Origin of the sequence: Rhodoferax aquaticus (assembly GCF_006974105.1) — a bacterium.
GTDB classification, from domain to species: domain Bacteria; phylum Pseudomonadota; class Gammaproteobacteria; order Burkholderiales; family Burkholderiaceae_C; genus Allorhodoferax; species Allorhodoferax aquaticus_A.
In genome coordinates this window covers 1,364,553-1,479,313 of sequence record NZ_CP036282.1, presented here as the reverse complement: position 1 = coordinate 1,479,313, position 114,761 = coordinate 1,364,553, and the positions used below count along the sequence as shown (strand labels likewise).

Annotated in this window: 105 protein-coding genes, 4 tRNA genes and 1 pseudogene (1 of these 110 only partly in view); 52 read left to right on the top strand and 58 right to left on the bottom strand. The window is 56.5% G+C overall.

From position 1 onward, the window contains the following. A protein-coding gene (locus EXZ61_RS06935) for a hypothetical protein (RefSeq protein ID WP_142810342.1) crosses the window boundary here: on the top strand, positions 1-491 show its 3' portion. The gene continues 214 nt to the left of window position 1, outside the view; only the last 491 of its 705 coding nucleotides appear in the window; the start codon falls outside the window, past its left edge; it ends in the stop codon at positions 489-491. Positions 492-535: 44 nt separating this feature from the next. Here the strand turns inward: EXZ61_RS06935 and EXZ61_RS06930 are convergent, their stop codons facing one another. From EXZ61_RS06930 to EXZ61_RS06905, 6 genes are all read right to left on the bottom strand, one after another. After that, positions 536-2,938: a DUF2357 domain-containing protein gene (locus EXZ61_RS06930; protein WP_142810340.1), complete on the bottom strand. Its 2,403-nt coding sequence runs from the start codon at positions 2,936-2,938 to the stop codon at positions 536-538. 5 nt (positions 2,939-2,943) lie between these two features. Beyond that, positions 2,944-4,668, bottom strand: a complete 1,725-nt coding sequence (locus EXZ61_RS06925; protein ID WP_142810338.1) for an McrB family protein — start codon at positions 4,666-4,668, stop codon at positions 2,944-2,946. A gap of 70 nt (positions 4,669-4,738) precedes the next feature. Next, complete coding sequence (locus tag EXZ61_RS06920) at positions 4,739-5,899, bottom strand: DNA cytosine methyltransferase (RefSeq protein WP_168224716.1); 1,161 nt, start codon at positions 5,897-5,899, stop codon at positions 4,739-4,741. A gap of 159 nt (positions 5,900-6,058) precedes the next feature. Beyond that, positions 6,059-8,446, bottom strand: coding sequence for a DNA topoisomerase IV subunit A (gene parC, locus EXZ61_RS06915; RefSeq protein ID WP_142810335.1), 2,388 nt, complete (start codon positions 8,444-8,446; stop codon positions 6,059-6,061). 95 nt (positions 8,447-8,541) lie between these two features. Next, complete coding sequence (locus EXZ61_RS06910; protein WP_142810334.1) at positions 8,542-9,486, bottom strand: lytic transglycosylase domain-containing protein; 945 nt, start codon at positions 9,484-9,486, stop codon at positions 8,542-8,544. Positions 9,487-9,488: 2 nt separating this feature from the next. Then, a complete protein-coding gene (locus EXZ61_RS06905) occupies positions 9,489-11,459 on the bottom strand; it encodes a DNA topoisomerase IV subunit B (RefSeq protein ID WP_142810332.1) in 1,971 nt (656 codons plus the stop codon). Between the two features lie 170 nt (positions 11,460-11,629). Between EXZ61_RS06905 and EXZ61_RS06900 the strand changes: the two genes are divergently transcribed. The 5 genes from EXZ61_RS06900 (at position 11,630) to bamC (ending at position 16,492) form a co-directional block, all read left to right on the top strand. Next, on the top strand, positions 11,630-12,850 hold the full coding sequence (locus tag EXZ61_RS06900) for an MFS transporter (RefSeq protein WP_142810330.1): 1,221 nt from the start codon (positions 11,630-11,632) through the stop codon (positions 12,848-12,850). 209 nt (positions 12,851-13,059) lie between these two features. Next, positions 13,060-13,875: an SDR family oxidoreductase gene (locus EXZ61_RS06895; protein ID WP_142810328.1), complete on the top strand. Its 816-nt coding sequence runs from the start codon at positions 13,060-13,062 to the stop codon at positions 13,873-13,875. Continuing rightward, on the top strand, positions 13,872-14,453 hold the full coding sequence (locus tag EXZ61_RS06890) for a class I SAM-dependent methyltransferase (protein ID WP_142810326.1): 582 nt from the start codon (positions 13,872-13,874) through the stop codon (positions 14,451-14,453). Before EXZ61_RS06895 ends, EXZ61_RS06890 begins: the two co-directional genes overlap by 4 nt. A gap of 37 nt (positions 14,454-14,490) precedes the next feature. Continuing rightward, entirely contained in the window at positions 14,491-15,384 is an 894-nt protein-coding gene (gene dapA / locus EXZ61_RS06885) for a 4-hydroxy-tetrahydrodipicolinate synthase (protein WP_142810324.1), read from the top strand. A gap of 25 nt (positions 15,385-15,409) precedes the next feature. Further along, positions 15,410-16,492 (top strand): outer membrane protein assembly factor BamC, encoded by a 1,083-nt coding sequence (gene bamC, locus EXZ61_RS06880; RefSeq protein ID WP_425353613.1) that lies wholly within the window; start codon positions 15,410-15,412, stop codon positions 16,490-16,492. A 117-nt stretch (positions 16,493-16,609) separates the two neighbouring features. On the opposite strand, the gene EXZ61_RS21880 is transcribed toward bamC, so the two are convergent. The 3 genes from EXZ61_RS21880 to EXZ61_RS06870 all read right to left on the bottom strand — a co-directional run bounded on the left by EXZ61_RS21880 (position 16,610) and on the right by EXZ61_RS06870 (position 18,541). After that, on the bottom strand, positions 16,610-16,753 hold the full coding sequence (locus tag EXZ61_RS21880) for a hypothetical protein (RefSeq protein WP_168224715.1): 144 nt from the start codon (positions 16,751-16,753) through the stop codon (positions 16,610-16,612). Between the two features lie 158 nt (positions 16,754-16,911). Continuing rightward, on the bottom strand, positions 16,912-17,388 hold the full coding sequence (locus EXZ61_RS06875; protein WP_142810322.1) for a hypothetical protein: 477 nt from the start codon (positions 17,386-17,388) through the stop codon (positions 16,912-16,914). Between the two features lie 25 nt (positions 17,389-17,413). Further along, the gene (locus EXZ61_RS06870) at positions 17,414-18,541 is read right to left on the bottom strand and encodes a cupin domain-containing protein (RefSeq protein WP_142810320.1); all 1,128 of its coding nucleotides are present in this window, start codon (positions 18,539-18,541) and stop codon (positions 17,414-17,416) included. 58 nt (positions 18,542-18,599) lie between these two features. Here EXZ61_RS06870 and EXZ61_RS06865 point away from each other — a divergent pair, with 58 nt between their 5' ends. After that, positions 18,600-19,133 (top strand): FKBP-type peptidyl-prolyl cis-trans isomerase, encoded by a 534-nt coding sequence (locus EXZ61_RS06865; protein WP_142810318.1) that lies wholly within the window; start codon positions 18,600-18,602, stop codon positions 19,131-19,133. A gap of 13 nt (positions 19,134-19,146) precedes the next feature. Here the strand turns inward: EXZ61_RS06865 and dut are convergent, their stop codons facing one another. Continuing rightward, positions 19,147-19,593, bottom strand: coding sequence for a dUTP diphosphatase (gene dut, locus EXZ61_RS06860; RefSeq protein ID WP_142810316.1), 447 nt, complete (start codon positions 19,591-19,593; stop codon positions 19,147-19,149). 10 nt (positions 19,594-19,603) lie between these two features. Continuing rightward, entirely contained in the window at positions 19,604-20,824 is a 1,221-nt protein-coding gene (gene coaBC / locus EXZ61_RS06855; RefSeq protein ID WP_142810314.1) for a bifunctional phosphopantothenoylcysteine decarboxylase/phosphopantothenate--cysteine ligase CoaBC, read from the bottom strand. Positions 20,825-20,966: 142 nt separating this feature from the next. On the opposite strand from coaBC, the gene EXZ61_RS06850 reads away from it, so the two are divergent. From EXZ61_RS06850 to EXZ61_RS06830, 5 genes are all read left to right on the top strand, one after another. After that, positions 20,967-22,637 (top strand): CTP synthase, encoded by a 1,671-nt coding sequence (locus EXZ61_RS06850; protein ID WP_142810312.1) that lies wholly within the window; start codon positions 20,967-20,969, stop codon positions 22,635-22,637. Next, positions 22,634-23,488: a 3-deoxy-8-phosphooctulonate synthase gene (kdsA, locus tag EXZ61_RS06845; protein ID WP_142810310.1), complete on the top strand. Its 855-nt coding sequence runs from the start codon at positions 22,634-22,636 to the stop codon at positions 23,486-23,488. The genes EXZ61_RS06850 and kdsA overlap by 4 nt, the downstream gene beginning before the upstream one ends. Before the next feature lie 81 nt (positions 23,489-23,569). Continuing rightward, positions 23,570-24,853, top strand: coding sequence for a phosphopyruvate hydratase (gene eno / locus EXZ61_RS06840; RefSeq protein ID WP_142810308.1), 1,284 nt, complete (start codon positions 23,570-23,572; stop codon positions 24,851-24,853). Between the two features lie 33 nt (positions 24,854-24,886). After that, positions 24,887-25,162: a septum formation initiator family protein gene (locus EXZ61_RS06835; RefSeq protein ID WP_142810306.1), complete on the top strand. Its 276-nt coding sequence runs from the start codon at positions 24,887-24,889 to the stop codon at positions 25,160-25,162. A gap of 19 nt (positions 25,163-25,181) precedes the next feature. Beyond that, positions 25,182-25,829 carry an AAA family ATPase gene (locus EXZ61_RS06830; RefSeq protein WP_142810304.1) on the top strand — a complete coding sequence of 216 codons (648 nt, stop codon included), beginning with the start codon at positions 25,182-25,184 and terminating at the stop codon, positions 25,827-25,829. Here EXZ61_RS06830 and hslO read toward each other — a convergent pair. Beyond that, the gene (gene hslO / locus EXZ61_RS06825; protein ID WP_142810302.1) at positions 25,806-26,795 is read right to left on the bottom strand and encodes an Hsp33 family molecular chaperone HslO; all 990 of its coding nucleotides are present in this window, start codon (positions 26,793-26,795) and stop codon (positions 25,806-25,808) included. The two genes, EXZ61_RS06830 and hslO, sit on opposite strands and share 24 nt — an antisense overlap. A 44-nt stretch (positions 26,796-26,839) precedes the next feature. Then, complete coding sequence (locus EXZ61_RS06820) at positions 26,840-27,364, bottom strand: gamma carbonic anhydrase family protein (RefSeq protein WP_142810300.1); 525 nt, start codon at positions 27,362-27,364, stop codon at positions 26,840-26,842. Between the two features lie 38 nt (positions 27,365-27,402). Here EXZ61_RS06820 and EXZ61_RS06815 point away from each other — a divergent pair, with 38 nt between their 5' ends. Continuing rightward, complete coding sequence (locus EXZ61_RS06815; RefSeq protein WP_142810298.1) at positions 27,403-28,194, top strand: ferritin-like domain-containing protein; 792 nt, start codon at positions 27,403-27,405, stop codon at positions 28,192-28,194. A gap of 64 nt (positions 28,195-28,258) precedes the next feature. Continuing rightward, positions 28,259-29,512, top strand: coding sequence for an EAL and HDOD domain-containing protein (locus tag EXZ61_RS06810; protein WP_142810295.1), 1,254 nt, complete (start codon positions 28,259-28,261; stop codon positions 29,510-29,512). 39 nt (positions 29,513-29,551) lie between these two features. Here EXZ61_RS06810 and xerD read toward each other — a convergent pair whose 3' ends face one another. Next, the gene (xerD, locus tag EXZ61_RS06805) at positions 29,552-30,460 is read right to left on the bottom strand and encodes a site-specific tyrosine recombinase XerD (protein ID WP_142810293.1); all 909 of its coding nucleotides are present in this window, start codon (positions 30,458-30,460) and stop codon (positions 29,552-29,554) included. Next, complete coding sequence (locus tag EXZ61_RS06800; RefSeq protein ID WP_142810292.1) at positions 30,457-31,419, bottom strand: tripartite tricarboxylate transporter substrate binding protein BugE; 963 nt, start codon at positions 31,417-31,419, stop codon at positions 30,457-30,459. Before EXZ61_RS06800 ends, xerD begins: the two co-directional genes overlap by 4 nt. Positions 31,420-31,555: 136 nt before the next feature. Between EXZ61_RS06800 and EXZ61_RS06795 the strand changes: the two genes are divergently transcribed. Beyond that, positions 31,556-32,473 (top strand): AEC family transporter, encoded by a 918-nt coding sequence (locus tag EXZ61_RS06795; protein ID WP_142810290.1) that lies wholly within the window; start codon positions 31,556-31,558, stop codon positions 32,471-32,473. A gap of 8 nt (positions 32,474-32,481) precedes the next feature. On the opposite strand, the gene EXZ61_RS06790 is transcribed toward EXZ61_RS06795, so the two are convergent. Together EXZ61_RS06790 and queG are read right to left on the bottom strand one after the other, a co-directional pair. Then, positions 32,482-33,525, bottom strand: coding sequence for a M14 family zinc carboxypeptidase (locus EXZ61_RS06790; RefSeq protein ID WP_142810288.1), 1,044 nt, complete (start codon positions 33,523-33,525; stop codon positions 32,482-32,484). Between the two features lie 543 nt (positions 33,526-34,068). Continuing rightward, positions 34,069-35,196: a tRNA epoxyqueuosine(34) reductase QueG gene (gene queG, locus EXZ61_RS06785; RefSeq protein WP_237219114.1), complete on the bottom strand. Its 1,128-nt coding sequence runs from the start codon at positions 35,194-35,196 to the stop codon at positions 34,069-34,071. Between queG and tsaE the strand changes: the two genes are divergently transcribed. Then, entirely contained in the window at positions 35,149-35,706 is a 558-nt protein-coding gene (gene tsaE / locus EXZ61_RS06780; RefSeq protein ID WP_142810286.1) for a tRNA (adenosine(37)-N6)-threonylcarbamoyltransferase complex ATPase subunit type 1 TsaE, read from the top strand. The genes queG and tsaE overlap by 48 nt on opposite strands. After that, positions 35,703-37,079, top strand: a complete 1,377-nt coding sequence (locus EXZ61_RS06775; protein WP_237219113.1) for an N-acetylmuramoyl-L-alanine amidase — start codon at positions 35,703-35,705, stop codon at positions 37,077-37,079. Before tsaE ends, EXZ61_RS06775 begins: the two co-directional genes overlap by 4 nt. 135 nt (positions 37,080-37,214) lie before the next feature. On the opposite strand, the gene EXZ61_RS06770 is transcribed toward EXZ61_RS06775, so the two are convergent. The 3 genes from EXZ61_RS06770 to EXZ61_RS06760 all read right to left on the bottom strand — a co-directional run bounded on the left by EXZ61_RS06770 (position 37,215) and on the right by EXZ61_RS06760 (position 40,126). Beyond that, complete coding sequence (locus EXZ61_RS06770) at positions 37,215-38,960, bottom strand: STAS domain-containing protein (RefSeq protein WP_142810284.1); 1,746 nt, start codon at positions 38,958-38,960, stop codon at positions 37,215-37,217. Positions 38,961-39,065: 105 nt separating this feature from the next. Further along, positions 39,066-39,608: a peptide-methionine (S)-S-oxide reductase MsrA gene (msrA, locus tag EXZ61_RS06765; protein ID WP_142810281.1), complete on the bottom strand. Its 543-nt coding sequence runs from the start codon at positions 39,606-39,608 to the stop codon at positions 39,066-39,068. A 35-nt stretch (positions 39,609-39,643) separates the two neighbouring features. Next, on the bottom strand, positions 39,644-40,126 hold the full coding sequence (locus EXZ61_RS06760; RefSeq protein ID WP_178084840.1) for an Lrp/AsnC family transcriptional regulator: 483 nt from the start codon (positions 40,124-40,126) through the stop codon (positions 39,644-39,646). Positions 40,127-40,267: 141 nt separating this feature from the next. Here EXZ61_RS06760 and EXZ61_RS06755 point away from each other — a divergent pair, with 141 nt between their 5' ends. From EXZ61_RS06755 to EXZ61_RS06725, 7 genes are all read left to right on the top strand, one after another. Beyond that, positions 40,268-42,331, top strand: coding sequence for an aminotransferase class V-fold PLP-dependent enzyme (locus EXZ61_RS06755; RefSeq protein WP_142810276.1), 2,064 nt, complete (start codon positions 40,268-40,270; stop codon positions 42,329-42,331). Between the two features lie 141 nt (positions 42,332-42,472). Beyond that, a complete protein-coding gene (locus tag EXZ61_RS06750) occupies positions 42,473-43,132 on the top strand; it encodes a TetR/AcrR family transcriptional regulator (protein WP_142810273.1) in 660 nt (219 codons plus the stop codon). Positions 43,133-43,175: 43 nt separating this feature from the next. Further along, complete coding sequence (locus EXZ61_RS06745; RefSeq protein ID WP_142810271.1) at positions 43,176-44,309, top strand: efflux RND transporter periplasmic adaptor subunit; 1,134 nt, start codon at positions 43,176-43,178, stop codon at positions 44,307-44,309. Positions 44,310-44,312: 3 nt separating this feature from the next. Further along, positions 44,313-47,465: an efflux RND transporter permease subunit gene (locus EXZ61_RS06740; protein ID WP_142810269.1), complete on the top strand. Its 3,153-nt coding sequence runs from the start codon at positions 44,313-44,315 to the stop codon at positions 47,463-47,465. 41 nt (positions 47,466-47,506) lie between these two features. Continuing rightward, positions 47,507-48,169: a protein-L-isoaspartate O-methyltransferase family protein gene (locus EXZ61_RS06735; protein ID WP_142810267.1), complete on the top strand. Its 663-nt coding sequence runs from the start codon at positions 47,507-47,509 to the stop codon at positions 48,167-48,169. Positions 48,170-48,196: 27 nt separating this feature from the next. Further along, positions 48,197-48,538 carry a rhodanese-like domain-containing protein gene (locus tag EXZ61_RS06730; protein ID WP_142810265.1) on the top strand — a complete coding sequence of 114 codons (342 nt, stop codon included), beginning with the start codon at positions 48,197-48,199 and terminating at the stop codon, positions 48,536-48,538. Between the two features lie 41 nt (positions 48,539-48,579). Next, entirely contained in the window at positions 48,580-49,920 is a 1,341-nt protein-coding gene (locus EXZ61_RS06725) for a TolC family outer membrane protein (protein ID WP_142810263.1), read from the top strand. Here EXZ61_RS06725 and EXZ61_RS06720 read toward each other — a convergent pair. From EXZ61_RS06720 to EXZ61_RS06710, 3 genes are read right to left on the bottom strand one after another with little or no spacing between them, the layout of a single operon-like run. Next, positions 49,909-51,264, bottom strand: a complete 1,356-nt coding sequence (locus EXZ61_RS06720) for a 3-deoxy-D-manno-octulosonic acid transferase (protein ID WP_425353612.1) — start codon at positions 51,262-51,264, stop codon at positions 49,909-49,911. The two genes, EXZ61_RS06725 and EXZ61_RS06720, sit on opposite strands and share 12 nt — an antisense overlap. Beyond that, positions 51,255-52,292: a lipopolysaccharide heptosyltransferase I gene (gene waaC / locus EXZ61_RS06715; RefSeq protein ID WP_142810261.1), complete on the bottom strand. Its 1,038-nt coding sequence runs from the start codon at positions 52,290-52,292 to the stop codon at positions 51,255-51,257. The genes EXZ61_RS06720 and waaC overlap by 10 nt, the downstream gene beginning before the upstream one ends. 11 nt (positions 52,293-52,303) lie before the next feature. Next, on the bottom strand, positions 52,304-53,686 hold the full coding sequence (locus EXZ61_RS06710) for a phosphomannomutase/phosphoglucomutase (RefSeq protein WP_142810259.1): 1,383 nt from the start codon (positions 53,684-53,686) through the stop codon (positions 52,304-52,306). A gap of 133 nt (positions 53,687-53,819) precedes the next feature. Here EXZ61_RS06710 and EXZ61_RS06705 point away from each other — a divergent pair, with 133 nt between their 5' ends. The 4 genes and pseudogenes from EXZ61_RS06705 (at position 53,820) to EXZ61_RS22485 (ending at position 56,976) form a co-directional block, all read left to right on the top strand. Continuing rightward, entirely contained in the window at positions 53,820-55,400 is a 1,581-nt protein-coding gene (locus EXZ61_RS06705) for a DNA-3-methyladenine glycosylase 2 family protein (protein WP_142810257.1), read from the top strand. Between the two features lie 64 nt (positions 55,401-55,464). Next, positions 55,465-55,965 carry a methylated-DNA--[protein]-cysteine S-methyltransferase gene (locus EXZ61_RS06700; protein WP_142810256.1) on the top strand — a complete coding sequence of 167 codons (501 nt, stop codon included), beginning with the start codon at positions 55,465-55,467 and terminating at the stop codon, positions 55,963-55,965. A gap of 93 nt (positions 55,966-56,058) precedes the next feature. Further along, positions 56,059-56,421 (top strand): annotated as a pseudogene (locus EXZ61_RS22490) (EamA family transporter); the annotation flags it as partial. Between the two features lie 69 nt (positions 56,422-56,490). Then, positions 56,491-56,976 carry a DMT family transporter gene (locus tag EXZ61_RS22485; RefSeq protein ID WP_342590578.1) on the top strand — a complete coding sequence of 162 codons (486 nt, stop codon included), beginning with the start codon at positions 56,491-56,493 and terminating at the stop codon, positions 56,974-56,976. A gap of 133 nt (positions 56,977-57,109) precedes the next feature. Here the strand turns inward: EXZ61_RS22485 and EXZ61_RS06690 are convergent. The 9 genes from EXZ61_RS06690 to folC all read right to left on the bottom strand — a co-directional run bounded on the left by EXZ61_RS06690 (position 57,110) and on the right by folC (position 64,263). Further along, a tRNA-Asp gene (locus tag EXZ61_RS06690) sits at positions 57,110-57,186 on the bottom strand. A gap of 89 nt (positions 57,187-57,275) precedes the next feature. Further along, a tRNA-Glu gene (locus EXZ61_RS06685) sits at positions 57,276-57,351 on the bottom strand. A 30-nt stretch (positions 57,352-57,381) separates the two neighbouring features. Then, positions 57,382-57,457, bottom strand: a tRNA-Ala gene (locus tag EXZ61_RS06680). A 65-nt stretch (positions 57,458-57,522) separates the two neighbouring features. After that, positions 57,523-58,926 (bottom strand): glutamate--tRNA ligase, encoded by a 1,404-nt coding sequence (gene gltX, locus EXZ61_RS06675; protein WP_142810251.1) that lies wholly within the window; start codon positions 58,924-58,926, stop codon positions 57,523-57,525. A 1-nt stretch (position 58,927) separates the two neighbouring features. Continuing rightward, positions 58,928-60,151: an O-succinylhomoserine sulfhydrylase gene (locus tag EXZ61_RS06670; RefSeq protein WP_142810249.1), complete on the bottom strand. Its 1,224-nt coding sequence runs from the start codon at positions 60,149-60,151 to the stop codon at positions 58,928-58,930. A 13-nt stretch (positions 60,152-60,164) separates the two neighbouring features. Then, the gene (gene purF / locus EXZ61_RS06665; protein WP_142810247.1) at positions 60,165-61,664 is read right to left on the bottom strand and encodes an amidophosphoribosyltransferase; all 1,500 of its coding nucleotides are present in this window, start codon (positions 61,662-61,664) and stop codon (positions 60,165-60,167) included. Positions 61,665-61,678: 14 nt separating this feature from the next. Next, positions 61,679-62,164: a CvpA family protein gene (locus EXZ61_RS06660; RefSeq protein ID WP_142810245.1), complete on the bottom strand. Its 486-nt coding sequence runs from the start codon at positions 62,162-62,164 to the stop codon at positions 61,679-61,681. A gap of 12 nt (positions 62,165-62,176) precedes the next feature. Continuing rightward, on the bottom strand, positions 62,177-62,938 hold the full coding sequence (locus tag EXZ61_RS06655) for an SPOR domain-containing protein (protein WP_142810242.1): 762 nt from the start codon (positions 62,936-62,938) through the stop codon (positions 62,177-62,179). A gap of 11 nt (positions 62,939-62,949) precedes the next feature. Then, a complete protein-coding gene (gene folC, locus EXZ61_RS06650; protein ID WP_142810240.1) occupies positions 62,950-64,263 on the bottom strand; it encodes a bifunctional tetrahydrofolate synthase/dihydrofolate synthase in 1,314 nt (437 codons plus the stop codon). A 76-nt stretch (positions 64,264-64,339) separates the two neighbouring features. On the opposite strand from folC, the gene EXZ61_RS06645 reads away from it, so the two are divergent. The 5 genes from EXZ61_RS06645 (at position 64,340) to EXZ61_RS06625 (ending at position 68,994) form a co-directional block, all read left to right on the top strand. After that, a complete protein-coding gene (locus EXZ61_RS06645) occupies positions 64,340-64,714 on the top strand; it encodes an ArsC family reductase (RefSeq protein ID WP_142810238.1) in 375 nt (124 codons plus the stop codon). Positions 64,715-64,789: 75 nt separating this feature from the next. After that, a complete protein-coding gene (gene ppnP / locus EXZ61_RS06640) occupies positions 64,790-65,107 on the top strand; it encodes a pyrimidine/purine nucleoside phosphorylase (protein ID WP_142810236.1) in 318 nt (105 codons plus the stop codon). A 70-nt stretch (positions 65,108-65,177) separates the two neighbouring features. Then, positions 65,178-66,515 carry an argininosuccinate synthase gene (gene argG / locus EXZ61_RS06635; protein WP_142810234.1) on the top strand — a complete coding sequence of 446 codons (1,338 nt, stop codon included), beginning with the start codon at positions 65,178-65,180 and terminating at the stop codon, positions 66,513-66,515. A 55-nt stretch (positions 66,516-66,570) separates the two neighbouring features. Continuing rightward, a complete protein-coding gene (locus EXZ61_RS06630) occupies positions 66,571-67,083 on the top strand; it encodes a putative pterin-binding protein (protein ID WP_237219112.1) in 513 nt (170 codons plus the stop codon). A gap of 6 nt (positions 67,084-67,089) precedes the next feature. After that, the gene (locus tag EXZ61_RS06625; RefSeq protein WP_142810232.1) at positions 67,090-68,994 is read left to right on the top strand and encodes an ATP-binding protein; all 1,905 of its coding nucleotides are present in this window, start codon (positions 67,090-67,092) and stop codon (positions 68,992-68,994) included. An 8-nt stretch (positions 68,995-69,002) separates the two neighbouring features. On the opposite strand, the gene murB is transcribed toward EXZ61_RS06625, so the two are convergent. Continuing rightward, positions 69,003-70,070 (bottom strand): UDP-N-acetylmuramate dehydrogenase, encoded by a 1,068-nt coding sequence (gene murB / locus EXZ61_RS06620; protein ID WP_142810230.1) that lies wholly within the window; start codon positions 70,068-70,070, stop codon positions 69,003-69,005. A gap of 127 nt (positions 70,071-70,197) precedes the next feature. Between murB and EXZ61_RS06615 the strand changes: the two genes are divergently transcribed. Genes EXZ61_RS06615 through EXZ61_RS06605 form a run of 3 tightly spaced genes read left to right on the top strand, consistent with a single transcriptional unit; the run spans position 70,198 to position 72,310 of the window. Beyond that, positions 70,198-70,683 carry a YajQ family cyclic di-GMP-binding protein gene (locus EXZ61_RS06615; RefSeq protein WP_142810228.1) on the top strand — a complete coding sequence of 162 codons (486 nt, stop codon included), beginning with the start codon at positions 70,198-70,200 and terminating at the stop codon, positions 70,681-70,683. Next, the gene (locus EXZ61_RS06610; RefSeq protein WP_237219111.1) at positions 70,683-71,342 is read left to right on the top strand and encodes a retropepsin-like aspartic protease family protein; all 660 of its coding nucleotides are present in this window, start codon (positions 70,683-70,685) and stop codon (positions 71,340-71,342) included. The genes EXZ61_RS06615 and EXZ61_RS06610 overlap by 1 nt, the downstream gene beginning before the upstream one ends. A gap of 14 nt (positions 71,343-71,356) precedes the next feature. After that, positions 71,357-72,310, top strand: coding sequence for an HD-GYP domain-containing protein (locus tag EXZ61_RS06605; protein WP_237219110.1), 954 nt, complete (start codon positions 71,357-71,359; stop codon positions 72,308-72,310). Here the strand turns inward: EXZ61_RS06605 and plsY are convergent. Continuing rightward, positions 72,307-72,939, bottom strand: a complete 633-nt coding sequence (gene plsY, locus EXZ61_RS06600) for a glycerol-3-phosphate 1-O-acyltransferase PlsY (RefSeq protein WP_237219163.1) — start codon at positions 72,937-72,939, stop codon at positions 72,307-72,309. The two genes, EXZ61_RS06605 and plsY, sit on opposite strands and share 4 nt — an antisense overlap. Positions 72,940-73,053: 114 nt before the next feature. Then, a complete protein-coding gene (locus tag EXZ61_RS06595) occupies positions 73,054-73,542 on the bottom strand; it encodes an aminoacyl-tRNA deacylase (protein ID WP_142810224.1) in 489 nt (162 codons plus the stop codon). A gap of 58 nt (positions 73,543-73,600) precedes the next feature. Here EXZ61_RS06595 and EXZ61_RS06590 point away from each other — a divergent pair, with 58 nt between their 5' ends. After that, positions 73,601-74,233, top strand: a complete 633-nt coding sequence (locus EXZ61_RS06590) for a hypothetical protein (protein WP_142810222.1) — start codon at positions 73,601-73,603, stop codon at positions 74,231-74,233. A 16-nt stretch (positions 74,234-74,249) separates the two neighbouring features. Here the strand turns inward: EXZ61_RS06590 and EXZ61_RS06585 are convergent, their stop codons facing one another. The 6 genes from EXZ61_RS06585 to EXZ61_RS06560 form a co-directional block, all read right to left on the bottom strand. Further along, complete coding sequence (locus tag EXZ61_RS06585) at positions 74,250-75,314, bottom strand: aldo/keto reductase (RefSeq protein ID WP_142810220.1); 1,065 nt, start codon at positions 75,312-75,314, stop codon at positions 74,250-74,252. Between the two features lie 397 nt (positions 75,315-75,711). Then, positions 75,712-76,182: a GIY-YIG nuclease family protein gene (locus EXZ61_RS06580; protein WP_142810218.1), complete on the bottom strand. Its 471-nt coding sequence runs from the start codon at positions 76,180-76,182 to the stop codon at positions 75,712-75,714. 17 nt (positions 76,183-76,199) lie between these two features. After that, positions 76,200-76,469 (bottom strand): type II toxin-antitoxin system BrnA family antitoxin, encoded by a 270-nt coding sequence (gene brnA / locus EXZ61_RS06575; protein ID WP_142810216.1) that lies wholly within the window; start codon positions 76,467-76,469, stop codon positions 76,200-76,202. Beyond that, a complete protein-coding gene (locus tag EXZ61_RS06570) occupies positions 76,459-76,722 on the bottom strand; it encodes a BrnT family toxin (protein ID WP_142810214.1) in 264 nt (87 codons plus the stop codon). Before EXZ61_RS06570 ends, brnA begins: the two co-directional genes overlap by 11 nt. Before the next feature lie 343 nt (positions 76,723-77,065). Continuing rightward, positions 77,066-77,872 carry a glycine-rich domain-containing protein gene (locus tag EXZ61_RS06565; protein WP_237219109.1) on the bottom strand — a complete coding sequence of 269 codons (807 nt, stop codon included), beginning with the start codon at positions 77,870-77,872 and terminating at the stop codon, positions 77,066-77,068. After that, on the bottom strand, positions 77,859-79,667 hold the full coding sequence (locus EXZ61_RS06560) for an acetate--CoA ligase (RefSeq protein WP_142810212.1): 1,809 nt from the start codon (positions 79,665-79,667) through the stop codon (positions 77,859-77,861). Before EXZ61_RS06560 ends, EXZ61_RS06565 begins: the two co-directional genes overlap by 14 nt. 25 nt (positions 79,668-79,692) lie before the next feature. On the opposite strand from EXZ61_RS06560, the gene EXZ61_RS06555 reads away from it, so the two are divergent. Further along, positions 79,693-80,595 (top strand): alpha/beta fold hydrolase, encoded by a 903-nt coding sequence (locus tag EXZ61_RS06555; RefSeq protein ID WP_142814137.1) that lies wholly within the window; start codon positions 79,693-79,695, stop codon positions 80,593-80,595. Here EXZ61_RS06555 and EXZ61_RS06550 read toward each other — a convergent pair. Next, positions 80,585-80,779: a hypothetical protein gene (locus EXZ61_RS06550; protein ID WP_142810210.1), complete on the bottom strand. Its 195-nt coding sequence runs from the start codon at positions 80,777-80,779 to the stop codon at positions 80,585-80,587. The genes EXZ61_RS06555 and EXZ61_RS06550 overlap by 11 nt on opposite strands. A 236-nt stretch (positions 80,780-81,015) precedes the next feature. Between EXZ61_RS06550 and EXZ61_RS06545 the strand changes: the two genes are divergently transcribed. Further along, positions 81,016-82,071 carry an extracellular solute-binding protein gene (locus EXZ61_RS06545; protein ID WP_237219108.1) on the top strand — a complete coding sequence of 352 codons (1,056 nt, stop codon included), beginning with the start codon at positions 81,016-81,018 and terminating at the stop codon, positions 82,069-82,071. 61 nt (positions 82,072-82,132) lie between these two features. Here the strand turns inward: EXZ61_RS06545 and EXZ61_RS06540 are convergent, their stop codons facing one another. Beyond that, a complete protein-coding gene (locus EXZ61_RS06540; RefSeq protein ID WP_142814135.1) occupies positions 82,133-83,713 on the bottom strand; it encodes an ABC transporter permease in 1,581 nt (526 codons plus the stop codon). 165 nt (positions 83,714-83,878) lie between these two features. On the opposite strand from EXZ61_RS06540, the gene EXZ61_RS06535 reads away from it, so the two are divergent. The 7 genes from EXZ61_RS06535 (at position 83,879) to EXZ61_RS22080 (ending at position 91,164) form a co-directional block, all read left to right on the top strand. Then, positions 83,879-84,976 carry an ABC transporter ATP-binding protein gene (locus tag EXZ61_RS06535; protein ID WP_142810208.1) on the top strand — a complete coding sequence of 366 codons (1,098 nt, stop codon included), beginning with the start codon at positions 83,879-83,881 and terminating at the stop codon, positions 84,974-84,976. A gap of 40 nt (positions 84,977-85,016) precedes the next feature. Continuing rightward, positions 85,017-86,121 (top strand): peptide chain release factor 2 gene (prfB, locus tag EXZ61_RS06530; protein WP_142810206.1). Its coding sequence is split into 2 segments (ribosomal slippage): positions 85,017-85,097 and positions 85,099-86,121, totalling 1,104 coding nucleotides; the frame shifts between segments, so codons are not numbered across the junction. Further along, positions 86,121-86,795, top strand: a complete 675-nt coding sequence (locus tag EXZ61_RS06525) for an HAD family hydrolase (protein WP_142810204.1) — start codon at positions 86,121-86,123, stop codon at positions 86,793-86,795. Before prfB ends, EXZ61_RS06525 begins: the two co-directional genes overlap by 1 nt. Further along, positions 86,779-89,487, top strand: a complete 2,709-nt coding sequence (pepN, locus tag EXZ61_RS06520) for an aminopeptidase N (protein WP_142810202.1) — start codon at positions 86,779-86,781, stop codon at positions 89,485-89,487. Before EXZ61_RS06525 ends, pepN begins: the two co-directional genes overlap by 17 nt. 22 nt (positions 89,488-89,509) lie before the next feature. Further along, positions 89,510-90,514 (top strand): class 1 fructose-bisphosphatase, encoded by a 1,005-nt coding sequence (locus EXZ61_RS06515; protein ID WP_142810200.1) that lies wholly within the window; start codon positions 89,510-89,512, stop codon positions 90,512-90,514. A 48-nt stretch (positions 90,515-90,562) separates the two neighbouring features. Then, a tRNA-Thr gene (locus EXZ61_RS06510) sits at positions 90,563-90,638 on the top strand. Between the two features lie 187 nt (positions 90,639-90,825). Continuing rightward, positions 90,826-91,164 (top strand): BON domain-containing protein, encoded by a 339-nt coding sequence (locus EXZ61_RS22080; RefSeq protein WP_237219107.1) that lies wholly within the window; start codon positions 90,826-90,828, stop codon positions 91,162-91,164. Between the two features lie 34 nt (positions 91,165-91,198). Here the strand turns inward: EXZ61_RS22080 and EXZ61_RS21875 are convergent, their stop codons facing one another. Then, complete coding sequence (locus tag EXZ61_RS21875; RefSeq protein ID WP_168224714.1) at positions 91,199-91,348, bottom strand: hypothetical protein; 150 nt, start codon at positions 91,346-91,348, stop codon at positions 91,199-91,201. Positions 91,349-91,454: 106 nt separating this feature from the next. On the opposite strand from EXZ61_RS21875, the gene EXZ61_RS06500 reads away from it, so the two are divergent. Then, positions 91,455-93,251, top strand: a complete 1,797-nt coding sequence (locus EXZ61_RS06500; protein WP_142810198.1) for a tetratricopeptide repeat protein — start codon at positions 91,455-91,457, stop codon at positions 93,249-93,251. An 18-nt stretch (positions 93,252-93,269) separates the two neighbouring features. After that, positions 93,270-94,040, top strand: a complete 771-nt coding sequence (locus EXZ61_RS06495; RefSeq protein WP_142810196.1) for a YdcF family protein — start codon at positions 93,270-93,272, stop codon at positions 94,038-94,040. Positions 94,041-94,058: 18 nt separating this feature from the next. Here the strand turns inward: EXZ61_RS06495 and EXZ61_RS06490 are convergent, their stop codons facing one another. Continuing rightward, positions 94,059-95,354, bottom strand: a complete 1,296-nt coding sequence (locus tag EXZ61_RS06490) for a hemolysin family protein (RefSeq protein WP_142810194.1) — start codon at positions 95,352-95,354, stop codon at positions 94,059-94,061. 24 nt (positions 95,355-95,378) lie between these two features. Here EXZ61_RS06490 and EXZ61_RS06485 point away from each other — a divergent pair, with 24 nt between their 5' ends. Continuing rightward, the gene (locus EXZ61_RS06485) at positions 95,379-96,221 is read left to right on the top strand and encodes a symmetrical bis(5'-nucleosyl)-tetraphosphatase (protein ID WP_142810192.1); all 843 of its coding nucleotides are present in this window, start codon (positions 95,379-95,381) and stop codon (positions 96,219-96,221) included. A gap of 55 nt (positions 96,222-96,276) precedes the next feature. Here EXZ61_RS06485 and EXZ61_RS06480 read toward each other — a convergent pair whose 3' ends face one another. After that, positions 96,277-97,755: a DEAD/DEAH box helicase gene (locus tag EXZ61_RS06480; RefSeq protein ID WP_425353621.1), complete on the bottom strand. Its 1,479-nt coding sequence runs from the start codon at positions 97,753-97,755 to the stop codon at positions 96,277-96,279. Positions 97,756-97,957: 202 nt separating this feature from the next. On the opposite strand from EXZ61_RS06480, the gene EXZ61_RS06475 reads away from it, so the two are divergent. Beyond that, on the top strand, positions 97,958-99,322 hold the full coding sequence (locus tag EXZ61_RS06475) for an HD-GYP domain-containing protein (RefSeq protein ID WP_142810190.1): 1,365 nt from the start codon (positions 97,958-97,960) through the stop codon (positions 99,320-99,322). A gap of 16 nt (positions 99,323-99,338) precedes the next feature. Here EXZ61_RS06475 and dcd read toward each other — a convergent pair whose 3' ends face one another. From dcd to EXZ61_RS06435, 8 genes are all read right to left on the bottom strand, one after another. After that, entirely contained in the window at positions 99,339-99,905 is a 567-nt protein-coding gene (gene dcd / locus EXZ61_RS06470; RefSeq protein WP_142810188.1) for a dCTP deaminase, read from the bottom strand. A gap of 113 nt (positions 99,906-100,018) precedes the next feature. Continuing rightward, complete coding sequence (guaD, locus tag EXZ61_RS06465) at positions 100,019-101,356, bottom strand: guanine deaminase (RefSeq protein ID WP_142810186.1); 1,338 nt, start codon at positions 101,354-101,356, stop codon at positions 100,019-100,021. A 126-nt stretch (positions 101,357-101,482) separates the two neighbouring features. Then, positions 101,483-102,520: an adenosine deaminase gene (locus EXZ61_RS06460; protein ID WP_142810184.1), complete on the bottom strand. Its 1,038-nt coding sequence runs from the start codon at positions 102,518-102,520 to the stop codon at positions 101,483-101,485. Positions 102,521-102,578: 58 nt separating this feature from the next. Then, the gene (locus EXZ61_RS06455) at positions 102,579-103,733 is read right to left on the bottom strand and encodes a BMP family ABC transporter substrate-binding protein (RefSeq protein WP_142810182.1); all 1,155 of its coding nucleotides are present in this window, start codon (positions 103,731-103,733) and stop codon (positions 102,579-102,581) included. 39 nt (positions 103,734-103,772) lie between these two features. Next, entirely contained in the window at positions 103,773-104,693 is a 921-nt protein-coding gene (locus EXZ61_RS06450; RefSeq protein ID WP_142810180.1) for an ABC transporter permease, read from the bottom strand. Further along, positions 104,693-105,775 (bottom strand): ABC transporter permease, encoded by a 1,083-nt coding sequence (locus EXZ61_RS06445; RefSeq protein WP_142810178.1) that lies wholly within the window; start codon positions 105,773-105,775, stop codon positions 104,693-104,695. Before EXZ61_RS06445 ends, EXZ61_RS06450 begins: the two co-directional genes overlap by 1 nt. After that, positions 105,768-107,306 carry an ABC transporter ATP-binding protein gene (locus EXZ61_RS06440; protein WP_142810176.1) on the bottom strand — a complete coding sequence of 513 codons (1,539 nt, stop codon included), beginning with the start codon at positions 107,304-107,306 and terminating at the stop codon, positions 105,768-105,770. Before EXZ61_RS06440 ends, EXZ61_RS06445 begins: the two co-directional genes overlap by 8 nt. Positions 107,307-107,327: 21 nt before the next feature. Next, positions 107,328-108,251 (bottom strand): LysR family transcriptional regulator, encoded by a 924-nt coding sequence (locus EXZ61_RS06435; RefSeq protein ID WP_142810174.1) that lies wholly within the window; start codon positions 108,249-108,251, stop codon positions 107,328-107,330. Positions 108,252-108,336: 85 nt separating this feature from the next. On the opposite strand from EXZ61_RS06435, the gene xdhA reads away from it, so the two are divergent. Then, complete coding sequence (gene xdhA / locus EXZ61_RS06430) at positions 108,337-109,815, top strand: xanthine dehydrogenase small subunit (protein WP_142810172.1); 1,479 nt, start codon at positions 108,337-108,339, stop codon at positions 109,813-109,815. Continuing rightward, positions 109,812-112,121 carry a xanthine dehydrogenase molybdopterin binding subunit gene (gene xdhB / locus EXZ61_RS06425; RefSeq protein ID WP_142810170.1) on the top strand — a complete coding sequence of 770 codons (2,310 nt, stop codon included), beginning with the start codon at positions 109,812-109,814 and terminating at the stop codon, positions 112,119-112,121. The genes xdhA and xdhB overlap by 4 nt, the downstream gene beginning before the upstream one ends. 265 nt (positions 112,122-112,386) lie before the next feature. Here the strand turns inward: xdhB and EXZ61_RS06420 are convergent, their stop codons facing one another. From EXZ61_RS06420 to EXZ61_RS06405, 4 genes are all read right to left on the bottom strand, one after another. Continuing rightward, positions 112,387-112,701, bottom strand: a complete 315-nt coding sequence (locus EXZ61_RS06420) for a luciferase domain-containing protein (RefSeq protein WP_142810168.1) — start codon at positions 112,699-112,701, stop codon at positions 112,387-112,389. Positions 112,702-112,870: 169 nt separating this feature from the next. Further along, positions 112,871-113,170, bottom strand: a complete 300-nt coding sequence (locus tag EXZ61_RS06415) for a BrnA antitoxin family protein (RefSeq protein ID WP_142810166.1) — start codon at positions 113,168-113,170, stop codon at positions 112,871-112,873. Next, entirely contained in the window at positions 113,154-113,423 is a 270-nt protein-coding gene (locus EXZ61_RS06410) for a BrnT family toxin (protein ID WP_142810164.1), read from the bottom strand. Before EXZ61_RS06410 ends, EXZ61_RS06415 begins: the two co-directional genes overlap by 17 nt. A gap of 109 nt (positions 113,424-113,532) precedes the next feature. Beyond that, positions 113,533-114,126 carry an AlbA family DNA-binding domain-containing protein gene (locus tag EXZ61_RS06405; protein ID WP_142810161.1) on the bottom strand — a complete coding sequence of 198 codons (594 nt, stop codon included), beginning with the start codon at positions 114,124-114,126 and terminating at the stop codon, positions 113,533-113,535. Positions 114,127-114,761 lie beyond the last annotated feature (635 nt).

Here is a 114,761-nt window from a genome sequence, read left to right as displayed (position 1 = left end):
CAGGGTTTAAGACCCCTTTTGCGGTGAAGGCCGACACCATCGAGCTAGAAGTAGACGTGGCCTCGCTGGCCAAAGACGTGGTGGTGGTGAAAAAGGTGGCCGTGATTGCGCCCGAGCTCATCTACGAAAAAGGCGAAGCCCACACCAACTTCGACGCCATTCAGAAGAACATTGCCCAGTACCTCGGCCCCTCGAACAACGAAGCGCCAGGCAAAAAAATCATTGTGCAAGAGCTCGTCATACGCAACGCCAAAGCCCAGGCCAGTGCCGCTTTCATGAACGGAAAAACGGTCACCATGAGCCTGCCCGACATTCACTTGCGCGATTTGGGCAAGGCCAAAGGCGGCATCAGCCCCGGTGAGTTGGGGCAAGAAGTGACCAATGCCATAGAACGCAAGCTCACCAGCGCCATCAGCTTTGACAAGCTCATGGGCTCGGTAGGCAATGCCTTAGGCAAGGCGGGCGAAGCCATCAAAGGAATTTTTAAGTAAAAGTGCCTGCTGCGCCCATGGAATAAGCGTGAGTAGCTATCAATTTAAGAGCCAGTATTCCTGCTAACAAGCATCAGATCGAGCAACGATAGTGCGAATGGATGCCCTTGGGCAGCATTGCTCGGTTTGTTGGCCAATGCAGCCATGTTCCACTCAGTGGAGTCAAACTCGGTCGCGCGCACCACGTCGTACACCAAGTAAGAAAGCTGGGTAGGTGCACTGGGGTAACCCATCGCCGTCAGCTCGGCAGCAGAGTGAACGGCCGGGCCAATCTCTGGCTTCTCGATTCTGAAGAGCCCCGGCACAGCTACACCATTTGCACCGTGTAGCAACAAATACGTGGCCCCCACAACCTGAACCGACAAGCGCAGCCCACCCACCGCACTGCCCATGCGGAAGTTGTATTTGCCTGTTGACTCTACCCATTGCAAATGGGCATCCCCCTTTACCCAGCCGACGACCACAAAGGTCTCTCTCAGGGGCTTCGCACGGCTATCGCCCGTCGGCCCTTTTTCGGGCAAGACCAAGTAGGAAGCGCGTTGCTCTTGAGCCGTAGGTGGAGGCGCTGATTCGTAGGTTTGCCAAGTGTGAAAACTATGCTGTTCACGGGCACTCGCGCGGTCCGAAACATGATTCACCACGTCGCGCATAAAGGTCTCAATGGCCTGGGTGCCTGCACCGGGCCGCAGTGCAAAAGCCCCCAAGCCCGGGAGCACTTCATGAAATGCATTCAGCCGCTTGTCATCACCCGGCACACCGGGATAAACCACGTATGCCCCCTGCGTACGGCGGATGGCGTCGCGGTAAGCGTGCATTTTCAGCAAGTCGGCACGTTTGTAGCTGCCCCTGTTTTCTTCCCGCTTGATTTCACTCAGCGCATCTTCACCAGCCTGGGACAACGCCTCTTGGTCATGCTCGCCTTCGCGCAACAAGGCCGCCACCTGATCAATGCGGTACTTGGCGTCGAAATGCACGTGCACCATCAGCTCTTGCAGTTCCGCTTGGTCTGCGGTGAACTCCACAGGCCAGAGACTCAAGGTGTAGTCGGGCCGCAGGTTTTCTGACCATGAACCCGCTTGGCGGGGCCTTTGGGTTGCAACAAAGCTGCGGTTGTAGCTGAACTGCACGTTCAAAACTCGCCCGGGTTGGGTTGAAACCCCTTGCAAGGCAACAAACTTACCAGCGCGCAGTTTCAGACCAAAACCGTCTGACGTAGGTTCTAACAAGGCTTCATGGCTGGGTTTGCTAAGGGTAAAGACCTTGGCAACCACATCCAACAGCTTAAAAAACACCCAGTACTCGTACAAGGTTGCCACATCACGCTGCCCCGCACCAAACACCTGCTCGCCACCATGCCACACCAACTTCGCAGCCATTGCAAATTGAAGCCACGCTTGCAGTACCTCACGGTAGCCTTCGCGCCGTTGCAATGTGGGGCTGCCTAAGGGTAAAAACGTGGGCTCACTGACTTGCCGCATCACACCACTGGCGAGGGCCTCATCCAAACGGGTGCATAGGGCAGTGATCTCTTGCACCAACCGGGCATCTTTTGTGGGGTCTGGTACCCGTGCTCGCAGGGTGTCTAAAAACTGGTGAAACGAGCGCAATGCAAACTTCACAAAACGGTTTTCAGGCGTGTCGTGCGTAGGGGTCGCCCGATTGACCGTAACAAACTCGGGCAGAGTCTCAAGCGTTGCGTGCAGCGGGTGTGACACTGGCACCGCCACCCGACGACTGCCCTGCGCTAGCTGCCGCAGCACTTTACCAGTGGGTTTGAAACCGCGAGCGATAGAACGCTCATGCGCCTCGTGCTGCCAAACCTGGTGCGGGTGCGTGGTGATGCGGTGCAAGGCATTCTCAAACGCAGGGTTTTGCAGCAGCGCGCGCACAAATGCAAACCGTTGCCCCAGCGTCACGGCATCATGGCCAGGGTCGGGCTCTGCCTTAAACAAAGACGGCGCTCGCAGCTCTTGCAACAAGTCCACCGAATAGGCCGTGATGTCTTGCATCATGTGCTGGTAATCCGCCTTGTAGGAGAGCTTGCGCGAGCGCACCTCTACAAAAGCACTGGACTGAATTGCGCCAGTTTGGTCTAGCAAAACCAATGGCAAGCGCCCTGTTGCAAGCCCCGGGTTGAGCACACCGCAATGTGCGCGGCCTTTAGCCTTGCTTTGCATCACGATGCCCTGCGTGTCGGTGTAATGCTGTGCCAACGCTAGGCGATAAGCAGCGTTATCCAAAGCATATTCGTACCGCACGCCTTCTAGCAACTGCACTTGCCCCTCGCCATCTGCCAAGGCTTGCGCAGCAGGCACGTCCAACAAGGGCGCTAGGCCATCCGCTTGTGGGCGCCAGTTACCTTGAAGATAAATCGACAGCGTGCACCGCGCAGCACCATCGGCCGCCACAAATACCAGCTCTGCAGACTCCAGCACGGGGGTAGCCACCGCTTTTATGCCTCAGCAAAGCTCGTAAACCCGTCCCGCTCCAATCGCTGCTGCATGCGCTTCACTTTTTCCAGTGTGAGTGTTAAGCCTTTGTTGGTGGCAAAAGCCTCTAGCTCCTTCAGCACCCCGCTCAGCTTGCGCGCCGAGCCATGGAGTTTGGGCATGAGCTTTTGCAGCACTTGCGCATCTAGCGCCTCCTTGTAAAGCCAACTTGGACCCGTCAGCTCGTGGTGAATCACCATAAACCGCGCAATCTCTTTGGCTGTGCGGAAACCAAACTCCGCACCAATTTTGGACAGCGCACCAAACACCTCCAATAGGTCGGCCTTGAGTAGCGGGCCAAAAGCTTGGCCTGCCGTATCTACCAAGCTTGCAATGTCCGCACCGTCCTTGGCACGTTGAACAAAGGCACTGGCAAAAGCGACACCTTGCGCACGCAAAGCCGCAAGGTTGATATCCGCCGGGGCATCCAAAAATGCCCCCATATCAGCCTCGCTCGCGCGAAACTCGATCACGTTAGCGCGATCCAGCACCTTGGGGCTAAACATATAGGTGGTTTCATCCACATTCACCGTGCCAACAATAAACAAGTTTGCGGGCAGCGAGAGCTTGCTAGGAACCACTAGGCCCAAGCCTCCTTTAACACCGTCAAGCGCGATGCCAGACACCTCGCCATGCAAGGCCAGCTGCGAATTGGCAGATTCCATAGCAGACAAAAAATCTGCAAAGTAGCGTTCCACGTGCGAGAGATTCATCTCGTCAAGAATGAGGAAATAGGGCTTGGCTGGATCAGCCGCCGCGCGCAACATCAGCTCTAGCGCGCCGTTCACCGGCGCACAGTATTTGCCCGATTGCAACGCATCTGCGTAACCCAACAAATTTTCATTGCCGGTCCAGTCCGCGCCCACTGCAACAACGCGGTACTGCTGATCACTTTCACACAACCACATGGCAAAGGCTTCGGCCAGCTTGGTTTTGCCAGAACCGGCTAGGCCGGTCAGGATGCAGAAGCGTTTGGTGAGAGTAGCAGCTAAAAAACGCCCCACAAGAGCATTACCGTAGGTCAGGCCACTAGATTGAGCGCATGCGGTAAAGTCAGCAACAAACGAAAGTAGATCAGCACTTTGCGGTTGACTGGTTCCGTTAAACGCAATGCCTGCAACTTCCTCAAGCAGTTCGGTATTCCACGGTATCCACTTTGCATCGTTGTCGCTCGGTCTGGGGTCTTCTTTTGCAATCGCGCCTGCAGCTTCAAACACAGACAACAACACCTGTAACCGACGCTTCGGCGTATCGTCCATTGGATTAGTGTGGCTGCGTGCAGCGTTCAAACTCGCAGACAGGTCGTCACCTCTTCGATAGCCCAGCATCACACCAAAATACAGATCCCGAAAATCGAGGGATTGATCAGCTTGAAGAAATGCAGATGCCATTTCAGAAAATGGCCTTTGACCATCTTCCACCCATCTCTTTACAAACTCTTGAAAAAATGCCTGAGGACTCGTCTGCCCAGTGACAAGGCTTTTGCCAAGGGGTGTGAGTCGAAACTTTTGATCACTAACGTCCAATACACCGGTAGCAGTCCATGGCTTTGCGTAATCTCGAAAGAGTGGTCGCGGCGCTGCACCTTCGTGCTTCATCCAGCCCATACCCGGCAAGACCTTTTCAAGTTCTGTATAGACCGGCGCACTGGGCTCGTAGACGTCTTCCCCCTCGTGTTTGGCAATCACGCGTAGGGCGCCAAGCCATACTCTATTTTTCCAAAGAGACTCGCGGCCACTGTCAATCTTTGTCCACGGGCTATAGGCCATCAAGACTCTCCGTAAAGAGATGCTGCTGCCCAAGCACATCGACAATGTCGCGCAAGGACTTTCTAGGTCGTTTGAAGATTTGGTGAGCTATTTCTCGCCCAATAACCGCGGCAAGAATCGGCGGCACGGCATTTCCGACTTGGCGAATCGGGTGCCTAGACGTCCCTGAAAATTCCCACCAATCAGGAAAGGTTTGCATCCTTGCAGACTCACGCGGGGACACTTCTCGGGGCTCAGTAGGATGCACATGCCCTTTTCCACCCCCTTTATCTGAACCAACAATGATCGTGTAACTAGGCCTACTGGGGTCCAGCTTGTTTATGCGCGTTTTGGAATCCCGTTCGCCATGTCGCAACGCCTTGTATCGATCAACAATTCGTTGACTGTGGTCTCTACTCGTGTGATTGGCAAGTTTTTGCCCCAGTGGAGGGATAGTTCTCAATGCGTCGCCCACCGTGCGCCGCGGCAGCAAACTCTGCCCAGCGGCGGCCTCCGACTGCTCCCCGCACACAACTGGTATTTCTTTTAGCGCCTTTCCGCTCCTAGTTCCGATAATGAATACTCGATCACGAAACTGCGGCACGCCGAAATCGGCTGCATTGAGTCGGTAAACAGACAGCTTGTATGCCAGGCCCTCAGTTGGTTGGCTAAGCTGCTCGCAGAGCTCCTTGAAAGTATCTCCGCCATGAATCGTAAGAAGTCCAAATACATTCTCAAACATGAATGCTTTGGGACGCAAATCTGATAGTAATCTCAGGTACTGTTTTGGCAATTGCCCCCGTGGATCATCAATCCCTAGGCGCTTACCGAAAACACTGAATGCCTGGCAAGGCGGGCCACCAGCAAGCAAATCTGTTTCACCGGGCTTAACGCCCGCCTGTTTCATTAACTCTTTGGAGTCCAGCGCTAAGACATCAGCCTGTTTGATGGCCGCATGGCGTAAAAATGGAAGTCCCAATTTGATGGAACGCTCTTTTCCTCGCTCTAAAGTGATGCAGCTGTGGTGATCAATATCCGTTGCAAATACTGTCTCAAAACCTGCTGCCTCAAGCCCTAAATCTAGCCCCCCCCCCCCGCTAAACAGCGACACCAGCTTCAACGGCTTTTCCGAGGCCTTTGAGGGGCTCGTTTCACGCTTACTTGCACTCACAATATCTCCAATCAAAAAACTTCATGTACACCGACGATTCAAACGCAGCATGACGTTAGCCCCTACACCAAGGACTTAAAGCTAAAGCGTTAATGCAGCACTCGCTAATGCATATGGCGTTATACCAGTGAGCCACAACGCGCCATGCCGTATCCCACTTCACTCCACCCGCGTAATCCGATTGGGCTTGAAGCCCAAGTCTGCTGCCTTGCCTTTGCGGCCACGGGCGGCGCGGGCGTTGTTGAGGCTGCGGATTTCCAGGGTTTCGTCGCGCTCTTTGCCGCCGCGGCCTATGCCGTCGATGCGGATGCTGCGGGTGTAGGCGGCCGCACCGGCCAGGGTGTCTTTGGCTTCTAGGTCAATGAGCATCAAGCCGCGCCCACCATTGGCCATGGTTTTGAGTTCGGTGATTTCAAAGGTCAAGATGCGGCCACCGGTGGATGCGCAGGCTACATGGGTGGCAGGCGGCACTACGGCGGCAGGCGTGCCAGCGGTCACCACCTTGCCTTGGGCGCCCGCGACCAAGCTGGGGCGGCACAGGGTTTCGCCTTCGTTGCAAGTGACAAAGGCCTTGCCTGCTTTTTGGCGAGAGACCATGTTCTCTACCGAGGCCACAAAGCCATAACCCCCCGTGCTGGACAGGAGCAAGCTGGCAGCAGCGGGCCCGGCAAAGTAGTAGAGCAGCTGGGTACCGGCTTCTAGCTCCAGCAGGGTGGTCACGGGCTGGCCGTCGCCGCGCCCGCCGGGCAACAAGGCCACGGCGATGGAGTACACGCGGCCGTTGGAGCCGAACACCAACAGCGTATCCACGCTGCGGCATTCAAAGGTGCCGTACAAGGCGTCGCCCGCCTTGAACGCGAAAGTACTGGCCTCATGGCCGTGGCCGGTGCGTGCGCGCACCCAGCCTTTTTCGCTCACCACCACGGTGACGGGCTCGTCCACCACTTTGAGCTCGGCAACGGCTTTCTTCTCGGCTTGGATGAGGGTGCGGCGCTCGTCGGCGAACTGCTTGGCGTCGGCCTCAATTTCTTTGACCATGACCCGGCGCAGCGCTGCGGGGCTTGCCAGGATTTCTTCCAGCTTGGCTTGCTCAGCGCGCAGCTCGGCCAGCTCTTGCTCGATCTTGATGGCTTCCAGCCGCGCGAGTTGGCGCAGGCGGATTTCCAGAATGTCTTCTGCCTGGCGGTCGCTCAAATTGAAGCGTGCAATCAGCGCGGCCTTGGGCTCATCGGACTGGCGGATGATGGCGATCACTTCGTCAATATTGAGTAAGACTGTTTGGCGGCCTTCCAGAATATGGATACGGTCTAGCACCTTGCCCAAGCGGTGGCGGGTGCGCCGCTCGATGGTGAGCTGGCGAAACTCGATCCACTCCACCAGCATGTGCCGCAAAGACTTTTGCGTGGGCCTGCCGTCCAAACCAATCATGGTGAGGTTGATAGGCGCTGAGGTTTCCAAGCTGGTGTGCGCCAAGAGCGTGGTAATGAGCTCTTGCTGCTGGATGCGGCTGCTCTTGGGCTCAAACACCAAACGCACGGGCGCGTCGCGGCTGGACTCGTCGCGCACGGCGTCGAGCACGGCCAAAACGCTGGCCTTGAGCTGCATTTGGTCTTGCGACAGGGCTTTTTTGCCCGCCTTGACCTTGGGGTTGGTGAGCTCTTCAATTTCTTCCAGCACGCGCTGGCTGCTCACGCCGGGTGGCAGCTCGGTGACGACCAGCTGCCACTGGCCGCGCGCCATGTCTTCAATCTTCCAACGGGCGCGCACTTTGAGCGAACCACGCCCGGTGCGGTAGGCGTCGGCAATGTCTTGCGCGGGGCTGATGATTTGGCCGCCGCCCGGGTAGTCTGGGCCGGGTACCAGGGCGTAAAGCTCGGCGTCGGGCAGGCTGGGGGTTTTGATGAGGGCCACACAGGCGTCGGCAATTTCGCGCAGGTTGTGGCTAGGAATTTCAGTCGCCAAGCCCACGGCGATACCGCTGGCGCCGTTGAGCAAGCTAAAGGGCAGGCGCGCGGGCAGCTGCCGGGGTTCTTCCGTAGAGCCGTCGTAGTTGGGCTGAAAATCCACCGTGCCTTGGTCAATTTCGTCCAAAAGCAGCGTGGTGATTTTGGCCAAACGGGCCTCGGTGTAACGCATGGCAGCAGCGCCGTCACCGTCGCGTGAGCCAAAGTTGCCTTGGCCGTCGACCAGCGGGTAACGCTGCGAAAAGTCTTGCGCCATGCGCACCAAAGCGTCGTAGGCGGACTGGTCACCGTGGGGGTGAAAGCGGCCCAATACATCACCCACCACGCGGGCACTTTTGACGGGCTTGGCACCGGCGTTGCCATTGGCACCACCAAAGCCCAACCCCATGCGGGACATGCTGTACAGAATGCGGCGCTGCACGGGCTTCAATCCATCCGTCACGTCGGGCAAGGCACGCCCTTTGACCACCGAGAGCGCGTATTCCAAATAGGCGCGCTGGGCGTAGTTGGCCAGGTTCAGGTCTTCATCACCCGGGTTGCTTGGGGGCGGTGCGCCTAGGTCAAGAATGGGTTGGTCTGTCATGGGTTGAACTCGAATCTCAAATGGGAATTTAGCAAGAACTAGGAGGGCAGGCTGGGGCACTGCGGTCCGATGAACGAGCGTGTAGGCGCTAAAAATCAGTCACTGGCCATAGCGACGCTTTGCAATGCAGGTGCACCTAAACTCGGCAGCATATTGCCCCGCCCTGTGGCCCCTCCTTGGGGCCCAAGTAGCGATGCGGTGTGAGGCCCATGAAACTCAGCGCGCACACGACTAGGGCTAGGTGCATTCACTCCAGACGCCAAGGCCACACCGTTGCCTGCCTGCGCAGGGCCACCCGCCGCCGTCCGCAAGGCTTGGGGGTTGAGTCCGGCGTAGAGCTCCATCACGGTTTTGACGTAGTTTTGCGTTTCCTTGTAGTTGGGGACCTTGTTGCCCGCTTTTTGGACAGCACCTTCGCCCGCGTTGTAAGACGCAATGGCCAGATCCAGCTGGCCGGGAAACATTTGGATGAGGTCGCGCAGGTAGCGGGTGCCTGCAAACACATTGGTGCGCGGGTCCGTGAGCTTTTGCTCGATGGTGCCTAACTTGTCCTCGCGCACGCCATAGCGCTCGGCGGTGGCCGGCATGATTTGCATCAGCCCGACTGCGCCCTTGGGGGACACGGCGTTGCGATCAAAGCCTGACTCTGTGGCGATCACGGCCTGCAGCAAGGCGTAGTCCACTTGCATCGCTTGGGCCGCCGCACGCATGTGCGGGCGAGCGACTTGCGCACCCGGCGCAAATTCCAGGTAGGCGATGCGCTTAGCCGTGCTGCTACTGATCTCAGGCAAGTCGAACAACGGGTTACTGCTTGCAGCAGTGCCGCTGTCGTCGGGCTCGGTGGCATCGAACTTGGACTTGCCCTTAAAAAACAACTCGTACTTGGCGTCTAACTGGCTGCTGGCAAAGTGCACCACGCCGCGCGCGTCCACATAGCTCCACACATCCGCAAATGCATTCAAACTCACGGTGACGCCCGTCAATACTGCGCAAGCAGCTAGCCATTTTGTAGCAACACGCCACGCTTTACGCTGATCCATACTCACACATCCACCTCTACGCTGTCGCCATGCAGCTCCATGAGTTCACGGCGGGCAGCCGCTTCGCCCTTGCCCATGAGCTTGGTGATCAGTGCCTCTGTGGCGCCAAAGTCAATGGCACCCAAGGTCACTGGCAACAAGCGCCTGGTGTCGGGGTTGAGCGTGGTGTCCCACAGTTGCTCGGCATTCATCTCGCCCAAGCCTTTGAAGCGGCTGATGCTCCAGGCTGCTTCGCGCACGCCTTCTTTGCGCAACTTGTCCAAGATGGCGGTCAGTTCACCTTCGTCCAAGGCATAGGCCTTGCTCGCGGGCTTTTTGCCCCGCGCTGGCGCATCCACCCGAAACAGCGGTGGGCGCGCAACAAACACATGGCCCGCCTCAATGAGTTTGGGGAAATGCCGAAAAAACAGGGTAAGCAGCAGCACTTGGATGTGCGAGCCGTCTACGTCCGCGTCGGACAAGATGCACACCTTGCCGTAGCGCAGGCCGCTCATGTCAGGCGTGTCGTTGGGGCCGTGGGGGTCTACGCCGATGGCGACCGAGATGTCATGGATTTCGTTATTGGCGAACAAGCGGTCGCGGTCCACTTCCCACGTGTTGAGCACCTTGCCACGCAAGGGCAGGATGGCCTGGTTTTCTTTGTCGCGGCCCATTTTGGCGCTGCCACCTGCCGAGTCGCCCTCGACCAAAAACACTTCGTTGTAGGCGGTGTCGCGGCTTTCGCAGTCGGTCAGCTTGCCGGGCAATACGGCCACGCCGCTGCTTTTGCGCTTTTCGACCTTTTGGCCCGCGCGTTGGCGGGTTTGCGCGGCCTTGATTGCCAGCTCAGCCAGCTTTTTGCCGTATTCCACATGCTGGTTGAGCCACAGCTCTAGCGCGGGGCGCACAAAGCTGGAGACCAAGCGCACAGCGTCACGCGAGTTCAGCCGCTCTTTGATCTGGCCTTGGAATTGCGGGTCTAGCACCTTGGCCGACAAGACGTAGCTGGCACGTGCAAACACGTCTTCCGGCATGAGCTTCACGCCCTTGGGCAGGAGGCTGTGCAGTTCAATAAAGCTTTTGACAGCGGTGAATAAACCGTCGCGCAAGCCGGATTCGTGGGTACCACCTGCGCTGGTGGGAATCAAATTGACGTAGCTCTCGCGCACGGGCTGGCCTTCTTCGGTGAACGCTACGCACCAGCTAGCGCCCTCGCCTTCGGCAAAGCTGTCGTTTTGCGCGTCGGCAAAGCCCTCGCCGTCAAACAAAGGAATCACCGGGTCGCCATTGAGCGACTGCATGAGGTAGTCGCGCAGGCCGCCTTTGTAGAGCCAGTTTTGACTTTCTTTGGTTTTCTCGTTCAGCAGCGTGACGCTCACGCCGGGCATGAGCACGGCCTTGGAGCGCAGCAAATGTGTGAGCTCGCCCATAGGCAGGGCTGCAGACTCAAAGTATTTGGGGTCAGGCCAGACGCGCACGCTGGTGCCGGACTTGCGGTCGCCCTCGCCGGCTTTGCGCACTTGCAGGGCTTGGGTAACGTCACCGCCTTCAAACACCAAACCGGCCACCGAACCTTCACGGTAAGACGTCGCCTCTAGACGCAAGGCCAACGCATTGGTAACACTGACCCCCACGCCATGCAAACCGCCTGAAAAGCTGTAAGCACCGCCCTTGCCCTTGTCAAACTTGCCGCCCGCATGCAAGCGGGTGAACACCAGTTCAATGACCGGGGCTTTTTCTTCGGGGTGCATGCCAAAAGGGATGCCACGGCCGTCGTCCTCCACCGACACTGAGCCGTCGGCATGCAGGATGACCTTGATTTTTTTGCCGTGACCGGCCAGCGCTTCGTCCGCCGCGTTGTCCAAAACTTCTTGGATGACGTGCAGCGGATTGTCGGTGCGGGTGTACATGCCGGGGCGCTGTTTAACGGGCTCCAGCCCCTTAAGCACCCGGATGGAACCTTCAGAATATTCAGAGTTTGGTTTGGCAGACATGGGGGGCATTGTAGTCGCTGAGCAATCAATTAACTGTACAAATAACCAGTAGTGAGGTTTCGCGGGGATTAAGGGCCTGCGCATTGTGTCGTGGCTCCAAGTCGAATTGACGTCAGTTTTGGCGACTCAGCAGGTCTGCGCTGGAGCCGAGAAAACGCTACATTTGCAGGATGCAAAAACCTCTTGCCTCGGTCTCTATTCCGCAGATTTTGTTGTGCGGCGCTGCCATCGTCACCTTGTCCATGGGCATTCGGCATGGGTTTGGGCTATGGCTGCAACCCATTACCCAGGCCAAAGACTGGACCCGGGAGACCTTTGCATTTGCCTTGGCGATCCAAAACTTGGCGTGGGGCGTAGCGGGCATTTTCGCGGGCATGGCGGCGGACCGCTTTGGCGCGGTCAAAGTGATCGCAGGGGCTGCCGTGCTGTACGCATTGGGCTTGCTGGGTATGGCGCATTCAGATTCACCCCTGCTGTTCACCCTGAGTACCGGCGTGCTGATTGGCATGGCGCAGGGTGGCTGCACCTACGCAGTAGTCTATGGAGTGGTTGGCCGCAATGTACCTGCCGAACGGCGCTCTTGGGCCATGGGCATTACGGCGGCGGCGGGCTCATTTGGTCAGTTTTTAATGGTCCCAGTCGAGGGCCAGCTGATCAGCAGTTTGGGCTGGCAAGAAGCACTGACTTTGCTGGGGTTTGCCGCATTGCTGATGGCGCCCTTAGCTTGGGGGCTGCGCGAACCCGGTTTTTCTAACCGTGAGGGCCAGCAGCGGGGCCAGCAGTCTATCGTTGAAGCTTTACAAGAAGCGTTTCGGTACCCCAGTTTTCAGCTGCTGATGGCGGGCTATTTTGTCTGCGGCTTTCAGGTCGTGTTTATTGGGGTGCACATGCCTAGCTACCTGAAGGACAAAGGTCTATCCCCCGAAGTCGCAAGCTATGCGCTGGCATTGATTGGTCTGTTCAATGTATTTGGCACCTATCTGGCGGGCGTTTTGGGCCAGAAGATGCCCAAACGCTATATCTTGGCCTTTATCTATTCAGCACGCGCGGTGGCTATCGCGGTGTTCCTGATCGTGCCCTTGTCTCCGGCAAGCGTCTATGTGTTTGCCAGCGTGATGGGGTTCTTGTGGCTGTCTACGGTTCCCGTGACGAATGCGGCACTGGCTCAGATTTTTGGGGTTTCGCATCTGTCGATGCTCAGCGGCTTTGTCTTCTTCAGTCACCAAATAGGGTCTTTCATGGGCGTTTGGTTAGGTGGGCTTGTGTTTGACCGCACGGGCAGCTACAACTTGGTGTGGTACTTGGCCATCGCCTTGGGAGTTTTTGCTGCCCTGGTGAACTTGCCGGTGCGAGAGCGTGCCATCGTGCGCAGCCCTTCAGCAATTGCTTAAGCACAATGCAGCGCTGGCAAACAACCTGTGTACTTGTACTTGCAAGCTTGGTCTTGTGGCTGGTGTTTACCTTGTATGGTCGCCCCGACTTTTTGCTCCAGTTGTCCAATCAACTGTGGGGCTGCTTTTAGCCACTGGCCTGACAAGGCCTTGCGACACACCTGCTCAAACACCCAACTTTGACAAGCTTTTCTACTCCTTCAACCACCATGGCACACACAATCATCATCACCGGGGCGTCTGACGGCATCGGGGCCGAAATGGCGCGGCAGTTGGCGCAAACACATGCGTCTGGCGTGAATCTAGTTTTGGCCTCACGCAATGGCGACACTCTGAACGCGGTTGCCCAGCAGTGCACCGCCTTAGGGGCGCAAACGCTGGTCGTGCCCACCGATGTGTCTATTGAGGCGCAGTGTCGACAACTTATCGACACTGCAGTGGCCCGCTTTGGGGGCGTCGACAGCCTGATTAACAATGCAGGCATCTCCGCGCAGGCCTTGTTTTCGGAGGTCAAGGCACAAGACTTAGGCTGGTACGAACAACTTATGCGCGTCAACCTTTGGGGCAGTGTCTGGTGCACCCATGCTGCGCTCCCCTACTTGCGCAAAAGCCACGGGCGCATCGTGGCGGTATCGTCTCTGGCCGGGCTCATCGGGGTGCCTGGGCGTACTGCGTACAGTGCGTCCAAGTTCGCAATGACCGGTTTTTTTGAGGCCTTGCGGTCAGAGCTTCAAAGCGCCGGCGTTAGCGTAACAACGGCTTACCCCGGGGTAGTGCTCACCAATATCCGTACCCACGGTCTCAACGCCGCAGGGCAAACTGCGGGTTCTAGTGGGCTCAAGGAAGAGGGCGCTATGTCAGTAGAAACCTGTGCTCAACTCATTCTGAGCGGCATGCAGTCAAGACAGCGCGAAGTGGTCATGACAAGCAAGGGCAAGCTGGGACGATTCTTGAAATTGATTGCGCCAGGAATCGTAGAGAAGATGGCCATGGCTGCGCTCAAAGACAACGTTAAACCCCAATGAGTGAAGCCATTGGGCTGCAGGGGCGTCTGTCCGCTCCTTCTGCGTGGATCGTGCGATGGAGCCACTTGCTGGAGCCCCAATGCAGCGTACTGGATGTTGCGTGCGGGAGCGGTAGACACCTAGCCTGGTTCTTGCAAAGGGGGCATGCAGTGACAGGTGTGGACCGTGACCTTACAGCTGCTCGGCACCATGCGCCATCGGCTGACCTGATCGAAGCAGACATTGAGCAGGGTGCTTGGCCCTTGATGGAGCAAGGACAACTACGCACCTTTGGTGCGGTTGTGGTTACGAATTACCTGTGGCGCCCACTGCTAGAAACCTGGGTCCGCACCCTAGCCCCCGGGGGGGTGTTAATGTATGAAACCTTTGCAAGGGGGCAAGACAATATTGGACGCCCCTCCAGGCCAGACTACTTGCTCGATCCAGGCGAACTATGGGATGCATGCAAGCATCTACATGTCATTGCGTATGAAAACGGCCTGCAAACAGACTCGCCGCGTATGGTCCAGCGTATTGTCGCTTTACGTCCGCTTAACACAGCCGTGACCTTTGACGAACTGAAGCGTCACGCGCTCTAGTTAAAATGCGCGTTTACCCACAAAAGTGTGCCCCGACATGAATTCTTCCAACGGCCCCATTAGAGGCAGCATTGTTGCTCTCGTCACCCCCATGCTTGAAGATGGTTCTGTGGACTATCCAGCGTTGCGAAAGTTGATCGACTGGCACATTGAGGAAGGCACAGACTGCATTGGTGTGGTGGGCACCACTGGCGAATCACCCACCGTCAGCGTCGAAGAGCACTGCGAAATCATTCGCGTGTCGGTAGAGCAAGCTGCCAAACGCGTGCCCATCATGGCGGGCTGTGGCGGCAACTCCACCCGCGAAGCGATTGCACTGGCGAGATTTGCCAAGCAAGTGGGTGCTGATTGCCAGTTGCAAGTAGTTCCCTACTACAACAAACCAACGCAAGAAGGCCAGTACCAGCATTTCAAAGCCATTGCGGAAGCGGTTGACCTTCCCGTGGTGCTGTACAACGTGCCGGGGCGCTCTGTTGCAGATATGGCGCATGAGACGGTCCTGCGCTTGGCTCAGGTCCCTGGCATCGTTGGCATCAAGGAGGCCACGGGCAATATTGAGCGTGCCCAGTGGCTGATTAAGGAAGCGCCTAAAGGGTTTTCCATCTACTCTGGCGATGACCCAACAGCAGTTGCACTGATGCTGTGCGGCGGCCACGGCAATGTAAGCGTGACTGCCAATGTGGCGCCACGCCTCATGCATGAGCTTTGCATGGCTGCAATTGCAGGCGACATTCAACGGGCGATGGACATTCAATTGAAACTTTTGCCGCTGCACAAGGCTCTATTTGTGGAGTCCAACCCTATTCCCGTGAAATGGGCGGTGTCACGGATGGGCAAATGCAAGCCCACCATTCGCCTTCCTTTGACCGGGCTAACCGAAGGCAATCAAGCCGCGCTTGAGCGGGTATTGCAGACAAACGGTTTGATTTGAGCTACTTTCCTTTTTGAGGATTCCTGTGAACTATTTCCCTAAATTTGCACTGCTTGGCTTGGTAATGGCGCTGAGTGCATGCTCGACCCTCGAGTCCGACAAGGTGGACTACCGCAGTACAGCCCGCGCTCCTTCCTTAGATGTGCCACCTGACTTGACCCAGTTGTCCAAAGAAACGCGTTACACGGTAGTAGGCGGCGCAGTCTCCGCATCCAGCCTGAAAACAAGCAAAGACGCCACCACCAAAAGCACAGTCGCAGCAGTCGAGTTAGGTGATGTGCGGATCGAGCGATCTGGCAACCAACGCTGGCTCGTGGTCAACAGACCCGCTGAAAAACTGTGGGATCCAGTCAGGGACTTCTGGCAAGAGAACGGCTTCTTGCTCGCCATGGACCAGGTTGATTTGGGCATCATGGAAACTGACTGGGCTGAGAATCGGGCGAAAATTCCGATGGACGCGATTCGCAACGCGTTGGGGAAACTGCTTGACTCTTTCTACTCCACCCCAGAGCGCGACAAGTTTCGCACCCGCTTGGAACGCAACGCCAATGGCAGTACCGAAATTTTCATCAGCCACCGCGGCATGGTGGAGGTCTACACATCGGACCGTAAAGACCAAACTATTTGGCAGCCACGTGCTGCAGATCCAGAACTGGAAGCCGAATTTCTTCGCCGACTGATGGTCAAACTAGGCGTCAGCCAAGAGCAGGCCAAAAACTTAGTAGCTAGCAGCATAACAAAGCAAGTGGCGACCGTAGCAAGTAACAATGGAGTACCGGTCTTGCAACTGGACGATAGTTTTGACCGCGCGTGGCGCCGCGTCGGCTTGGCTCTGGATCGCACCGGATTTACCGTGGAAGACCGTGACCGCAAGCAAGGCGTCTACTTTGTACGGTACGTTGAACTCACACCGGACAACAGTGAGGCAGGCTTCTTCAGCAAGTTGTTTAGCAGCAGCTCCAAGAACAAAGATGCCACCAAGTTTCAGATTAGCGTGCAGTCTGTAGCCGAAAAATCGACTGTGACTGTCTTAGACATCAAGGGCGCGCCTGAGTCATCGGCCACTGCACAGCGTATTCTCAAAGTGTTGGCTGACGACATCCGATAGCCAACACAACCGTGTCATTGGGTCACGGCCCTATGACACGGTCCATTGCGTATAGCCCCTGATGTGTATGGGCGAAAAAAAAACCACCTTTCGGTGGTTTTTTTACTGAAGCAAAAATTATTGCTTAGCTGGCTCAGCTGGCTTGGCAGCGTCAGCAGCTGGTGCAGCAGCAGGAGCTGGAGCTGGAGCTTCTTCTTTTTTACCACAAGCGGCCAAGGCAGCAGCAGCGATAACAGCTGCCAAAACGAGAGATTTGTTCATTTTAAAAAAACTAAAGTGAGTTGACGAAACAATTTCCGGAAATTGTCTTCGCAGCGGACTGCGTAGACACCAGCGAAAAGCATTCGAGCTCTTTCCACTAGAGCAGAAAATTATACAAGAAATGCAGGACACCCCTAGGGAAAACCCTTTTCGGTGCACTATAGGCCCAAAACTGTGGCAGGAAACCCAGGGCTACTTTGTTTGTGCACCTCATTCAATGCCTCTTTTAGGTGCGCCACGCCCAACGCATCATTGCTAACAATGCCACGAAAACGCGCCGGGTCTAAACGCTGAACATAGGTTGACGGCATCCACATTGCGCTTGGGAACTCAGTTGCATCCCACTGTTTAGCAACACGGCACTCCACTATGTGTCCCCACATACGACGCCACTCCACAAAACGTGGATGTTTACGAGGAATCACGTCAAAGTTGTGGGCGAGTATGACCAACCGTCTGTGTCGATTGGCCCAAACATTTAGCGCGTCAATGACTGACTTTTCACACAAAGGCCAATCGAAAAAATCCGCATCACTCCACACCATCTCGCGAACACCTTGTGCAGCAGCATCCGCAACTGCATCACGAATCAGTTGCGCAAAAGCGGTGGGCCCTTCAAACGTACTGTTTTGCATACGACTAAAACGCCAATTTTGTCGCTCACTTCGGGTAGGCCCAGCCAGACTCACACCACGTCAACAACAGCGCATGCGCCGCGCGACTTAAGCTCCTGACCTGCTTAGCATCGAGCATGCGCTGATTCGCAAATATGCGCATTAGGTCAGCATCGCGGCCAGCAGCCACATAGCTTTCACCGTTGATAAAGATGTGCGCACTGTCATAGACCATGCGGGTTTTGCGATCTAATCCGACCCCACCAGAGATCTCATCCACAACATCCCCTTCGAACCAGACGTCGGGTTTGGGTTCACTAAGGTACTCACCCAAAGCGCGCTGCAAGGCAAGTGGATCACGCAATGCATCTTCCATTGCCTTGTTAGCAAACTCGATGAGCGCAGCAGGCACTTCCGCAGCTTGGGTCACTGCGTCTTGCTTAGGGTCCTTGTAGATAGCATCGCCCACCTCGTCGGCTGCTTGCTCGGCAAAGCTCATGAGCACCTCACGCGCAAGCTCTCCTGCCTGCGGAGAACGGAACCCGATGGAGTACGTCATGCAATCGCCTTCGGCAATGCCATCATGGGCATATCTTGGAGGCAAATACAGCATGTCACCGGCCTCCAAAACAAATTCTTCCTCGGGTTCAAAATTCGCAAGTATTTTCAAAGGCATGTTTGGTAGCAAGGCCATATCCTTCTGCCGGCCTATGCGCCATCGCCGTTTGCCATGCGCTTGCAGCAAAAAAACGTCGTAGCTGTCGAAATGCGGTCCAACGCCGCCGCCATCGCTGGCGTAGCTAATCATGACGTCATCCAAGCGCGCGTCAGGTATGAAGCGAAACTGCGACATCAGCAGATGCACTCGCTCATCGTGCAAGTCAACGCCTTGCACCAGCAAAGTCCAACCGGGCTGTTTGAAAGCAGGCAAAGCGCGCCGAGCGAAGGGGCCATGCCGAAACTTCCAACTGCTGTTCGGCTCGCGTGACTGCACGATCAGCCTAGACTGCACGTCGTCGTGTGCAGCCATATCTAACAGGCCCGCCCGATCCACCGGCGGAACAAATCCCGGGATCGCTTGGCGAATGACCAAAGGCTTTTTGTGCCAGTGGCGTTGCATGAAGACTTTTGGGGTCAGGCCGCCCAATAGTTGAAGAGGTTCGTTGATGTTCATAGCTAGTATTTTGCAGGTGATATGGACAACTGAGAAAGCAAACTGCGACAATTCACGGATGGAAATTTCTCAAAACTGTGTGGTCGCACTGACCTGGACGCTCAAAGACACCTTGGGTGAGGAACTGGACGTACTCGATGATCCGGTCGAGTTTCTGATTGGGGGCAATGACCTGCTGCCTGCCATTGAAGAAGCACTTCAAGGGCACAGCGCAGGTGCCAAAATCAATCTGCAAATTGAACCGGAGCAAGCCTTTGGGGACTTTAACGATCAACTTATTTTTTTAGAGCCTCGCAAACTTTTCCCGCCCGAACTTGAAGAAGGCCAAATTCTGGAGGGCGCTGCCCTGCCAGAAGGATGCAATCCTGAAGCGCCTAAAGATGCGCTGTACGCAGTGACTGACATTTACCCTGAGCACGTAGTACTGGACGGAAACCACCCCCTCGCGGGAATCGCTATTCGCATCAGCTTGCTGGTGGTATCCGTGCGAGAGGCCAAGCCCGAAGAGGTGGAGCAAGGTTCAACCGGTAGTAACTTCTTTAGAGTCCAACCTGCGCACACCTCGCCAGGTGGCAATGACACGTTGCACTAAGTCAAGCACTCGATTAGCTTTTCCCGGTAGACCCATACCCCGCCTCGCCACGCTGCGAGGCGGGAAATTCACCCACTATGTTGAATTCCGCTTGGACAACCGGAACAATGACCAGTTGCGCAATTCGCTCCATGGGGGCGATGGTAAAGGCCGTTGAGCTACGATTCCAAGCACTGACCATGAGCTGGCCTTGGTAATCACTGTCAATCAAACCCACCAGGTTTCCTAAAACGATCCCATGCTTATGGCCTAGTCCAGAGCGCGGAAGTATCAATGCTGCATAAGCAGGATCTGCGAGGTATACAGCCATACCCGTCGGCACCAATTGCCAAGCATTGGGTTCCAGAGTTAGCGGCTCGTTTAGGCATGCACGCAGATCTAAGCCTGCGCTTCCGGGGGTGGCGTAGCTGGGCAGCTGCTCTGCAAGCCGAGGGTCGAGAATTTTGACGTCAATTTTCATAGGTAAGTGTTTAAACGGTGACACGGCTTAGCCGCTTTGCAATTTCGGCCACAAGCTGTCGAGCCAAGTTGAGTTTGGAATTGCGCGGCATCTCCAAGACTCCCTTGTCATCAATCAGCAACAATGCGTTGTCGTCTTGGCCAAAAGTGGCAGGGCCAATATTACCGACCAGCAAAGGTATCGCTTTTTTCAAGCGCTTGGCGCTTGCATGGGCCAAGAGGTCGTTGCTTTCTGCTGCGAATCCAACGCAGTACAGTTCACCACGCTGCGCACGCTCTGAGCGCGCGACTGTCGCCAAGATATCTGGATTTTCCACAAAAGCGAGCTGCGGCGTTTGCCCAGACCCATCCTTCTTGATTTTTTGGCCAGATGCATGGGCTGGGCGCCAATCGGCAACGGCGGCAGTTGCTACAAAAATTGTAGCGGCATCTGCATACGAAACAGTGGCTTCCAGCATTTGACTTGCAGACTTCACATTGATGCGCTGCACACCCCGTGGCGTTTCCAGCGTAACGGGGCCAGCCACTAGCGTTACTTGAGCGCCCGCCTCCCTTGCGGCCTTTGCAATAGCAAACCCCATTTTTCCGCTCGATAAGTTGGTGATTCCTCGCACCGGGTCAATCGCCTCAAATGTGGGCCCGGCGGTGACTAGGACGTGCTGCCCCAACAAGACTTTGGGCTGGAAAAATGCCACCACGTCTTGGGCTATCTCGTGCGGCTCAAGCATGCGACCATTGCCGACTTCCCCACATGCTTGATCGCCAGTGCCAACGCCCAACACCAAAGCTCCATCACGTCTCACTTGGTCCAAGTTCCGCTGGGTTGCAGGGTGCTCCCACATCTCCCGGTTCATCGCGGGCGCCAGTATCAACGGGACCGTCTGTATAGGGCGGGCTAGGCACATGAGGCTCAACAAATCGTCTGCACGTCCATGGGACAGTTTCTCAACAAAGTCTGCACTGCAGGGCGCAATCACAATCGCATCCGCAGCGCGGCTCAAGTTGATATGCGCCATGTTGTTGGGCTCTCGGTTATCCCACTGTGCGACGTAAACGGAACGATTACTCAATGCCTGCATGGTTACCGGCGTAATGAACTCGCAGGCAGCTTGGGTCATCACCACCTGCACGATGGCCCCCTCCTTCACCAGAGTCCGGCACAACTCGGCCGCCTTGTAACAGGCAACACCGCCTGTCAAGCCCAAAACAATGTGTTTTCCGTTCAAGTCCATGGCACTACTCAGTCTTTCTTCGTTGGGTCGGGCGTAGTTGCTGCCCCGTTCACAAAAAGGCATCAAGTCGCAGTGAGGCAATGTAGCAGACGCCTATAATCTCGCTTTACCACCTCTCCGAACCCACAGGTTCGCCCCTGACATGACCAAATTTGTCTTCGTCACTGGCGGTGTAGTGTCTTCCCTTGGCAAGGGAATCGCCTCTGCCTCCTTAGCTGCGATATTGGAATCGCGAGGCCTCACAGTCACTTTAATCAAGCTTGACCCCTACCTCAACGTTGATCCGGGGACCATGTCGCCGCTGCAGCATGGAGAGGTGTTCGTTACAGACGACGGTGCTGAAACTGATTTGGACTTGGGCCATTACGAGCGTTTCATCGAAACGCGTATGCGCAAAGCGAACAACTTCACCACCGGCCAAATTTACAAAAGTGTGCTCGACAAAGAACGTCGTGGGGACTATTTGGGCAAGACTGTGCAAGTCATCCCCCATGTCACCAACGAAATTCAAGAGTTCGTCAAACGTGGTGCTCGCTTTGGCGAGTCAGATGCTGTTGACGTTGCGATCGTGGAGGTTGGCGGCACTGTAGGCGACATTGAGTCCCTTCCGTTCCTGGAAGCAGTGCGCCAAATGAGCTTGAAGCTTGGCCCCAACAACACCGCATTTGTACACCTGAGCTACGTCCCGTGGATTGCTGCCGCGGGCGAACTCAAAACCAAACCCACACAGCACACAGCGAAGCAGCTTCGAGAAATCGGCATTCAAGCTGACGCTCTGTTGTGCCGAGCTGATCGCCGCATTCCAGACGAAGAGCGCCAAAAGATATCCCTTTTCTCTAACGTACCTGAGTGGGGAGTTATCTCCATGTGGGACGTAGACACCATCTACAAGGTCCCACGTATGCTGCATGAGCAGGGCCTTGATGGCCTTATTTGTGACAAGTTGCGACTAAACACTCCACCCGCTAACCTCAAACGCTGGGATGACTTGGTGTATGAGACTGAGCATCCACGCGGAGAAGTCAACATTGCGATGGTAGGCAAGTACGTGGATTTGTCTGATAGCTACAAATCTCTGAACGAGGCTTTGCGCCACGCAGGCATGAAGAATCATGTGAAGGTCCGTATTGGGTATGTGGACTCTGAAACCATCAATGCCAACAACGTAGACCAATTGGCAAACTACGATGCCGTCTTGGTTCCCGGTGGTTTTGGCAAGCGAGGAGTCGAGGGCAAAATCACAGCAGCCCAATATGCCAGAGAAAACAAGATACCTTATTTGGGCATTTGCTTGGGGATGCAAGTCGCAACCATTGAGTTTGCACGCCATGTGGCGGGCATGTCCGACGCCAACAGCACCGAGTTCGAAGCAGAGTGTAGGTTCCCGGTGATCGCCTTGATCACCGAATGGAAAGACGCTGACGGTACGATTAAAACTCGTGACAAAAACTCGGACCTCGGCGGCACCATGCGCCTAGGCGCGCAAAGCTCTGATGTAACTTCCGGCACGTTGGCCCACAGCATCTACGGCGATATCGTGACGGAACGCCACCGCCACCGCTACGAAGCCAATGTCAATTATTTAGACGAACTACGTTCAGCAGGATTGGTGATATCTGCCCTAACGCAGCGAGAGAAGCTCACTGAAATGGTGGAGTTACCGCGCGAAGTACATCCTTGGTACGTGGGCGTGCAGTTCCATCCAGAGTTCAAGTCTACGCCTTGGAATGGACACCCTCTTTTCAATGCATTCATTAGCGCGGCTTTGACCCACCAAGGCATCTCAGCAACAGAGAAAGCGACTGCAGTATGAAACTCTGTGGATTCGACATAGGTCTTGAACATAAATTGTTTTTGATCGCGGGCCCTTGCGTGATTGAATCTGAGCAGCTGCAAATGGACACGGCTGGTACGCTCAAAGAGATTACAAGTGCGCTAGGGATACCCTTTATTTTCAAAAGCAGTTTTGATAAAGCTAACCGTTCGAGTGGCAGCACGTTTCGTGGACCTGGCATAGATAAAGGCCTAGAGATACTGGCAAAGGTCAAGCGCGAACTCAATATTCCTGTGTTGACTGACATTCACTCTGAAGATCAAATTGCCCAGGTCGCTTCTGTGGTGGACGTGCTTCAAACCCCTGCGTTTCTATGTCGACAAACCGACTTCATTCGCGCAGTGGCGCAGTCTGGAAAACCTGTCAACATCAAGAAAGGCCAGTTTCTTGCCCCGGGCGACATGAAAAACGTGATTGACAAAGCGCGTGTAGCCGCATTGGAAGCAGGACTCCCCCAAGACAACTTTATGGCCTGTGAACGTGGCGCCAGTTTTGGGTACAACAACTTGGTAAGCGACATGCGCTCTTTGGCCATCATGCGTGACACTGGGGCACCTGTTGTGTTTGACGCCACCCACTCAGTGCAGCTACCCGGGGGACAAGGCACCAGCAGTGGAGGCCAACGGGAAATGGTACCCGTGCTCGCGCGGGCCGCTGTGGCAGTTGGAGTGGCGGGCTTGTTCATGGAGACGCATCCAGACCCCTCAAAAGCAATGAGCGATGGCCCCAACGCGGTGCCACTTCGCCACATGAAGGCCTTGCTAGAAACCTTGGTAGCCCTAGATTACGTAACCAAAAAAACTTCATTCTTAGAGAACAATTTCAACTAAACATCGCATGATGCTTGGTGAGTTCTTCTCCGAATTTTTTGAAAACCCGCAGTTTGTGATTTTTACTTTGAAAGATAAAAAATGAGCGCAATTGTTGACATCGTCGGCCGTGAAATTTTGGATTCTCGTGGCAACCCAACCGTGGAATGTGATGTGTTGCTGGAGTCAGGAACCATGGGCCGTGCAGCGGTTCCGTCTGGTGCTTCCACAGGCTCACGAGAAGCCATGGAACTGCGCGATGGCGACAAGAAGCGCTATTTGGGAAAAGGCGTTCTGAAAGCGGTGGAATTCATCAACACGGAAATCGCCGAAGCGGTACTGGGATTGGATGCCTCGGAACAAGCATTCTTAGACAAGACATTGATCGACTTGGACGGCACTGAAAACAAATCACGCTTGGGCGCCAATGCAATTTTGGCCGTTTCAATGGCGGTAGCGCGTGCAGCGGCCGAAGAATCTGGTTTGCCTTTATACCGTTACTTTGGGGGCATGGCGGCGGTGCAAATGCCGGTTCCAATGATGAACGTTGTCAATGGTGGCGCACATGCCAACAACAACCTTGACCTGCAAGAACTGATGATCATCCCCGTGGGTGCGCCTACATTCAGGGAAGCCGTGCGTTACGGTGCTGAGGTTTTCCATGCGCTCAAGAAAATTCTGCATGACAAAGGCATGAGCATCGCTGTGGGTGACGAGGGAGGTTTCGCCCCCAATGTACCTAGCCATGAAGCGGCCATTCAATTGATTTTGGAAGCTATCGACAAGGCAGGATTTGTGGCTGGCGAGCAAATTGCGCTGGGGCTTGATTGCGCTGCCTCTGAGTTTTACAAAGATGGCAAGTACGTGCTCAGCGGCGAAGGCTTGACCTTGGATGCACAAGAGTGGACTAACATCCTAGCCACTTGGGTCGACAAGTACCCCATCATTAGCATTGAGGACGGCATGGCCGAAGGGGACTGGGATGGCTGGAAGCTGCTAACCGACCGATTGGGCAAAAAAGTGCAGATCGTAGGTGATGACTTGTTTGTGACCAACACAAAGATCTTGCAAGAAGGTATCGACAAGCGTATCGCCAATTCAATCCTGATCAAGATCAATCAAATTGGAACGTTGACGGAGACGTTTGCAGCGATTGAGATGGCAAAGCGTGCTGGCTACACCGCAGTGATCAGCCACCGCTCAGGCGAAACAGAAGACTCCACCATTTCTGACATCGCAGTTGGAACCAATGCTGGACAAATCAAGACAGGTTCCTTGAGCCGTTCTGACCGTATGGCTAAGTACAACCAATTGCTGCGCATAGAAGAAGACTTGGGTGATATCGCTGTGTACCCAGGACGTGCTGCTTTCTACAACTTGCGTTAAGCCGCACAAGCCTCAGCCAACCACTCGCACGCCATGGTAAACCGACTTGTTCCAGTGCTTTTGATTGCATTGCTTGCAGTCGTCCATGGCCAGCTGTGGTTTGGAAGAGGCAGTCTTCCCAACGTTGCGAAGTTAAGCGCACAGCTGGAAGAGCAAAAGAAAAAGAATGTGCTAGCCGCACAAGATAGCGCGCGGCTGAGCGCAGAGATTCATGACCTTAAAGAGGGGCTAGAAATCGTCGAAGAAAAAGCCCGTTCTGAGCTAGCCATGGTGAAGACCAACGAGCTGTTTATTCAAATCGCTCGCTAATTCAAACCCAATCCCTGCAATGAAGATTGCAATACTTGGAGCGGAGTCCACCGGCAAAACCGAGCTCGCCCGCGCACTTTTTGGGGCACTCGATCAGCCTGCTGGCAGCGCCATTTGGGTTGCTGAGGCCTTGCGAGAATGGTGTTCTAAGCACCAACGAACTCCCGCGCCAACTGAGCAATGGTCTATTGCGCAAGAGCAGACCCTCAGGATACAGGCATCCCGTCGTCAGAAGTATGTGATCGCTGACACCACAGCCCTGATGACTGCCATCTATAGCGATGTTTTGTTTAGCGACTCCACTCTGTACGGGCCTGCATTGAGTGCACACCGTGAGATGGACCTCACACTAGTGACCGGACTGGACTTGCCGTGGATTGCTGACGGCATACAACGTGACAGCCCGCAAGGGCGAGAGCGCATAGATATGCGATTACGTGAAGTGTTAGGGCTACACCGCATCCATTACAGCCTTATCTATGGCGTGGGCACCAATCGCTTGGACAATGCCTTGAAGGCCATTGCGCAGCATTCCGCTTGCCAAGAAGCGAAAAGCCAACCAGCTTGTTGGCAGTGGACGTGCAACAACTGCTCTGATCCAGCATGTGAGTTCCGCATTTTCTCGACCCTCACATCACAAGGATCAGTGGGCTTTGGAGTCCCCTGAAACTGCTTGGGCGGGGTCGGTGAATAGTTGAGCCGCGTCCACCGCATCGAATCGGTATTGAACTCCACAAAACTCGCAGCCCACTTCAATGGTTTCGCGCTCGCTGAGAATGTCCTCAGCCTCTTCGCGCCCCAATCCCACGATCATTCGCGCCACGCGCTCTCGGCTGCAATTGCATGCAAAGCGCGGCGCATTGTCACCGGCGGCAGGTTCGAAGCGGGTGATTTGCTCCTCCCAGAACAAGCGGCGCAGTATGGTGTCTGCATCTAAGCTTAACAACTCCTCTTTTTTTAGGCTGCTCGCCAAAATGGCTATACGGTTGTAATCCTCATTACGGCCTATTTGGTCTTCGTTTTCTTTGGCGACCATGCTGCCGGCTAAGTTGGCACTCCCTTGCATAGGTAGGCGTTGAATCAAAAGCCCAGCGGCTATCTTCTCGTCCGCAGCCAGCACCAAAGTGGTGTCGAGTTGCTCGCTTTGCAGCATGTAATGCTCCAGCACCGCACTGAGGTTTTCAATAGGCTTTCCATGGTCGTCAAACAAGGGGACGACGCCTTGATAGGGTTGCTGCCCAGGGAATTTCATGCGCGGGTCTAAAGTAATCGCACAGCGCCCTTCATTCGAAACATTCACCATCTGTGAAAGACTAGCGCCCTGTTCCACCTTATGCGCAACCGTAGCTGTTGCACGCAATGAGGCATCAGCCTGCACCTCTACAACAGCCAACTTCACTGGCCCATCACCAAAAATCTGTAAGACCAACGCCCCATCAAATTTGATGTTGGACTGCATCAGTGAAGCCGCCGCCACCATTTCCCCCAGCATCTCGCGCACCGGCTGGGCATACGCCCCGGTGGTAGTGCTACTCGCTCGCCGCGCAAGTATCTCAGTCCAAGTGTCCGTTAATCGAACCAATATGCCTCGCACCGGAAGGCCATCAAAAATAAACTTGTGCAATTCAGACATCTATATCTCCATTCAGGCCGCTGTACATGGGGGCGCTCTCTGGCTTATCCAGTCTTCTTCAGCCCATTCTTAAAGCGTCGCGCGTTTTCAACATAATGCGCAGCACTCATTTGCAAAGCTGCCTGTTGCTCCGCGCTCAGTGCACGAACCGCCTTAGCGGGGCTGCCAATGATCATGCTGCCGTCGGGAAATTCCTTGCCTTCGGTCACGAGCGCACCAGCTCCGACGATACAGCCTTTTCCAATGACTGCTCCGTTGAGGACCACTGCACCAATACCAATCAACGAACCGTCACCTACAGTGCAGCCATGCAACATGACTTTGTGGCCTACGGTAACGTGGGCACCGATTTGCAGTGGCTTGCCAAAGTCAGCGTGCAAAACGCTGCCATCTTGAATATTGCTTCCCTGCCCCACTGTGATGACATCGGTGTCCCCACGGACGATGGCCCCAAACCAAATGCTCACATCGTCTGCAAGTGTGACTTTGCCCATGACTTGTGCGCTGTCAGCGACCCAAGCCGATGGGGCGACGTAGGGGGCAACCCCATCCAACTCGTAGATAGCCATCACGATCTCCTTGGGTCAAAAAGCCTAGAATTGTACGTATGCAACTGAGACACAGCGCCTACCATGCTTTTGGCATGCAGGACCCCATAGAGAAAGCACTTGCCACTCAGGCGATGTGGGACTCGCGAGCAACGCTTGCGATTGAAAGCCTCACACAGTTTCCTCGCTTAGATTTGCCGGGATTGCCGGATACACCTCGCATCGTGCCTCCGCAAGACGTACCCAAACGCTCGCCATTTACACCACTGGGTCACGCCTCTCTCATTCACTCGATTGCCCACATCGAATTCAATGCAATCAACTTAGCTTTAGATGCAGTTTGGCGGTTTACAGGTATGCCAGATGCCTTCTATGTGGATTGGGCTGGAGTGGCCCAAGAAGAGGCCAAGCACTTCTTGCTGCTTCGCGCGCATTTGCAAACGCTGGGTTACGACTATGGCGATTTTGATGCCCATGACGGGCTGTGGACCATTTGCCGGTCCACGCAAGATGACATCATTGCGCGCATGGCGTTAGTGCCACGCACCTTAGAGGCGCGGGGACTTGATGCCACTCCTTTAGTCCAAAACAAGTTACGAAAAGTTGGCACACCTTCCGCACTTGAAGCTGTCGCGATTTTGGACCTTATTCTGAAAGAAGAGGTGGGGCATGTTGCCATCGGAAACCGCTGGTATGCATGGCTATGCCAACGCGACGGACACGACCCTTTAGAGTTTCACAGGCAAGCCGTCATTGCCCACAGAGCGCCGCGCCCCAAACCACCGCACAATCTGGAGGCACGCCAACAAGCGGGGTTCACTGCCGCCGAGCTGCAAGCGTTAACCGCATAGTTCAATGGGCCCATGCAAAGCTGCCCTGAACTCTAGACTTGACAATTGGTAACCCGTAAGCGCAATGAATACACACCCTCCGGATAACGCAAACACCGCGGTCACCCAAACAGCGCCACTCATGATCGCGCGCCAAGCTGTGTTGGATCAACATCGGGCCGTATTTGGGTATGAACTGTTTGACCGCTCTGTTGCACCACACAGGCATACCGCTGCGTCAGATGCGCAACTGCTCTTCAACGCATTGTCAGCCGCTGATAGCGAATTTTTAAGTGGCAAAAAAACGATCTTCATCAACTGCACCCATGACACCCTTGCTGGCGGCCACCTAGACTTGGTAACTCCAGATAACGTGGTGCTAGAAATTCCCCCACTGGGAGTGACTGAGCTGGAGCAAATTCAAACCCGCTTGGTGCGATTGCAAGAAATCACCAAACGAGGCTTTCGTCTCGCATTTGACTATTCCGCGCTAACTCGCTCGTACGAGACATGGTTGCCCTTGGCCTCATTTATCAAGATCGACCTCGCGGTGGTAAAGCCAAGCACCTTAGCAAGCTATGTCAACCTAGCCCAGGCACGCTCGTCCGCGCAACTCATTGCGGAGAAGGTAGAAACTGCAGAGCAATATGAGGCAGCGTGTGCACTGGGCATCCGACTGTTTCAAGGCTACTGGTTTTCCAAACCGGTACTCATTCAGGGTCAAAAGATTCGCCCAGCGCAAGCTGCCATATTGCATTTGATCAATCTGGTTCGCCAGCAAGCCAGTACGCATGAAATTGAAGAGGTATTCAAGCGCAACCCATCTCTGTCGTTCAACCTTCTGAAGTTCATCAACTCGGCCAGTTTTGGCATGCGCACGGAAGTCACGTCATTCAAGCATGCCGTAATGCTGCTAGGGCTGAACCGTTTGTTCAAGTGGGCCGCCTTGCTCATGACAACCTCACAACCAGGGGATGCGCTGCCTGCGGTAGGCACAACCGCCGTCGTTCGAGGCCGACTCATGGAACTACTGGCGGCAGAAACTCTGGCGGCAGAAGACTCCGACCACGCATTCGTAGTAGGGGTTTTTTCCCTACTAGACACCATGCTGGGTGTGCCCATGCAAGCTGCATTGAGCGCACTCAACCTACCAGACAACGTCAGTGCAGCCCTGCTTGAGAACACGGGCCCCCTCGCCGCCTACCTGCGATTGGCCGTCGCCTGCGAAACAGGGGATGACGCAACTTTTGCGGAAGCTGCCGCTACTTTGAATCTAAGCAGCAAGCAAATCAACGGCGCACATCTAGACGCTTTGGCTTGGGCGGAGGCACTGACCTAGGGCATCCGGCGAACCAAGCGCCAGTTTTCAGAGTAGGCGCTAGCCGCGTGGGTGGTGTTGCGCATGAATGTGAGACAGTCGTTCACGTGCCACGTGGGTATAGATCGTCGTCGTCGAAATATCTGCGTGCCCTAACAGCATTTGAACGGCACGCAAGTCCGCCCCATGGTTGAGCAAATGCGTCGCAAACGCATGGCGCAGTGTATGTGGGGACAGTGGCACCAAAATCCCCGCGTGCAGCGCGTACTTCTTGACTAGCATCCAAAACATCACACGCGTCATCGCAGATCCCGGGTCACGACCTTTACTGCTGACAAACAAGTCCGTGGTTTGCTTTCCGGCAAGCAACTCTGCGCGAGCGCCCGCCAGATACTTGCGCAACCATTGACTTGCTACCTCTCCAAAGGGGACCAAGCGCTCCTTGGTGCCTTTTCCCGTAACGCGCAACACGTTGTCGTTGAGGCCCAAGTTCAAGGTTTTAAGCGTTACCAACTCGCTCACCCGCAAGCCGCTGGCGTACATGAGCTCCAACATGGTTCTATCGCGCACCCCTAGAGCCATTGTTGTGTCTGGCGCGTGGAGCAAGGCAAGCACTTGCGCCTCTGTCAGGGTTTTTGGCACCCTCAGTGCCTGGCGCGCAGCCTGCAGCTTCAAGGTGGGATCCACTAGCACTTTACCTTCGCGCAAAGCCCACCGAAAGTAGCGTTTAAACACGGTGAGGCGCCGATTGGCTGTAGTGGCCTTGCTCTGTGCATGATTGTGCGCAAAGTACGCCTGCAAATGCTGCTCGCTCACCGCATTGAGCCCGCAAGCCGAATTCCAACGCACGAACTGGGTCAAGTCTCTGCGGTATGCCTCTAGCGTGTTTTTGGACAAACCAGCCTCCAACCAGAGTGCATCGATAAAACCATCAATGCACGCCTGGTTTTCCAACTCCTGTGGGCTCATTCCAAACGCAGTTTTGCTGAATCCACGACCTTTTTGTAAACCTCGTATTCAGACTTGATTTGCGCCGCAAACTGCTCGGGGGTGTTGCCAATCACCAAGGAACCTGTATCTTCAATCCGCTTTCTCACGGCAGGGTCTTCCAACGCCTTACGCACTGCGGCATTCACCTTGTCAACGACCTCTTTCGGCAAGCCCTTAGGTCCATAAATGCCATAGAACGCCATCCTGTTGACGGGCTCTAGACCGACCTCCTTGAAGGTGGGCACATTGGGTAACTGCGCAAGACGCTGCGGCGCAGCGACTACGATAGGCACCAATCGGTTAGATTGAATGAACGGCAATGCAGACGGCATATTGTCAAACGTCATCAAGACCTGGCCCGCTACCGTGTCGTTCAGCGCGGGGCCTGCACCTCGGTAGGGAATGTGGGTAATGAAACTGCCGGTCAAACTCTTGAACAACTCCATCTGCAAGTGGCCGATTCCGCCCGTTCCAGACGACGAAAATGAGTACAAACCAGGCCGGCTTTTCACCTCTGCCAAGAACCCTTTGTAGTCTTTTGCGGGAAAGCTGGGATGTACTGCAATCACGTTAGGGGTAGCAGCGATATTGACAATGGGTGTGAAATCCGTCAGCGGGTTGTACGGATTTTTAGGATTGATCGCGGGGTTGGAAGCCACGGTAGACACCGTCGCCATACCCAAGGAGTAGCCATCAGCGGCAGACTTGGCAGTTTCGTTCGCGCCCACGACGCCACCACCACCCGCCTTGTTTTCAACCACAACGCTTTGCCCCAAGGCTTTGGCCAATGGCTCGGCGATCACCCGCGCGATGATGTCGGTGGTGCCACCGGGGGCGAAGGGCACTTGCAACTTAATGGGCTTATTGGGATAGGCTTGTCCAAAGGCCATTCCAGAAATGCCAGCCATGCTAAGGGCCAGCAAGGTACGTCTAAACATATGAAGAGTCTCCTATAAATTGGGCGCTTGCCCATGACACTATTTTCAGTACTATCTGCCAAATAAACGGGACTCATGCAGCCTGGCAGCTAGGTAGATACCCCTCCCAGGGTAGCCAAGCTGCTATTCTCCTCGTGTGAACTACGCCCAGCTTCTTTTCCCAGACTTCTCCCTCATCTTGTGTGGCTACCTGATTTGTCGGTTTACCGCACTCAACCGCGCGGTTTGGGGACAGGTGGAGGTACTGGTGTATTACCTCTTGTTTCCGGTGTTGTTGTTTCACTCCATCGTAAAAAGCCCCTTGGACTTCGACGCAGCTTCAAGCCTCATAGGCGCAGGCTGGGCTATGGGCTTGTCTGGCATCGCATTGGCGTATGTGTTGCCCCACCTGCCCGGACTCGCCACGCATATCGATCGGCGAGACCACGCGTCCAGCGCCCAGGTGGCGTTTCGCTTTAACTCTTTTATTGGCCTCGCCATTGCTGATCGAGTCGCAGGCCCCCAAGGCCTTTCTCTAATTGCTGTGTTGATTGGCGTTTGCGTACCTCTGTTCAACGTGGCTGCGGTTTGGCCCATGGCAAAACAAGGCAACGCAGGGTTTCTGCGCGAACTTGTGCGAAACCCTCTCATCATTGCCACTGCGTCGGGACTTGCCGCCAATCTAATGGGCTTCGTGCTTCCGACATGGCTTGAACCGACGGTATCACGCTTGGGCGCAGCGTCCCTCGCCTTGGGCCTGATGGCTGCGGGTGCTGGCATGCAACTAGGGGCACTAGCAAAAGGCAAAGCATTGGCAATCGCGGTGCTTTCCATCCGGCATTTTTTGCTACCCCTGGTTGCGCTCGGAATGGCATACCTATTTGCGCTTGACACCACCCAAACCACCGTGCTATTAGCGTTTTCGGCCCTACCCACAGCGTCGAGTTGCTATGTGCTCGCTGCCCGCATGGGCTATGACGGTGCTTACGTCGCGGGCTTAGTCACACTGTCCACGCTTTTGGGTGTAGTGAGCCTCCCGTTTGCTCTAGGGTTACTTAGGCCTCTTGCGCAATAGGTTTTCCCTCAGTACCACTGCTGGAGCGCTTGCACATGCTGCTGCCTACGCTGGGGCTCATCTATGGGTAGCCAGGATGGTGCGCTGCACGCAGCCCGAGCCATAAAGTCAAGAAGCCCCATGTGGCGGCGCAACACGCGCTGCTGGCGATGCTCAATCAGCGGATTGAAAAACCCGTGACGGCTGAACAATTGCCTCGGGTTCTTTTTAATCCAAAGCCACGAACCCATTTCCAGAGTCAAGGGCAAGAAAATGCGATCAGGGTTCTGTCTTGATCGCAAATACAAGTAGTCCCATAAATCTCCATGGGTCAGGTACTGGAGACTTTGGGGCTCAAAGATGTATTGGTTATGACTATGCGTGGTTTGAAAGATTTCGTTGAGCGCATGCATCTCAGCCAAGTGATGGAAAGGCTGGCGGGTGTGCGCGAACGGGAACCACAAGCGATCGCTCAACCCAAAGCCTGAATGACAATCGACTGAAATACTAAATTTGCGAGACAACAGCTCCTGATCAACCACCGAGCACAAGGCTTGACTCTCGGCCTCCATAGGCTCACCCAAGCGCCCTCGGTACCAAGGCAGTCTGGGGCTGACACGCTGCCCCCCTACCCACGACGGCACACGCTCCACCGCATCGACAGGCGCATTGCGCATCAAATCAACCCCATTTGGATTTGCACGGGTGCCTTGCAGCAACCCGCCTGGATTCACCAAAGGCATAAACACTAAGCGCAAGGACTCGAGCTGATGATGCAAAGTATGGTCCCATCCCAAGCGGATGAGCAGGCTATTCAGAAATGCCAGCACGACCTCTGCACCAATACGCTCCAAGCCGTGCACGCCTCCAAAAAAACCGATTGCAGGGACATCCGGGCTGGGGTTGCCCAGTGTGATGGCGTAGACGGGTAAGCGATTGCCCCAGCACTCCACTTCTTGAACTACCCGCACCTCCGCCCGGTCGCCCGCGAGCTGCAAGATGCGCTCTAACTCCACCAGTTCAGTTAACTTATCGCGTAGCAATGCAGCCCCTTGGTAATGGCGGACGAGCATACCGTAGCAATTGACCCACACCAATCGTTATCTGAGACCAACTGCCACGATTTCGTCACATTGGCTATCTACATTGGCTCGGTGTTTAACCAAACTCCATGAGGTAACCATGCTCTTTCAAATTCTTGGTTTACAACGCTTATTGGATAAGCTCTTCGAGGACAACTGGCTTGAGCCGTTGGCGATCATTGAAATCTAAACGCCCTCAAATTGGCACAATTGTTGCTGTAGCCTTCGCTATACTTGGTGGGTTAGGCGAAGTGATGGCACTACACCGCTTACGACGTCTACAAAAAATATCACTTAAGTGAATCATAGACAGGGAGAGAAAATGGATAACGATTCGGAATTTCAAACCAACGATGTGCAACTGCCATGCCCACACTGTGGCATGGCTTTGCGGCGCACCGCCAGATCCCCTTGGATGAAGCTACTAGCCAGTAGCAAAAAGTTCCGCTGCTCTAACTGCAGCAGGCGCTACATGCTTTTTTTGGGCAAATTTTTTAGCGTTAAGCGTGAGTCTTACAAGGGCTTTTTCTTTCGTTAAGTGCCAGCAGTAGTCGGGACACAGGCATCCCGCTGAGCCAAAGCCCATTGCACATGCTCCTGGACCAACGCACTCGAGTGGTGCAACCTGCGTCTCAGCGCTTCCTCCATGGCCCCCACGTGCACGGTTTCAGGCTGTGTTGAGAACGCGTTGCCCATAGCTACAGCCACATTGCGTAGCCATCGTTCGTGTCCTATCCTGCGGATAGGGCTTCCTTCCGTGTGCTTAAGAAACGTTGCTTCAGTCCAGTCCAAGAGGGTCGCCAAGCTTTGACCCGATAACCCGTCGCGCGCGTCAAAGTCAGGCAAGGTACTGCGCTGGGCATATTTATTCCAAGGGCAGACCAATTGGCAGTCGTCGCATCCATAGATATGGTTTCCCATCAGGGCACGCATATCGTGCGGAATTGGCCCCGCATGCTCAATGGTTAGGTAAGAAATACAGCGCCGCGCGTCGAGACGCCCTGGCCCCACAATAGCCTGAGTTGGGCAAATATCAATACAGGCGGTGCAACTACCGCAATGCTGCGTTACCGCATCGCTTTCAGGTAGCGCTATATCCACGTAGATTTCTCCCAAGAAAAACATGGAACCCGCGTTGCGATTTAAAAGCAAAGTGTGTTTACCACGCCACCCTTGGCCACTTCGACTGGCGAGCTCAACCTCCAGCACGGGTGCTGAGTCTGTAAACACACGGTAACCAAGGGGGCCCACATGTGCAGCAATGCGATCACACAGCTTTTGCAAGCGGGCACGCAACACCTTGTGGTAGTCCCTGCCACGGGCGTACAGAGACACCACTCCCTCGGACGGACGCGTGAGGGCATCTAACTCTTTGGAAACCCAGTCCGCGGCGGTAGCGCTTGGCAAGTAATCCATGCGCGCGGTAAGCACACTGACGGTACCCGGCACAAGCTCTGCGGGTCGGGCGCGCTTAAGTCCATGGTGTTCCATATAGGCCATATCACCATGAAAACCATGCTCCAGCCACGCAAGCAACCCTAGCTCTGCAGAAGAAAGGTTTACACCGGCCACGCCAATTTGGGAGAATCCCAATTCCCGGGCCCATGCCTGAATATGAGAAACCAATTGGTTGCCATCGAATTGAGTACTTTTGATCGTCACGCTCCCATTGTAGAAAGCACCGCTGCTCACGCTGAGCGCCCACTGTCTTGGGCCGATGAAGTTGCAACGCAACGCTTTGCCACTCGACTGGCAACAGCCCAGGCCATTGGTGATGCTTTCATTACCTTGCAAGGGAACTTAGGGGCAGGGAAGACCACTTTGGTGCGGCATTTACTGCAGGCTTTGGGCGTGCAAGGACGTATCAAAAGTCCGACCTACGCGGTAGTAGAAGCCTACACCCTGCCCCATTTGAACGCGTGGCACTTTGACTTCTATCGCTTCAGTGACCCGCGCGAATGGGAAGACGCTGGTTTTCGCGACATTTTTGCTGGCGCAGGCCTCAAACTAGTGGAATGGCCTGACAAGGCTGCAACGGTGCTGCCCCTGCAAGACCTCGACATCACGATTTCCAGCGATTTGGAGGGTGCACGCCACGTGCTCGTTAAGGCCTACACTGGACGCGGTAACTCTTTGCTGACAGCCTGCGTAGGAGATGAGGACATGGCGTGAAGCGGCGCACATTCATACAGACCGGGTCCATCGTACTCAGCCTAGGTTCGGCTCACATCGCCATGGGCGCGACGATTGTGACGGTCCGCGTCTGGCCTGCCCCCGAGTACTCCCGCGTAACTATCGAATCCGACGGCGCATTGATTGCCAGGCAACAGTTTGTTCCCAGTCCCCCTCGCCTTGCCGTTGATATTGAAGGCATTTCCCTCAACCCAGCACTCAAGGAGCTTGTGGCCAAAGTCAAGGCCGATGACCCCAATATTGCGGGGATTCGTGTGGGCCAGTTTGCCCCTAGTGTGGTGCGCTTGGTGGTAGATCTCAAACACCCCATTCGACCCCAGGTTTTTTCGTTGAGCCCGGTAGCTGCCTACCAGCATCGGCTCGTGTTTGATCTGTACCCGGTGCAGGAACTCGATCCACTAGAGGCGCTCATTGCAGAACGCTTAAGCGATAAAGCTGCGGCATCTGGTAACAGCCCCCCACTTGCGGACCCGTTGGATGAACTCATTGCCCAACACACGCAAAAGCCAGCCGCGAAACCCAACAACGCACCGGAAAAAGCAACACCCATTGCGACGCAAAAAGGCGCAGGTACCGCTGTGACTGCGGGCGCCGTTGGACAAGCAGAGAGCAAGCCTGAAACCTCTACAGAGCGCTTAATCATCATTGCCGTGGACCCAGGACATGGTGGCGAAGACCCTGGCGCCATAGGCCCAGGCGGTACCCGCGAAAAGGATGTGGTATTACGCTTGGCCCATTTGCTACGAGAACGCATCAATAACACCAGCGTCAACGGCAACGCGATGCGCGCTTACCTGACGCGGGATGCCGATTTTTTTGTACCTTTGCATGTACGCGTACAAAAGGCCAGACGCGTGCAAGCGGATCTTTTTGTGAGCTTGCACGCTGACGCTTTTTTCACCCCCCAACCCCAGGGGGCCAGCGTGTTTGCGCTCAGCCAAGGCGGTGCCTCTAGCAGTGCAGCACGTTGGATGGCCGCCAAGGAAAACAAAGCCGATCTGATCGGTGGCTTAAACGTCAAGGCCAAAGACGCTACGGTTCAACGCGCGTTGTTGGACATGAGCACCACCGCGCAAATCAACGACAGCCTGAAGCTTGGTCAGAGTCTGTTGGGAGCCATTGGCCGCGTAGGAAAACTACACAAAGCCAAGGTGGAGCAAGCCTCGTTTGCAGTGCTTAAAGCACCCGACATTCCCAGCGTGCTGGTAGAGGCCGCATTTATCAGCAACCCGACCGAAGAAGTAAAGCTCAACAGTGAGAAGTACCAAAACGACTTGGCAGACGCAATCATGCGTGGCATTGAGGCCTACTTCTCAAAGAACCCCCCTCTGGCCAGAAACCGCAGTGTCTAACAAGAGCAGTGCCTGAGGTAGAGCGACAAGCTTTCCCGCCCTGCCGCTCATCGATATTACGGATGCCGCTATAAAAAGAGTAGCATGGCAACAAACATTGTGGTCAACCCGCACAGACCGCCTGGCGATTTTTAGCTATTTGGTACGCACCGAGATTCGGGCGTGTGCATCTATGCCAATGACTCTAAAGAAGACAGCAACCAAACGCGACATATCAGAAAACTGCACCTCGCAGCCTTGGCTTTCACGCATAGCCACCCAATTCAAGATACTGCCAGCCGCGGAAAAGTCCACACGAACCAACCTAGCGCAAGATACGAGCACATATTGAGGCCCCAACATGCCACTACTTGAAGGATCTAAGAGGTCCATGGCATCACCTAACACTTCACCACTGAGCTCAACCCTTGCAGTGTCGCCCATGCCACTATCCGCGAACGACGAGGCGGGCGAATCTGAAAACAATGCGCTAGGCGCCCCGTAGGCAGTGGATTCAAACCCACCGTGGACGCTAGCTTGGACCTCCAGCGTGTCGTAGGAGCAAGTACAGCGTGGGTTTTTCCAGGAGGGTGGTGAGACCTCGTAAGTCACACAGTAGTCCAAGGCGGCCATATCAAACGCCTCTTGCTTGCGCAGAACACACAGCACGTCCATACGCAGGAGCCACCAGTCCATATCCACACTGCGCGCTTCAACCGGGGTGGCGATTTCCAACTGCTGCAGCAAGGCGTCAACACCCACAAACTGAAGCTCAACCACTTGCGCACACCAGTCCGAGAAGATGCTGCGCAAACTCGGCAGAGCGTCTGCTGCAATACGCTGCAATCCACCCCAATTCAATGGTTTGCTTGCTCCTTTGCCGGCCATGCTGAGCTGCAAATTCCGCATCCCGGCGGCGTCCAACACAGTAGGACAAATCCAAGCGGCGCCCCCAGTCACTGGGGTGACCGGTGATGTCTGAAACACCGAAGTCTTGCGATCCAGCAAGTCTGGAATGGAATACCACTCGGGTGCCGACAGGCCATAGCGCTGCGCGTACTCAATGGCGATCACGTCAAAGCTAGTTTCTTGCCCTGTCGCACGGTACATATCAAACAGTGCCAAGGCGCAACGCTGCGATGCTTCCGAACTTGCTGTAGGCGCCTGCATGAGCGATATCAGGGCGGTTTCTGCACCGGCATAGTCGCCCTCTGCAAATCGAATGGCTGCGTCTTGTAGGTCGGTATCCGAAGTACCGTCATCAAACTCCGTCGTCATCAGCTTGGAGCTTGAAAAATCACTAGGAGCCCCGTCGATATGTATGGGGTGTGCAACAGGGTCGGGTTTCACAGACGCGGGCAGAGGATCTACTGCCGGCCCAGAACTTGGCAAAAAAGCACTGCGTTCGGAAGCGTTAACCCTCCCTGACTGCACTTGCGCGGTAAGGCGTGGAGGCTCTGCAACTGCAATAGGGGTTGCATTGGCGGAAGCCGCGATTTCTAGCTTTCGAGCCGCCGCTGCCTGCGCTAGAGCAGGACTCATCTCTGCATGGTTCACCGATTGCGCAGATCGCACAGGGGCATTGCTGGACAATTTGTTTTTAGCCATCCAGTGGTCGTGCATATGCGCTTCAATGGCGTCAATTTTCTTGATCGTCATCGCCCGTTCATCTGGCTTGGAACCCACACTCGACTGAAAGACAGAAGGACGCCCCGCAACATGCGTGCTATTGGTTAAAGCATTGCCCCGTAACTTGCGCAAGTAGTTGAACTCGCGACGCCGAATTTGATCATCTTGCCGCTTACGGTCAATGCGCTGAGCGAGCGCCGCTCGGCTTTGCTCGCTGTTGCCTTGCATTTCAGAATCTGGCTGCGACAAGTTCTCTTTCTCAGGCTTTCGCATGAAGCCTACCAACTTTGACAGCATTCCAGCATTCGTATTGTTTGTCGCCATAAACCAGTCTAACCCTTAGAAACAGTAGCGCTCGCGAAGCAAGTCAAAGGCATATCAGGCTTTCTGAAGCCGCGCAAATGTCTTGCGGAACTTCGCCACCTTGGGTGCCGCCACTGCCATGCAATAACCTTGCCCGGGGTTGCGTTCAAAGAAGTCTTGGTGGTATTGCTCAGCTGCCCAGTAGTTTTCCAAAGGGACGACTTCAGTGACGATGGGCTGGCGGTACACCCCGCTATCTGCCATTTCAAGAATGACTTCTTGGGCTACTTTGGCTTGGTCTGCATGCGCGTAGTAAACACCGCTTCGATATTGGGTTCCAGTGTCATTGCCTTGCCGATTCAATGTCGTGGGATCATGGATAACGAAAAATATTTCCAAGATATCTTTCAAGGTAACCACTGCAGGGTCGAACACCAACTTGACGACTTCGTTATGCCCCGTGCGGCCGGTGCAAACTTGCTCGTAGCTGGGCTGTTGTACGTGCCCATTGCAGTAGCCGGACTCCACATCGAGCACCCCTTGCACCTGAACAAATACGGCCTCCGTGCACCAAAAGCATCCGCCGCCCAACGTAATGGTTTGCAAATTGTTTTGCATATTCATCTCCTCCCCACAGGTTAACAGGCGAATGTTTAACTTGGCTTGGTAAGTACCCCAACAAGCTCTAGGGGTAAAGCCGTAGTGCATTTAATTTCCTCCATCGAAAACGCAGAAGAAACTCCTGATAGCTGCGCCGATTTGATGAGCTTTTTGTAAAACCGGTCGTACCCATCAATGCTGGTAGTGACCACTTTGAGCAGATAGTCCACATCGCCACTCATGCGATGAAACTCCATCACCTCAGGCATGGCAGTGACTGCGGCAGCAAATCGCGCCAGCCATTGCTCATCGTGTTCGGCGGTCCTAATACTCACGAACACCGTGACCGGCAAACCCGCTCGGCTGCGATTGACAAGTGCCACTCGGCGCTCAATGAACCCGTCTTCTTCCAGCCGCTTCAAGCGCTTCCAACACGGTGTTGAAGACAAGCCCACCAGTTCACCCAGTTGCGCGATGGACAAGGTTCCGTCGCGCTGCAAACAGCTCAATATCTGGTTGTCGATCCTATCAAGCAAAAATATTCTCCATTTTTAATTATCTGTAGAAAAATTTTAATCAATTATGCCAATTGAGGGGATTGTTTGGCATAAGTTTCTCTAGGTGTGTTCTTAAACTCTGCAATAGCAAAACCAGTTCATCCATTGCCTGACCACACCATGACCCCATCGCAGCACGACATTTACTTGGATGGCAATGCCACCTCCCCTGTATTGCCAGCTGCCAGAGAAGCGGCGGTTGCAGCGATGGACACGTTATTTGGCAATCCCAGCAGTACCCATGGCACCGGAGTCCGCGCAAAAGCGCTGATGGATGGAGTACGCGCGTGCGCCCAGCGTGTTCTTGGGGTGGGCGAAGGGCAACTTGCTTTCATGAGTGGCGCCACTGAAGGCATTCAGACGGCCGTTTTGTCGGCGTTATGCGACATAAAAACCAAACAAGCGCGCGGCCTACCCACTGGGCGATTGTTGGTCTATGGCGCCACAGAGCACAAAGCGGTTCCAGAGAGCTTGACCCATTGGAATGAAATACTCGGACTCCATTTGGAATTACGGGCGCTGCCCGTTGATGGCAATGGCCGCCACGACTTGCTCCTACTGTCGCAGTGGCTTGCTGATACCGCCATGCTGTGCACGATGGCAGCCAACAACGAGACAGGCGTGGTGTCTGACATCCCGGGTATAGAACGTCTCTTGGTAGATAGCAACAGCAAGGCGCTATGGATGGTGGACTGCGTGCAGGCGCTAGGCAAGCTAGACCTTGCTTTGAGCCAAACCCGTATCGACTACGCCCCTTTTTCAGGCCACAAGCTCTATGCACCCAAGGGTATTGGCATGCTGTATGTACGCAGTTCGGCACCGTTTACCCCATTAATGAAAGGCGGCGGTCAAGAAGAAGGGCTGCGCGCTGGCACGGAAAACACGGTGGGCATTGCTGCCCTCGGAGCCGTACTCAATGCATTGGAAACGGGCCACACGTTTTGCACACATGCGCAATTGGTGCGATCACGCGACCGCTTGGCCGCGAGTTTGATTGAGGCATTCCCGGGTCTGGTGTTTAACACCCCCTTTGCCTACGCACTGCCAACAACATTGAATTTTTCCGTCCCCGGCCTTAGCAGCAAAGAACTGCTCGACTTGTTTGATGCGGCTCGGGTTCGGGTGAGTGCAGGCAGCGCTTGCTCTGCGGCCAAGTCCCAACCCAGCTACGTCTTGGAGGCCATGGGACTGCCTCAATGGAGAACCACGTCCGCCGTGCGCATGTCGTTCGGACCCATCGTTGAGGACGCATTTATTAACGAAGCCTGTCAGCGGATTGCGCACTGTGGCGCTATCGCCCAAAGCATGGGGCAATTGACACTAACAAACAACGCACAGGCTCCTCTGCAACTACTTCAGTTTCGGGCCGATGCTGCTTCCAGTTGGCTGCTACTCGATAACGCCCGGAAGCGCTGCATTGCTATAGCACTGCACGACGCCACACTCACCTCAATTTCCAACTGGCTGGCACGCCAAGCTTTTGTGTTGGAAGCCGTGCTCAGCACCGCCGCGGAAGATGCAAGGTGCGCACAAACCCTTCGCGCGCAAGCACAAACGAATGGGACACGACACGGTAGCGTTGAGCGTGAGTTTGCAGGTCATACCCTGACCTCGTTTGCTACGCCTGCCGGCTGGGCGTACTTTCTGACGCCGCAATCCGCCACGCTCGGAACAAGGTATCTATTCCTCAACGAAGGCCATGAACTCGCCCCCTTGTTGGGTAGCACTAATTTTCGGGAGGCCCAAGCAGATGCGCACCATGGGCCTACCACCGTGTGCCTATCACTAGATCCCGAATGCATATTCATTGCGGCCGCTTTTGCAGAAGAACATGCCCAAACTCCAGCTTTGGCTAGCACTACCCAAGACAGTGCCACCTTGTTGGGCACTGAAGTCTCTGCTTTCTTAAAAGCCAACCCACGAGCCCAGCTAGTGGACGTCCGAGAGAGTTTTGAGTTTGCTGCCAGTGAACGCGTCGATGGAAATTCCTTGGGTGCCATCAACGTCCCGCTGAGTCAATTAACGGGCTATGCCCACCATTGGCTAGAAGACACCGGCGCACCACTGGTTTTTGTCTGCCGTGGAGGCAACCGCAGCGCCAAAGCTTTGGAAACGCTGCAACGCATGGGCCATCCCTGCGTTATGCACATCCCCGGTGGAGTGACGTTGGGTCAGATCAGCTAGCGCACACGCCCTCGGTGTATTGACTCACCAAGTCAAGTAACTGACACGATAACTTTACACAATGGACATGGGAAGTGCGGGGCATCGCCTTGACACCCAAGAGCTGAGCGGTTAAATTACTAACCAATCAGTCATTAACTCATGTCAAAGCCCACCCTTCTCTGCGAAATCGTTGCCAGTGTGCAAGCCAAGCGCGAACGCCGCAAGGAAGCCCGGCCCAGTGAATTGCTGGCGGCCGCCCTGGAATTGTTTGTCGAGAAAGGGTTTGCAGGAACCCGTGCTGAGGAAATTGCCAAACGGGCTGGTGTTTCAAAAGGAACTTTGTTTCTCTACTTTGGAAGCAAAGACGAGCTATTCAAAGCGGTAGTTCGAGAGAACATCTCCGGCCGCTTTCCTGAGTGGCACGCCAAACTAGACTCATTTGAAGGCAGCACCGCCGAGCTGGTTCAGCTATTTATGCGCCAATGGTGGTCCGACGTGGGGGCAACACCCATCTCCGCCATTTGTAAACTCATGATGAGTGAAGCCAGCAACTTTCCTGAGTTAGCGTCGTTTTACCAACAAGAAGTTATCACCCCCGCCTCGGTCCTTGTAACCCGTATCTTGGAGCGCGGCATTGCGCGCAAAGAGGTGAAACCCATCAACATGAAGTACGGTGTGTACACCATGCTGGCGCCTATGCTGTTCTTGGCAACGTGGCGTCATTCCTTTGGAACCTGTTGTGAACCAAGCGAACAGTTAGACCCCGAAGAGTACATTGCCACTATTTCTGAAACCGTCTTGTTTGGCCTGAGCCGTTAAGACTCCTCCGCCAAATCACCCAAGTCACTTGAAACATTACAAGATGAAACGCTGGATCAAATGGATAGTTGTGGCTATTGTCGTGGCTGTGTTGGCCGCTTCGATCGGTCGTTTAATGGCTGCCCGCAAAGAAAAGCAGCAGGCGCTTCAGGCCCAGCAAGACGCTCAAAAGGTGCAAACCAAGGTCAAACTCGTTGCTAACGATGTATTTGCCGCACAACAGCTGGATATGGTCCAAACCTTGGCAATCTCAGGCCCACTCAAAGCTGCAAACTCAGCCTTTGTCAAAGCCCGTGTCGCCGGCGAGCTGCAGGCCTTCACCGTCCGCGAGGGTGACTATGTGAAAGCGGGACAAGTCATAGGGCGTATTGACGCCACTGAAGTCCAAGCGCGGCTGCGACAAGCACAACAACAAGCAGAGTCAGCTAAAGGCCAAGTCGACATTGCAAAACGAAGTTTTGAAAACAACCGTTCTTTGGTAGAACAAGGCTTTATCTCCAAAACTGCCTTGGACACATCCATGGCCGCTTTGGCAAGTGCCGAAGCCAGCTACCGGGCAGCCCAGGCTGGCACCGATGTCATTGCCAAATCATTAGAAGACACCATTTTGCGAGCCCCAATTTCAGGGCAAGTGTCTCAACGCCTTGCCCAATCGGGAGAGCGTGTAGCCATTGACGTTCGCATTGCTGAAATTGTGGACCTCAGCCAAATGGAGATGGAAGCCAGCCTGAGCCCAGCGGAATCCGTAGGTGTGCAGGTCGGTCAGAACGCAAGCCTGACCGTAGAGGGCGTGGTTCAGCCAATGGAGGCCAAGGTGGCACGTGTTAACCCAGCTGCATTAGCAGGCAGTCGCGCCGTACTCGTCTACCTCACCGTTTCGCCACAAGCCGGCCTGCGCCAAGGCTTGTTTGCGCAAGGGAACCTGCAAACAGCCAGCAGTCGAGTATTGGCGGTGCCACTCTCAGCAGTTCGTACCGACAAACCTCAACCCTACGTTCAGGTCATCGCCCAAGACAAAGTAAGCCATCAAACCGTGCAGGTGGGTTTGCGTGGACGCAGCGGTGATCAAACGGTGGTAGCCATCCAAGGCATTCAAGAAAACGCATTAATTCTGAACGGCACAGTTGGCAAGTTACGCGAAGGCACCTTGGTAGAAATGCCACAAGGTTCGAAGTAAGCCATGTGGTTCACTCGCGTCAGTCTTCAAAACCCAGTGTTTGCCACCATGGTCATGCTGGCCTTGGTGGTATTGGGCCTGTTCTCGGTGCAACGCCTTCAGGTTGACCAATTCCCTAACATCGACTTTCCTGTGGTGGTGGTCATTGCCGACTACCCTGGTGCCTCGCCCGAAATTGTAGAGAGCGAAGTTTCTAAAAAGATCGAAGAAGGTGTCAACTCGATCGCAGGTATCAATGCACTTACTTCGCGCAGCTATGAAGGTCAGGCAGTCGTAGTCATTGAATTTGGCCTGCACATTGACGGTCGCAAGGCGGCCGACGACGTGCGTGAAAAAGTTGCGTCGATCAAACCGAACCTGCGCTCAGAGGTCAAAGAACCTCGCGTTTTGCGCTTTGACCCTTCGGCCCGTGCCATATGGTCCGTAGCGGTGCTACCTGACAACAGCAACCCGACTGCCAAAGCACCCAATGCCGTAGAGCTCACGAACTGGGCTGAGCAAAGCTTTAAGAAGCGTTTGGAAAACGTGCGAGGCGTGGGCTCTGTCACGGTGGTCGGTGGCACCAAACGCGAAATCAATGTTTACCTCAATCCACTGACACTGGAGTCCTTCGGCATCACCCCTGAGCAGGTGGTAGCCGCAGTCCGCAACGAAAACCAAGATCTCCCGGTCGGCAACATCCGATCACTTGAGCAGGAGCGGGTCATTCAAATTCAGGCCCGCATGCAGCGTCCTGAAGATTTTGGCAAGATCATCGTGGCGCGTAAGAACGGTGCGCCGGTGCGCTTAGAGCAGGTAGCACGGGTGGCCGATGGCGCCCAAGAGCTTGAAACTTTGGCACTTTACAACGGACAGCGCACGCTACTACTCAATGTGCAAAAGTCCCAAGACGAAAACACCATCGCGGTGGTGGACGGCCTGCAAAAAACACTGTCCGAACTGAAGAATCAGCTCCCTCCCGGCGTGCGTTTGGAGCAGATCACCGATGGCTCCCGGCAGATTCGCGTCTCCGTCGATAACGTGCGCAAAACGCTGATTGAGGGTGCACTGCTCACCGTCTTGATTGTGTTTTTGTTCTTGAACTCATGGCGCTCCACGGTCATCACGGGCCTGACCCTTCCGATTGCGTTGATCGGCACCTTCTTTTTCATGTACCTCTTTGGCTTCACGATCAACCTCATCACCATGATGGCCTTGAGCTTGTGTGTAGGCCTCTTGATTGATGACGCCATCGTGGTGCGAGAAAACATCGTGCGCCATGTGCAAATGGGCAAGAATGTCTACCAAGCGTCCTTGGAAGGCACGCAAGAGATTGGTCTTGCCGTGCTGGCCACCACCATGTCTATCGTGGCGGTGTTTCTACCCATTGGGTTTATGGGCGGGATCATCGGCAAGTTTTTCCACGAGTTTGGCATCACCATTGTGGCAGCGGTGTTAATCTCCATGTTTGTCAGCTTTACGCTCGACCCCATGCTCTCCAGTGTGTGGCACGACCCCAGCATCGAAAGCCACGGACGCAAAGGCCCCCCGGTCACTTGGTACGATAAATCGATCGGCAGAGTTACAGGGTGGTTTGACCGAACGACTGACGCGTTGGCGGACACCTACCAAACCTTGTTGCGCTGGTCTTTGGCGCACAAGCTGACCACGGTCATGTTGGCCGTAGGCGTTTTTGTTGGTAGCGTGTTAATGGTTCCTTTGCTGGGCACGGAGTTTGTGCCGAAGTCGGATTTTTCCGAAACATCGCTAAGCTTCAACACCCCCGTTGGGTCCTCGATAGAAGTCACCGAAGCCAAAACGCGGCAAGTAGAAGCCATCATCCGCGAATTCCCCGAAGTGCGTTACACGCTGTCCACGCTCAATACGGGCAACGCACAAGGAAAAATATATGCCAGTATTTACATTCGATTAGTAGACCGCAAAGACCGCACGCTCAGCGTTGACGCCATGTCCGTTCGCCTGCGTGAGCGCTTGCGCAGCGTGCCAGGCATCACGGTCACCCACGTAGGCCTGTTGGATGCGGTTGGCGGACAAAAGCAAATCCTGTTCTCAATCCAAGGCCCAGACACCCGTGAGTTAGAGCGCCTGACTGCGCTTGCCTTGGACAAAGTGCGTGATGTGCCTGGACTGGTGGACTTGGATTCAAGCGTAAAGCCCAACAAACCCACTTTGGACGTACAGATCAAGCGCGATGTGGCGTCGGATCTGGGCTTGGGCGTGACCCAAATTGGCAACAGCTTGCGGACCCTGGTGGCAGGGCAAACGGTAGGTAATTGGCGTGCGCCTGATGACCAAACGTATGACGTTAACGTGCGCTTAGCACCTACCGCCCGAATGCAAGCCAGCGACTTAGAACACTTGCCATTTACCGTGGGCACCAATGCAGATGGAAGCTCGCGCACAGTGCGTTTAAACCAGCTAGCAACGGTGACTGAATCTACGGGCCCCAACCAAATCAATCGCCGTGACCTGACCCGTGAAGTCTCCATCAGCGGCAACGTATCGGGTCGATCTGCGGGTGAAGTGTCAGCCGACATCAAAGTGGCAATGGACAGTATTCAACTGCCTCCCGGGTACAGCTACAAGTTCAGTGGTTCCACCAAAGACATGGCAGAAGCTTTCTCCTACGCGATCTCTGCACTCGTCTTGGCCATCATTTTCATTTACATGATTTTGGCGAGCCAATTCAAAAGCTTTTTGCAACCTCTGGCACTCATGACGGCGCTCCCACTGACCTTGATTGGCGTAGTACTGGCGCTGCTGGCGTTCAACTCCACGCTGTCGATGTTTTCGGTCATCGGCGTGGTGATGCTCATGGGCTTGGTGACCAAAAACGCCATTTTGTTGGTGGACTTTGCCATTCGGGCCCGTGAAGAAGGCATGGAACGTAGCGAGGCCTTGCTGATGGCGGCCAAAGTCCGTTTGCGCCCGATTCTCATGACCACATTAGCGATGGTGTTTGGCATGGTGCCCTTGGCCTTGGCCTTGTCTGAAGGCTCAGAGACGCGTGCCCCCATGGGCCAAGCGGTGATCGGGGGGGTGATCACTTCATCCTTACTCACCCTGGTCGTAGTTCCCGTGGTGTATTGCTATATGGACGATTTGGCGCAATGGTTCAAGCGACTATTCGGCGTATCGCCAAGCACTGCCAAGTAAAATTGAAGGCAATCCCTCCACCTTACTCCGAAGCAAATAACATGAACCTCACCGACATAGCGCACAGCCGTTTCAACATGATCGAACAACAGATTCGTCCATGGAATGTGTTGGACGCAGACATCTTGGAACTGTTGTCCGTAGTTAAACGCGAAGACTTTGCTCCCGCGGCCCACCGGGACTTGGCGTTCGCCGATATCGAATTGCCTTTACCGGCCGGCCAATGCATGCTGAACCCCAAAGTGGAGGCCCGCATGCTGCAAGATCTGAAAGTGCAAGCCCACGAAACGGTGCTCGAAGTCGGCAGTGGCTCTGGCTACATGGCGGCCTTGCTTGCACACCGCGCACAGCATGTACTGTCGCTAGAAATCATCCCCGAACTGGCGGATATGGCGCGCGCCAACGTCCAAAAGGCGGGCCTCACCCAAGTAGAAGTACGTTGCGCGGATGGATCCCACGGCGCAGCAACCGACGGCCCATTTGACGTGATTGTGTTGAGTGGATCGGTCGGTGAAGTGCCGCAGGCGTTGTTATCGCAACTCAAAGTAGGTGGTCGCTTCATGGCCATTGTGGGCGATGAGCCCATCATGCGCGCCCATTTGGTGACACGCAAAGATGCAACGAACTTCACCACGACAGAGCCTTGGGACATCTGCGCCCCCCGTTTGGTTAACTTTGCAGAGCCATCGCGCTTTACGTTCTGATATCAACCTCTTGACTGTGACATTTGCATGATTGCCCAAGTCCGCCCTCACGCCATTGCTTCCTGGCTCTTGTCTGCACGTGCCCAAGGCGAGCCTTACGTGCTAGATGTGCGCGAGCCTCATGAACTTGCCGTAGCCAGCGTTAAAGCGGACGGTTTTGCGCTCATCACCATTCCTATGGGCAGCATTCCTGCAAGACTCTCTGAACTCGACCCCACACGGCCTGTCGCATGCCTGTGCCACCACGGCATGCGCAGCATGCAAGTCGCCTCATTTTTAGAACGTAATGGCTTTGATGTGGTGGTCAATATTGCGGGGGGCATTGACGCTTGGTCTGCCGAGGTTGACCCCAGCATTGCGCGCTACTAGGTCATTCGTCTTACTTGCCCCACTTACCTTTGAGAGTTCCCATGTCACGCTCCACTGCCCATACTCGTCGCTCCTTGCTCCCTTTGCTTGCCGCTATGGCCGCCGGCTTGTCCATGACGGTTCACGCCCAAAGTTTGACGGAGCTGCATGAAGCTGCGCGTAGCTACGACGCAAGTTATCAATCCGCCAAGTCGCAGTACGAAGCAAGTGTGGCAAAGGGCGACCAAGCCAAATCCTTGGTGCTGCCTACCGTCCTACTGACTTTAGGTGCAGAACGTTCTAGCCAAGAAGTTCCCACGCCACAACGCAGTTACGGCAATCAAAATGCTACGTTGACTGCATCGCAGCCCTTGTATTCACCCGGCAACTGGGCCAGCTTTGAGCAGGGCAAGAAAGCCGTGCAAGCAGCTGAGGCAGCACTGCGCGCCGCGGAGCAAACGCTGATGATCAACATCAGCCAAGCCTACTTTGATGTTTTAGCCTCCTCTGACAGCCTGGCATTCGTCAAGAGCCAAAAGGTTGCTGTGGCTGAACAGTTGGCTTCTGCGAAACGTAACTTCGAAGTCGGCACCTCGACCATTACCGATACCCGCGAAGCCCAGGCGCGCTTCGATTTGGTAACCGCCCAAGAACTCGCTGCGGAGAACGACCTGCAGGTCAAAAGCATCGCTCTGAACCAGCTTACCGGCTTAAGCAACGCGAAGCCCAAACCTGTGAGTACACCCATAGCGTTGGCCACTTTGACGCCCGCGGATGTGAACGAGTGGGTGAGTCAGTCCCTAGACAAGCATCCCACCATCAAACAATTACAAACCGCATTGGAAGTCGCAAAGCTCGAAACGAACAAGGCCCAAGCCGGGCACAAGCCTACGGTGGACCTCAAAGCCAGCTACAGGTCGGTCAACAACAATGGAGTTGCTTCTGGTAGTAATCCCAATGCAGACACGGTCAGTAACACCGCTTCGCTGGGCGTGACACTGACTCTGCCTTTGTTTACTGGCTTTTCCACGCAAAACAAGATCCGCGAAACCCTGGCCTTGGAAGACAAGGCACGCACAGACCTAGAGGCAGCCACGCGCACCATCGCCCAAACTACGCGCACCGCGTACTTTGGCGTGTTGTCGGGGCTAGGCCAGGTCAAGGCGCTAGAGGCGGCTGAGGCGTCGAGCCAAAGTGCCTTGGATGCCAATAAGCTGGGCTACCAAGTGGGTGTGCGGATCAATATTGATGTGCTCAACTCGCAGAGCCAATTGTTTGACACCAAAGCCAAGCTTGCCAAAGCCCGTTACGACGTTCTTTTGGGTGGGCTCAAATTGCGCCAAGCCAATGGCACTCTCAGCGTAGCCGACCTGCAAGAGGTCACCAGTCAGCTAGTGAAGTAAGCGTGCGCTAAGTGCGTTGGCCGTGCGCGCAGCAGCGCCTTGGTGCGCATGGCACAAAGCCAGCGCAGCTTGGGTGCTCTGCTCCAAACGGTCTGCGTGGTGCAACAAGTCGCTTGCTAGGTGAACGGCGTCTTGCAGGTGCTCAGCGCGAAACGCGCTACCCGCGGCCAGCGATACCTCTGCTGCCTCCGCAAAGTTAAAGGTATGCGGCCCCATCACCACAGGGCAGCCGCAGGCCGCAGCTTCAATCAAATTCTGCCCCCCTAAGGGTGCAAAACTCCCCCCCAGCAAAGCAACCTGGGCCAAGCCGAAGTACAAGGCCATCTCACCTACCGAGTCACCGATCCACACGTCTGCTTCTGCCGGCGCCTGGGTCCATGTGCTGCGCCGCGATACACGCAGACCCGCAGCTTCAAACAACTGCGCCACCGCTTCAAAACGCTGCGGGTGCCGGGGGACGATCAGCAACTGAACCCCCAAGCATGCTATCTTTTTAATAGCCAAATGCGCTTTATCCATCGGCGTATTTGACACATTTTCCTCCAAAACACTCAAGAGCATTTGCTCTTCGCCCTCGCGCGAACTTGCGAACATGAGCACAGGCTTATGGCCCAGACGCCAAGTGCGACCGCGTGCCAACTGCGTGGCATCGGGGGTGGCATCGTACTTAAAGTTCCCTTCCACGGCCTGCACTGCAGCACCTAGCGAGGCCAGCCTTTGCGCATCGTCCGCGGACTGTGCCCAGACTCCGGCCAGTGCAGCGTAGGCGGGCCGTGCCAGCCAGGCAAATCGCAGGGCTTGGCTGTACGACTTTTCATTGAGCCGGGCATTCACCAAGTAGAGGGGAACGTTCGCTTGGGCGCAAGCAGCAATGAGGTTGGGCCAGACCTCGGTTTCCATCAACACCCCCATTTGGGGCTGAAAGTTCGCCAGAAAACGGGCTACGGCCTTCGGACTGTCCCACGGTTGCCAAACCTGCCTATCCCCTTCTTGCAGCAAGCTCTGGCCTTGTGCTAACCCTGTCGCTGTGCCGTGCGTCAACAAAAGGCGCATGCCGGGAATGCGCTCACGCAACTGCCCAACCAGAACCGCTGCCGCCCGTGTTTCCCCAAGAGACACGGCGTGTACCCACACGTAGGCACTCCCGCTTGCCGAGGGACTTGAGTCGATGGGATCTGCGTAATAGCCCCAACGCTGCGCGATGTTCCTCCCGTACAGGGGCTCGGCCAAGGCGCGCTTGCTCAGTTTGCGCGCCAACAAGGGCTGCGCTGCCGACATCACAAGGCCGTAGGCCCACAGCGTGACGCGCTCTGCCCAGCTAGCAGCGTAGCGCGTCATTGGCATAAGACGGGCGTGCCCAAGCTTTCCCACGCGGCCCAGACGGTTTCTACATCAGGGTGTGGAGCTGCAAACACGCTGAGCTGGCGACTGCTTTGGGGGCCGGTGCGCCACGCCGTATCAAAGTTGTAAATCTGCACATGGGCAAGGTTCAATGCCACGGCCACATGGCTTAAGCCGCTGTCCACCCCAATCACACCCGCGCAGTGGGCCATGGTGTCCACCAAGCTGTCCAAGGGCATGAGGGGCCACATCCACGTGTGTTCGAGTTGCGCGGCAATCAACTCACTGGTCTTGCGCTCAGCCACAGACCCGTGCGCCAATGCGACCGTAAAGCCCGCGTGGTTCAAACGTTGCCCTACGGCCACCCAGGCGTCCAGAGGCCACGCCTTATCGGCTCTGGATGTGCCATGCACGAGGGCCACCGTCGGCATTCTTGGCGCAAAAGCATTGTGCTTGTTGACCGACAAAGGTGCCAATGCAGGCAGTGACACCGGCGGCAAAGCGGCTTGTACACCTGGCTTTAGACCACACAACGGTGGGCCTTCCACTGCGTAGCCCAGGGCCTCTGCACACAGCAGCCGCGCACGTTGTACCGCATGCACATGCGGCTCTAGCGTGATGGCTGTATGCGCCACCCAGCGCGCCGGCGCTTCATACCCAGAACCTTCCGTTTGATTGGCCAAGCCATAGCGCTTGCCATGGGGGGCCAAGCGCGCCAACCATGCCACCAAGGCAGACTTGGTCAAGCCTTGCAAATCAATGACGGCGTCGTACTGCTCTTGCTGAAGATCAGCTTTGAAAGCGCGCCATTCTTGGCGGGTCTGCGCGCTCCACAGGGCCTTGCGCCAGCGCCTGAGGTCGCAAGGGACGATGCGACGCACCCCTTCACAGCGACTCACCAAGGGCGCAAAGGCACGTTCAACCACCCAGTCTACGGTGACTCCCGGCAAAGCGCGACGCAAGTCTTGTACCGCTGGCATGGCGTGCACCACATCGCCGAGCGATGACAGCTTGACAATCAAAACCTTCACGCCGGCTCGCCTCAATGCGCTGCTTGCTCAATATGGGCGTCTGGTTTGACCGAATGCAGCAAACCCAACATTGCGGCTTGAATGCGGTCCAGCGCTGCTTGGGTGTGCCCCTCAAAACGCAGCACGAGGACTGGAGTGGTGTTGGACGCGCGCACCAAGCCAAAGCCATCGGGCCAATCAACGCGCAAACCGTCGATGGTGTTGAGTACTGCAGGCGCTTCGAATGCCACTTTAGCCACCAACTGGGCCACCAAGGCGTGGGGCTCACCTTCCGCACATGGCACATTCAACTCTGGCGTGGAAAAGCTAGTGGGCAAAGCATTCAACACCGCACTAGCGTTTGCGGCCTTGCTCACAATTTCCAACAAACGGCAACCCGCGTAGGTGCCATCGTCAAAGCCATACCAACGCTCTTTGAAGAATATGTGGCCACTCATTTCCCCGCCTAAGGGGGAGTCAATTTCGCGCATCTTCGCTTTGATCAGTGAGTGTCCGGTTTTGTACATCATGGGCACGCCACCGGCCGCTTCAATGGCAGGTGCCAAACGCTGAGAACACTTCACGTCAAAAATAATAGTGCCACCAGGCACGCGTGACAACACGTCTTGCGCAAACAACATCATTTGTCGGTCGGGGTAAATGGTGGCGCCGTCTTTCGTGACAATCCCAAGGCGGTCACCGTCACCGTCAAAAGCCAGGCCCAGTTCTGCGTCGCCCGCCTGCAAGGCGGCCACGAGATCCCGCAGGTTTTCGGGTTTGCTGGGGTCTGGATGGTGATTGGGGAAGTTGCCATCAACATCACTAAACAGCTCTTGCACTTCACACCCGATGGCGCGAAGAATGTCAGGGGCTGACGCTCCTGCAATCCCATTGCCAGAGTCCACCACGATCTTGATAGGGCGGTCAAGTTTGATGTCGCCCACAATGCGTGCGGTGTACGCGGGGAGCACATTGACCATTTGACGGGGACCAGAGGGCTGCAGCTTCCAGCTCTCTTTTTCCATGGTGGTGCGCAGATTTTGAATCTCTTGGCCATAGATAGCCCGTCCACCCAGCACCATTTTGAAGCCGTTGTAGTCCCGAGGGTTATGGCTTCCGGTTACTTGAATGCCACTTTCGCACAAGGTATTGGCCGCGAAGTACAGCATGGGAGTCGTCACCATACCAACATCAATCACAGAAACACCAGCCTCCTCCAAACCACGCATCAAAGCCTCTGCCAGCATGGGACCACTCAAGCGACCGTCACGGCCGACGGCCACGGTAGTTTGTCCTTCTGCTCTGGCCATGGTGCCAAACGCGCGTCCCAAGCCTAAGGCGATCTCTTCGGTCACCGTGGTGGGCACGACGCCCCGGATGTCATACGCTTTGAATATCGATGGTGCAATTTTCATGAGGTCCCTTTGGTTTGTTAGCCATGCCCAAGAGCAGTCCGCACGGCATGTTGGCAATTGTAGGCGGCACGCAATCGGATTCGCATGTCCGAAATTGGCTAGTTTTATGGGACTCACTGCGTATCATCACGCCATGACCAACTTGCACGGTACTCCAGACCATGATGCACGCTACCTCGCTGTGCAAACGAAGGATGCACGCTTTGATGGCAGGTTTTTTACTGCGGTAACGACCACCGGCATCTACTGCCGCCCCGTGTGCAGAGTGCGCGCGCCCAAGCAGGAAAATTGCCGCTTTTTTGATCTGGCTGCCCAAGCAGAGTCCGCCGGGTTTAGGCCCTGTTTGCGCTGTCGCCCAGAACTATCTCCTTCCGCCAGTCCCATGTCCATGGCACCTTGGTCGGTGCAAGATGCCAGCAGTATCTTGGCGCGTCAGGCCGCCTTATTGCTCGATACGGCGCTGAGCAATGGTGAGGAAGTGCTCTCCATCGGCCATCTATCGCTCCGTTTAGGGGTGAGTGAAAGACACCTGCGGCGCATTTTCGAAGCGCAATGGGGTGTATCACCTTTGCAATACTTGCAAACCCGGCGGCTACTCAACGCGAAACAGTTACTGACCGATACCCCCCTACCCATTGCACAGGTGGCGTTGCTCAGCGGCTTCGCGAGTGTGCGTAGCTTTAATACAGCTTTTTCTGCGCATTACCGCATGGAACCACGCTCACTGCGTAAACACAGCGGAGTGCCTGCCACGGCCTTGAGTCCCCAAAAGCCAGTAAAGCCAAATCGCCACGCTCTTCTTGATGGGGAGGCACCAGCTTTGCAGTTGCGCGCCTGTTATCGCCCCCCTTATGACGTGGGCGCCATACTCCAGTTTTTTGCCACCCGAAGCATTGCTGGGCTGGAGGTAGTTGATGTTGCGCGGCGCAGCTATGCGCGCACTCTCCAAGTTCAGCATGGGAGCACCCACTTCACGGGCTGGGTGAGCGCCATGTTTGCACTTGAACGGTGCAGCGTAGAGTTCCAGATCAGCCAATCGTTGGCGCCGGTGCTGCCGGCGGTTTTGCAACTCCTCAAAGGCCTGTTTGACCTAGATGCTGATCCCCAGCCCATTCATGACGCCGTGGGCGTGCAGTTTCCTCTGGGTGCGGGGTTGCGCGTACCTGGAACGGTTGACGGCTTCGAACTGGGGGTGCGCGCCATATTGGGTCAGCAGATCACGGTTGCCGCCGCACGCACCTTAATTGAACGGCTCACCAATCGCTTTGGAGAAGCTATCAGTACTCCACACGTGGGACTGAACCGCTTATTTCCTACAGCGCACGTGTTGGCACACGCCGACGGTGGCGCGCTCGGTGAACTGGGTATCGTGCGTCAACGCCAGACAGCGATTCTTGGTTTGGCACAAGCTGTTAGCGACAACCGGCTCCAGCTTCGCGCTGGCGCTGACGTATCCAGCACCATGGCCCAACTGGAGGCTTTGCCGGGCATAGGCCCGTGGACCGCCAACTACATTGCCATGCGAGCGCTTCGTTGGCCTGACGCGTTTCCCGCTGGTGACGTCGCCCTGCAATCGTCGCTTGGTGTGCGGCAAGTCAAGAATCCTGCGGTTGCAGCCGAATTGGCTTCGCAGAAGTGGCGGCCATGGCGCAGCTACGCAGTCGTGCGGGCGTGGGCAGCGCTGGGCAACAGCACTGTGGAGCGCACGCTATGACATCGCTTGCTATGCAACGCATAGCATCCTGCGCAATTTCTACAAGTACTTTCGAGACAATACGATGAAGCACTCTCCCAACACCCTACGTAGCCGGTACCACAGCCGCCTGGGCTCGATGACATTGGCTGCATCAAATAGCCAATTGGTGGGTGTTTGGTTTGACGGACAAAAACACCAACCTGACCCCGGTGCTTGGCCGACATCGAGCAGCGATCCGATTTTGCAAGCGTGTGCCGAGCAACTGGATGAGTACTTTGGGGGAGCGAGGTCAAGATTTGATCTGCCACTTCAACTAGATCTCGGTACAGCGTTTCAGCAGCAAGTGTGGCGCGCACTGTTATCCATTCCTTCTGGTACGACCGTGAGTTACAGGAAGTTAAGCCAAGGCATTGGCAAGCCTTTGGCCGTTCGAGCTGTGGCCTCCGCAGTCGGCCGAAATCCATTCAGCATTTTGGTGCCGTGCCATAGGGTGCTTGGCAGCGACGGGAGCCTCACCGGCTATGCGGGTGGTCTAGACCGTAAGCGCGAACTCTTACTGCACGAAGACGCCTTGAAGCAGTAACTATCCAGAAACGGACACCCCACAGGTGGCTATGCGTCACCAATAGCTAGGAACTCAGCACCTGCGCAAACCGTGAAATGAACTACAACTACGATGCCCAACACCTCCCAAACTAAGCAATGGATTCTGGACTTTGTCCTGCTTGCCGCTATTTGGGGCTCGTCGTTCATGTTCATGCACATCGCCGCTATCGAATTTGGAGCATTACCCGCTGCAGGAGTGCGCGTTAGCGTGGGTGCTATCTTCCTAGCACCCATATTGCTCGCACGAGGCCAAGGCAGAAACCTGCTATCCCATTGGAGACAAACGTTTGCCATCGGCGTCGTGAATTCAGCAATTCCTTTTGCCTGCTTCACCTATGCATCGCTGTCAATCTCAACAGGGTTGTCGTCCTTGTTGAACGCGACCGTCCCGCTCTTTGGTGCGATTGTGGCCTGGCTCTGGCTAAAAGATAGGCCCAATGGAACGCGCATAGTGGGCTTACTGATTGGTTTTTGCGGAGTAGCGCTGCTAGCATGGGACAAAGTGAGTTTTCAACCGAATGCCTCTGGTCACTCCAGCGCCTTGGCGGTGCTTGCCTGCTTGGTGGCCTGCATTTGCTATGGGCTAGCCGCCAGCGCCAGCAAGGTTTACCTCAATGGGGTTCCATCCTTGGTATCAGCCACGGGTAGTCAGTTTGGCGCAGCCCTTTTGCTGTTACCCATCTCTATCTACCTGTGGCCAGAGCAAGCAGTTAGCGCTCGCGCTTGGTTGGCGGCGGTCGCACTCGGTGTGCTGTGCTCAGGACTTGCCTACATGTTGTATTTTCGAATTATTGAGCGGGCAGGCCCAGCACGGGCGCTATCAGTCACATTTGCCATTCCTGTCTTCGCCATCCTGTATGGAGTAACCCTGCTGGGTGAAACCCTCACCTCCCAAATGGCACTATCCGGGATCGTGATTGTGGTGGGAACAGCACTATCGACTGGCTTGTTAAACAGACAAACAAGCACCGCGCAAGCTAAAGACTAATGGAAACGAAACGCCCCCCGCACTGCAGGAAGTTGTGAAATAGAACGTCGGACATGCTTGTCCCAAGTGCCGGACCAAAGCAGAAAAAGAAAAAGCCGCTACAAACTTACGTCTGTAGCGGCTTTACCTAATTTGGCGGAGTGGACGGGACTCGAACCCGCGACCCCCGGCGTGACAGGCCGGTATTCTAACCAACTGAACTACCACTCCTGGTAGTGGCAACATTTACTCTTTCGAGCCAAGTCGCTGATTTTACTCAGCTGTTACCAACTTGCACCTCGTATGCTTTTCAGCAAACTTGGCGACCCCACGGGGATTCGAACCCCGGTACTCACCGTGAAAGGGTGATGTCCTAGGCCTCTAGACGATGGGGTCAAAACCTTGGACTAATCCGTTTGAAAACGTTGGTGGAGATAAGCAGGATCGAACTGCTGACCTCTTGCATGCCATGCAAGCGCTCTCCCAGCTGAGCTATACCCCCTTAACTTAGCAAGTTGTTTTTAATAACATGCTGCGTTTCCAAGACTCAAATTATAGCGTCAAAAATCAGACTTTGGCAAATCTTTCAAAAACTTTTTCACGATCGAACAATTCAAGCACGGCATCCAAGGATGGAGTCTGTGCGGTACCCAACAACAACACGCGTACAGGCATTGCCAGCTGAGGCATCTTCAAGCCGTGGGCAGCCAGTACTTCCTTAATAGTGGCGTTGATGCTGGCTTTGTCCCACGCACAAGTTTTGAGCTTCTCACCCAATAGCGCCAACGCAGGTTTGACCGCGTCTGTGACATGCAACGCAATATCGTCCGCGCTAGGCGAAACATCTGCGTAGAACCGTGCCACCCAATCCGCCAACGCCACCGTCGTGTCGCAACGGTCTTTGAGCAAATCACACAGGCGCGCCAAGCGCCCGTCAGATTCGATTCCTTTTTGCTGCAAGTGCGCGTTGACCAAAGGCGCTAGCGTTGCGCCATCAAGCGCTTTCAAATGCTGGGCATTGACCCAACGCAGCTTGGCTTCATCGAACTGGGCGGCACTACGTCCGAGGTGGTCTAAATTGAACCACTCCAGAAATTGGGCGCGGCTAAAAATCTCGTCATCGCCGTGGCTCCAGCCCAAGCGTGCCAAGTAATTCACCATGGCGTCGGGCAAGTAGCCTTCTGCTGCGTAGGCGGTGACAGGTTTAGCGCCATTGCGTTTGCTCATCTTCTCGCCTTGCTCATTCAAGACGGTAGGCAAGTGGGCGTACACCGGAGGTGTTTTGCCCAAGGCATAGAAGATGTTGATTTGACGCGGGGTGTTGTTGACATGGTCATCCCCGCGAATGACGTGAGTGATCTCCATATCCATGTCGTCGACCACCACGCAGAAATTGTAGGTGGGCGTACCTACCAACTCACCTGCAGGTGCTGGGCGTGCAATCACCAAATCATCTAACTCATCGTTGCTGATTTCTACGCGGCCTTTGACTTTGTCTTCCCACACCACAGAACCAGTCGGTGGATTCTTGAAGCGCAACACAGGTTGCACGCCTTCGGGTACAGGTGGCAAAGTCTTGCCGGGTTCGGGGCGCCAAGTGCCGTCATAGCGTGGCTTTTCTTTGGCGGCCATTTGGCGCTCGCGTAGAGCGTCTAGGTCGGCAACACTCATATAGCAGGGGTAAACCAAGCCTTTGGTCAGCATGTCAGCCAATACTTCCTTGTAGCGCTCCATGCGCTGCATTTGGTAGAACGGGCCTTCGTCGTGGCTTAAACCAAGCCAAGCCATGCCTTCAATGATGACGTCTACCGCCGCCTGAGAGGAACGCTCCACATCGGTATCTTCAATACGAAGAATGAAGTCGCCACCTGTCGCGCGGGCGAACGCCCATGGGTACAAAGCCGATCGGATGTTGCCAAGGTGAATAAAACCTGTTGGCGATGGTGCAAAGCGGGTACGAGTTTTTGTCATGTCAAAGTGTGTTGAGTCCGCGCGACAGGTCCGCGCTAATGTCGTGAATGTTTTCTAGGCCTACCGAGACGCGGATTAAGCCTTGACTAATTCCAGCGGCTAGGCGTTGGTCCTCACTTAGGCGTCCGTGCGAGGTGCTTGCTGGGTGAGAAAGCAAGGTCTTGGTGTCACCCAGGTTTGTGCACAGCGAGAGCAATTGCATGCTATCGAGCACATGAAAAGCGCGCTTACGCGCTTGTTCGGGGTCGCTCGCGCGCACCTCAAATGAGAGCACGGAACCGCCACAGCCGCCTTGCTGGCGCATGGCCAAAGCGTGCTGAGGATGGGATGCCAAGCCCGGATAAAACACCCGAGCCACCTGGGGTTGCGCCTCCAGCCATTTGGCGAGCGCAAGTGCATTCTCTGACTGGGCCTTAACCCGCAGCGCCAAAGTTTCCATCCCTTTAAGAATGACCCATGCATTGAACGGAGCCAACACCATGCCCGCTGTCCGCAGGATCGGCAAGAACACTTCGTCACGGTGCTTTTGGGTGCAACAAATCGCACCCGCCATTACGCGCCCTTGCCCATCCAAAAACTTGGTGCCGGAATGGATGATGAAGTCAGCGCCTAACTCCACAGGCCGTTGCAATACGGGTGTGGCAAAACAGTTGTCAACGGCTAAGAAAGCCCCTGCCCCATGGGCAATATCCGCCAGCGCCTGGATATCGCAGACTTCGGTCAAGGGGTTCGTAGGTGTTTCGGCAAACAGTAACTTGGTATTGGGCTGTACGGCAGCCTTCCAGGCGGCCACATCGGTTTGAGCCACAAACGTGGTTTCAACACCAAACTTCGCAAACTCACGGCTAAACAATGGGATGACCGAACCAAACACCGACCGTGAACACACCACATGGTCACCGGCACGCAAAAGCCCCATGCCCAATAACAAAATGGCGGCCATGCCGGTAGAAGTGGCAACCGCTGCTTGTGTACCTTCCAGCGCGGCGAGTCGCATCTCCATACTCGACACCGTAGGGTTGCCAACGCGTGAGTAGGTGAATCCCTCTTCTTCCATCGCGAACCGCGCAGCGGAAGACGCTGCACTGCTCTGCACATAGCCACTGGTCAAAAACAGTGCTTCAGAGTTCTCGCCGTATTGGCTAGGCTCCATAGCGAGACGCACAGCCAACGTGTCTCGGTGCAGGGTGCGAGCCTCTTCCGGCTTTAAGTTTTCAATCGTCATTGAGATGTGTCCATTAATCTGCGCTATTTGGCAAGGCTAGGCGCGAGCGGTCTTCTTGGCTCTCGTCGCCACCTACCCGGCTTGCGCTGAGTCGAGCGATGTCGTCAGCGGTAATGTCACCGGTGACATACACCCCATCAAAACAAGAGGCGTCGAATCCGGCAATCTTGGCATTGAGCGTACCTATGGCTTTTTTCATGCCATCCACGTCTTGGTAAATCAAGGCATCACAGCCAATGATTTCGCGAATCTGCTCCACGGTCCGGTTATGCGCAACCAGTTCATCACTGGTCGGCATATCAATGCCATACACGTTAGGGTAGCGAACAGGAGGTGCGGCGCTCGCGAGATAGACCTTGCGGGCTCCTGCATCACGGGCCATTTGCACAATTTCGCGGCTCGTGGTGCCGCGCACAATGGAATCATCGACCAACAACACATTGCGGCCCTTGAATTCGCTGGCAATGACGTTGAGCTTTTGGCGCACAGACTTTTTGCGTACCGCTTGACCAGGCATGATGAAGGTTCGACCTACGTAGCGGTTTTTCACAAAGCCTTCACGGTAGGGCAAGCCCAGCAACTGGGCAAGTTGCGCAGCACTCGGACGGCTGGACTCTGGAATGGGGATCACCACATCGATTTCGTTGGGTGGCACGGTCGAGATCACGCGCTTGGCCAAAGACTCGCCCAAGTTCAAACGCGCTTGGTAGACAGAGATGCCATCCATTACCGAGTCAGGACGCGCCAAGTACACGTACTCGAAAATGCACGGATTCAGCTTTGGCGCTTGGGCGCACTGATGCGAATGCACGTGCCCTTCCAAGTCAATGAACACTGCCTCACCAGGCTCGATATTGCGTTCAAACTGATGCGACGTACCTTCCAGTGCGACAGACTCGCTGGCCAACACTACGCTCTCTTCGTTGCGGCCCATGCACAGTGGGCGAATGCCAAAGGGATCACGAAACGCCAGCATGCCGTGCCCGGCAATCAAGGCAATCACAGCGTAAGAGCCCTTGACGCGTTTATGAACATTGCCCACCGCCGCAAACAAGTCAGCGGCCTGCAAAGGTAAGCCACGCGTGGTTTTTTCGATTTCGTGGGCGAGCACGTTGAGCAAAACCTCGGAATCACTCTCGGTGTTGATGTGGCGATGGTCGGCGGAGAACAACTCACTCTTCAGCGCCTTGGCATTGGTCAAGTTTCCGTTATGCACCAAGACAATGCCAAACGGTGCATTCACGTAGAAGGGTTGTGCCTCTTCTTCGCTAAAGGCATTGCCAGCCGTGGGATAACGCACTTGCCCCAAGCCGCAGTTGCCAGGCAAGGAGCGCATATCGCGCGTGCGAAACACATCTTTCACCATGCCCTTGGCCTTGTGCATGAAGAACTTGCGTTCTTGCTGCGTCACGATGCCGGAAGCGTCTTGGCCGCGATGCTGCAACAAAAGCAAAGCGTCGTAGATCAGCTGGTTGACGGGGGTTTTACTAACTACACCAACGATTCCACACATAAGTTTTCACCCATTCAAGGTAAGTATTTTCCAAAATCTTCTGGCAGTACTGGCTTTAGTACGGACAGCACAGTCTGCGCCACCCTCGGGCCCAAGGCTTCTTGCCACCACTGCCCACTTTTCAAAGGCGTCATACCGACCACCACGGTAACCGCCAGTAACAAGACGACCCCGCGCACCAAGCCAAAACCTGCGCCTAACAAGCGGTCTGCAGGCCGTAAACCGATAGCTGACACCAGTTTCTTAATCAAAAAAGCGAGAAAACTGCCCACAAATATAGAGACCACAAACACAAGCACAAAGCCAGCGGCATAGCGCACCGGCTCAGCCGCGCCGGAAAGTGGTAACCATGTTGCTGCAAGCGGGGCAAACCATTGCGCCAAGACAAAAGCAGCAAGCCAGCTGAGCACCGAAAGAACTTCATAAACCAGCCCACGCCAAGCCCCGACCAGCATGGAGCCGCACAGAATCCCAACAAACACCCAATCTAAGGTTGGCATCCCACGCGGCCCTTACAGCTCCAAAACAGAAGCAGGCAGATCCAGCTTCTTGATCTTTTCCGCTGCTTTTTCAGCCTCCGCTTTGGACTCGAACGGGCCCACACGCACACGAATCCGCTTGCCTTCCTTAGGTTCTACCACTTGGGTATAGGTCTTGAGGCCCGCTTTCTCAAGCTTCACGCGGGCCTCGCGGGCCTTGAGCACATCAGAGTACGCGCCGACTTGCACCACGAACCGACCTAGCACATCCTCGGTCTTCTTCTCAGGTTCTTTACCCTCTAGCAGGGCACGGGCTTTAGCGCCGTCGTCCACCCGAGGTAAGCCAGCATCTGCTGGTTTACTGGCGGGGGCAGCTGCGGGGGCCGTTGGTTTGGGGTCCACGGGGGGCGCAGATGGCTTGGTATCAGCGACAACTGGCGTTTTTTCTGGCGGCTTCTCACTGGGTTTGTCGGTCGCCTTGCTTGCCGGCACAACCGGAGCAGCGGTAACCACTGTTTCCACGCTGCCTGAGCTGACAGGTGTGGCTGCCGCCGGAGGGGTCACCGCGAGCGGCTTTACCTTGGCCTTGTCAGGAATTTCGATCGGAATATCCACCGCCATGGGACGCGGTTGGTTGTCAAACAGCAGAGGAAAACCCAAGACCCCAGCCAGCACGAGCACGGCGGCTCCAATCAAACGGTGCCGAGCCCGCTTGCGCATGGCCTCTACGCTTTCAGTCGTGGGAGGGGGGGACGCTTGCTCATCGCCACCATTGCGAAACTTAAAAAAGGCCATGACTGGGTGACTCAGGAGTTCAGATGTTTTGCGTGCAGCCGGGGGATGCCCTCTTGCAAAACACCTCCAACGGTGTAGAAGGACCCGAAAACGACGATTCTATCAGTGGGGTCTGCCGCGGCAATGGCGGCCTGCAATGCTGCCGCCGGGCTCTCGAAACATGCACCACTGGCGTCTTTACGGGTGTTTTGTGCCTGCCACTGGGCCATCAAGCTTTGCGCCGTGGCGGCTCGGCCCGTGGGCAAGTCGGTAAAGTACCAGCGGTCTATCAGTGGATTGACCTTGGCCAACATGGGCGCCAAGTCTTTATCGGCCATGGCGCCAAACACGGCGTGCGTGGTGGGAAAGTAGCCCATGGCATCTAAATTGGCAGCCAAGGCGGCCACGGAATGGGGGTTGTGCGCCACATCCAGCACCAAAGTGGGCTGCCCAGGGATGATCTGAAAGCGCCCAGGCAGCTCTACAAAGGCAAAACCGCTGCGCACGGCTTGCGCTGTGATCGGCAAACGCTCCCGTACAGCAGCTAAGGCTGCCAGCACTCCTGCCGCATTGACTAGCTGGTTGGCTCCTCGCAGTGCCGGATAGGCGAGACCACTGTATCTGCGCCCTCTTCCTGCCCAGCCCCATTGCTGCTTGTCCCCAGACACATTGAAGTCGCGCCCCACGCGCCAGAGATCAGCGCCAATTTCCAACGCATGGTCCAGCACGCTCTGTGGAGGTAGCGGATCGCTCACGACCACCGGGCGGCCCGTGCGCATGATGCCGGCTTTCTCGCGGCCGATGGATTCACGGTCAGGGCCCAGCAACTCCATGTGGTCCAAGTCGATGCTGGTGATCACTGCGCAATCGGCGTCAATAATGTTGACCGCGTCCAACCGCCCGCCTAAGCCCACTTCCAAAATGGCCACGTCCAACTTGCTATGGCGCATCGTCTCCAAAATCGCCAAGGTGGTGAATTCAAAGTAGGTCAGCGATATTTCAAGGCCATTTTGGCACCTGGCGCTCTCCACGCTTGCAAAGCCCGCTATCAAATCAGTAGCGTTTACTGCCTGACCTAGCAAGCGCAAGCGCTCTTCAAAGTGCACCAAGTGCGGCGAGGTGAACACCCCAGTGCGGTATCCCGCTTGCCCCAAGATGGATTCCAACATGGCACAGGTGGAACCTTTGCCATTGGTCCCTGCCACGGTGATCACCGGGCAATCAAAGCGCAGCTGCATGCGCTGCGCTACGGCGCGTATCCGGTCCAAGCCCATGTCGATGGTGGTGGGATGCAAATGCTCGCAGTGCGCGAGCCACTCGTTCAATGTGGAGGGTTGGGTTTTCATACTGGGCGCCATTGTCGCGCACCTTGCGACTGGGGCGTTTTGTCGGCATTCGACCCAGTGCTGGCATGATTACGCCATGACTTCTTCCTCTAGCACCTCACCCGCACGCGTGTTTGGCATCCCGAACTGCGACACCGTCAAAAAAGCCCGCACTTGGCTGACCGACCACGGCATCGCCTATGAGTTTCATGATTTCAAGAAACTAGGCGTCCCAGCACCTGAATTGGAACAGTGGCTTGCCGCTGTGGGATGGGAAAAGCTGCTCAACCGCCAAGGTACCACGTGGCGCAAGCTAGATGCCGGCGTGCAAGCCAGCGTGGTAGATGCCCAAACCGCCGCCGCGGTGATGGTGTCCACCCCCAGCGTTATCAAGCGCCCGGTGGTTATGTGGGCTGACCGCTCTATTACCGTGGGATTTAAGCCAGAAAGCTTCGCATTGCAGCTGCCCTAAAATCAATGGCCGCGCCATGACACCCATTCGCGCGACGCCTTTTTTGTTCAACCTTACTTCGCACTTGCACCACCCATGAGCACTACCCACATTGACGGCGTGACCGTCGCCACCCAAGCCAACGTGTATTTCGACGGAAAGTGCGTGAGCCACGGAATCACCTTTCCCGATGGCACCAAAAAATCGGTGGGTGTGGTGTTGCCAGCGACCTTGACATTCAACACGGGCGCCCCCGAAATCATGGAATGCGTGGCAGGAAGCTGCGAGTACAAACTAGATGGCAGCGACACATGGGAGCGTTCCGCAGCAGGACACCGCTTTAGCGTGCCCGGCCAATCCAAGTTTGACATCCGCGTGACCGAGGCGTACCACTACATCTGCCATTTCGGCTGATCTTCAGCCCAGCCAGCACGGACCGCAGCAGCTTTGCTGACTCAACCAACCCACTAAACCAAAGACTTCCATGAGCACCATTCTTCAGCATTTACCAAAAGGCCAAAAAGTAGGAATTGCCTTCTCCGGCGGCCTGGACACCAGCGCTGCATTGCACTGGATGAAGCTCAAGGGCGCGTTGCCCTATGCGTACACCGCCAACTTGGGCCAGCCCGATGAAGCGGACTATGATGAAATTCCCCGCAAAGCGATGCAATACGGTGCCGAGAAAGCCCGTTTGATCGATTGCCGCAGCCAATTGGCCGCAGAAGGCATCGCCGCACTGCAAAGTGGTGCGTTTCACATCTCAACCGGCGGTGCGACTTACTTCAACACCACGCCGCTGGGCCGTGCTGTGACGGGCACCATGCTGGTCGCAGCCATGAAGGAAGACGATGTCAACATCTGGGGCGATGGCAGCACCTTCAAAGGCAACGACATCGAGCGCTTTTACCGCTACGGCTTGTTGACCAACCCCGCGCTCAAGATCTACAAACCCTGGCTAGATCAGTTGTTCATCGACGAACTGGGTGGCCGCGCAGAAATGTCTGCGTTCATGACCCAAGCAGGCTTTGGTTACAAGATGTCCGCTGAAAAAGCGTACTCCACCGACTCCAATATGTTGGGAGCCACCCATGAAGCCAAAGACTTGGAACACCTCAACAGCGGCATCAAAATCGTAAACCCGATCATGGGTGTGGCATTTTGGAAAGACGAAGTCCAGGTCAAGGCAGAAGAAGTCACGGTTCGCTTTGAAGAAGGCCGCCCGGTGGCGCTCAATGGCGTCGAATACCCCGACTTGGTTAGCCTGATTTTGGAAGCCAACCGCATTGGAGGACGCCACGGCTTGGGCATGAGCGACCAGATTGAAAACCGCATCATCGAAGCTAAAAGCCGAGGCATCTACGAAGCTCCAGGCTTGGCACTGCTGTTTATTGCCTACGAGCGCTTGGTCACTGGCATTCACAACGAAGACACAATCGAACAATACCGAGACAACGGCCGCAAACTTGGCCGCTTGTTGTACCAAGGCCGTTGGTTCGATCCGCAAGCCCTCATGCTGCGTGAAACCGCGCAGCGCTGGGTGGCCAGTGCGATTACGGGCGAAGTGACCTTGGAGCTGCGCCGCGGCAATGACTACTCCTTGCTCAACACAGAAAGCCCCAACCTGACCTACGCTCCCGAGCGTTTGTCCATGGAAAAGGTGGAAGATGCGCCATTCAGCCCCTTGGACCGCATTGGCCAGCTGACCATGCGCAACCTAGACATCGTAGACACCCGCGCCAAACTGGGTGTCTACGCCAACACAGGTTTACTGGCAAACAGCATGGGCAGCGAGTTGCTCCGTCTGACTGCAAAAAAGCCTTGACTTCGCTCTAGCAATCGAGAAACTAGTCACTCCATCGTTACTTTGGGAGTGACTAGTGAAACATCTTTTTCGTCAGCTCATCCAAGCCAGTTTTGCCGCCGCCTTAGTCGGTGCAATGCTGCCTGCAGCAGCCCTACCGCCGGCCAAGGGAAAAGTCATTCTGACCATCTCCGGCAAAGTGGGAGAAAAAAATGCGGGCGCCAATGCCGAGTTCGACTTGGACATGTTGGAAAAACTCCCGCAACGCACGTACACCACCCAAACCCCTTGGGACAAGCAGCCCATCAAGTTCACAGGCCCATTGTTGCGTGACGTCTTGGCTGCTGCCAAGGCCAGTGGTACCACGCTCAAGGCAGCTGCTTTGAACGACTTTAAGACGGACATTCCCGTTCAAGACGCCACCAAATACGACATGTTGCTGGCCCACAAAATGAATGGGGAGCCCATCCCGGTGCGCACCAAAGGACCACTGTTTATTGTGTACCCCTACGACACAAAGCAAGAGCTTCAAAACAATACCTACTACGAGCGCTCGGCATGGCAACTTAAGTCGATTGACGTGCAGTAGCGGCGTATGTCGCCCCGCAAAGACAGCCGACGCTACTTGCTTTGGCTGTCGCTAGTCACTGCGGTGATGGCCTGTGCCATGGCAGCTCTCTTGGTGCTTCAAATTAACCAAGGTGCTGCTATTCGCAAAAGCCAGGCAGAACAGGTCGATGCCCTCTCCTATGTGGCTTTTCAGCTAGATCGTGAATACCTGCGCTTAAGGCACATGCTGGATGTTGCCGTCAATGGCAAAGCGGCACCGGATCTCGACAACTTGGTTTTGCGATATGACATTTTTGTGAGTCGCATTGCCTTGGTGCGCGACGGGCCTACCGGCGGCCTTATGCATGACCTGCCGATTTACGACAAGGCTATGGAGCAACTCAACAGCTTTGTGCGCTTAGCTGATCCCATTTTTGCGAAATCGCCGCTCCAAATCTCTGACTTACGTAGCCTGCAAGAGCCGCTCAATAGCATGGGCGTTGATGTCCAAGAGTTGGCTGCAAAAGCCAGCAACTTGGTATCCAACCAACTCACTGCGCAAAACGGAGCATTACTCGCACAAAGCAACAAGGTCATTGCACTGACTCTCGCCCAACTCATGATGCTGCTAGGAGCGGCGGCAGCCATCTTTGTGCGCCACAAGCGGCAAGAACAAGAACGCCTTGCACTGGAAAAGCTCACCCACGAGCTGCGCGAGGCAAACGTTTTGGCCGAGAGTGCTAACCGAAGTAAGAGTCAATTTCTGTCCAATATGAGCCACGAATTGCGCACGCCCTTCAATGGCATGTTGGGCATGTTAGGGCTGTTGGAAGAAACCCCTCTGTCTAGCCAACAGGCTGACTACATCAAAGTGGCGCAATCTTCGGGTGAGCATTTGCTGTCCGTGCTCAACGACATTTTGGATGTCTCCGCGCTGGAGGCTGGCAAGATGGCCATCAGCCCAGCGGCGGTGTGCTTGCCACAACTTCTGGACGAAGTCGACGCGCTGATGCAGACCCAAGCGCATGCAAAAAAGCTCCAATTCCACGTCACCCGCCCCGAATCTATGCCGCAGTGGGTCAATACTGACAGCAAGCGGGTCAAGCAGATTCTGTTCAATCTGATCAATAACGCGATCAAGTTCACGGAACGTGGTTCGATCACTTTAGCCGTCTCCAGTGCGCCAAGCACTAACCGGCCGGGGCAGTTCGACTTCTCATGCGCAGTAACAGATACCGGCATTGGCATGTCTGCGCAGGGCCTGAACAAGCTATTCCAACGCTTCCAGCAAATTGACGATAACGCCAATCGCAAGTACTCCGGCAGCGGCTTGGGCTTAGAGATATCACGCACCTTGGCCCGCAATATGGGGGGCGACATAACGGTAACAAGCACTGTTGGTCAAGGCTCCACGTTCACATTAACCTTGCCCCTAGTCTCCATCGCAGCACCTGCCACAGAACGACAGGCCCCCGCAGTACCAGCAGCCCAAAGTGCGCAGACCAAGCCGCCTGCCCCAGCTGCGGCCCTTACACCACCAGCCTCCTCCACTCTCGTCCAGACCCTAGATTCACAGCAACCACGCGTGTTGGTTGTGGAGGATCACCCAGTTAATCAAAAACTGATGGGGGCCTTGCTGAAGCGATTCAATTGCAACGCCACGTTTTGCGACGACGGACAGCAGTCGCTCGAAAAAATGGAGGGTGCGGACTTTGACCTGGTGCTCATGGACATCAACATGCCTGTGATGGATGGCTTGACCGCAACCCGCGGTATACGTGCCATGCCGAGCCCGAAGGGTCAGGTGCCAATCATCGTCATGACCGCAGATGTCATGAACGAGGCGCGCCAACAGTCATTAGACGCCGGCGCCACCGACTTTTTGTCAAAACCAGTCAATGCAGCGCTGTTTCGAGAGACCATGCAGAAGTACATCACGCTGCCTAACTAAGTGCTGCACTACAAAACCACTGGTTCTGGCTCCAACATAATGCCAAAGCGCTCATAGACACTGGTCTGTATCGACTTGGCTAGCGTCATGACTTCACCCCCAGTCGCACCACCACGATTCACCAGCACCAGCGCCTGCTTCTCATAGACGCCCGCTTGGCCCACCGACTTGCCGCGCCAACCACAGGAATCAATCAACCACCCTGCCGCGAGCTTGACCGATCCATCTGTCAACCGGTAGTGGACCACTTTCGGGTCGCGGGCAATGATGTCAGCGCACTGCTCTGCACTGACCGTTGGGTTTTTAAAGAAGCTCCCGGCATTGCCAATGCGCTTGGGATCAGGCAGCTTGGCTTGGCGCACCTCGCACACCCAGTCAAACAACTGCTGTGCGGTAGGTGCGTCGCAGCCGTGTTCCAGCATTTTCTTTTCAATATCTGCATAGCCCAGTACAGGCTTCCACACTTTGGGCAGAGCGAATCGAACGCGCAGTATCAAGGCTCTGTTTTTGAGTCCTAGCGCCAAATGCCCGGCGTTGGCTGGCGAGTTAGTGTCTATCGGCCCACCATGCTTAAATACTGAATCGCGGTAACCAAAAGCACACTGCGCTGCGTTCAGCGTAAAGACCTGACCCGTGTACAGATCCATGGCGTCCAAAGACTCAAAACGGTCTTGCAACTCGACGCCATAAGCCCCGACGTTTTGCACGGGCGCAGCGCCCACCGTACCCGGAATCAAGGCCATGTTCTCCAGCCCCGGATACCCTTGGGCCAAGGTCCACGCAACGAAATCGTGCCAGTTTTCACCGGCACCCGCTTCTACGATGAAATGCTTGGGGCTCTCATCTACCAACGCACGGCCTTTGATTTCGACCTTGAGCACTAGGGGCTTCACGTCACCGGTAAGCACAATATTGCTGCCACCGCCTAATACAAACAACCCACCCTCACCCCAGGCAGATGCAGCCATCAGCGCGATGACATCATCTTCGCTTGCGATACGTGCTAAAGCATGGGCTTTGGCGACTACGCCAAAGGAGTTAAAAGCTTGGAGGGGAACGTTTTTCTCGACTAACATGGCAGGATTGTCGCACTGACCAGACCTTAACTGATGGTGCGACGGCCATCTCGGTCGTGGCCTAGCCTCCTTCAAATGCCCTGCCTTGGACCGATACAAGGCGTGCAAGACAACCCAGTACTAAAAAATGCCTACTTTTGACACAGTTTGCGACCCCAACATGGTGGACGTGAAACATGGCGTAGAAAACACCGCCAAAGAAATTGCCAACCGCTTTGACTTCAAAGGCACACCGGCCTCCATCGAGCTCAAAGACAAAGAAATCACGCTGATCGGCAATGCAGACTTCCAGCTGACCCAGATTGAAGACGTGCTGCGTGCCAAGCTCACAAAGGCCAACGTGGACGTGCGCTTCCTAGACATTGGCGATGTGCAAAAGATCGGCGGTGACAAAGTCAAACGCATCATCAAAGTGCGCAGTGGCATTGAAGCTGAGTTGGCCAAAAAAATCCAACGCCACATCAAAGACAGCAAGCTCAAGGTGCAGGCGGCCATTAACGATGGCAAAGTGCGTGTCACAGGGGCCAAACGGGACGATCTGCAGGCGACTATGGCGCTGATTCGCAAAGAGATTCCCGACATGCCGCTGAGCTTCGACAACTTTCGCGACTAATGCGCATACCCCGCACTCTTGCCCATGGGTTTGCCTTGTGCCTTGTAGCGCTAGGCGCCAACGGGCACGCCCAAACGGTCGCGCTTGCAGGCATGCTGGGCTCTAAAGCCTTGCTCATCGTCGACGGCAGCCCCCCAAAAGGGGTGGCTGTGGGCGAAACGTTTCTGGGGGTCAAAGTGATCTCTACCGAAGGTGATCACGCCGTGGTAGAGATCGCTGGCAAGCGCCAAGCGATGCGGGTAGGCGATGCCCCTAGCAGCGTGGGCGGAAGCATCCCAAGCTCTGTGGGGGGTGCGCGGGTAGTGTTGAGCGCAAGCAGCGGCGGGCATTTCATGACGCAGGGCCAAATCAACGGCAAGGCCGCGCAATTCATGGTGGATACTGGGGCGACCGTCGTCTCCATCAGCCAGCGCGACGCTGAACGCATGGGCTTGAACTTTCGTAGCGGCCAAGTCGTACAAATGAGTACCGCCAACGGTGTGATTACAGGGTGGCGCATCAAGCTGACTTCAGTCCAAGTAGGGGATGTCGTGGTCTACGGTGTGGATGCCGTGGTGAATGCTGCGGAAATGCCCTTCGTCTTGCTTGGCAATAGTTTTCTAACTCGCTTTAATATGACCCGCACCAACGACAAAATGGTGCTCGAGAAGCAGTACTAACGTGCACTGTGCTTGTGAACACTGACAACGATTACGAAGACTTGCTAGCCCAATGGTCTGACCTCGAGTCAGGTCTGGGCGTTATCTTGGGCAACCCCAGTAGCACCCAAGAGTTTGCACACCGGGTCGTGCAGTACGACCGTTGGATGCAGGGTCTGCTATTGCGTGACCCGGATGTAGGCTTGTACCTATTGTTTCAACTGGCCAGCAACTCCCCTGTGGGCTACAGCGCTTCGCACGCCTTGGTATGCGCTGTCTTGTGCCACTTGATAGCCGCAGATGTGGGCTTGCAAGCACGCGAGCGAGACAGCTTGGTGCGCGCGGCCCTCACCATGAACATCGCGATGACGGGCCTGCAAGACACCTTGGCTAATCAGCCCGAAAAACCAAGCCCTGAGCAGCAAGACGTCATTCGCATGCACGCCGTCAAGGGAGCCATGATGCTCACCAACTTGGGAGTCTCAGACGACAGTTGGTTAGACATTGTGTCGGCTCACCACACCGACGCCATTGACAAGTTAGACCCGCGATCCGCCCCCCCTGCGGCCAAGCTCACACGGATACTGAAGTTGGTAGACCGGTATGCCGCCATGATCAGCCCCCGCGCATCCCGTGCGGGGCGCAGTGCCACCGAGTCGGTGCGCTCCATACTGGGCAGCGGCGCGGCCAAGGCCGAAGACATAGGCCACGCCATGGTGCGGGCCATTGGTCTGTGCCCGCCAGGCACCTATGTGCGCTTGGAGAACAACGAAATTGCGGTGGTGGTGCGCCGCAGCACCGACCCCAAGCACCCGTATGTAGCCATAGTGAGCAACGCACGGGGTGAACCCTTGCGGGAACCCCGTTTGCACAACACCGCCCAATACAAGCCCAGAATCAAGCTGGCCTTGGCCGCCTCGTCGGTGAGGGCCAGGCCCAACCACTTTTTGATACTGAAAATGGGGGCCAAGGCCACCCAATCGTTTTAGGCAGACTTCTTCTTCCCAAGGCGCGACTCGGTGCCCTTGGCCAAGCGGCCAATGTTTTCAGCGTGACGGTAGACCAGCAGCAATGACATGACCGAAATAGCCACTAGCACCTCTGTGCGCATGTACCACGCCACACCGTCACCAAACACGTAGTACACCGGGGCAAACAAGGCCGCCACCAGCGACGCCAAGGACGAATAGCGGAAAAAATACGCAATCACCACCCAGGTCAGCAAAGTAGCCAAGCCCAGCACACCGCTCAAGCCCAACAGCACGCCCAGCGCAGTAGCCACGCCTTTACCGCCTTCAAACTTGAAGAACACGGGGTACAAATGCCCCACAAACGCGGCCAGCCCCACCAAGGCCAAGGTGCCGTCTTCCAGACCATAGGGCTTGCCAAACCAACGCACCAACACCACGGGCAACCAGCCTTTGGCCGCATCCAAAGCCAACGTGATGATGGCGGCGGCTTTGCTGCCCGAGCGCAGCACGTTGGTGGCGCCTGGGTTCTTGCTGCCAAACGTGCGTGGGTCGTTCAAGCCCATGACACGGCTCACGATTACGGCAAATGACAAAGACCCCAGCAAGTACGCGGCCACGGTGGCCAAAAAGGGCAAATAGGGTTGCAAAGCGTCCAAAACTCTCTCCTGCAGCGCCACCACACGGGCACCATTGCAGGTATTTTGCCAGCCCGTGGATGCGGGTCTTCCCCAAGCCCTACAAGACCGGCAGCGCCGCGCGCCCTACTCCAAAGCGCATTGCACGGGCTTAGCACCCAAGAGGTCCACACACACCTGCGGCGCAATGCCCACCAAGTAGCCCTTGCGCCCGCCGTTGATCAGAATTTTGGGAAGCTCTAAAACACTGGACTCCACAAAAACAGGCATGGTCTTGCGGGTGGCAAAGGGTGATGTGCCCCCCACTTGGTAGCCGCTGTGGCGGTTGGCCACTTCGGGCAAGCAAGGCTCCACCGACTTGGCACCGATTTGGCGCGCCAGGTTCTTGGTAGACACCGTGCGGTTACCGTGCATCAGCACAACCAAGGGCTTGGCATCTTGGTCTTGCATGATCAAAGTCTTCACCACGGCAAAGGGATCAAACCCCAGCACCTCGGCGCTGTGCTGCGCCCCTCCATGCTCCAAATACTCATACGGGTGCTCGGTAAACACCACTTTGTGGGCCTTGAGCAAAGCGGTGGCGGGGGTTTCGCTGATGTGCGCAGTCTTTTTCATACCTTAAGGTTCGTAGGCTATGGTGGGGAGTTTACGTTCACCATTCCCCAGACCGCCATTGCAAACGTTGCACCTTCCCCTGTCCATCCGTCGCAACAGCCCATTCACCGCAGCCCTGCTGGTCGCCCTGCTCTTGCATGCGGCGGCCTTGCTGTGGCTTGGACCAGCCCAAATGTGGACGCCCGCAACCGAGCAAGATGCGCCACGCACGGTGTTTCGGTTTGTGGATGCGCCAGAGCGCACACCCCCACCAGCCGCCAAAGCCAAAGAAACGCCGCCGCTAGGCCCTGCGGCACATACAAGGAGCCAGCGCACCCACAGCGCAAGTCAACAAGCGGCAAGTGCAGCCCAAACCCCGCGTGCAGCATCCGACACAGCAGCGCCAACTGCGCCCTCCACCGAGGCACAAGCAGAAGCTGGCGAGTCGCCAAAGCCTTTCCCACTAGCGGGCGATGTCATGCGCCAAGCTGCCAAAACTTCGGCCAGACAAACCACCTTGGCCGAGCGCGCCGCCCAAGACCTAGGCGCCCAAAGCAGCAGTCCACTGAGCGCAGCTGCACGCTTAGAGCAAGGCATCAAGAGCGCGGGCCGCGGAGACTGCGCCAAAGGCGAGTTTTATGGCGGCAACCTGGGCCTTTTCAGTGCGCCCATGCTCGCTTTTGCGCTAGCCAAAGGCGAATGCTCTCGGTAGAGACTGCCGCAAGCGATTAGGTCGCAGGGTCGCGATTTTCCCAGCGGATGGCGTCAATGGCCTTGAGCACTTCAGGCGACAAAGTAGTGCCCCACGCGTCCAAATCTTCATCCAGTTGCGCCACCGAGGTCACACCAATGATGGTGCTGGCCACTTGCCACTTGGTGTAGCAAAACGCCAAGGCCATTTGCGTGGGGGTCAAGCCATTGGCGCGGGCCAGCGCGTTGTAGCGGCGCGCGGCATCCAGGGCTTCGGCACGGCCCCAGCGTTGTTTGCGGGTGCTCTCAAACTTTGCGATACGCGCCTGCGCAGGTGCATCGGGGCCGGTGAGGCCCGAGGCGTCGTACTTGCCTGTAAGTAGGCCAAAGCCCAACGGCGAATATCCCAAGAGCGACACGCCATGGCGGTACATGGTCTCATCCAAACCGTTTTCCACCGTGCGGTTGATCAGGCAGTAGGCGTTTTGCACCGTGGCAATGCGTGGCAGGCCATGCTGTTCGGCCAAGCGAACAAACTCGCTCACACCATACGGCGTCTCGTTGGACAGGCCCACCGCGCGCACCTTGCCCGCCTGTACCAAGGTTTGCAGCGCCTGCAGTTGCTCCAAGATGGGGGTGACTGCGGCGTCTTTGCTGGGGTCAAAGTACAAGCTCCCAAACATGGGCACATTGCGGGCGGGCCAGTGGATTTGGTAGAGATCAATGACGTCTGTGTTCAAACGCTTGAGGCTGGCGTCACACGCAGCAATGATGTCTGCGCCGGTTAAATCCGCACTGCCACCACGCACCCAGGGCATGCCGCGCGAGGGGCCTGCCACTTTGGTCGCCACCACCAGCTTTTCGCGCGCACCAGGCGTTTTGGCAAACCAACGACCAATGATTTGCTCAGTCAGCGTGAAGGTCTCCGCGCGGGGCGGCACGGCATACATCTCAGCCGTGTCGATGAAGTTAACGCCGCGCTCCAAAGAGCGGTCCAAGATGCGGTGGGCCAAGGACTCATCCACCTGCTCGCCAAAGGTCATAGTGCCTAGGCAAATGGGGGTAACAGACAGGTCGCTGGAGCCGAGTTGAATGTGTTTCATGAGTTGTAAAAAAGACGATTGTGGGAACGATGGATGCATCGTAGCGTGCCATCGAAAACCCAGCACGGCGGCCTGCAATGCCCTTGGGCGGTTTAGACGGCGGCGGCATACGCCTTTTTCGGGGAAGGCTTCCTTGCCAATCCATCGCATTTGCATTATTTTCCGGATCACTACGAATCGAAAAAGCGTAAAGGCAAAGTAAGGGGATCAAGTGGGCTGAAGGGATTCAAGGCCCAAACCGCAAATCGGCTTTGAGCAGATTGCAAACTTTCGCAGCACTCCAAAGCAGCCGTAGAAAAAGCAGTTTTAACGTCGGCGCTGTACGGCACGCAGCACACGCCGCGAAGCGGCGGTCTGACGCTGCGTGTCCGCGAAGAGCACCCTATTAGACAGCAGCTCAGTGATTATCGAAATCATTGTGTTTAGCCTTTACGGCGAGGGCGACGTAAACCTCAAGGAGCGCCTGTCTTACTGGATCGGCTTCTTCGACAAACCTCAACTCCATTTCACGAATTCTCGCTTTTGACTTCAGGAAAGCATGTGCGAACTCAGGTTCGAGCATGAGTGCGGCGCGGGAACCCTCCCCGCGCTTGTATGTGGCGTGAAGTCGACCGGTGGCGTGACGCGCAAGACGAAATGCGAACGCAGCCATGCGATGCGTTGCTCCGGGTAGTGAATGCCTTCCGATTCTCCCGCGGATGTCATTGCTACGGCCTACATACAGGTACTCGCCGCCCTCAGAGAATAGGTACACGCCCGCCTTCGGCATGTCCTTCGGAAGAAGCGACGGCTTTACGGGCTGCATAGCCAAGAGTGCATCGAGCTTCGGCCTGAGGGCTTCCACGTGGGCGAGAAATATGGCGTCCATGCTGTCTAACGTGAAGTTCAGCGGTGCGCCGCACCTGCGCGCGTCCGTTGGAACGGCAAGTTAGAAGCGGTCGCCTCAAGGCGCTCGGCCAGCCAGACTTTGATAACAGACTGCCGTGTAACCCCTAGTTTGTTAGCTTCGCGGTCTAGCGAGTCAATCATCCATGTTGGAAAATCGACATTCACTCGCTTCTGCTCTTGCAGCACGCGTTTGGCCTTGGACAAGTCCAAAGAAGCCATAACGTCGACGTCCTCATCAAACTGTTGCTCGAACTTTTTAGCTTTCATAAAGTGCCACCTCTTCTGTGCGTGCACGTCGCACGGATATCAATCGGACATTGGCCCCGCGGTAGGTAATGACGGCCGACCAATGCTTCCCATCAATTAGCCCTATCACCAGATACCGCGGCTCATCATCCGTTTTTGCCGGGATTTCCAGCAGCATCGGGTCATTCCAGAGACCTTGCGCTTCGACGAAATCGATACCGTGTTTCGCGCGATTAGATTCGCTCTTTGCGGTGTCAAATTCGAAGGAGTTCATAGTATAGAAACTATACCTTAATTGGCGTTAATGCACCAGCCAACTTGAACTTCTAACGTAATGTCCGGAGCAACAATAAGTGCTCTACAAAATGGCTGGTGCTCGATATTCTGGTCATCACATCCTCCGGAAAGTGGCTTGCAGCCGCACTTTGACTAGTTTTCCACTTTGTTAAATGGATACGGATATTCTGGCAGACCAGTCGAGACCGGTGGATGCGAAATCTTGTCCACAGGCCAAATGAACCTCAAACTGCAGGAACTAGCCCAACATCAGCAAGCGGCTTAGCCGTCAGTTCGAAACAAGGCGGGCAGGCATTTTTGGCGTAACGCACTGCCACGGCTCAATCCCCACCACCGCATCCCCCTCCACAGCCGCCGCCGTCACTACCGCCATCGCTGTCGGAGCCTCCAAAGGAAAAACCGTCGCCGCTGGCGCCATCGCCACCACAGCCGCTCCCCCCGCCTTCTCCAAAGCTGGTGCCGCAATAGGTGTCGGCACCGGCTTGCTTGTCGATGGCTTTGCAGTCTGGCACGTAGCTAAAGCCGCCGGGGATGGCGAACTTGGCGTCCAGGGCAAACAGCAAGGGCAGGCGACTAGGGGCGCGGGGGTTGATGCTTTCTTCTTTGCAGGCCCAAAACCAGCTGCGGCGCAGGCCGTCGTTGCGCTTGGGGTCACGGCCCAGCACTTCGGCGGGGGTGTGGTGCAAGAGGCGGCCAAAGGCATATTTGCACCACTGCTCATAGGCACGGGTGTGCAAGATGAACTCATGCCACGCGGCATCGGCCACCTGTGAGGGCATGGCCACAAAGGCGTTTTTGCTGCGCAGGTGCGCCATGAAAAACTGGCGCAAGCCCCGCAGCACCAACTCGGTGTCACGCTGGCTCAGCTGGGGATACTGCGCGCGCAGCTTGGCGCCTAGGTAGCGCGGCATGGGGGCTTCGCGCACAAACTGGCGGCGCAGACTTTGCTCCCACTGGTAGACCGCTGTGCGCAATAGCACGCAGCCCAAGGCCACAGCCAACCAGGCAAAGCCTTTGGTACCCAGCAACGCCACCGCAGGTGCCACTGGGAAGGCTGCCCACTTCAGCAGCACCAGCCACCCAATGCGCCGCACCAAGGTGGCTTGGGCAAACTTAGGCAGCCGCAAAACGGGCCTCCTCTTGTAAGCGCAACACACGGCGCTGCACTTTGCCGGTGGTGGTCATGGGCAAGGCGTCTACAAACTCAATTTCTTTGGGGTATTCATAAGGCGCTAGCAAGCCTTTGACATGGGTTTGCAGCTCGGCAGTCAGCTGAGCCTCCAATTGGGCTCTAGCGCCCGTTCCGTCTGCGCAAGCAGCTATAAAATCAGGAGCAATCACCACATACGCCTTGACCAGCGCACCGCGGTCTCGGTCGGGCTTGGGCACTACCGCTGCGTTGGCCACGGCAGGGTGTTTGACCAAGCAGTTCTCGATTTCGCCAGGGCCAATGCGGTAGCCTGCGGCCTTGAAAATGTCGTCCGAGCGCCCTTGGTACCAGAGGTAGCCCTCTGCATCTCGCACAGCCAAGTCGCCCGTGCGGCACCAGTCGCCCGTGTATTTCTCTGCCGTGGCGCTGGGGTTTTTCCAGTAGCCCAGAAAGAAGATGGGGTCAGGGTGGCCGTGCACATCGAACCGGTTGAGCGCCACGTCACCGGGCACGCCCACGGGGCACTCCTTGCCAGCCTCGTCAATCACCGCCACGCGGTGGCCGGGGTAGCCCATGCCCATGCTGCCGGGCTTGGGGGCCCACAAGCGGGCGCAGTTGCCCACGATGTAGTTCACCTCCGTCTGGCCAAACATTTCGTTGGGTGTGACGCCCAGCTGCGCTTGGCAGTAGCCAAATACGGCGTCGCCCACTGCCTCACCGGCGCTCATCATGGCCTCTAGCCGTAGGCCAAACTGCGCCTGCACGGTGCGGCGTGCGCTGCCGGGGTAGGCTTTCATCATCGCCTTGAGCGCTGTGGGGAACAAAAAGGTGTGCGTCACCTGGCATTGGCCCATCAACTCCAAGGCAGTTTGTGGGCTGAAGCGGCCGTTGTAGGCCACGATGGGGCGGCCAAAGTACAGCGTGGGCAGCAGCGCATCCATGAGCCCGCCGGTCCACGCCCAGTCTGCAGGGCTCCAAAAAACAGCCTTCGAACCCGTAGGCAAGGCCCCTTGTGGTGCCGTGCCAAACGGGTCAAACCCAAACCAGTTTTGGCTGCACACAAAGCCAGACAGGTTGCCAATGAGCGCGCGGTGCGGTATGAGCGCCCCCTTGGGGTTGCCCGTGGTGCCGCTGGTGTAGATGAGCACCGCTGGCTCGTCGGCCAAGGTGTTGACCAGGTCGAACTGCGCCGGAGCTTGGGCCAAGGCCTTGGCAAAGTTGAGCGTGCCTCCCTGCTGCGTGGCAGATGCAGGCCCCACCCCGATGACACTTTTTAATGCCGGGCACGCCGCGCGTGCGGTGGCCAATGCATCCAAGTTGGTGGCGTCGCAAATGGCGACCACGGCTTCGCTGTTGTGCAGGCGAAACTCCAAAGCCTCGGGGCCAAACAGCATGGACAAGGGCATGGCCACCGCGCCCATCTGCAACACCGCCATATAGGCCACTGCCGTTTCAAAACACTGTGGCATCACGATGGCCACCCGGTCCCCACGCTGCACACCCAAGCCCACCAGCACGTTGGACAAGCGGTTGGCTTGGCTTTGGAGCTCGGCGTACGAGTAGTTTTGGGCCTTTGCGCCCGTGGAATAAGCGCAGACAGCTATTCTTTTGCTAGCACCTGGTGCAGCCGCCCAGCGCGCGCTGCAGGCTTGCGCCATATTGAAATGCCGGGGAACGTGCCAAGCAAACTGCTGGTGTAAACGCGCATAGGCGGCGGGCCATTGGCTACTGGAAACGGGAGCGGCTTTGTCACTGGCTTGACTGACGGGCATGAATGTCTTCCTTATGATGGGCCGAATGTACCAAGTTAAAAAGATTGCCCGCAGCGAGTTTGTCCCCATACGTAACCTTACCTACCATGTGCAGGTGTGGGGTGAACCAGCCCCCCACAAAACACCGTTGGTGATGGTGCACGGTTGGATGGACGTGGCCGCCAGTTATCAGTTTGTGGTGGACGCGTTTGCGCAAGACCACTACATCATTGCGCCCGACTGGCGTGGCTACGGCAAGACCAGTTCTGGCCCGGTGGACAACTACTGGTTCCCCGACTATTTGGCCGACCTGGACTTTTTGCTGGACCACTACGCGCCCCAGCAGCAAGTGAATTTGGTGGGCCACAGCCTGGGCGGCAATGTGGTGATGATTTACGCGGGCGTGCGCCCCGAGCGCATTCGCCGACTCGTCAACCTTGAGGGCTTTGGCATGCCTGCCACCACGCCCGACCAAGCCCCCGCCCGCTATGCGCAATGGATGAATGAGCTTAAAAAACTGCACCAAGGGGAGATGGAACTCAAGAGCTATGACTCCGCCGCTGGCGTGGCCCGCCGGCTCATGAAAACCAACCCCCGCTTGGGCGCTGACAAAGCCAACTGGCTCGCCACCCACTGGGCACAAGAAAATGCGGATGGCACCTGGAGCATCTTGGGCCAAGCAGCGCACAAGATCAGCAACGCGCAGCTGTACCGGGTGGAAGAAGTGCTGGCCATTTACCAGCGCATCAGCATGCCAGTGCTGGCCGTGGAAGCCTCTGACAACAGCTTGGAGATGTGGTGGAAAGGCAAGTTCACCCTGGCCCAGTACCACGAGCGCATGAAGTCGGTGCCCAACGTGCAAATTGGCCGCATTGAAGATGCCGGCCACATGATGCACCACGACCAGCCGGAGGTGCTGGCCGCGATGATTGAATCGTTTATCGCCTAAGCGTGTTGGACCCGCACACGGAGGCCAGCAGGTAGAGCGGCGTCAGGGTGAGGGGCGGCCCGCCGTGTGGCAATTTGCTGTCGGCATACGGAGCATAGTCGTCACCAGACACCAGCGACACCGTCTGTGCCGCAGCGCAGTTGCATAAAAGCAAACCTATCAAGGTCCAAGGAAAGGATGTCACATCCGCGCTCCTAAAACAGGCTTTGTCTGGCACTTCCAAGTGCTATGCCCACAGCACCCAAGCCTCTGACGGGCCACTGTAAAGACGCTATGGCCCCTGCACTCAAACGACTCACTTCGCACCAGCGCCTGGCGTGGCAGCAACCATAACCCTGCAAGGTCTAGGGTTCATTGTCATTTTTCTAGAATAAGAACGTTTCTCATTACCATTAGCAATCAGATAAGGAAGTCGCTCCCATGTCACAACCACTTTTTAGCAAGCTCGCGCTTGCATGCGCCCTGCTTGGCTCCGTTGCCATGCCCTCGGCCATGGCGCAAGAAAAGGTGCTCAATATCTATTCCGCCCGCCACTATGCAGGCGATGCCCAGCTCTACGGAGCCTTCACGCAAGCCACCGGCATCCAAATCAAGCGGGTAGATGCGGACGATGCAGGCATCTTGCAGCGGCTCAAAGCCGAAGGCACGGCATCCCCTGCTGACGTGGTGCTACTGGTAGATGCATCGCGCCTATGGCGCGCAGAAGTAGACGGCTTGTTTGCCCCCGTGCGCTCCAAGCTGCTGGACGACACGATCCCTAGCAACTTGCGCGGCAAAGCAACGGCAGAAGGTACCTACTGGTATGGATTTAGCACGCGCGCACGGGTCGTGGTGTACAACAAGGCACGCATTGCCAAGGACAGCGTAGACACCTATGAAAAGCTGGCGGATGCCAAACTCAAAGGTCAGCTGTGCACCCGCTCGGGCTCGCACCCCTACAACTTAAGCCTGTTCGGTGCCATGAATGAACACTTAGGCAGCGCAGCCACTGAAACGTGGCTCAAAGGCTTGGTGGCCAACATGGCCCGCAACCCGGTGGGTGGTGATACCGACCAAATCAAAGCCACTGCCTCGGGTGAATGTGGCGTGGCCCTCACCAACACCTACTATCTGGCGCGCTTGATGCGCAGCGACAAGCCCGAAGACCGCGCCGTGATGGACAAGGTGGGCGTTGTGTTCCCCAACCAGACGAGTTGGGGCACCCATGTCAACATTGCAGGCGGAGCGATTGCCAAGAACACCAAGAATGCGGTCTACGCCCAGCAGTTTTTGGAATTCTTGGCCGGTGCGCAAGCCCAAGACTACTTTGCCAACGGCAATAACGAGTGGCCCACGGCCAAAGGCGTGAAGATCAGCAACCCTGCGTTGGAAAGTCTGTCAGGGGGTGGTTTCAAGTCTGAAACTATTCCGGTCAGCGTGGTCGGTATGAACCAAGTGAAAGTCCAGCAAATGCTGGACCGCGTGGGCTACAAATAAGCCTAGTCGTCTGACAAATCCCTACCGTTGAGCGGTAGATGGTCTGAATACCTCGGTGTATTCAGACCATTTTTTTATTGAGGGTACGGCTGAGCAAAATCACCGGGATCAACCCGACCAAGACGAGCATCAACGCAGGCAAGGCCGCCTCGCCCAAGCGCTCGTCTTTGGCCAGTTGGAAGGTCACCACCGCCAAGGTGTCATGGTCAAAGGGGCGTAGCACCAAGGTGGCGGGCAGCTCCTTCATCACGTCCACAAACACCAACAAGCCAGCGACCACGCTGCTGCGCATGAGCAAGGGCATATGCACCCGCGACCACAGCCGCCAGCCCCCTACGCCCTGCATGCGCGCTGTTTCGTCCAAGCTCACCGGTACTTGGGCATAGCCACTTTGCACCGACTGCAAAGCCACGGCACAAAAACGCACCACATACGCCCACACCACCCCCAGCACGGTGGTGCTGATCCAGTAACCCACGCCCCACGCGGGCCAGGTGTGCTGCACCCACGCTACAGGTATGAGTAAACCCACCACCACCACCGCACCCGGAATGGCATAGCCCATACCCGCGACCTTGACCACGCCGCGGGTCAAGGCGTTGGGCACACGGCGCTGGGCAAACGCCAAGCCCAGGGCGATGGCCGTGGTCAAGATGGCCGTACCGCTAGCGAGCTGAAAACTATTCCAACTCCACCCTACAAAACTGGCCCAGGGTAAGGGGCTTTCCTCACTGCCCCAGGCTTGCAACAGCGGGCGCAGCATACACAGCACGGGCAAAACGAAGCCTAGAAGCACGGGCACAGCACACACCAGCGTGGCCCAAGCGGCCCGCGCTCCCGCCAACACGACGGGCTGCGCTTGCGACAAGCGTGCCTTGGCGTCCACAAAGCGCAAGCGCTTGCGGGCATGGGACTCCGCAGTCAGCAGCAAGGCCATGACCACCAACAGCACCGTAGCCAGCTGGGCCGCTGCAATGGGGCTGTCTAGCACCAACCACGCTTTGTAGATGCCAGCCGTAAAGGTTTGGATGCCAAAGTAGCTAGAAACTCCGTAGTCCGCCAGCGTCTCCATCAAGGCCAAGGCCGTGCCTGCCACCAAGGAAGGGCGCGCCAGTGGAAGCGCAATCGTCACGATGCGCCGGCGCAAGGAGGCGCCCATGAGCTTGGCGGCTTCCATCAAATGCGCAGCACGGCTGAGCAATGCCACACGCACCAGCAGGTAGACATAGGGATACAAGGTAAACACAAACACCGCGACCGCACCGCCCAAGCTACGCACTTCTGGCAAAAGGCGGCCCTCTAGGCCAAACGCGTGGCGCATCCAGGTCTGCGCGGGGCCACTGAACTGCAAAAAGTCGGTGTACGCATAAGCAACCACGTAAGACGGTATGGCCAAGGGCAGGAGCAAGGCCCACTCCCAGACCCGCCGCCCCTTGAAGTCAAACAACGCCACGGCGCAGGCACTCAGCACCCCCACCAACGCCACGCCAAGGGCTACGCATACGCTGAGCACCACGGTCGTCAGCCCGTACTGGGGCAATACCGAACCCGCCATTTCACGCAACAAGGAGGCACTGACCGCATCTTGGCGAAACACCGCAATAGCCAAAGACACCACGGGCAAGGCCACCAATGCCCCCATCAGCAGCAAAGGCACGGCAGAGAGCACCTTGCGAAAACCAAAACCTTGGACAAATGATGAAACAGTGGGCACGGCTAGAAACACGGCTGGCAAAGACCTCAAGAGATGAACGGGGCCAAGCCCTCAGACTGCGAATGAGAATTGTAAGTACCTACAATTTCAGGCATGTACTTAGAACTTGAAGCCCTTAGTGTGCGCTACCGCGCATCCCTGCCACCTGCGGTGGACGCCGTGAGTTTTGGCCTCAAGGTGGGCGAGATAGGTGTACTCATTGGCCCCTCTGGTTGCGGCAAGACCACCCTGCTGCGCGCCATTGCTGGATTGGAGTCCACGCACAGTGGCCATATCAGACTCAATGGCATTACCGTCAGCAGTGCCCAGCACGCACTGCCCGCAGAGCAGCGCGAAATGGGCATGGTGTTCCAAGACTACGCGCTGTTTCCGCACATGACCGTAGACCAAAACATAGGCTTTGGCATTCACGCATGGAGCAAGCCCCAGCGCCAGGCCCGCATTCTGGAAGTGCTGCAATTGGTGGGCTTGCAAAGCCATGCCAGCCGCTATCCGCACGAGCTATCGGGTGGTCAACAGCAACGCGTGGCACTTGCACGGGCACTGGCCCCCAAGCCAAAGCTGCTGCTGCTAGACGAGCCCTTTTCCAACTTGGATGTGGACCTGCGGGAACGCTTGGCCCAAGAGCTGCGCACTATTCTTAAGGCCGCCGGAGCCACCGCCCTGTTTGTCACCCATGACCAGTTGGAGGCGTTTGCCATTGGCGACCGCATTGGCGTTATGCAGCAAGGGCAGTTGCACCAATGGGCGGACGCCTACACCCTGTACCACCGCCCGGCAACGCGCTTTGTTGCGGATTTCATAGGCCATGGCGTGTTCACGCCAGCGCATGTGGAACTGCACGAGGAACATGGCGTGCCCCACAAGCATGTGGTGACGCCCTTGGGCGCTTTACATGGAATCCACCAACAGGAACAAGACCGCCTGGCGCTCGGCCCCTGTGACATCTTGCTGCGGGCCGACGACATCGTGCATGACGACGCCGCACCGGTCAAAGCGAAGATTCTGACCAAAGCCTTTCGGGGCAATGAGTTCCTCTACAGCCTGCAACTGCTCACGGGCGAAACCGTGCTGGCCCACGTCCCGAGCCACCACAACCACCGCATCGGCGAGTGGATCGGCATACGCCCAGAGGTCGACCATATCGTGACGTTTGAGAGTCAAGCCCTCAGTACAGCAGGTGGCAACTAAAATAGCGGGTTAACTACACGCACCACCGTCAGGACACCCCATGGATATCGAACGCATCAACCTCATTGGCTCCCAACTCAACGACTTGAGCGCACGCACGCTCGAGTTACGGGGGTATCTTTGACTACGCTGCTAAGTCAGAGCGCCTGCGCACGGTTAACGCATCCCTAGAAGATCCCACCGTTTGGAACGACCCCAAACGCGCCCAAGAACTGGGCAAAGAGAAGAAAGCCCTCGACAGCGTGGTCGTCACCCTGGACGACCTCTCTCGTGAATTGGCGGACAACTCCGAGCTGTATGAGATGTCCAAGGAAGACGGCGACGAAGCTGGCTTGCTCACCATCGAAGGTGAAGGCGCCAAACTGGCCACCATCATCGAAGGGCTGGAATTCCGCCGCATGTTCAACAACCCGGCAGACCCGCTGAACTGCTTCTTGGACATCCAAGCCGGTGCTGGTGGTACCGAGGCATGCGACTGGGCCAGCATGCTGCTGCGCCAGTACCTCAAGTACGCAGAACGCAAGGGATTTAAAACCATTGTGGAAGACGAAACCGCTGGCGACACCGCAGGCATCAAAGGCGCCACCATCAAGATCGAAGGCGAATATGCCTTTGGCCTGCTGCGCACCGAGACCGGTGTGCACCGCTTGGTGCGCAAGAGCCCGTTTGACTCGTCGGGCGGTCGCCACACCTCATTTGCGTCCATCTTTGTGTACCCCGAGATTGACGACTCCATTGAGATCGAAATCAACCCCTCTGATGTGCGAACCGACACTTTCCGCGCCAGTGGTGCGGGTGGTCAGCACATCAACAAGACCGACTCCGCCGTGCGTTTGACCCACATCCCCACGGGCATTGTGGTGCAGTGCCAAGACGGTCGAAGCCAGCACAGCAACCGCGACGTGGCGTGGAAGCGCTTGCGCAGCCGCTTGTATGACTTTGAGTTGCGCAAGCAGCAAGAAGCCCAGCAAAAGCTGGAAGACACCAAGACCGACGTAGGCTGGGGCCACCAAATCCGCTCCTATGTGCTGGACAACAGCCGCATCAAAGACTTGCGCACGAACGTCGAAGTGTCAGCCACGCAAAAGGTGCTGGACGGCGATCTGGACATCTTCATCCAAGCGTCCCTCAAGCAAGGCGTGTAATGCGCTTGTCCGCTCTGATTTTCGACATGGATGGCACCATGATCGACTCCATGCCAACGCACCGGCGCACTTGGGCGGAGTTTGCGCGCAGCCAAGGGCTGGAAGTCGATATCGACGACCTGATGCGCCGCACCACCGGGCGCAACGGCGTGGAGTGCATGCGCGAGCTGTTTCAGGCGGACATTCCTGAAGCACATGCGCTGGCCTTCATTGAAGAAAAAGAAGCCCTGTACCGGTCCTTGTTTGGCCCGCAGTTTGCGGAGGTGGCGGGCTTTAGTGCCTTTGCCGAGCAAGCCCGCGCAATGGGCTTGGCGATCGGGGTGGGCACGGCGGGTGACCGCCACAACGTAGACTTTGCCTTCAGCCACTTGCGCATGGCCCACGCGCCCAGCGTCATCGTTCGGGGCGACGAAGGTTTGCCTGGTAAGCCCGAGCCTGCGATCTTTTTGGAAGCTGCTCGCCGTTTGGGTGTATCGCCTGCACAATGCGTGGTGTTTGAAGATGCGCCCTTGGGTATTGAGGCGGCGCGCCGCGCAGGCATGCAGGCCGTTGGCATTGGCACTAGCCATAGCGCCCGCGAACTGGCGGGGCCGCATGTGTTGGCCTATGCACCCGATTTCAGCGCATTGATTGAATCTAAATTTCTGGAGAAAACCTATGTTGCAACTGCGTGAGGGCCACGGCCCCGCTACCACCGTCTTGCGAGCGGACTACACCGCACCTGCATTCTGGATTGACACCGTAGACCTGAGTTTTGACCTAGACCCTGTCAAAAGCCGCGTGCTCAATAAGATGACCTTGTGCCGCAACCCGGATGTGCCGGTGCAAGCCCTGCGCTTGGTGGGCGAGGAACTGAACTTGGCGCGCGTCTTGGTCAACGGCCAAGGCGCCACCTTCAAGATGGACGGCAACCATTTGGTGCTGGAAAACCTGCCCGAAGGCAGCGACCCCATTGCGTTGGAAATTTTCACCACCTGCAACCCCAGCAAAAACACGGCGCTGTCGGGTCTGTATGTGAGCAACGATTCCTTCTTTACCCAATGTGAGGCCGAAGGCTTTAGACGCATCACTTACTTCTTGGACCGCCCGGACGTGATGGCCAGCTACACCGTCACCCTGCGCGCAGACAAAGCCAAATACCCCGTGTTGCTCTCCAACGGCAACTTGGTGGACAGCGGTGACCTAGAAGACGGCCGCCACTTCGCGAAGTGGGTAGACCCGCACAAAAAACCTTGCTACTTGTTTGCCTTGGTCGCGGGTCAATTGGTCGCACGCGAGCAGCGCATTACCAGCCGCGCGGGCACGGACCATTTGCTACAGGTCTATGTGCGCCCCGGCGACCTGGACAAGACCGAGCACGCCATGAACAGCCTGATGGCATCTGTGGCCTGGGACGAAGCGCGCTTTAACCTGCCGCTGGATCTGGAGCGCTTCATGATTGTGGCCACCAGCGACTTCAACATGGGTGCCATGGAGAACAAGGGCCTGAACATTTTCAACACCAAGTACGTGTTGGCGAACCAGGCCACTGCTACCGATGTGGACTACGCCAACATCGAGAGCGTGGTGGGGCATGAGTATTTCCACAACTGGACGGGCAACCGCATCACATGCCGCGACTGGTTCCAGCTGAGCCTGAAAGAAGGCCTGACCGTGTTCCGCGACCAAGAGTTCAGCCAAGACCTGTGCGCAGATGCCAGTGCCCGTGCGGTCAAACGCATTGAAGACGTGCGCGTGCTGCGCACCGCCCAGTTCCCCGAAGACGCAGGCCCCATGGCGCACCCGGTGCGGCCCGACAGCTACATTGAAATCAATAACTTCTATACCGTCACCATTTACGAAAAAGGTGCCGAGGTCGTGCGCATGATGCAGACCCTCACGAGTCGCAAGGGCTTTGAGCAAGGCATGAAGCTGTACTTCGAGCGCTTTGACGGCCAAGCCGTCACCTGCGACGACTTTGCGCAAAGCATTGCAGATGCCAACCTCGGCTCCGCACTGGCGCAACACCTGCCCCAGTTCAAGCGCTGGTACAGCCAAGCAGGCACCCCCCGCGTGGCGGCGCGCGGCGAATTTGACGCTGCAGCGCAAACTTACACGCTTCATTTCAGCCAAAGCTGCGCACCGACGCCCGGCCAAGCCGAGAAAGCCCCGTTTGTCATTCCCGTCAGCATCGGTTTGCTGGGCGCCGCCAGCGGCAATGCTCTGCCTCTAGCACTGCAAGACGGTAGCGTGGCGGGTGCTGACAGCCACCTGCTGGTGTTGACGCAAGCCACGCAGTCCATCACCTTTGTGAACGTGGCAGAGGCACCTGTGCCATCCATCTTGCGCGGCTTCTCGGCACCTGTGGTGCTGGACTACGACTACAGCGACGCTGAACTGCTCACCCTCTTGGCCAACGACCCAGACCCGTTCAACCGCTGGGAAGCGGGTCAACGCCTGGCTTTGCAAAGCGCTATACATTCAATAGCTGCTCACGCAGATTCCACGGGCGTAAATGGCCTAAATGATGCTTACATCGCCGCCATGCGCGAGGTGCTGCGCCACCCCACGCTGGACGCGGCATTCAAAGAGCTGGTGCTCACCCTGCCTTCAGAGACTTACATCGCTGAACAGCTCGACGTGGTAGACCCGCAGCGCATTCACAGCGTGCGCGAAGGCATGCGCTTGCAACTGGCCACCGCCTTGCAAGCGGATTGGGAATGGGCCTACGCCACCCACAAAGACAATGGCGCCTACCGTCCAGACCCACTGTCCTCAGGCCGCCGCGCCTTGGCGGGCATGGCACTGAGCTACCTGTGCCTGGCAGCCACTGCGTCCGGCGACCCCGTGTGGCCGGGCAAGGTGCTGCAGCGCTTCAAAGATGCGGGCAATATGACAGACCGCTTCAACGCCCTGCAAGCCTTGGTGGGCAGCGGCCATGCCTTGGCAGCGCCCGCACTGGCGAGCTTCCACGCCATGTTCAAGGACGAAGCCTTGGTGCTAGACAAGTGGTTTGCGCTGCAAGCTGGGACCAGCGATCGTGGGGGCCAAGTGTTGCCCGCGGTCCGCCAGTTACTCAGCCACCCTGACTTCAACATCCGCAACCCCAACCGCGCCCGCAGCGTGATCTTTAGCTACTGCAGTGGCAACCCTGGCGGCTTTCACCGTGCGGACGCCGCAGGCTATGTCTTCTGGAGCGAGCGCGTGATGGAGCTCGACGCCATCAACCCCCAAGTGGCAGCACGCTTGGCGCGCGCCATGGACCGATGGAAAAAGCTGGCCGAACCCTACCGCAGCGCCGCGCGTGAAGCCTTGGTGCGGGTCGCGGCCAAAGCGGACCTCAGCAATGACGTACGCGAGGTGGTAGACCGCGCATTGGCCGACTGATTTTTCATTTCAGGAGTTTGTGATGTCTTCAAAGATTTCCTTAACGCGCTACTTGGTAGAGCAGCAGCGGGTGGATGGCCACATCCCCGCGCAGCTACGCCTGTTGTTGGAAGTGGTGGCTCGCGCTTGCAAAAGCATCAGTCGCTCCGTCAACAAAGGTGCGCTCGGAGGTGTGCTGGGCAGCGCCGAGAGCGAAAACGTGCAAGGCGAGATGCAGAAAATGTTGGACATCATTGCCAACGAAGTGCTGATCGAAGCCAATGAGTGGGGCGGCCACTTGGCCGCCATGGCCAGCGAGGAAATGGAAGGCATCTACGTGGTGCCCAACCGCTACCCGCAAGGCGAGTACTTGCTGCTTTTCGACCCTTTGGACGGTTCCAGCAACATCGACGTGAACGTGAGCATCGGCACCATCTTTAGCGTGTTGAAAAAACCCGAAGGTGCGGGCGTGTCGGAGCAAGATTTCTTGCAAGCCGGCTGCAAGCAAGTGGCTGCAGGCTACTGCGTGTACGGCCCGCAAACCACCTTGGTGCTGACCGTGGGAGACGGAGTCGCCATGTTCACCCTAGACCGCGAACAAGGCTCGTTCATCCTGACGCAAGAAAACGTCAAGGTGCCGGAAGACACCAAAGAATTTGCCATCAACATGAGCAATATGCGCCACTGGGATGCGCCCATCAAACGCTATGTGGACGAATGCTTGGCAGGCGTGGAAGGCCCACGCGGCAAAGACTTCAACATGCGCTGGATTGCCAGCATGGTGGCCGACGTGCACCGCATTCTCACGCGCGGCGGCATCTTTATGTACCCCTGGGACAAGCGCGAGCCCGACAAGCCAGGCAAGCTGCGCCTGATGTACGAAGCCAACCCCATGGGCTGGCTCATCGAGCAAGCAGGCGGCGCGGCCACCAACGCGCGCACCCGCATTTTGGACATCCAACCCGAAAAACTGCACCAACGCGTAAGCGTTGTATTGGGCTCCAAAAACGAGGTCGAACGCGTCACCCGTTACCACAACGAAGCGTAAGGCGGCCCCAGCCAGCAGCACTTAGCTCGGTATAATTGAAGGCTTAGTGCCGCTTTAGCTCAGTTGGTAGAGCAGCTCCTTCGTAAGGAGAAGGTCAACAGTTCGATTCCGTTAAGCGGCACCAATTTTTGAAGCCCGATGATCGCAAGGTCAGCGGGCTTTTTCACGGCGATCACTTCAAAACTTCCGCCTCCAGCGCAGCGGCGCAAGTCTGCCAGTGTGGGTCAGCGCACCGACAATCCTGCTGCCCTCCGCGATGCTGACCGGGTTGCCGTCCAACACGGTGGCACCTTTCAGGGAGACCCAATGTGATGCCGAAATTCAGCCGCCAAGTTTTGTTAAGCACCTTCTTCGCTACGGCTCAAATGCTAGCCGGATGTGGCAAGCCGCCAGAGCCAAGAATAGCGCTTCCAGCAACAAACACCGCTGCAGGCAATGTGTCTGACGTGGATGTCACCGAGCACGTGAAAACGGCCTTGCATCAAAGCGCTGCTCTAAAGAGCTTTGAAATTGCCGTAGTAACGCTCAAGGGCGATGTGCGCTTGATAGGTGTACTAGACACCCAAACGCAGATCGATGAGGCGCTGCGCATTGCCCGGGCTGCGGACGGCGTGCATGCGATTCACGACGAATTGACGATCAAACCTTAAGCAGGCCGAGGACTGCGCAGTTAGCGCATGCGCCCTAGTTGTGAATCTCTACGCCATGCAAAGGCTCAAAAGGCATGGCGCACAAGTAGGAGCCTATCAAGTTGCTAGGCCGGTAAGGCATGGTCGCCCAGCTCCACAGGTACGCGCGGCGCATCAACACACGCAATCGAGTGCTCTCACTCACCAGCAGGTGAAATTGATTCTGGTGCAGTCCTGAGGTGCCCTATGCCTAAGCCCCATAATTACGCTCTAGCCTAGAACCTCTTCGTTACCCCAAAAGCCTACGCGCAATGCACAAGTTAACTTCCAAGCTCGCACTCTTGGCCACTGTTTTGGCGACTGTTTTGAACGCTCCAACGGCATTTTCCGGCCCTTTGGACGACGCGCGCGAAGCGTATATACGCGGTGATTTTGAAACAGCAGTAAAGGGCTATCGCTCAGCGGCAGACCAAGGGGACGCATTGGGTCAATTCAACTTGGGCCTCATGTTTGAAAATGGTCAAGGTGTTGGCAAAAATCTGGTGGAAGCCGTCAAGTGGTACCGGCTAGCCGCCGCGCAAAACAACGCAAACGCGCAGGTGAACCTTGGCGTGCTATTTGACAACGGCCGCGGTGTCGCACAAGATTTTGGAGAAGCCGTCAAATGGTACCGCCGTGCAGCGGTGCAGGGCTTGGCAGTGGCGCAGGCAAACCTGGGCGCGATGTACAGCCTGGGGCAAGGCGTAGAACAGGACCAAGCAGAAGCGGTGAAATGGTTTGAACGTGCAGCAGAGCAAGGCAACGCCTTTGCACAAAGTAGCTTGGCGCTTCTGTATGACAAAGGCTTGGTAACGAGTGGCGACCCCGACGATGTCGTCAAGTGGTACAAAAAAGCCGCCCTGCAGGGCGATGTCAATGCGCAAAACACCTTGGGCATGCTCTACAAGGAAGGGCAAAAAGCACCGCTTGATTTAACTGAGTCGGCCAGTTGGTTCCGTATGGCTGCAGCCAAGGGCAATGCCAATGCGCAGGCCAACTTGGGTGTGATGGCTGCCACTGGCAAAGGCGTACCGCAAGACTATGCTGAGGCAACTAAATGGTTGCGACAGGCAGCCAACCAAGGCAATGCGGTTGCGCAAGCGCATTTAGGCGTGTTGGTAGACGGTGGCTTAGGTGCACCCAAAGACCCCATAGAAGCGCTGCGCTGGTTTCGCCAAGCTGCGGCCCAAGGCAATGCTTTGGGGCAAGCAGGCCTGGGCTTTGCCTTAGACACGGGCCGTGGTGTCGCGCCTGATGCGCAAGAAGCCGTCAAATGGTACCGGTTAGCGGCAGCCCAAGGAGACAAAAGCGCGCAAGCCAACCTAGGAGTGATGCTGGACGCGGGTCGAGGGCTCATGCAGGACTATGCCGAGGCCGCCAAGTGGTACCGCTTGGCAGCCAGCCAAGGCAGCGCTCTGGCGCAAACCAACCTTGGCACTATGCATGAGGATGGTCGTGGCGTCGTAGCTAACCCCATGGAAGCCGTGAAGTGGTACCGCTTAGCGGCAGCACAAGGTTCTGCCCAAGCACAGGTCAACCTAGGCGGCATGTACGACGCTGGCAAAGGAGTTGTTCAAGACCCGCTAGAGGCCGCGAAATGGTACCGCCTGGCCGCTCAACAGGGTGATGCCGTTGCACAGTATGCAGTGGGCGTGACGCACGATGTCGGACGAGGTGCTATTCAGGACTACGCCGAGGCTGCCCTGTGGTACGAAAAAGCGGCTCTGCAAGGCCATCTGCGTGCCCAACTCAATTTGGCAGCCTTGTACCTTGAAGGGTTGGGTGTTACCCAAGATTACGGCCAAGCGCTTCGCTGGTTCCGTCAAGCGGCAGCACAAGGCAACGCCAGCGCCCTGACTAACTTGGGTGTGATGTATGACAACGGCCAAGGTGTCCCAAAGGACGTGGTTCGCGCGCACATGTGGTTTAACTTGGGGGCGCTCTCCAGCAATGCCAATGCGCTAAAAAACCGTGGCGTGGTCGCCAGCAAAATGAGTGAACTGCAACTTGCACAGGCCAGAACACTGGCCAAGGAATGCCAAGCTCGTAGCTTTAGAAACTGCGAATAGACCGCAGGGGATCTTGCAATGTTTGTTGCATCAAAGATCTTGGACGTTGTGACTCAGCCGCTTTGGTACGTGCTTGCTTTGATGCTTGCAGGTTTGTGGTTTATACGCTCACACCCCATGCGCGCACGCCGGCTATGGGTGGCCGCATCACTTGTGCTGCTGCTCATCGGCTGGAGTTATCCCCGTGATCGACTAGGCTACTACCTAGAAAGCCAGTACGAAGAAATGGACCCCAAGGCGGACCTGAGCGCGTATGTAGGCGTTGTGGTTTTGGGTGGTGCAACGGAGTCTGGAGAGCTACAACAAGCACATCTACAGCCCCTCTTAGCAGCGAGTGGTGAGCGACTCACGACTGCCGTGGCATTGATTCACCGCAACCCGCACCTGCGTGTGATTTATACGGGCGGCGAGGGAACGCTCATGGGCTCAGGCCCAAGCGAAGCAGAGCGGGCCCGCGTCTTCTATACCACCATGGGCTTGGCGGATGCTCGCATTGAGTATGAATCTAAGTCCCGCAACACACACGAAAACGCGGCATTTAGCGCCAATATGCCCAATGTAGACATTCGGCAACGGTGGTTACTGGTGACGTCTGCAACCCACATGCCACGCTCCATGGCCACTTTTAAAAAGGCCGGATGGAACGTTACAGCCTACCCTGTGGATTACCAGTCAAAGCCAGCCGCGGACTGGTTGGACTACTCCATCGCCAAGGGGCCACCGGCTTGGGACATCATTTTGCACGAGTACCTCGGTATCGCGGTGTATCGACTCACAGGGAGGATGTAAGGACTTTGCCCGTTCGCTCTAGATGGTTCGGCGGGCAAGGACTTTTTCAATGCGCCGCCCTTCCAACTCCGTCACTTCAAAACGCCAGTGGGCACAGATGACCACCTCGCCAACCATGGGCATGTGTCCAGAAACAGACATGAGCAACCCAGCCAAGGTGTTGTAACGCCCTCGGTCTTCTTGCGGTAGGTCTTCGTCAATATCTAAACGGGCCTTCAACTCACCGACCGGCATAAGACCATCCAGCACCCACGAGCCATCAACCAGCGCGGTCGCCCACGCTTGTGTTTGAGGGGAAGGATGTAACTCTCCGGTAATGGCCTCAAGCAAATCGTGCGGAGTAAGCAAGCCTTGCACCACGCCATACTCGTCCACCACAAACACCATGCGCGCCGCCTTGACCCGAAACTGCTCAATCAGCTCCATACCACTCAACGTTTCCGGGACGAACACCGCTGGTTCCACCTGAGACAGGATGCTGGAGTGCTCGTCCGTTCGGAGGGATAACAAACGCCCCACACTGATCTGACCAATCACATCGTCCAAGGACCCCCTGCAGACGGGGTACCAAGAGTGGCTGCCTTTGTCCCCCGCCGTGCTCACTTTCAGCAGGCACTGGGCCACCGAGAGGTTAGCGTCCAACCACTCAATATCAGAGCGTGGCAGCATCATGGAGGTCAGCGGTCTGTCATCCAAATGGAATACATTGCGCACCATCTGGTGTTCATGCTCTTCAATGATTCCGGCGTCAACGCCCTCCTCCAAACTGGCCGTAATCTCGGCCTCTGTCACGGCTCGGTTGTCGCTTGTGTCGATGCGCAGCAGTTTCAGTATGGCTACCGTAGCGACAGACAAAAGGCGCACAAAGGGTTTCGCTCCAATAGCAACCCAAGTCATGGGCCGCGACATCAGACGCGCTACGGCCTCAGGGTAAAGTTGACCAATACGCTTTGGCACTAACTCACCAAACAGGATGGTGACAAAGGTGATACAGGTCACCACAAACGCGGTCGCAGAAATCTCAGAAGCTTTTGCAGAGATTTGCAAGGTGGCTTGCAGCCACGCAGCCACTCCGTCACTAAATGCCGCTTCGCCCACAATGGCATTGAGCATACCAATGGAAGTAATTCCCACCTGGACCGTTGACAAAAACTGCGTGGGATTGTCTAGCAATGCCAATGCGGCTTTCGCCCCCTTGTCACCCACCTCCACCATGGTCTGCAAGCGCACCTTGCGGCTGGCGGTGAGCGCCAACTCCGACATGGCAAAGGCGCCATTGAGAAGAGTCAGCAAAATAATCAACAAAATGTCCATGTAGGCTCAGCGAGAATAAACACCATGGCACTTTACCTTATCGGCGATGTACAAGGCTGCAACACTGCCTTGCAAGGGCTCTTAGACACCGTGGCGTTTTCGCCAAGCCGTGACACGCTCTACCTCTTGGGTGACCTGGTCAACCGTGGCCCGGACTCGGCAGGCGTTTTGAGACGGCTCATGGGCTACGGCGTCAGTGCGCAGTGCCTGTTAGGCAACCACGACCTCCACCTGTTAGCGGTGTCCTATGGGGTGCGTCCGGCACACCGCAAGGACACCTTAGATGGCATATTGCATGCGCCAGACCGTGCGCCCATGCTGGAGTGGCTGCGTCAGCAACACTTGGCACTGGAATTGGCGTGGGGAAAAAAGACACTGCTCATGGTCCATGCCGGCGTACAACCTGCGTGGAGCGCTGCAAAAACAATAGCATTGGCGGCGGAAGTTGAAACCATTCTCCGCTCGCCCGAGGCTGGCGAATTTTTCCATGCCATGTACGGCAATCAACCCGATGTCTGGAGCGACGCCCTCACCGGCATGGACCGCTCGCGATTGATCGTCAACACATTGACCCGCATGCGTTTTTGCACAGCCAGCGGCCAAATGGACTTCAAAACCACAGATGGAGCCGACAGCGCCCCTGCAGGCTATATGCCTTGGTTTGATGCCCCGAACCGCCAAACTGCCCAAGACATCGTGGCCTTTGGGCACTGGTCTACTTTGGGCTTACTTGCACGCAAGGACGTTTATGCCCTAGACACCGGCTGCGTCTGGGGCGGCTGCCTCAGTGCACTCAAACTCGAAACCCCTGAAGCGGCTCCCAGTTTGGTACAACAGCGCTGCGAACAAGCCCAAAAGCCTGGCTAGGCCTCAAGCACCAAGGCAAAACACCAGTCCCATAGGGATTGGGTTAGCGCACTGATCAACTGGCTTTGAAGAGCGCAGCGACCTTGACTTTGTGCTTGATATTGGCTGACACACCCCGTGCGGCAGGACGGGCCGATGCTTCCCATGACGGCGAACTGGTTTGCTCGGTGGCCGCTGCTGGTTCGTAGGGCTTGTCAAAAAACGGGTCGCGTGGCGCTGATGGGCGGGCAAACTCACGACGCCCTACACGCTCTTGGCGCGCAAATTGGCCTTCTTGTGCCACATCACGCACAGAGCCACTGTGGTTGCGGCGACGTGAATCGTCTTGCGCACCCTCGGCATACATGCGGCGACCGTCGTTGATACGGCCTTGCTTGCGAATGTCTGGCGTGTCTTCGTCAAACTCAAACGCCTCAAGATCAATCTTGGTCTTGATCAACTTCTCGATATCGCCCGCCAAGCGCGCATCGTTGTTGCCGCCCACAAAGCTGACAGCCAAGCCCGACGCACCTGCGCGGCCCGTACGACCAATGCGGTGCACATAGTCTTCAGCGTTGAAAGGCAAGTCGAAATTAAACACGGCAGGCACGTCTTTGATGTCCAAGCCGCGCGCAGCCACGTCCGTACACACCAACAGGTCTACCTCGCCTTTTTTGAACGCGTCCAGCGCTTTCAGGCGTTCGTCCTGGCTCTTATCGCCATGCAAGGCCGCGGTGCGCAGGCCTTCGTGCTCCAAAGAGCGCGCCAGGCGTGCGCATCCGAGCTTGCTGTTTACAAAAACAAACGCCTGCTTGATGCTGTGCTTGCGCAATATTTGGTGCAGAGCGTGGCGCTTGTTGTCTTCGTTCACGCTGTAGAAATGCTGCTCCACAGTGGATGCCGTGGCATTGGAGCGCGCGACTTCAATGGTCACCGGGTTTTGCAAGTAGCTCCCCGCCAAGCGCTTGATCTCTGGAGAGAATGTGGCGGAAAACAGCAAGGTGGTGCGCTGTTTGGGCAAGTAAGACAGGATGCGCTGCAAGTCTGGCAAGAATCCGATGTCCAGCATGCGGTCCGCCTCGTCCAGCACCACGTATTCCACTTGGTTCAATACGGCGGATTTGGCTTCAATATGGTCCAGCAAACGGCCAGGTGTTGCCACCAGCACTTCCACCCCCGCCTTGAGCTCCAAGGTTTGGGGCTTCATGTCCATGCCGCCAAACACCACGGCACTGCGCAAGTTGGTGTACTTGGCGTACAGCTTGATTTGCTGGGCGACTTGGTCCGCCAATTCGCGGGTGGGTAACAACACTAAGGCGCGCACAGGATGGCGGGCTGGAGAAGTGGACGCGTTTTCGTGGCGCAACATGCGTTGCAGCAGAGGCAGAGAGAAAGCCGCTGTTTTGCCGGTGCCTGTCTGGGCGGCGCCCATCACATCGCGGCCTTGCAAAACCACCGGAATTGCCTGCGCCTGGATAGGCGTCATGGTCTCATAGCCCATTTCAGCCACAGCGCGGGCCAAGGGGGCAGACAGCTGCAGCTGGGCAAAGGCCATGGGCAGGGTGTCAGCGTTCAATTCAGGGGTAACAGCAGATGTCAAATCGGTCATTCATAGCAAGGAAAAAATGCTATCAATCCGATAGCTGATCGACCCCAAAGAACTGGGGCAAACCCGTATTATCCTCCACTCGGACCAAAAGGTCGATCTCACGCACCGTGACAAGGGCCACGGGCGTGCCTAGAATGCAACGATGCCGATGCCCAGCCCCACTTCGTTCAGCCCGATTTCCGACGGACTGAAGCTGTCAGAGCTCATCAGTGCCTTGAGCCACGCGCTGGATATCACTGAGGGACAACCGCAAGGCCACTGTGTGCGCTGCTGCTGGATTGGCATGCATATCGGCAAGGAGCTGGGCCTCTCAGAATTGCAGCTGTGGGAGCTCTACTACACGCTCTTGCTCAAGGACTTGGGCTGTAGTAGCAACGCTGCGCGCATTTGTGAGCTCTACCTCACGGACGACCTGAACTTCAAGCGCGACTTCAAGGCTGTTGGCGACAGCCTGCCCCAGGTGGTGCGCTTTGTGTTGCAGCACACGGGTTTGAAAGCCGGGCTGGCTGAGCGCTTTAAAAGCGTGCTGCATATCTTTCGAGATGGGCCCGAAATCTCGCGGGAATTGATTCAGACACGTTGCCAACGCGGCGCCGAGATCGCGCGCTTGCTGCGTTTTTCAGAAGGTGTGGCCGACGGCATTTACAACCTCGATGAGCATTGGAATGGCCAAGGCAAGCCCATTGGACTGCAGGCAGACGCCATACCGGTGTATTCGAGGATCGCACTACTGGCCCAAGTCATCGACGTTTTTCACACCGCCGACGGCGTCGGCGCGGCCCTCGATGAAGTGCGCAACCGCTCAGGGCAATGGTTTGATCCTAGCCACGTAGGGGTTGTGGAAATTTTGGCCGGGCGCTCTGCGTTTTGGCAAGCGCTGGCCTCCGACGACTTAGAAAAACAAGTCCACTCCCTAGAGCCTGGCCGCTACGAAGTCCCCTTGGATGACGACTACTTGGACGACATTGCCACGGCGTTTGGACAGGTGGTGGACTCCAAGAGCCCCTACACCAGTGGACACAGTGCGCGCGTGGCGCTCTATACCGACCTCATCGCAGAGGCCATGGGCTTGGACATGGAGCGTCGCCGCTGGCTTAAGCGCGGCGCCCTCTTGCACGATGTGGGCAAACTAGGGGTGAGCAACAGCGTGTTAGACAAGGCTGGGCAGCTCAACGCGCAAGAGTGGGCCGCCGTGCGTGAGCATGCAGCTTTGACAGAGGCCATTTTGTCGCGCATCCACGCGTTCAAGGAGCTGGCACGCATTGCAGGCGCCCACCATGAGCGGCTAGACGGTGGAGGTTACCCACGTGGACTCAAAGCCCCAGACATTGCAATGGAAACTCGCATCATCACGACTGCTGACATTTTTGACGCGATCACCGCCGAGCGGCCATACCGGGGTGCGATCCCCATACCGCAGGCATTGGAAATGATGGAAAAAACCGTGGGCACGGCCATAGACCCACGGTGCTTTGACGCCCTCAAGCGCGCGATGGCGCAATGGCCCGTTTAACGGTTAGCCGAACCGTCTAGGCTTTGGGCAAGGTCACGCCGTGCTGGCCTTGGTACTTGCCACCGCGGTCTTTGTAAGAGACTTCACACACCTCATCGCTCTCAAAGAACAGCACTTGCGCGCAGCCCTCACCCGCATAGATTTTGGCAGGTAGCGGCGTGGTGTTGGAAAACTCCAAGGTCACATACCCTTCCCACTCAGGCTCAAACGGGGTGACATTCACGATGATGCCGCAACGGGCATAGGTGCTTTTACCTAGGCAAATGGTCAGCACGTTGCGGGGAATGCGGAAGTACTCCACCGTGCGAGCCAAGGCAAAGCTGTTGGGGGGAATGATGCAGCTGTCGCCCTGGAAGTCGACAAAGCTCTTTTCATCAAAGTTTTTGGGGTCCACCACGGTGCTGTGGATGTTGGTAAACACCTTGAATTCGGGCGCACAGCGGATGTCGTAGCCATAGCTGCTGGTGCCATAGCTAATGATTTTGTGGCCCTCGCGCTCACGGATTTGGCCGGGCTCAAAGGGCTCGATCATGCCGGTGGTCTCAGCCATGCGGCGTATCCATTTGTCGCTCTTGATGCTCATGGGGTCAATCTCCTAAGTTAGTTCGATTGTAAGCAAGCAGCCTGCAGGCATAGCCGAGCCCAAGCGCTATAAAATAAATAGCTACCTACGCAAGCCCCATGGGCGGCAGAGGCCTAAATGGCCTGCGAAATGACCGTTTTTTCAATCAAACGGTCATCCCCCAGCACGATCATGGCAAACAAGAGTTCATCCAAGTTGGACGCAATGGCGGTCTTGCGCGCCAACAGCGGCGTGGCCTGAGGGTTGAGCACCACAAAGTCGGCTTCACAGCCGGGCAACAAGTTACCCACCGCAGCAGCCCCCGCTTGACCGCCTAAGCCCAAAGCACGGGCAGCGCCCGCCGTGTGCTGCCACCACAAGGCCTGGGGTGATAAGGACAGCCCTTGCTTGGTCTGCCCTTCACGGCCCACATAGTAGGCACCGAGCATGGTGTGAAAGGGGCTGAAGCTGGTGCCACCTCCCACATCGCTGGCCAAGCCGTACTGAAAGCCCACGCGGTCGGCACCGGCGTAGTCAAAAAAGCCGCTGCCCAAAAACAGATTGCTGGTCGGGCTCACTGCCGCTGCGGCGCCCGTATCGCGCATCAAGGCGCGGTCGTCATCGTCAAAGTGGATGCAGTGCGCGTAGACCGCACGCTCGCGCATCAGCCCAAAGTCGGCATAGGTCGCCAGGTAGCTGCGTGACTTGGGAAACAGTTGGCGCGCCCAGGCAATCTCATCTTTGTTTTCAGCCACATGGGACTGAATCCATACATCGGGATAGCGCGCCGCCAAGTCACCGGCACCTTGCATCTGCGCGTCGGTGCTGGTGGGGGCAAAGCGTGGTGTGATGGCATAGCCCAAGCGGTCTATGCCGTGCCATTTGTTAATCAGCGCCTCGGACTCCAGCACGCTGTGTTCGGCAGCGTCAAACTTGCCATCAGGGGATGCGCGGTTGAGCAAATCGGCTGGCGCGTGGCGGTCCATGAGGCACAGCCCGGTGATCATGCGCATCTTTTGTGTCTGCGCCTCGGCAAACAAGGCATCCACCGACTGGGCGTGCGAGGTCGCAAACGTAAGCGCCGTAGTCACCCCATTGCGCAGCAGTTCTGCTATAAAAAAAGAAGCGGCTTGCGCACTGTATTCGGGCGACTCAAACCTTTTTTCCTCTGGGAATGTGTAGTTTTCCAGCCAAGGCAACAGGCCACTGGCGGGCGAACCGATCACATTGGTTTGTGGAAAGTGCACATGCAAGTCCACAAACCCCGGTGCGATGATGCGCCCCGGGAAGTGCGTCACAGGCACATGGGCGTACACCGGCGCCAACGTGGCCCACGCGCCAATGGCTTGCACCACTTGGCGGCCCTGCGCATCCGGCCCCACGACCAAGAGGCCATCTTGCTCATACAGGGCTTGAGCTGCCACTCCGTCAAACGGAGCAAACCAGAGGAGAGAGGCGCGGTAAGAATTCATGGGCGCAAGCTTAAACGGGGAACAAAGCGGGCCTTATACAGCCCAGCGAATAGGCACTATCCCAGCGCCACCATGGGTGAGCATCTGCGCAATGGGTAGTACCTATCGGCAACCACAGTGCGCGGCTCAGGCAAAGGTTTCAAACACCTCGTCCAGCCGTTGCACATACTTTTGCCGCAGGCTGGCGTCGATGAAGCTGGCGTTAAAGCTATTGAGCGCGGTCTGGTAGGCATGCTGCGAGTTCAAACCCAGGGCGGCAAAGGTTTGCGTGAAGTTCTCGTTGAGGTAGCCCCCAAAGTACGCTGGGTCGTCTGAATTCACAGTAGCCACAATGCCTGCATCTAACAGCTTGCCTAAGTTGTGCTGGGCCAGCGTTGGGTACACGCGCAGCTTCAGGTTGGAGAGCGGGCACACCGTCAGTGGTATTTTGTCTTGCACTAGGCGCTGCATCAAGGCCGGGTCGGTGAAGGCTTGCACGCCGTGGTCAATGCGCTCAACCTTGAGCACATCGAGCGCGCTCCAGATGTAGGACGCGGGCCCCTCTTCCCCCGCATGGGCCACCAAACGGAAACCCAATTCGCGCGCACGGGCAAACACTTTGGCAAACTTCTCGGGGGGGTGGCCCAGCTCACTGGAAGCCAGACCAATGCCCACGATTTTGTCGCGCATGGGGAGTGCCTCTTCGAGGCAGGCAAACGCCTCTTCTTCGCTCAAGTGGCGCAAGAAGCACAAGATCAGCGAAGCCGTCATGCCGAATTTGGCGGGCGCGTCTGCGCACGCGCGGTGCAGACCATTGATCACCGTGGCAGCACTCAGCCCATGCCCCGTGTGGGTCTGGGTGTCAAAGAAAATCTCGGTGTGCAAGACGTTGTCTGCCTGGGCGCGTGCGAGGTAGGCGCAGGTCATGTCATAAAAGTCTTGCTCGGTTTTCAGCACCATGGTGCCAGCGTGGTAAATGTCCAAAAACTCTTGCAAGTTGTTGAAGACATAGGCGTCACGCAGCGCCTGCACATTAGGGTAGGCCAGCTGCACGCTATTACGTGCTGCCAAGGCAAACATCAGCTCAGGCTCAAGGGAGCCTTCAATGTGCATATGCAGTTCTGCCTTGGGCATACGGCGCAGCAGTTCAGGCAAACGATCTTGAGAAACAAGGGGGTAGTTCATAGAATTCTCCAAACAAAAAGGGCCGCTCTAGAGCGGCCCTCATTCAACTCACGAGGCTTTACTTAGCGCCTGGGATCTTGCCTTCCACGCCCTTGACGTAGAAGCTCAGACCGCCCAAGAACTTGTCGTCGGCCACGGCATCTTTAGCAATTTGCTCTTTGCCAGTGTTGTCCACGATAGGGCCCTTCCAGATCACGAAGCTGCCGTCTTTCAGGCCTGCCTTGACGGTGTCCACCTTGGCCTTGGTTTCAGCAGGCACGTCTTCGGCGATAGACACGATATCAATCGCGCCTTCTTTCACACCCCACCAGCTTTGTGAAGATGCGTTCTTACCTTCCAAAGCGTCTTTCGTGGTCTTGATGTAGTAAGGACCCCAGTTGATGACAGCAGACGCCAAGTGGGCTTTAGGACCGTAGGCGGTCATGTCAGAGTCCCAACCAAAGGCGCGCTTGCCTTTTTCTTGGGCTGTTTTCAACACGGCTGGAGAGTCCGTGTTTTGGAACAGCACGTCCGCGCCGCCGTTGATCAAAGAGGTAGCTGCTTCTGTTTCTTTTGGTGGGTTAAACCATTCGTTCACCCATACCACTTTGGTCTTGATCTTGGGGTTGCTGCTTTGTGCACCCAAGGTGAAGCTGTTGATGTTACGGATCACTTCAGGAATTGGCACGGAAGCCACCACGCCCAACACATTGGACTTGGTCATCTTGCCAGCAATCACACCCGCCATGTACGCGCCTTCGTAGGTGCGGCTGTCATAGGTGCTCAAGTTGTCCGCTGTTTTGTAGCCGGTTGCGTGTTGGAAGTTCACGCCCTTGTTGTCAGCGGCGACTTTCAACATGGGTTCCATGTAGCCAAAGGTGGTGCCGAAAATCAGCTTGTTGCCGTCACTGGCCAACTCACGGATCACGCGCTCAGCATCCGCAGACTCAGGCACGTTTTCCACGAACTTGGTGACCACTTTGTCACCGAACTCGGCTTCAATAGCTTTGCGGCCGTTGTCGTGTGCAAATGTCCAACCACCGTCACCGACTGGGCCGATGTAGGCAAACGCAATCTTCAAGGGTTCTGGCTTAGGCGCAGGTGCGGCCGCTGCCGGCGCTGGCGCGGGAGCAGGAGCCGGCTCTTCCTTCTTGCCGCAACCTACCAGCGCGGCACCGGCCACGGCGGTCAGTGCTGCAATTTTGAGCAATGAACGTTTCTGCAAATCTGTCATGTCATTTCCTTCGTTAATAAAAGAGCGCGTAAAAAGAAATCAAGAGCCTGGATAAAACGGTTTTCCAATTGCTGCTGGCATATTAATACGAATCCACCGTGGATTACGTGATATCAAGGCCAGCACCACTATGGTCGCAAGATAGGGCAGCATGCTCAAGAACTGGCTGGGCACTTCGACCCCCACTCCTTGCAGATGAAACTGCAGCATCGTCACACCACCAAAGAGGTAAGCACCTAGCAATACCCGTGCCGGGCGCCACGTTGCAAACGTAGTCAAGGCCAAGGCAATCCAGCCCTTGCCAGCCACCATACCCTCCACCCACAGAGGGGTGTAGATCACTGAGATATAGGCACCGGCCAAGCCACACAAGGCACCGCCCGTCACTACCGCAGCCAAGCGAATGCGGCGCACCGGGTAGCCCAAGGCATGGGCAGACTCAGGGCTCTCGCCCACGCTGCGCAAAATAAGACCTGCACGTGTGCGGTACAAAAACCAAATCAGGGCCGCGGCAAAAACCACCGTGAGGTACACCAGCGGATGTTGGCGAAAGAGCGCAGACCCCACAAACGGAATGTCTGAGAGATAAGGCACCGCGAACTGCTGGCGCTCAGGCATCTTGGCCTGCACATAGGCAATACCTGCAAACGCAGAGAAACCCGCCCCAAACAAACTCAGCGCCAAGCCCGTGGCGTACTGGTTGGTGTTGAGCCAGATGACCAGCCCGCCAAAAATAGCTGCCATGAAAGCACCCGCAGCCATGCCCGCGGCAAAGCCCATTACGTCGCTCCCCGTAGCCACCACGGTGGCAAATCCGGCAATCGCGGCACAGAGCATCATGCCCTCGGCGCCCAAGTTCACAATGCCCGCCTTTTCGTTGATCAAAAGCCCGAGGGAGGCAATCGCCAACACCGTCCCAGCGTTCAGAGTGGCTGCAATCAGCAGTGCGTAGGATTCCATTATTTCTTACCTCCAACGACGGCAAATTTCAGCCGGTAGTTCACCAGCGTGTCGCACGCTAGCAATGAGAACAACAACAAACCTTGGAACACCCCAGTAAGGGAACGCGGCAGGCCCAAGCGAGACTGCGCCAACTCACCACCGATGTAAAACATGCTCATCAGCACGGCGGAAAACACCATGCCTACAGGGTGCAAGCGCCCCACATAGGCCACGATAATGGCCGCAAAGCCGTAGCCTGCGGGCACGTAGGGCGTGAGCTGTCCAATAGGACCGGCCACTTCCAGCGCACCGGCCAAGCCCGCCATCCCCCCTGAGATCAACAGCGCCGTCCACAATGCTCGGCGTGACGAAAAGCCCGCATAGCGCGAGGCCGCAGGGGCCAAGCCGCCGACTTGCTGCGCGAACCCAGCGCGGGTGCGAAACAGGAATACCCAGATACCGGCGACACCGACCAAGGCAAATATCAATCCGATACTGACCCGTGAGCCCTCAAACAAGCGCGGGATACGGGTGACCAAATCAAAGTTTTTGGTCTGGGGAAAGTTGTACCCGTTCGGGTCTTTCCAGGGGCCAAAGACCATGAAACTCAGCACCTGAATGGCCACATACACCAGCATCAAGCTCACCAAAATTTCATTGGCGTTGAACTTGTCACGCAAAAACGCGGTGATACCCGCCCAAAACATGCCACCCAAAACACCGGCCAGCACGATGGGCACCACAATCCATTTGCCCGTGGACTGGTCTGCCATCAAGGCGACACCACTGGCGGCAATCGCCCCCAGCACATATTGCCCTTCCGCACCAATGTTCCACACATTCGAGCGAAAGCACACCGCCAAGCCCAGCGCGATGATGAGCAGCGGAATGGCCTTCACCATCAGCTCGCCCAGCGCATAGCCATTTTTAATGGGGTCCCAGAAAAACACTTGCAAGCCACGCACCGGGTCTTTGCCCAAGATGACAAACAAGACCACACCAATGATCACCGTGAACACCAGGGCCAGCAAAGGCGAGCCGTAGCTCCACGCCTTAGAGGGCTGAGGACGCGCCTCCAGTTTGAGTTGTCGCTTAGCCATGTTGTGCTCCTACCGCGGTAGGCTGTTGCCACAAGCCGCTCATCCATTCACCGATTTTTTCCACTGTTGCATCTGCCACAGCCACCGACGGCGACAGCCGCCCGCGCGCAATCACATGCATGCGGTCGCTCACCTCAAACAGCTCGTCCAGTTCTTCACTGACCACCAGCACGGCGCAGCCTGCGTCGCGCAGGGCCAAGATTTCACCGCGAATTTGCGCAGCAGCGCCCACATCCACGCCCCAGGTGGGTTGCGACACGATAAACAGCTTGGGCTTGGCGTCAATCTCGCGGCCCACAATGAACTTTTGCAAATTGCCGCCCGACAAAGAGCGCGCCACGGCGTGCGGCCCACCGGCCTTCACGTTGTAGCCTTGGATGATGCGCGCCGCATGCTCCTCCAACTGCTTCACGCGAATCCAGCCACCCGCAAAGCGCGGCATAGAAATAGACTCGGTGCGCGTCAGCAGCAGGTTGTCTGCCAAGCTCAGGGACGGCACTGCGCCGCGCCCCAAGCGCTCTTCAGGCACAAAGTGCAAGCCCAGCTTGCGCCGCCCACCGGGGTGCATGCCAGATACATCAATGCCTTCCATGCTCACGCTGCCTTTGGGCGCGCGGCAGTCTTCGCCAGACAGTGCGTAGAGCAACTCTTTTTGGCCGTTGCCCGAAACGCCAGCGATGCCCACCACTTCACCCGCGCGCACTTGCAAGTGGATGCCATCCAGGTCCACGCCAAACTGGTCTTCACGCGGCAAGCTCAAAGACTTGAGCGTCAAAACAGGCTTTCCGGCCGCTTGTGCGCGGTGTTCCAACTGTGGCGGCTCAGCGCCAATCATCATGCGTGAGAGCGATGCGTTGGACTCTTGTGAGGGGTTGCAAACCCCTGTCACCTTGCCGCCGCGCAGCACCGTGCAGGCATTGCAGAGCTCGCGAATTTCATGCAGCTTGTGGCTGATGTACAAAATGCTGCAGCCTTCAGAGGCCAGCTTTTTGAGCACCACAAACAGCTTCTCCACGGCCTGCGGTGTGAGCACCGAGGTGGGCTCATCCAAAATCAGCACCTTGGGGTTGGTCAAGAGTGCGCGAATGATTTCTACCCGCTGCATTTCCCCCACGCTCAAGGTGTGCACAGGGCGCGCGGGATCAATGTCCAAGCCGTATTCCGCTGCTTTGGCGGTGATGCTGGCCGTCACCTGCACCAAGCTCTCGCTCTTGTCCAAACCCAGCCACACGTTTTCAGCCACCGTCATGGTGTCAAACAGGTTGAAATGCTGAAACACCATGCTGATGCCCAAGGCCCGCGCTTCCTTGGGGTTGCGGATATTGACCGCTTTGCCATTGACCATGATCTGACCAGCATCTGGCTTGATGGAGCCATAGATGATCTTCATCAGGGTGGATTTGCCGGCGCCGTTTTCGCCGAGCACCGCATGGGTTTCCCCCGGCATCACTGTGAGCGAAACCTCGCTATTGGCAATCACCGCCGGGTAGGCTTTGGTGATGCCGGTTAATTGAAGTCTGGGGATGGTCATCTTTTTTTTGTCTCACTCGTGTCAAAGCGCTGCAGCAACTGACTTTACTCTCTCGCGCAGCCAACGGCTGGCGCTTGAGGTGTGGGTTCTTTCATGCCACAGCTGGTAGTACATCAACTGCGGGAACGCAATTGGGCAGGGAAGAATCTTCACTGGGAGCGTGTCTACAAAACGCTCGCAATACTGACGCCCGGTGGTCATCACCAGCAAGGTTGATGCCACCATGCTGGGGATCAGGCCAAAGTAAGGGCAGCGCGCCACGATGTTGCGCTGCATGCCAAGGCTTGCCAAATGCTCGTCGATCACCCCTTTGGCGCCGGGGTGCGTAGCTGCCGGGGCAATGTGCTCGGCCTCTAGCCACGCGTTAATGTCCCAGCCACGGCGCGCGGCGGGGTGCTTGTCGGACACCAGACACACCACCTCATCACTAAACAAGCGGCTCAAGTGAAAGTCTTGCGGTGGCGTGGTCCAGTTGCCAATCACCACATCCACATCGCCTTGTGCCAATTGCGCGCGGTAGTCAGACGCGGCCGATAGGGGGTGAATTTCTAGCTCAGCAAACGGTGCTTGCGCTTTGATTTGCGCCACCAAGTGCGGCAAAAACAGGGGGTCTAAATAGTCGCTCGCACCAATGCGAAACGTAATGCGCGACGTGCCAGGCTCAAAGCCCCGCGCATCTGAAAACAGCATCTGTGCGGCACGCAAAATGCTGGCACTGGGCTCTAGCATGCGCAAGCCCGCTTCGGTGGGCACCATGCCTGTGCCGGAGCGGACCAAGAGTGGGTCACCCGCGTAGTCGCGCAACCGTTTGAGCGATGCGCTGACCGCCGGCTGGTGCATGCCCAGTCGGATAGCCGCTCGCGATACGCTTCGTTCAGTTAACACAGTATGCAGAACCTTAATCAAGTGGAGGTCTATCTTGTCGAAAAGCGATTGGTCTCTCATACTGGTCCTTGAATTTTGGCCATATGCTAATGCGTATGGGTTGGCGTAGCGCGCCGATTTACCCTCGCGCTCAAGGAATTTAAGAATGAACACTCAACCTTTGCGATTCATCCGAGGTGGCGAAGTCGTCACCCTCAACGGCATAGAACCCAACCGCACTTTGCTCGAAGTTTTGCGTGAAGACATGCACTGCACCGGCACCAAAGAAGGCTGCGGTGAAGGCGACTGTGGCGCCTGCACCGTGGTGCTTGGCCAAGCCGATGGCGAGCAAGTGAAATACAGCGCAGTCAATAGCTGCATTCGCTTAGCGCACTCTATCGACGGCATGGCCTTGTGGACGGTAGAAGACCTCGCCCAAGACGATGGCAGCTTGCACCCTGCCCAAGAGGCCATGGTGGAGTGCCACGGCTCGCAGTGCGGCTTTTGCACCCCGGGCTTTGTGATGAGCATGTTTGGTATGTACCAAAACAAAACGTGCAAGGGCCAAGCCATCAGCCGTGAAGAAGCACAAGCCGCCCTCTCTGGCAACCTGTGCCGCTGCACCGGCTACCGCCCTATTTTGGACGCCACCCAAGCCATGCAAGCCTTGCCATTGGCGCAAGTCAACGAGGCCGAATTGCTATTGAATTTAGAGCTACTCGCCCAAGAACCACGGGCGCCAGAGGCCAATTCCACCTATCAGTCACCGCAAACACTGCTGGGCTTGCTGCAAGCGCGCGCGCAGTTCCCCGATGCCCAGTTGGTGGCCGGGTGCACCGATGTGGGGCTGTGGATCACCAAAATGCACATGCAGTTTCCGCGCGTGCTAGACACCACCCAAGTGGCCGAGTTGCGCCGCATTGAAGACTACCCCCACCACATCGCCATAGGCGCTGCCGCCACGCTGACCGACGCGTTCGCCGCCTTGGTGGCCGACCGGCCGCAGCTCACAAGCTTTGCCCACCGTTTTGCCGGCTTGCCCGTGCGCAACTCGGGCACGCTAGGAGGCAATGTGGCCAATGGTTCGCCCATTGGCGACTCCATGCCGCTCTTGATTGCGCTGCAAGCCAACGTGGTGCTCATGGCCTACCGCAAGGGCAAAGTGGTCCACCGCGAAATGCCACTAGAAGACCTGTACATCAGCTACCGTAAAAACGTCATGGCGCCCGACGAAGTGCTGGCGTGGATCAAAGTGCCCAAAGCCACCGCTGGCGAAAAGTCTGCGGTCTACAAAATTTCCAAGCGCTTTGAAGACGACATCTCTGCCGTGTGTCTCGCTATCAACCTGCAGATTGACAACGGTGTGGTCACGTCGGCCTCCATCGGTGCAGGCGGTGTGGCCGCCACCCCGGTGCGTGCCCGTAAAACACAGGCTGCGCTACTAGGCCAGCCTTGGACACCAGCCACCGTGCAAGCCGCCATGGCCGTGCTGCGTGCCGAGTTCACACCCATTAGCGATGTGCGCGCCAGTGCCGCCTACCGCACGCAGGTGCTGGGCAACCTCTTGCAGCGCTTCTGGCTGGAAAGCCAAGGCTTGCAGCAAATCGATTTACACAGCCTGCCCCTGGAAGGAGAAGCGGCATGAGCAAACACACCCACACCGCCCCCACTGACACAGGCCCCGCAGCAGGCGTTACCCGCGCCCACGAAAGTGCCCGCGCCCAAGTAGCCGGTGCCGCCACCTACATTGACGACATGCCCGAAGTGCGCGGCACTTTGCACGCCGCGCCCATTTTGTCCACCGTGGCCCATGGCAAGTTGCTCGGTGTGGACAGCAACGCCGCCTTGGCCATGCCTGGCGTGCGCGCTGTGGTCTTGTCGCGCGACATTCCCGGCGACCCCATGTTGGCCGCGTTTGCGGGTGACGAGCCCGTGTTTGCCATCGACACCGTGCAGCACATCGGCCAAGTCATTGGCGTGGTGGTGGCCGACACCGTGATGCAAGCACGCCGTGCCGCGCGCAAGGTCAAACTCCATATCGAAGCCCTGCCCGCCATCCTCACCGTCAAAGACGCCCTGGCCGCCAAGAGCTTTGTGCTGCCCCCGGTGTACGTGAAGCGGGGTGACGCCCAAGCGGCTTTGTCCAAGGCCAAGCACACGCTGAGCGGCACGCTAGAAGTGGGCGGCCAAGAGCACTTTTACCTCGAAGGCCAGGTGGCCTACGTGCTGCCGCTGGAACAAAACCAATGGTGGGTGTACTCCAGCACGCAGCACCCCGGTGAAGTGCAGCACTGGGTGAGCCACGCCTTGGGCATTGACAACCACGCCGTGAAGGTGGAGTGCCGCCGCATGGGCGGCGGCTTTGGTGGCAAAGAAACCCAGGCAGGCCACTTGGCCGTGTGGGCGGCCATTGCGGCCAACAAGCTGCGCCGCCCCGTCAAGCTGCGTCTGGACCGTGACGACGACTTCATGGTCACCGGCAAGCGCCACCCCTTTGCCTACGAATACACCGTGGGCTTTGACGACACCGGGCGCCTGTCGGGCCTGAAACTCATGATGGCGGCCAACTGCGGCTTTAGCGCCGACTTGTCGGGCCCCGTGGCAGACCGCGCCATCTTCCACAGCGACAACGCCTACTTCTTAGAAGACGTAGACATCGCCTCATTCCGCTGCAAGCTCAATACGCAGAGCCACACCGCGTTTCGCGGCTTTGGCGGCCCACAAGGCGTGATCGTGATTGAAAGCATCATGGGTGACATTGCCCGCCATCTGGGCCTGGACCCCATGGATGTGCGTATGCGCAACCTCTATGAGCTAAAGACGCGCAACACCACCCACTACGGCATGCGGGTGGAAGACAACATCCTGCAGCCATTGCTATCACAACTAGAGCATTCTGCGCAGTACCGACGGCGCAAACAGGCTATTTCGGCTTGGAACAAGACCAGCCCCATCATCAAGCGTGGCATCGCGCTCACGCCGGTCAAGTTTGGTATCTCCTTCACTGCCACGCTGTTTAACCAAGCCGGTGCGCTGGTGCATGTGTACACCGACGGCAGCGTGCAGGTGAACCACGGCGGCAGCGAAATGGGCCAGGGCCTGCACACCAAGGTGGCTCAAATCGTGGCCGACGAACTGGGCGTACCCTTCTCGCGCGTACTGTGCACCGCTAGCGACACCAGCAAGATCCCCAACGCGTCCGCCACCGCCGCATCGGCCGGTACCGACCTCAACGGCCGCGCCGCCCAGTTTGCAGCGCGCCATGTGCGCGACAACTTGGCTGCCTTTGTGAGTGGGCTGGACGGCTGCGGCGCAGGTGCGGTGCGCTTTGCAGGCGGCAACATCATGTCGCCCAAGCTCACGCGCAGCTTTGACGATGTGGTGAAACAAGCCTATGCCAACCGCATTCAGCTGTGGAGCGATGGCTTCTACCGCACACCCAAAATTCATTACGACAAAGTAACCCTGAGCGGGCGCCCGTTTTACTACTTTGCCTATGGCGCCGCCTGCACCGAAGTGGCTATCGACACCCTGACTGGCGAGAGCAAAGTGCTCAAGGTGGACATCCTGCATGACGTGGGCCGCTCCATCAACCCCGGGCTGGACGTGGGCCAAATCGAAGGTGCGTTTGTGCAAGGCATGGGCTGGCTCACCACCGAACAACTGGTGTGGAACGACAAGGGCTACCTAGCGACCCACGCGCCCAGCACCTACAAAATCCCCACCGCCGGTGACGTGCCCGCGCACTTCAAGGTAGACCTGTGGCATGAGCCAAACCCAGAAGACAACGTATTTGGCTCCAAAGCCGTGGGCGAGCCCCCATTCATGCTGGCCATCAGCGTGTTTGAAGCCCTGCGCGACGCCGTAGCCCACGCCAAAGGCGGCCAAGCCCCCGTGCAACTCACCGCACCTGCTACTGCTGAAAACGTGTTGAAAGCTTTGGCCGTTTGATACGAGCAAGACTATGAACTGACAACAGTTTGGGTTGACGAAGCCTTAGGCCCATCACCTGCGAGAGGTGATGGGCCTTTTTTTCAATTGCCTTCAAAAAGCTACGAAGAAGAGACTTGACAGCTGAACACCCTGACCCAGCGCCCGCTGCACCTAGCGCCGCGAAGCGGCGACCTGCTGCTGCAGGTGGGCGACATGCAAGCTGATAGGCCGCATGTGAAGCCTGGTGGGTGAACTCGTGTTCATGTCCAACGGATTCTGTCGGCTACAGCTGTGCGACCGCCAGCACAACCAATTCAGCTGCACGCTGGACCTCGCGCTCTGAGTTGAAGCGTACTTCGATCCACGGTGAACCTGCAGCCCGCAGCGGGTGATGTACTGACCCTACAGGGTGTGACAGCTCCAAGGACGAAATGACCTTCTTTGTTAGGCGCAGGTCGAGCTCGTTGTCATGGTGGAAGTGTGCGAACTCCCTCCCTCGGAAGAAAAGGGCAGCGCCCCCTGCAACCGGGGATGGCTCAACTGTCACGCCCTCTACAGAGGCGAGCAACTGAAGCAACTGTTGCTTGAATACGGTCATGGTTTGACGAAGATCGAGACTTCTGAACGGCGGAGCTGAATGGGTGTGGACTGTTCTGCCCAACTCCTAAGCTGAGCCGCTAGCAGCGGATGTGCACTGACGGCCCCCAATGAAATGGGGGCCTGAAGCGGCCCGCCGTTGCGATGCGACGCCATCGACTGGTTCGGCGTCATGCCCTGCGCGAATGACGGGCAACGTACTGCTGCAACACGCCATCCATGCGCGACTGCCAACCTTCGCCTGTTGACTTGAAGTACGCCACAACCTCGGGGCTGTACCGGACAGAGACAAGCAACTTCTTGTTGTCAGATTTGGGCCTACCGCGCACCGCCTTGAGCGGAACCATGGCCTGCAACTGCTTCGGGGTTAGGGGTTGTGCATCTGGGTCGGCCTTGGCAGCAACCGTAATGGCTTTGTCTTCAGCCACGGTCGGCATGACAACCGCTGGCCGTTTAGGTACTTTTGACATAGTGCTTCACCTCACGTCGATTGGCCTTGCGCAAACTGATGATCCTGCGGGCATCATCACGATCCACAAACGCCACGTAGTACAGAATTCCCGTATCCGGTGCGAGAGCGATCATGCGCAACTCACCATATTCATACCGATCATCAACCCACACCAGAGCGTGCTCCCAGTCAAGCGCCGATGCCACAGCAAGTGACAGGCCATGCTTCTCTTGATTGGACGCGTCTTTGGCTGGGTCGAACTCAATTCGCATTCTTAATTGTAGCTACAACAATTAAGCCAAGCAACCGGCGGTGCTGCATTTGGTGTAGACGAACGTTGGAATTCAGCGACTGCCGAAGGCAGTCCGTTTGAATGATGGATTAGCCACCTGCGAGCCCGAACGCCGCAAGAACAAGCTTTACCACTGCGGTCGCGGCAGCACCAAGAACTGCATATAAGGCCTTGCGCTTCCAAGAATTGGCCTTTTCGAACGACTCTCTGAGCTTGCCGAACTCAGCGGACTGTTCAGCTATCGTTTTGCTGAGAGAAGCAATGGCGTCGGCATGATCGGGAACCGAAGACATGAGTTCCACAATTTGATTTGCATCGAGCGGAACCTCTTTATCACCGACTCGGCGAAAGTAGCCTTCTGGGGAGGCAATTGGGATCTTGGATTTCTTTACCTCTAGAACACCAAGGAGCTTTCCTCCCAGCTCTATCGAGTAATAAGAAAGCTCGACTTTTCCGTTTAGCCGCTCCTTGGTCTTTTGAACAAACTTCTCAAAACGCGCTATGTCTGTTCCGATGATTGTGTTTGGCTCTCTTATGCCAACGATCAAAGTGCCGCCAATCGTGTTTGCGAACCCTGATATCAGACGCGACAGACTCTCGGGAAATGGCGTACTGACCCTGAACTCAACTGAAGGGCTTTCGCCCTGGTTGAGCAACCGCTCGATGTCTTGTGGTGTGTGCATTAAGGTGGCTAACGTAATACCCAGAGCACCAGTGGTACTCCATAAACTGGCTGATGCTCGATATTCTGGTCATCAACCCCTCCATAAAGTGGCTTGCAACCTCACTTTATCTATCTTTCGACTTTGTTAAATGGATATCGATATTCTGGCAGATCAACCGAGACCCGCGGATGCAAAAGCTCGCCCCTAGCCAAGTGAGATTCAAATTGGACGGACCAGCCCAAGTTCAGAGAATGCTGCAAATGCGAAGCCTAACTCTATCTGTTGTACAACGCTAACTAGCGCCCCAACAGCCATTTGCCGATACTCGCAACTGTGCTCCCCAGCTTGATGATTGCCGCAATCACTTAGTGCACAACCTTCCGACGTCGCGGGGAACACCGATCAGCGACGTACATTAAAAATAGACTGAAAAAGTTTGCAGGGCATTGGCAATTACTGGGGCAACTTTTGGCAGTTCTTCAGTCAGTGTTCAGCACCTATTTGCCACAAATGAAGGAAATGGCCATTTCAGCCTTTAGCGCCCATGGGTATTGCGCATACAGCTATTACTTATATAGCACCCAACCACAAACAAGCGCAGGCACGAGATTGACCCCAGCTCTTTCGAATGGCTAAAAATGATCACAAATTTG

Excerpts from the sequence above, each read along its gene's own strand:
- argG (WP_142810234.1), top strand. The coding sequence starts at position 65,178 with ATGAGCACCATTCTTCAGCATTTACCAAAAGGCCAAAAAGTAGGAATT.
- EXZ61_RS06420 (WP_142810168.1), bottom strand. The coding sequence starts at position 112,701 with ATGACCGTATTCAAGCAACAGTTGCTTCAGTTGCTCGCCTCTGTAGAG.
- EXZ61_RS06535 (WP_142810208.1), top strand. The coding sequence starts at position 83,879 with ATGTACTTAGAACTTGAAGCCCTTAGTGTGCGCTACCGCGCATCCCTG.
- EXZ61_RS06800 (WP_142810292.1), bottom strand. The coding sequence starts at position 31,419 with ATGTTTAGACGTACCTTGCTGGCCCTTAGCATGGCTGGCATTTCTGGA.
- hslO (WP_142810302.1), bottom strand. The coding sequence starts at position 26,795 with ATGTCTGAATTGCACAAGTTTATTTTTGATGGCCTTCCGGTGCGAGGC.
- xdhA (WP_142810172.1), top strand. The coding sequence starts at position 108,337 with ATGAACACTCAACCTTTGCGATTCATCCGAGGTGGCGAAGTCGTCACC.
- EXZ61_RS06770 (WP_142810284.1), bottom strand. The coding sequence starts at position 38,960 with ATGCGAAAGCCTGAGAAAGAGAACTTGTCGCAGCCAGATTCTGAAATG.
- eno (WP_142810308.1), top strand. The coding sequence starts at position 23,570 with ATGAGCGCAATTGTTGACATCGTCGGCCGTGAAATTTTGGATTCTCGT.
- EXZ61_RS22080 (WP_237219107.1), top strand. The coding sequence starts at position 90,826 with ATGCCGAAATTCAGCCGCCAAGTTTTGTTAAGCACCTTCTTCGCTACG.
- purF (WP_142810247.1), bottom strand. The coding sequence starts at position 61,664 with ATGTGTGGAATCGTTGGTGTAGTTAGTAAAACCCCCGTCAACCAGCTG.
- EXZ61_RS06495 (WP_142810196.1), top strand. The coding sequence starts at position 93,270 with ATGTTTGTTGCATCAAAGATCTTGGACGTTGTGACTCAGCCGCTTTGG.
- EXZ61_RS21880 (WP_168224715.1), bottom strand. The coding sequence starts at position 16,753 with ATGAACAAATCTCTCGTTTTGGCAGCTGTTATCGCTGCTGCTGCCTTG.
- EXZ61_RS06405 (WP_142810161.1), bottom strand. The coding sequence starts at position 114,126 with ATGCACACACCACAAGACATCGAGCGGTTGCTCAACCAGGGCGAAAGC.
- dapA (WP_142810324.1), top strand. The coding sequence starts at position 14,491 with ATGAATTCTTCCAACGGCCCCATTAGAGGCAGCATTGTTGCTCTCGTC.
- EXZ61_RS06740 (WP_142810269.1), top strand. The coding sequence starts at position 44,313 with ATGTGGTTCACTCGCGTCAGTCTTCAAAACCCAGTGTTTGCCACCATG.
- EXZ61_RS06735 (WP_142810267.1), top strand. The coding sequence starts at position 47,507 with ATGAACCTCACCGACATAGCGCACAGCCGTTTCAACATGATCGAACAA.
- EXZ61_RS06745 (WP_142810271.1), top strand. The coding sequence starts at position 43,176 with ATGAAACGCTGGATCAAATGGATAGTTGTGGCTATTGTCGTGGCTGTG.
- EXZ61_RS06555 (WP_142814137.1), top strand. The coding sequence starts at position 79,693 with ATGTACCAAGTTAAAAAGATTGCCCGCAGCGAGTTTGTCCCCATACGT.
- EXZ61_RS06515 (WP_142810200.1), top strand. The coding sequence starts at position 89,510 with ATGTCTTCAAAGATTTCCTTAACGCGCTACTTGGTAGAGCAGCAGCGG.
- pepN (WP_142810202.1), top strand. The coding sequence starts at position 86,779 with ATGTTGCAACTGCGTGAGGGCCACGGCCCCGCTACCACCGTCTTGCGA.
- msrA (WP_142810281.1), bottom strand. The coding sequence starts at position 39,608 with ATGCAAAACAATTTGCAAACCATTACGTTGGGCGGCGGATGCTTTTGG.
- gltX (WP_142810251.1), bottom strand. The coding sequence starts at position 58,926 with ATGACAAAAACTCGTACCCGCTTTGCACCATCGCCAACAGGTTTTATT.
- EXZ61_RS06820 (WP_142810300.1), bottom strand. The coding sequence starts at position 27,364 with ATGGCTATCTACGAGTTGGATGGGGTTGCCCCCTACGTCGCCCCATCG.
- EXZ61_RS06750 (WP_142810273.1), top strand. The coding sequence starts at position 42,473 with ATGTCAAAGCCCACCCTTCTCTGCGAAATCGTTGCCAGTGTGCAAGCC.
- EXZ61_RS06895 (WP_142810328.1), top strand. The coding sequence starts at position 13,060 with ATGGCACACACAATCATCATCACCGGGGCGTCTGACGGCATCGGGGCC.
- ppnP (WP_142810236.1), top strand. The coding sequence starts at position 64,790 with ATGAGCACTACCCACATTGACGGCGTGACCGTCGCCACCCAAGCCAAC.
- parC (WP_142810335.1), bottom strand. The coding sequence starts at position 8,446 with ATGACAGACCAACCCATTCTTGACCTAGGCGCACCGCCCCCAAGCAAC.
- EXZ61_RS06660 (WP_142810245.1), bottom strand. The coding sequence starts at position 62,164 with ATGCCAACCTTAGATTGGGTGTTTGTTGGGATTCTGTGCGGCTCCATG.
- EXZ61_RS06645 (WP_142810238.1), top strand. The coding sequence starts at position 64,340 with ATGACTTCTTCCTCTAGCACCTCACCCGCACGCGTGTTTGGCATCCCG.
- EXZ61_RS06480 (WP_425353621.1), bottom strand. The coding sequence starts at position 97,755 with ATGGCCTTTGCCCAGCTGCAGCTGTCTGCCCCCTTGGCCCGCGCTGTG.
- EXZ61_RS06900 (WP_142810330.1), top strand. The coding sequence starts at position 11,630 with ATGCAAAAACCTCTTGCCTCGGTCTCTATTCCGCAGATTTTGTTGTGC.
- EXZ61_RS06570 (WP_142810214.1), bottom strand. The coding sequence starts at position 76,722 with ATGAACTCCTTCGAATTTGACACCGCAAAGAGCGAATCTAATCGCGCG.
- EXZ61_RS06720 (WP_425353612.1), bottom strand. The coding sequence starts at position 51,264 with ATGCCAATGACGCGCTACGCTGCTAGCTGGGCAGAGCGCGTCACGCTG.
- EXZ61_RS06560 (WP_142810212.1), bottom strand. The coding sequence starts at position 79,667 with ATGCCCGTCAGTCAAGCCAGTGACAAAGCCGCTCCCGTTTCCAGTAGC.
- brnA (WP_142810216.1), bottom strand. The coding sequence starts at position 76,469 with ATGAAAGCTAAAAAGTTCGAGCAACAGTTTGATGAGGACGTCGACGTT.
- kdsA (WP_142810310.1), top strand. The coding sequence starts at position 22,634 with ATGAAACTCTGTGGATTCGACATAGGTCTTGAACATAAATTGTTTTTG.
- EXZ61_RS06485 (WP_142810192.1), top strand. The coding sequence starts at position 95,379 with ATGGCACTTTACCTTATCGGCGATGTACAAGGCTGCAACACTGCCTTG.
- EXZ61_RS06410 (WP_142810164.1), bottom strand. The coding sequence starts at position 113,423 with ATGCGAATTGAGTTCGACCCAGCCAAAGACGCGTCCAATCAAGAGAAG.
- EXZ61_RS06655 (WP_142810242.1), bottom strand. The coding sequence starts at position 62,938 with ATGGCCTTTTTTAAGTTTCGCAATGGTGGCGATGAGCAAGCGTCCCCC.
- EXZ61_RS06595 (WP_142810224.1), bottom strand. The coding sequence starts at position 73,542 with ATGAAAAAGACTGCGCACATCAGCGAAACCCCCGCCACCGCTTTGCTC.
- EXZ61_RS06790 (WP_142810288.1), bottom strand. The coding sequence starts at position 33,525 with ATGCTCGTCCGCCATTACCAAGGGGCTGCATTGCTACGCGATAAGTTA.
- EXZ61_RS06415 (WP_142810166.1), bottom strand. The coding sequence starts at position 113,170 with ATGTCAAAAGTACCTAAACGGCCAGCGGTTGTCATGCCGACCGTGGCT.
- EXZ61_RS06890 (WP_142810326.1), top strand. The coding sequence starts at position 13,872 with ATGAGTGAAGCCATTGGGCTGCAGGGGCGTCTGTCCGCTCCTTCTGCG.
- EXZ61_RS06490 (WP_142810194.1), bottom strand. The coding sequence starts at position 95,354 with ATGGACATTTTGTTGATTATTTTGCTGACTCTTCTCAATGGCGCCTTT.
- EXZ61_RS06755 (WP_142810276.1), top strand. The coding sequence starts at position 40,268 with ATGACCCCATCGCAGCACGACATTTACTTGGATGGCAATGCCACCTCC.
- EXZ61_RS06445 (WP_142810178.1), bottom strand. The coding sequence starts at position 105,775 with ATGGCTAAGCGACAACTCAAACTGGAGGCGCGTCCTCAGCCCTCTAAG.
- EXZ61_RS06710 (WP_142810259.1), bottom strand. The coding sequence starts at position 53,686 with ATGAAAATTGCACCATCGATATTCAAAGCGTATGACATCCGGGGCGTC.
- EXZ61_RS06870 (WP_142810320.1), bottom strand. The coding sequence starts at position 18,541 with ATGAACATCAACGAACCTCTTCAACTATTGGGCGGCCTGACCCCAAAA.
- EXZ61_RS06475 (WP_142810190.1), top strand. The coding sequence starts at position 97,958 with ATGCCCAGCCCCACTTCGTTCAGCCCGATTTCCGACGGACTGAAGCTG.
- dcd (WP_142810188.1), bottom strand. The coding sequence starts at position 99,905 with ATGAGCATCAAGAGCGACAAATGGATACGCCGCATGGCTGAGACCACC.
- EXZ61_RS06875 (WP_142810322.1), bottom strand. The coding sequence starts at position 17,388 with ATGCAAAACAGTACGTTTGAAGGGCCCACCGCTTTTGCGCAACTGATT.
- EXZ61_RS06585 (WP_142810220.1), bottom strand. The coding sequence starts at position 75,314 with ATGAAACACATTCAACTCGGCTCCAGCGACCTGTCTGTTACCCCCATT.
- coaBC (WP_142810314.1), bottom strand. The coding sequence starts at position 20,824 with ATGGACTTGAACGGAAAACACATTGTTTTGGGCTTGACAGGCGGTGTT.
- EXZ61_RS06615 (WP_142810228.1), top strand. The coding sequence starts at position 70,198 with ATGCCTACTTTTGACACAGTTTGCGACCCCAACATGGTGGACGTGAAA.
- dut (WP_142810316.1), bottom strand. The coding sequence starts at position 19,593 with ATGAAAATTGACGTCAAAATTCTCGACCCTCGGCTTGCAGAGCAGCTG.
- EXZ61_RS06910 (WP_142810334.1), bottom strand. The coding sequence starts at position 9,486 with ATGGATCAGCGTAAAGCGTGGCGTGTTGCTACAAAATGGCTAGCTGCT.
- EXZ61_RS06850 (WP_142810312.1), top strand. The coding sequence starts at position 20,967 with ATGACCAAATTTGTCTTCGTCACTGGCGGTGTAGTGTCTTCCCTTGGC.
- EXZ61_RS06625 (WP_142810232.1), top strand. The coding sequence starts at position 67,090 with ATGTCGCCCCGCAAAGACAGCCGACGCTACTTGCTTTGGCTGTCGCTA.
- murB (WP_142810230.1), bottom strand. The coding sequence starts at position 70,070 with ATGTTAGTCGAGAAAAACGTTCCCCTCCAAGCTTTTAACTCCTTTGGC.
- xdhB (WP_142810170.1), top strand. The coding sequence starts at position 109,812 with ATGAGCAAACACACCCACACCGCCCCCACTGACACAGGCCCCGCAGCA.
- xerD (WP_142810293.1), bottom strand. The coding sequence starts at position 30,460 with ATGAGCCCACAGGAGTTGGAAAACCAGGCGTGCATTGATGGTTTTATC.
- EXZ61_RS06905 (WP_142810332.1), bottom strand. The coding sequence starts at position 11,459 with ATGTCTGCCAAACCAAACTCTGAATATTCTGAAGGTTCCATCCGGGTG.
- EXZ61_RS06440 (WP_142810176.1), bottom strand. The coding sequence starts at position 107,306 with ATGACCATCCCCAGACTTCAATTAACCGGCATCACCAAAGCCTACCCG.
- EXZ61_RS06835 (WP_142810306.1), top strand. The coding sequence starts at position 24,887 with ATGGTAAACCGACTTGTTCCAGTGCTTTTGATTGCATTGCTTGCAGTC.
- EXZ61_RS06545 (WP_237219108.1), top strand. The coding sequence starts at position 81,016 with ATGTCACAACCACTTTTTAGCAAGCTCGCGCTTGCATGCGCCCTGCTT.
- EXZ61_RS06815 (WP_142810298.1), top strand. The coding sequence starts at position 27,403 with ATGCAACTGAGACACAGCGCCTACCATGCTTTTGGCATGCAGGACCCC.
- tsaE (WP_142810286.1), top strand. The coding sequence starts at position 35,149 with ATGAGAAACCAATTGGTTGCCATCGAATTGAGTACTTTTGATCGTCAC.
- EXZ61_RS06830 (WP_142810304.1), top strand. The coding sequence starts at position 25,182 with ATGAAGATTGCAATACTTGGAGCGGAGTCCACCGGCAAAACCGAGCTC.
- EXZ61_RS06865 (WP_142810318.1), top strand. The coding sequence starts at position 18,600 with ATGGAAATTTCTCAAAACTGTGTGGTCGCACTGACCTGGACGCTCAAA.
- EXZ61_RS06700 (WP_142810256.1), top strand. The coding sequence starts at position 55,465 with ATGAAGCACTCTCCCAACACCCTACGTAGCCGGTACCACAGCCGCCTG.
- EXZ61_RS06730 (WP_142810265.1), top strand. The coding sequence starts at position 48,197 with ATGATTGCCCAAGTCCGCCCTCACGCCATTGCTTCCTGGCTCTTGTCT.
- EXZ61_RS06500 (WP_142810198.1), top strand. The coding sequence starts at position 91,455 with ATGCACAAGTTAACTTCCAAGCTCGCACTCTTGGCCACTGTTTTGGCG.
- guaD (WP_142810186.1), bottom strand. The coding sequence starts at position 101,356 with ATGAATTCTTACCGCGCCTCTCTCCTCTGGTTTGCTCCGTTTGACGGA.
- folC (WP_142810240.1), bottom strand. The coding sequence starts at position 64,263 with ATGAAAACCCAACCCTCCACATTGAACGAGTGGCTCGCGCACTGCGAG.
- EXZ61_RS06580 (WP_142810218.1), bottom strand. The coding sequence starts at position 76,182 with ATGGACGCCATATTTCTCGCCCACGTGGAAGCCCTCAGGCCGAAGCTC.
- EXZ61_RS06460 (WP_142810184.1), bottom strand. The coding sequence starts at position 102,520 with ATGAACTACCCCCTTGTTTCTCAAGATCGTTTGCCTGAACTGCTGCGC.
- EXZ61_RS06610 (WP_237219111.1), top strand. The coding sequence starts at position 70,683 with ATGCGCATACCCCGCACTCTTGCCCATGGGTTTGCCTTGTGCCTTGTA.
- EXZ61_RS06705 (WP_142810257.1), top strand. The coding sequence starts at position 53,820 with ATGACCAACTTGCACGGTACTCCAGACCATGATGCACGCTACCTCGCT.
- EXZ61_RS06725 (WP_142810263.1), top strand. The coding sequence starts at position 48,580 with ATGTCACGCTCCACTGCCCATACTCGTCGCTCCTTGCTCCCTTTGCTT.
- EXZ61_RS06670 (WP_142810249.1), bottom strand. The coding sequence starts at position 60,151 with ATGACGATTGAAAACTTAAAGCCGGAAGAGGCTCGCACCCTGCACCGA.
- EXZ61_RS06435 (WP_142810174.1), bottom strand. The coding sequence starts at position 108,251 with ATGAGAGACCAATCGCTTTTCGACAAGATAGACCTCCACTTGATTAAG.
- EXZ61_RS06525 (WP_142810204.1), top strand. The coding sequence starts at position 86,121 with ATGCGCTTGTCCGCTCTGATTTTCGACATGGATGGCACCATGATCGAC.
- EXZ61_RS06455 (WP_142810182.1), bottom strand. The coding sequence starts at position 103,733 with ATGACAGATTTGCAGAAACGTTCATTGCTCAAAATTGCAGCACTGACC.
- EXZ61_RS06810 (WP_142810295.1), top strand. The coding sequence starts at position 28,259 with ATGAATACACACCCTCCGGATAACGCAAACACCGCGGTCACCCAAACA.
- EXZ61_RS06450 (WP_142810180.1), bottom strand. The coding sequence starts at position 104,693 with ATGGAATCCTACGCACTGCTGATTGCAGCCACTCTGAACGCTGGGACG.
- EXZ61_RS06540 (WP_142814135.1), bottom strand. The coding sequence starts at position 83,713 with ATGGGGGCATTGGTGGCCTTGCCCGTGGTGTCTTTGGCTATTGCGGTG.